Source organism: Tundrisphaera macrotermitis, assembly GCF_051175315.1.
Classification (GTDB): domain Bacteria; phylum Planctomycetota; class Planctomycetia; order Isosphaerales; family Isosphaeraceae; genus Tundrisphaera.
On sequence record NZ_CP195100.1, the window covers coordinates 3,567,319 to 3,681,970 of the forward strand.

Genomic DNA, 114,652 nt, shown 5'->3' on the forward strand with positions numbered 1-114,652 from the left:
CGAGTGGGTCGAGGGGGACATCCGCGAGACCGGGCTCACCACCACCTTCCCGCCCAACTTCAAGGTCCCGTTCATGCAGGCCGGCCGGACCCTCGACGTGGACTTCACCTCGATGCGCGACGGCGCATCAACCTCCCTGCCGACCTACGCCGCCGTGACCGCCCGGAGCTACCATCCCGGCGGCGTCAACATCCTGATGATGGACGGGTCGGGCCGGTTCGCCCGCGACTCGACCAACTCCGCCGTCTGGCGGGCGCTCGGCACCCGCGCGGGGGGCGAGGACGTCCGCAGCGATTCCTACTGATCCGGCCCGAAGTTGCCGCCCACGAACCGCGATCTGGCCGACCCAGGCCACGTTCGCCGGACCGGGGCAGGATGGCCCTCGACGGGCGGATACAACAACCCCGTCGAGAGTCCATCCGTCCCGGGGCGATGACCGCATGACAGACGCCCGGCCGATGCCGTCCCGGCTCCTGGACGTCGAGACGATTTACCTGGAGCCGGCGGTCCGCCTCTACGATCGGGGCCGGGAGATCCTGGCCCGGTTCCCGGACGCCCGGCAGGTGCTCGTCGATTCCCACTGGAACATCGCCGGGCTCCACAAGAACCGCGACGCCGCCGAGGACTGGCTCCCGATCAAGAAGGGGGTGCTGATCCTCGGCCTCCGCAAGTCGGTCGAGGTCCGGCCCAACGGCCGATCCGCCGACTTCATCGCCCCCGGCTATGCCAACGGCTGCGCGATGGCCTGTGCCTATTGCTACGTGCCGCGCCGCAAGGGGTACGCCAATCCCATCACCACGTTCGTCAACATCGATGACATCGGCGATGCGATCGCCCGCCACGCCCGGACGCTCGGCCCCAAGACCGAGTCCAATCAGGTCGACCCCGGCCTCTGGGTCTACGACATCGGCGAGAATGGCGATGGTTCGGTCGACGCCCTGATCTCGGACAACCTCCGCGACCTGGTCGATCGGTTTCGCGAGATCCCCAACGCCAAGGGCTCGTTCGCCACCAAGTTCGTCAACCGCGACCTGCTGGATTACGACCCGCGGGGCAAGACGCGGGTCCGGTTCAGCCTGATGCCGCAGGTGGCCGCCAGGGTGGTCGACATCCGCACGTCGCCGATGGAGGATCGGATCGCGGCGATCGATGACTTCGTGGCGGCCGGCTACGAGGTCCACCTCAACTTCAGCCCGGTCATCTTCTACCACCGTTGGCTCGAAGACTACGACGAGCTATTCCGCCGGGTCGATGCGGCCCTCTCCCCGCGTGCCAAGGCCCAGCTCGCGGCCGAGGTCATCTTCCTGACCCACAACCGGGGCCTCCACGAGGTCAACCTCGCCTGGCACCCGCTCGCCGAGGAACTCCTCTGGGTGCCCGACCTCCAGGAAGCGAAGGTTTCCGAGACCGGGGGCCACAACGTGCGCTATCGACGCGGCCTCAAGGGCCGGATGGTCGACGACTTCACCCGGCTCCTCCGCGACCGGATGCCCTACTGCCGGATTCGCTACGCGTTTTGATATCTCAAAGTCCGTGCGCGACGCGGCGATTCATCGACCCGCCGAATCCTTTGCCGGATGATCGAAGCGAGAACGTCAACGGTCGGGTGGCCCTCCCCGACCGTCGTCTTGTTCTGGGATTCATCCGGGGTGATGGGTTGTCGGGATCACTTCTTCGCCGATTTGCGGGCGGACTTCGCCGCCTTGGTGTTGGGGACGAACTGATCGTCTTGCCGCGACCCTTCCTTCTTCTTGCGATCGGTGGCCTTCCGCTCGGCGGGGCTCATCGCTTCCCAGGCGGCCTGGGGGAGATAGCGGGCTGTTTCGCCGTCGCGGACGGCGGGCTGGCCATCCTGGGTGGTCCATTTCTCCTCGGTCCAATCGTCGAGATGGGACTGGTCCTCGGTCTTCCGGCCCTTGCCCTTCGTGTATCCTCCCCCGGCCTTTTTGTACTCGGCCGCGAGCAACTGCAATTTGCGGGCGCTCCACTGGCCGGATTTGCCCCCTTTGTCCCCGTCCATGATCTCGGCCTTGAGCCGATCGCGCAGGGCAGGGTCGGTGTACGGACTGCCGCCCGAGGCATCCGACGGCTTGGCCTTCGCCTTGGGCCTGGAGCGGGGCGAGCGAGGAGCCGGCTTCTGGCCCGGTTGCTTGGCCTTGGCGTCGGATTTCGCCGCCTTCGGTGCCCCGGCCTTCGGAGCCTTCTTGGTGGTGGGCCTGGCCTTGGCCCCGCCGGCCTCTTTCTCCTGGGACTTGCGATAGCGATCCAGGAGGCTGGAGCCCTTATCGGCCAACTTCTTCGCGGCCTCGGGCGTCTTGGGAACCGGCTCGCCCCAGGCGTGGGCCTGGAGCGCCAGGCGGGTCGGCTGGCCGTCGTCGTCGACCAGGGGGCCGCGGAGGGTGGCGAAATGACGGCGGAGGAACGAGCCTTTCCGCTTGATCTCCTCCGGGGTCATGTCCTTGAGGGCCTTGGTCACCCCCGGTTTGAGGTTCGCCCCTTCCTTCTTCTTGAATGCCGCACGGCCGGCCGCCGTCAGGCCGCCCTCGGGGTCCTTGGTCGGGGGGGCCTTCTTCGTGTTCGACTTCTTGCCGCCGGCTGCCTTCGCCTTCGCCTTGGCCATGAGCGTATCACCCGGGGGATCGGGGGCCGGGTTGGGCGGGGGCGGCTCCCGAAACGCGGTTTCGATGCATCGATGGCAAGGACCACGGCAATCGTCGTGCCCGTCCGGCTGAAACCTCAAGCGGGGCGGGAAGGGGGGATCCAGCGGGCGACATGATCGATGGCCTGCCGCATCCGATCGCGGTCGACCTCGTGGACGTCGACCGGATCACCGACGGCGCGGAGCATGGTCAGGGTCAGCCGTCCCCCAAGATGCTGGCGGAACTCTTCCAGACCGTCGAACAGGGCGTCGGGATCGCCGAGGAGCGGGTCGGAGAGCGTGAACCCGAGGTCCGACAGGCAGCAGAGCACGCGCTCGGCGTCCGCCCCGGGCAGGCCGAGGGCCAGCGACGAATAGACGGTGTCGATCGCCACGCCGATGGCCACCGCCTCGCCGTGGCGGATCGCGAACTGGCTCAGCGGTTCGAGCCGGTGCGCCGACCAGTGGCCGAAGTCGAGCGGCCGGGCTTCCAGGGCCTCGAACGGATCGCCGCCCCGGGTGATGTGGTCGAGGTGCATCCGCACCGATTCGCGGATCGCGGCGCGGGTCGCGACGGGTTCGCGACGGCGGATGTCCCGAGCCTCCCGGCAGAGTCGATCGAAGCCGGAGGGGGACTTCAGGAGCGTCACCTTGACCGCCTCCGAGAACCCGGCGATGAAGTCGCGGTTGGGCAGGGTTTCCAGCAGGGCCGCGTCGTTGATCACGGCCCAGGGCACGGCGAAGCTGCCCAGCCAGTTCTTCTTGCCGAAGAAGTTGACCGCGTTCTTGACCCCGACCCCGCTGTCGGCCTGGGCCAGGGTCGTGGTCGGCAGTCGGATCAGGCGGATCCCCCGGTGGGCGACGGCGGCGGCGAACCCGACCGCATCGAGCACGGCCCCCCCGCCGATGACGACCACATATCCCCGGCGGTCGAGCCCGCAATCGTTCAGGGCCCGGAGCATCTCTTCGAGGTGGTGCGGGTGATTCTTGATCGCCTCGCCGCCGGGGACGACCCGGGCGGGCGCGGCGGGCGCGAACCGATCGGGGCGAGAGGCGGCCAGGGCATCGAGCCGGGCGACCAGATCCGGGCGGGCGGAGGCGACCCGGTCGTCGACCACGAAGAGGACGCGGGCCTGCCGCCCCTCGGAAGGTTCGAGCAGGTCGGTCAGGGCGCGGGATTCCTCGCCCTCGCCCAGCACGTCGGACGTGAACAGGAGCTGATGGCGGAAGGTCACCGCGAACGGTGCTTCGAGCCGGTCCGTGGCCGGGAGGTCGGTCGGGGTCTTCATCGCTCGGTCCGAAAGGCTCGGGGTGGGCGGGTCGGCTCGGCGTCCGCTGGGGTGTGATCCTCCATTCTATCCGACCGGACCATCCCCGGCGCCCTCGGCGGCCGGAATCGCCCCGAAACCGGAATGGGGGATGGCCCGTAGAGCGGGGCGGGCAAGTTCGCCTATCCGGGCGGGTCGGGTCATGGTAAGCTCAGGCGTCCGAATGGGCTGGTTTCCCCCGCCGGTGCCTCACTTCCCGCTCCGATCTACGTCCCCGCGATCGACCCCACATGGCCACCTTCGTCGTCCGCCACGGGCAGATGCGCTTCCTCGGGGAGTTCGAGGGATTGGCCGATCGCGCCCACCCTCGGGGCGAGAAGGTCGTGGTACGCAGCGAGCGGGGGACCGAGCTCGGCGAAGTGCTCTGCGCCGCGACGTCCCGGACCGCGTCCTACCTGGCGAGCCCGGCGCGGGGGCAGGTGCTGCGCCTGGCCACCGCCGAGGATTTGCAGGCGGAATCGCGGATCGCCGCGCGGGCGCGGTCGGGGATGGCCGCGTGCCGCGAGTTCGCCGCCCGGCGGCGGTTGCAGATGGACCTGGTCGAAGTCGAGTCGATCCTCGGCGACGAGCGGATGGTGTTCTACTACGTCTCGGAGAAGCGGGTCGACTTCCGCGAGTTGGTCAAGGACCTCGCCCGGTCGATGCAAACCCGGATCGAGATGCGCCAGATCGGCGTCCGCGACGAGGCCAAGCTCCTGGCCGACTACGGCGACTGCGGCAAGCCGGTGTGCTGCAATACCCACCTGACGCGGATGCCGCCGGTCTCGATGCGGATGGCCAAGCTCCAGAAGACCACGCTCGACCCGTCCAAGATCTCGGGCCGATGCGGGCGGCTCAAGTGCTGCCTACGCTATGAATTCGACACCTACCGGGCCCTGGAGCGGGAACTGCCGCCCGTGGGCTCGAAGGTCGTCACCGCTCGCGGACAGGGCCGGGTCCTGGCCCAGGAACTCCTCGTCCGGAAGCTCGTCGTCGAGTTCGAAGATCATCGCAGGCTCGTCGTCACCCAGGACGAGATCCTCGGGATCGAGAAGTCGGCCGAACGGCACCGGCCGGACGAGGATGAGGACGATGACCACGCCGAACGATGACCGTCCGGCGCCATCCCGGAGGAGCCGATCGATGAGCTTTCGCGAAGATCTGGCGGGGGTCCTGGCACGCGACCCGCGTTATTCGATCCATGCGTACGCCTTCATCTTCGAGGCCCTGGAGTTCACCAAGGCCCACAAGCGTCGCCTCGCCCGGTCGAACGACCGTCGGAAGCCCAAGGCCACCCGACACGTCTCCGGCCGCGAGCTGTGCGAAGGGGCGCGGATGCTGGCCCTCTCCCACTACGGGCTGATGGCCATGGCCGTGCTCGGGCAGTGGGGGATCCGGTCCACCTCAGACATGGGCAACATCGTGTATAATCTGATCGCCTCGGGCGACCTGGAGCGGTCCCCGGTCGATGATCGCGCGGATTTCGACCACGTCTTCGACTTCGAGGACGCGTTCCGCCGCGATTACGTGATGGCCCTGGACGACGTCGCCTGAACTCATGGAGGATGGATCATGGACGCAGCGGTCAAGAGCGGGGATCGGGCCCTCAAGGTCCGGTTTTATGTGGCACTGGCGGTCTTCGGCCTGTGGGTCGCCGGCCTGGCGAGCATGGCCGTGACGTCGGGCCACCGCCCGCGTCCGGCCTCGGCCACGGCGCGGCCGGCCGCGACGCCCTGACCTTGATTCGACCGAACGGACCGAGCCGGAGCCGACCGCCGATGCCCTGGTCCTGGACCCCCGAGCGACGCAACGACCCGGAAATGATGGATGCCCCCGGCCTGCCCGAGGCCGAGGTCGCCGACGCCTATCGCGTCCTGCGCCGGGTCAATCGCCACCTCGGCAACCTCGCCGTCCTCCGCCGCGAGGCCCGGCGATTCCTCCGGGAAGACCGGCCGGGCCCCGCCCGGCCGACCTCGCTCGACGTCGGGACGGGCTCGGGCGACATACCGGATGCCCTGGGGGCGATGGCCTTCGAGGGGCGCACCATCGCGGCGTATGCCCTCGATTTCGATCCCACCGCCGTGGCCGCCGCCCGCGACCGGGGCGTGCCGGTGGTCCGCGGCGACGCGCTCCGCCTGCCGTTCGCCGACCGGTCGGTCGACCTGGTCACGGCGGTCAAGTTCGCCCACCACTTCGAAGGCGAGGCCCTTGACCGGCTCCTCTCGGAGATGGCCCGGGTGGCCCGGCATCGGGTGGTCGTCCTCGACATCCGCCGCCACCGGCTCGCCTACTGGGGCTTCATCGCCTGGAGCCGGGTCTTCACCCGGAACCGGCTGGTCCGGTACGACGGGCCGTTGTCGGTGCTCCGCGGATTCACGGGCGACGAGCTGCGCGAGCTGGCCGCCCCGATCCGCGGGTTCCGGTGGGAAGTCCGATCCTATCCGGGCTTCCAATTGGCCCTGATCGGGCGTCGGATCGCGGACGGCCGCTGAGATCCGGCGCCATCCGACTACCGGACCGCCGTCGCCCGTCGGACCCCTTTGGGCGCGGGGACGTCGGCGATGAGCGAACCTTCTCCGGCACGATCGGCATACCGCCCCAGGGGCAGGCGTGACAGGTAGGCCCAGGCGAGCAGGCCGCAGGGGAACAGCACCACGCTGATGAACTGGGAGATCGTCAGGCCGATCAGGAAGACGCCCTCATCGTCCCGGAGGGTCTCGATGAAGAACCGGGTGACGGGGTAGGAGACCATCAGCAGCGCCATGACCTCGCCATCGCGGCGGCGGAACGGGTAGAACGCCGAGAGCAGGCCGAGCAGCAACACGCCATCGAGGACCGCATAGATCTGCGTCGGCTGGACCGGCAGCGAGGCCGAGGCCGACGGGGCGATCAGGCCGTGGACGACCTGATGCGACCAGGGCAGGGATCCGGCCGGGAACGCGATCGCCCAGGGGAGGTCACACGCCTCGCCGAAGCAGCACCCGTTGAAGAAGCAGCCGACCCGCCCCAGCGCGATCCCGATCGCCAGGCTGGGGGCGACCGCATCGGCCATCGCCCGGAACGGGAACGGGTTGCGGAACCAGTAGAGCACCGAACCGATCAGGCCGCCGATGATGCAGCCGTAGAAGACGATGCCGCCCTGCCAGACCTTGAAGATATCCGCGAAGCTCCGGATCGACTCGGGGTGCTGGATCACGAACAGGGCCCTAGCCCCGATGAATCCGCCGCTCAGGAGCCAGGTGGCCAGCCCGTAGACGTCGTCGGGGTCGATCCCCTCGCGGCGGGCCCGCCAAGCCGTCAGGTAGAGCGCCGCGAAGGTGGCCGCGACCAGCATGATGCTGAAGCCGTAGACCGGCAGCCCCAGGCCCGGGATCTCGAACAGGATCTGCCGCATCGTCGCCCCTCCTGCCGACATTGCGCGCGGCCCGTCCCTGGCCGCGCATCGGGCGGACTATGCCCCGGCCCCGGGTTTCTTGCAAGGCCGGAACCGGGCGGGCCTCACGGTTTGGCCGGGGCCTGGTAGGTGTCGAAGACCCGGACCTTGGCGAAGTGGGCCCGGTTCTCCTCGACGAACTTCACGTGGCGGGGGCTCTTCTGATAGGTCTCGTTGTCCTTCTTGGACCGAAAGACGATCAGCAGGGCCACGTCGAACTCGCGGTCGCTGGGGGGCTCGACCACGTCCTCGGCGATGGTGCCGACCGAGAACGACAGGACCCCCTCGTGGCCGGTCAGGTACTTCTGGCACGAGGCGACGAACCGCTCGCGCGACGCCTCCGACCGATCCTTGAGCGTGAAGAAGACCGAGTGGGCCAGCGGGGGCTCGGCGGCACCGGCGGGCGCCGAGAATCCCCCGGCGAACAGGATGGCGACGGCGGGCAGGGCGAGCAGGCTGAGGCGGGCGAGGTTCATGAGCGTTCCTTTTCGAGTCGGGGAGGACTGGTGCGGGACGGCCCGGCTGGTAGGCCCGGAAGAACGGCCCCGACTCGCGTCAGGGCCGATCCGAAATCCGAGGAGAGGGGATCGAAGATCAGGGCAGGACGACTTACTTGCTCTCGCCCTTGTGGGCATCGTGGCAGGACTTGCAGGAGGCGCCCATCGACTTCTGGGCGGCCTCGACCTTGCTCTTATCCTTGGCCGTCGCGGCGTCGTCGAGTTCCTTGGCGGTGGCGAAGTACTTGTCGGCGAAATTCTTCCACGACTCCTTGTCCCCCTTGGGCGGGTCGTTCTTGGCCAGGTCGGCGCCCAGGATCACGAAGTCCTTGGTCGTCTTCTGGACCGCCTCCCAATCGATCGGGTCGGCCTTGAGCTGCCCCTTCAGGACGCCGGACTGGGCCTTGGTCCCCTTGTGGAGCTTGCCCATCACGTCCTTGATCGTCTTCGGCTTATCCTTGTCCTGGGCGAGCGCCCCGGCGGTGACCGCGATCGCGGGGAGGAGGGCCGCCAGTACAAGGGTCGTCCACGTCTTGCGATTCATCGTCCGGACACTCCAACGGGGGCGGGACCGCGCCCCCTCCGGTCCGACCGGCGGCCGTCTCCGCATGGAGAGGCCGTCGGGCCGGTCGGCCGGACCAGTGTAGCGGGCGGGCCGTCGCGCCGCGCCGGGCTTGTCTCCCCCGCCTCGAGACGGCCTCGGATCCTCTCATCGCTCCGGTTCGGCCCCCGTCTTCGGGGCGATGAAGGTCCGCGACCGGGGGAATTTGTCGATCGTTGCCTTGGGCAGCCCTAGGTTGGCCTCGAGGACGTAGGACGGATTCCCGGCGAGCCAGGTCGACAGGTCGATCGCCTCGTAGTGCCCGGTGTTGAAGCCGATCAGGATGCGGGCCGGCTCCCCGTCGCTGGCGTTCTCGATCGAGTGGCCGTAGCCCTGGGGGATGTATCCGACATCGCCGCGCTCCAGGGTCTCGGTCCGGAACCGCCCGTGGGAGCCGAACAGGGTCACGGTGACCTTGCCCGAGATCACGTACTGCCACTCGTCGGCGTTGGGGTGCCAGTGCAACTCGCGCAGGCCGCCCGGGTTGAGGTCGAGGACCACACCTGTGACCGTCGTGGAGATCGGGAACCGGTCCGCCCCGAGCCGCCACTCCCGGCCCCCACGGTGGATCGAGTGGGGTTGTTGCTTCAGGAGTTCGTACTTGTGCGTCAGGGGCGGGGCCTGGAGGTCGCCGGGCAGGGGAGTGGGCGGGACTTCGGGGGGGACGGGGCCGCGGGCGAAATAGACTTCTTCCTTCGGCAACCGGGCCAGTTCGGACTCGGGCACGCCCAGGTTCTTGGCGACCAGGGCCCGCGGCGCATGGCCCAGCCAGTCGGTGATGCTGAAGGTGCCGAACTCGGAGAAATAGCCGTTGTCGAAGATCAGGATGAAGTGGGCCGTGCCCGGACCCATGCCCTGGAGCGAATGGCCATGCCCTCGGGGGAAGTACCAGACGTCGCCCGGGCCGAAGTCGTTGGTCTCCTGGCGGCCCTCGGGGTCGATCACGGTGGTGCGGACTCGCCCCTCGATCACGAAGGCCCATTCGGCGGCGGTGGCGTGCCAGTGCAGCTCGCGCATCCCGCCCGGCTCCAGCTTCATCGAGACGCCCGCGATCCCCTTGGAGATCGGCAGTTGCTTGACGGTGGCCTCCTTGCCCGAATTCCCGCCGATGACCTTCCCTTCCGAGCGGTCGAGCGCGAACTTGAAGGTCGGCAACTCGCGGCCGTCCAGGAGATCGTCGGGGACGTTGTTCTTGAAGGCGAAATCGACCTCGCCCGCATCGGCTTGGTTCGATCTCGCGGCCGCCAGGCTCGCCATGCCCGCCGCCGATGCGGCCGTGCCCATGAAACCACGCCGCGACAAAGGATCAGCCATCGGTCGCTCCCGAGAGGGATGAAGCCCCAGGCCCTCGCCGGGTCCGGCGGCCATTGGGCCCATTCTATGGGGCGAGGCGCCCGCGGCAACCGGATCGATCGTGCCGTTTCCGCCCGCCCGATGGTATCCCCTCCCGGGAGCATGCGATTCGGCGGTGGGCGGGCCGAACGGGATCGGCCGGTGCGTCGGGGCGTCCCTGGCTTTGTGCCTGGCCATGCGTTGCGAGGCCGGTGCCGGGTCTGATAACGTCGGTGGGATCGGAGAGCCCGGCCGCTGCGGCCGCCCTCTACCTCGCCCGATCGCCCGCCTCCGCCGCCCCCACACCGATCCGTGAGACCGTGACATGACTCGCGCGTTGCGTTCCCGCTTCCTGGCCCCGCCGATCGCGGTCGGGGCCTTGATGGCCCTGACGGCCCTGGCCCCCGCCGAAACCCCGAAGACCTCGGCAACCGCCGCCACCCGCACCGGGCGCGACGCGCTGGGCGACTGGACCACCGATGCGCCGGGCGTCCGCCGCAAGGTGACGATCGCCGAACTGCCCGCTCCCTACGACACCCCCTCCGCGAAGAACCAGCCGAAGGTCGTCAAGCGTCCCGAAGGGGCCGCCCCCCGGGTGCCCGAAGGCTTCAAGGTGGCCGAGTTCGCCACCGGGCTCAAGAAGCCCCGGGTCATCGTGACCGCGCCCAACGGCGACCTCTTCGTCGCCGAGAGCGAGGCCAACCAGGTCCGGATCCTCCGGGACGCCGACGGCGACGGGAAGCCCGAGCTGGTCGAGCTATTCGCCGAGAAACTCTCGCAGCCGTTCGGCATCGCCTTCTACCCGCCCGGGCCGACCCCGTCCTACGTCTACATCGCGAACACGGGATCGGTCGTCCGCTTCCCGTACACGAATGGCGATACCAAGGCCCAGGGCGAGCCGGAGACGATCGTCGCCAACATCCCCAGCGGCGGCCGACTGACCGGCGGGGGCCACTGGACTCGCGACGTCGACTTCTCGCCGGACGGCAAGACAATGTACGTTTCGGTAGGATCCAAGAGCAACGCCGACGACGCCGATGCCAGCCCCGACGAGAAGCGCCGGGCCGACATCCTGGCCTTCACCCCCGAGGGCAAGGAAGAGCGGATCTATGCCTCGGGCATCCGCAACCCGGTGGGCCTGGCGATCCAGCCCGGTACCGGCCAGGTCTGGACGTCGGTCAACGAGCGCGACGGCTTGGGCGACCACCTCGTCCCCGACTACATCACCCACGTCCAGGAGGGTGGCTTCTACGGCTGGCCCTGGTACTACATCGGCGGCCATCAGGACCCCCGCCACGAGGGCAAGCACCCCGAATTGAAGGACAAGGTGATCGTCCCCGACGTGCTGCTCCAGTCGCACTCGGCGTCGCTCGACCTGGCGTTCTACACCGGCAAGTCGTTCCCCGAGGCCTACCACGGCGATGCCTTCGCCGCCGAGCACGGCAGCTGGAATCGCGAGCGGCGGACCGGGTACAAGGTCATCCGGGTGCCCTTCGACGGGACCAAGGCGACCGGCGAGTACGAGGACTTCCTCACCGGATTCGTGACCCCCGAGGGTGACGTCTGGGGCCGCCCCGTCGGCGTGTCCGTGGCCAGGGACGGGGCCCTGATGGTGACCGACGACGGCTCCAACACCGTCTGGCGGATCACGCACGAGGGCCGGAAAGTGTCGGCCCAGTGATTGGGCGGCGCCGGCCAACCGCCGGCTTCACCCTCATCGAACTGCTGGTGGTGATCGCGATCATCGCCGTGCTGATCGCGCTGCTGCTGCCCGCCGTCCAGTCGGCGCGCGAGGCGGCGCGGCGGTCGCAGTGCTCCAACAACCTCAAGCAGATCGGCCTGGCCCTGCACAACTACCACGCGGCGGTCGGGGGCTTCCCGGTGGGGTTCCTCGCCCCGACCGGCCCGGTCCCGGCCAACTCGTCCCCCCAGCAATATCGCTGGTCGCCGCTGGCCCAGATGGGGGCGTACCTGGAACAGGCCGCGCTGGCCAACGCCCTGAACTTCGACCTACCGCTCGGCATCCGGCCGACGGGGGGCTCGGCATTCTGGGATCCCTACCCGGCCAACACCACGGCGATGGCCACCACCGTCGCCATCTTCACCTGCCCCAGCGACGCCGCCCCGGCCCCGATGGTCGGGTCGGGCCCGGCCAACTACGCCTTCTGCTCCGGGGATGGCTCGAACGGCGGGGCCGCCACCGGCGCCAACGGGACGTTCATCCTCGGCCCGTCGCTGTCGCTGGCCGACCTCCGCGACGGCTCGGCGACCACCGTGGCCGCGTCCGAGTCGCTGGTCGGGATCGCCGGTTCAACTTACACGCTCACCACGCCCACCCCGATCCCGGCCCCACGGGTGCGGGCGATGGCCCGCGTCGGCGCCGCTCCCCTGACCGATGCCGAATGCCAGGCGGCCCCTCGCGGGTGGCTGCTCAACAAGGGGGCGGCCTGGTTCGACGGGAACTACCTGAACACGCTCTACAATCACCACGCCGCGCCCAATGACTCCCGCTCCGACTGCATCGTCTACCATGATCCGGGATGGAAGGCGGCGCGGAGCTTCCATCCCGGCGGCGTCCAGGCCCTGTTCGCCGACGGCCACGTCGCGTTCGTCAAGGATGCGATCCAACCCGCCATCTGGCAGGCGCTGGCCACTCGAGACGGCGGCGAGGTTCTCAGTGGCAATCTTTGAGGCCCTCGACGCGTGATCGTGCGTCAAAAGGACGTTCGGCCCGAGGACCATTCGTCCTGGATGCAGGCGCAGCAAAACGGCCACCCGCCCGACGCAAATTGCGAGGAGGGGGTGGCCGGTGCTGCGTCGTCGTGACCGGGCGAGCCGGCGATCAATAGCGGTAGGGGCCGCCGCGATAGGGGCCGGGGCCATAGGGCCCGCGGGGGCCGCCGTAGTAGGGAGGACGCCCGCCGTAGTAGCCGCGGCCGTAGCCGTAACCATAGCCATAGGGGCGGGGGGGATAGTACGGGCGGGGCCCGTAGATCGGGGCCGGGGCCACGACGACCGGGGCCGGGGCCACGACGACCGGGGCCGGGGTCAGGTACTGGGGATAGTAAGAGGTGTATCCCGAGCCGACGGCCACGGACGCGCCCGGCGTATTGATGCTCAGGCCGAACTGGGCCTGCGCCGAATCCGCGTGGAGCAGGCCCGCCAGGGCCGCCGCGGCGATGCCCATCCAGGATCGTCCGAGAAGATTCATGGTCGTGGATTCCTTCGCCAATGGATCGAGGGTCGTTCGACCTCGACGGTGCCCGATCTCGACGATCGTGATTCGCGCCTGTCCTAACGGATATACGCAGGATCGGTCAAGATCAGCGAAGTGAATCGGGGAGCCCCGGCACGATTCCGGCCGGGACGCCCCTGGCCCGGGCCCTCGACGGCGGCCGGGCACCTGGCCGGCGGCGGGGGATTGCGGATCGTCTCCAGGAGCCCGGTGATCCTCGGCCGGATCGCCGCGGCCTCCTCCAGCGTGAGGTCCGTCGAGCAGAGCCGTTCGATCAGGCGTTCGAGGGAGGCCAGGAGGTGCGGCGTGTCGGCGGTCGCGGGCATGGGATCGATCCATCCGGGAGACGAGGCGGCCCCTCATGGGCCGGGTGTTGAAGGTTCCCCTGACTCTAGAACATCGGAGGCGATCGGGCGGGCTTCGGTTCGCCCCGCCCGGCCGATTTCTCCGGGCCCGGCCGACCGGGCCGGATCGCCCGACGACTCGGATTGACGGCGGGGCGATGCGGCGAAGATCATGGCGACGCCCCGATCACGGCCCCCGGAGACGGATCCGTCCCATGCCCATCCCGCTCGCCCCGACCAGCTACGCCACGCTCTCGGCCATGATCACCCCGGCCATCTTCATGACGGCCAACGGCTCGCTGATCATCTCGACCTCGAACCGGATGTCGCGGGTCGTGGACCGGATCCGCGTCCTGAACGACAAGGGGGATGAGCTGTGCCGGGGCGGGTCCACGCTCGATTTCGTGGCCGAGCGGCGCGAGCACATCCGCGATCAGCTCTCCCGCCTGGCGTGGCGCGGGGATCGGGTCCGGTACGCGTTGACGATCCTCTACCTGGCCTTCGCCTCGTTCGTCCTGACCAGCCTGACCCTGGCCCTCGACTCCCTGCTGCACAATCAACTGGTCATCGTGCCGACGGGCCTGTCGGTGATCGGCGTCGGGCTCCTGCTGATGGCCTCCGTCAACCTCGTCCGGGAGGCCCACGCGGCGCTGGCGAGCAATCGCCTGGAGATCACCTTCTTCCGCGACCTCCAGGCCCGACGCGTGGCCGAAGGTCGCTGCATCGAGTGAAGACCGGGCGGGAGTCTTCCCCTTCTCGCCCAGCCCGCGATCGGGGACAATCCGGCCGGGCGATACGCACGGACGGAGATCGGACGCATGACGGCGGGAGACGATGACGGGGCCATGATCCGGATGCGCGGGGTCCGCGTCCACAACCTCCGCGACGTCGACGTCGACATCCCGCGCGACCGGCTGGTGGTCCTGACCGGCGTCAGCGGATCGGGCAAGAGTTCCCTCGCCTTCGACACCCTCCACGCCGAGGGGCGCAGGCGCTACATCGAGGGGCTCTCCGGCGACGCCCGGCAGTTCCTCGATCAGATGGAACGCCCGGACGTCGACCTGATCGAGGGGTTGCCGCCCACCGTCGCGATCGACCAGAAATCCGGCACGGCCAACCCCCGGAGCACGGTGGGCACCGTGACCGAGGCCAACGACTACCTCCGGCTCCTCTACGCCCGCGCCGGGCTGCCGCACTGCCCGAAATGCGGCGAGGCGATCCGCCGCCGCACCCCCGAGCAGATTGTCGAGGACACGCTCCGGCTCGCCGAGGGAACCAAGGTCATCCTCCTGGCGCCGATGGTCCGGGGCAAGAAGGGGATGCACCTGGAGGTCTTCCGCCTGATCCGCGAGGCCCACCTGGTCCGGGCCCGGGTCGACGGCGAACTCCTGGACGTGACCGACGAGCCCCCCAAGCTCGCCAAGACCAAGGCCCACACCATCGAGGCCGTGGTCGACCGCCTGGTGATCCGCGACGGCATCCGCGCCCGGCTGGCCGAGGGGATCGACCTGGCCCTGAAGCTGGGGCAGGGGACCGCCATCCTCTCGATCCAGTCCGGCGACTCCTGGGAAGACCGCGCCGCCAGCACCCGCTATGCCTGCCCGAGCTGCGGGATGGGCTTCGCCGAGATCGAGCCCCGCACGTTCAGCTTCAACAGCCCCCACGGCGCCTGCCCCGAATGCGGGGGACTCGGCGCCTCCTCCTCCTTCGACCCCGACCTGATCCTCCCCGACCGCTCGCTCTCCCTGGCCGATGCCGCGGTCCCGGCCCTGGCCGAACTGCCCGGCGGACGCCCGGCCTACCTCGACAGCCCGGCCCTCACCGCGTTCCTGAAAGAAAACGACCTCACCCTCGCGACCCCCTTGGCACGATGGCCCGCCAGGGCGGTCGCGGCCTTCCTCGACGGCGAGAAGCGGGGCGGCTACCCCGGCCTGATCCCGGAACTCGACAAGGCCCTGGCCAACGTCCGGACCGATGCCCGCCGCGCCGCCCTGGAGGCGTTCCGATCGGAGACGGCCTGCCCGGCCTGCCTGGGGGCCCGGCTCCGCCCCGAGGCCCGCGCCGTGACGGTGGGCGGCCTGTCGCTGCCGGCGTTCTCGGCCCTGGATGTCGCGGCGGCCCTCCCGTTCCTGGACGGCCTCCGGTTCGACCCGCCCCACGACCTCGTCGGGCCGCCCCTGGTGGCCGAGATCGCGTCACGCCTGGGCTTCCTCCGGCGGGTCGGCCTCGGTTATCTGACCCTGGATCGGGCGGCCGACACGCTCTCCGGCGGGGAGTTGCAGCGCGTCCGGCTGGCGACCCAGATCGGGTCCGGGCTGGTGGGCGTGTGCTACGTCCTGGACGAGCCCACCGCCGGTCTCCACCCACGCGACACCGACCGGCTGCTGGCGACCCTGGCCGACCTCCGCGACCGGGGCAACGGCGTGGTGGTGGTCGAGCACGACGAGGCCACGATCCGCGCCGCCGACTGGCTGATCGACCTCGGCCCCGGCGCCGGGCCCGATGGCGGGCTGGTGGTCGCGCAAGGCCCGCCCTCGGCCCCGGTCGAGTCAGTCCCCGGCGCCTCGGCGACCGCCCGCCATCTCCGGGGTGAGGCGCCGTTGCCCGACGGCTCCCCGGGCCGCCTGGCCGCCAGCCCCGGCTGGATCGTGATCCGGGGGGCGGCCGAGCACAACCTCAAGGACGTGACCGCCGAGTTCCCGATCGGCGCCCTGACCTGCGTGACCGGCGTGAGCGGGTCGGGCAAGTCGACCCTGGTCCACGACATCCTCGCGCGGGTCGCCCGCCGCCACCTCAGGCTGGGCGGACCACGTCCCGGGGCCCATGCCGGGGTCGAGGGGCTGGAGCCGATCGACAAGCTGATCGACATCGACCAGGCCCCGATCGGCCGGGGGCCGAGGTCGACGCCGGCCACCGCCACCGGCGTGTTCGACGAGATCCGCAAGGTCTTCGCCCGGACCAAGGAGGCCAAGGTCCGGGGCTATGCCGCCAACCGGTTCAGCTTCAACGTCAAGGGCGGGCGCTGCGAGACCTGCCAGGGGCAGGGGGTCCGCCGCGTCGAGATGGGGATCCTGGCCGACCTGTACGTCCTGTGCGAGACGTGCGAGGGGATGCGCTACAACCCCCAGACGCTGGAGGTGACGTTCAAGGGCCAGTCGATCGGCGACGTCCTCCAGATGCGCGTGTCCGACGCCCTGGCCCTGTTCGACGCCGTCCCCAAGGTGGCGCGGGGCCTGAAGGCCCTCCAGGAGGCCGGGCTCGGCTACGTCGCCCTGGGGCAGTCGAGCATCACCCTGTCCGGCGGCGAGGCCCAGCGCGTCAAGCTCGCGGCCGAACTCGGGCGGGTCGCCACCGGCCGGACCCTCTACATCCTCGACGAGCCGACCACCGGCCTCCACTTCTCCGACGTGGCGTCCTTGATGGTCGTCCTCCACCGACTCGCCGACCTGGGCAACACCCTGGTCGTCATCGAGCACAACCTCGACGTGATCCGCTCGGCCGACTGGATCGTCGACCTCGGCCCCGAAGGGGGCTCCGCCGGTGGCCAACTCATCGCGCAAGGCCCCCCCTCCGCGATCGCCGCGACCCCCGAGAGCGCGACCGGGCTGTGGCTCCGGGCGCAAGGTTGACATCGCCGGACGAAGGCCGAAACTGGATCGGTTGGATTGCCGTCTGCATCATCCTCGATGGAAGGCCGCACATGGAACGCACCGCATCGCTCGCGGAAGTGCTGGAGGCGGTCGCCCGGCTCTCGGATGAGGATCAGGCGGCCCTGGTCGAGATCATCAACCGTCGAGCCTCGGAGCCCGTGCGAAAACGCATCGCCGCCGACGCGTCGGAGGCCCGGCGCGAGTTCGAGGACGGCCGTTGCCGACCGGCGACCCCGGACGAGTTGATGGATGAGATCCTCTCGTGAATCGGGCCCTCATCCGGTCCACGGCCTTCGTTCGGGCGGCGAAACGAGTCATGAAGCGGAATCCGGACGCCGCCGAGGGACTGAGGGACGCCCTGGTGCAACTCGCGGACGACGCGTTCCACCCTTTTTTGAAGTCTCACAAACTCAAGGGCGAACTGGACGGCCTGTGGGCGTGCAGTGCCGGGTACGACCTGCGCATCGTCTTCTCGCTGGTCCGCCAGGATGATCGCGAGGCGATCCTGTTGCAGAGCGTCGGGACGCATGACGAGGTGTTCTGAAGAGATCGCCCTCGGCCTTCCCTGGCTCAGATCCGCTCGTCGATCAGCACCGGCATCCGCGCCGAGCCGGTCATGACGCGGTAATAGTGGCTGCTGGGCTCGCACAGCATGTAGACGACGGCGAAGCCACGCTCGTCGGGCACCAAGAGGCCGCGGATCCCCTCGCGGATCCGATACCAGCGGCCGCGCTCCAGGCCCAGGGTCGCGGGGATGTCCACCGGGATGGCCCCGCTATTGGCCCAGCCGCCCTGGTGGACGGTCTCCAGCCAGGTCCAGCCGGTCCGGGGCAGGACGCGGCTCTGCCCCCGGGCATTGCCCCAGCGGACGATCAGGAGCCGGCCGTCGCGCCAGATCGGCAGCCGGGGCCGCCGGTCGCGGTACAGGAAGCGGAACTCCTGCTGGGCGCCCCGGTCGTGGTGGCGACGCGACAGGCCGTGGCGCCCGATCAATTCCGTGGGCAGTTCGCTCCGTGCCAGCGAGATACCAAGGCACATGCTGACTTATGAATCTCCGCATATTCGCCCGGATACCACTGGACAGAACCATACACTGCGGTTTAGATCAGGTCAAGCGAGCGTGACCGATCCCGGGGTGGGCCCAGCCATGCCGATGCCGAAATTCGTCGGGCACCTGGACGCCGACGCCTTCTATTGCGCGGCCGAGCGGGTCCGCGACGAGTGCCTGCGGGGGGTGCCGGTGGGCGTCCTGGGCAACCAGGGGGCGTGCGTGATCGCCAAGAGCTACGAGATGAAGGCCCACGGGGTGAAGACCGGCGAGCCGATCTGGGAGGCGATGAAGAAGTCGCCCGACGGCGTGTTCATCAAGCGGGATTTCCGCTGGTACGAGGTTTTGAGCCGGGCCATGCTGGCGGTCGCCCGCGACTGGTCGCCCCGGGTCGAGTACTACAGCATCGACGAGTTCTTCTTCGAGGCGTGCCCGCCCCGGGGCATGGACCACCAGGAATACGCGACGAAGATCCGCGACGCGATGATGGAGCGGGTGGGCGTGCCGGTCACCGTGGGGATCGCCCGGTCGCGGACCCTGGCCAAGCTGATCTCCGACTCGGCCAAGCCGTGGGGGGCCAGGGCCGTCCTGGATCGCGACCAGGAAGTGAAGCTGATGGAGCCCCTGCCCGTGACCGAGATCGCGGGCATCGCCGGCCGCCGCCAGAGGACGCTGGTCCCCTGGGGCGTCTCCACCTGCCTGGACCTGGCCCAGGCCGACCGGCGCCTGATCCGCGAGTTGCTCACCACCTCGGGCGAGGCCCTGTGGTGGGAGCTGAACGGCGAGGCGGTCATCCCGATCCGGTCCCAGCGCCCGGCCCACAAGTTCCTGGCGCGGGGGGGCAGCTTCGGCGACGCGTCGTCGCAGCCCACGGTCGTCTTCGCCTGGCTGGTGCGGAACCTGGAGCGATTGCTGGAGGAGCTGGAGTTCCACCAGGTCCGCGCCGGCCGCCTGGGGGTGCAGCTCTGGTACAAGGACGGCCGGTTCGAGGAGGCGTGGGGCTCGCTGGAGGCGCCCAGCGACCGATTCGACGTGTTGCTGGAGGTCGCCCGGGCCGGGCTGAGGAAGGTGTGGCACCCCCGGGGCCTCGCCTGCCGGATGGAGATCGTCGCCGGCAAGCTCGCCCCGCGCTCCCAGTGCCAGATGGGGCTGTTCGACCGCGCCGACGACCGGGGCGAGGCCGTGGCCTCGCTCAAGAAGGCGGTCAACGACCGCCACGGCCGGTTCCGGCTCCGATCCGCCGCGACGCTGCCGCTGGCCGAGGTCTACGGGGACGCCACCAACGGCTTCGACATCTGCGACGTCCGGGGCAAGGCCTGCTTCTGACGGCACGCCCGGCCGGGCTTAATTCTGTGCGTTTGGCCCGAATGGGCGGGATGTCAATCGGAGAGCGACAATTTCCGATTGTGCTCACCCGTCCCGCCGGTTACGCTTCCGAATGACTCATCTCAAATTTTCCGTCAGATCCATTGCTGTTCTGGGCCGAACGGCAGGCTCCACTGCCTCCTCGCGGGTGGGGTGCGTCCACGGCCCGGGGTCCTCACCCCCATCTCGGCGATTCCGCCAAGGAGTGGTCTCATGTCCCGTCGCGCCCGAGGCTTCACCCTCATCGAGCTGCTGGTCGTCATCGCCATCATCGCCGTCCTGATCGCGCTGCTGCTCCCCGCCGTCCAGGCCGCCCGCGAGGCCGCTCGCCGCGCCCAGTGCGTCAACAACATGAAGCAGATCGGCCTGGCCCTGCACAACTACCACGGGGTCAACGAGGTGCTCCCCTGGGGGGACGGGCCCGACGGCTGGAACCAGTGGTCGTCGCTGACATTCATCCTACCCTACCTGGAGCAGGGGTCGTCGACCAACGCCCTGAACTTCGCCTGGGGGATGCAGGAGCCGGCCAAGCTGGTGAACACCACGGTCCAGCGGATCACCTACAGCTTCGCCCTCTGCCCGTCGGACATGGATCGCCTGTCCAACGCCGAGGGGCACGGCAACTACGCGGGCAACGCCGGCTCCGCCCCGGCCGCGTTCTACGACTGGGATAACACCGGCGCCTTCAATGGTGCCTTCGGCTGGAACGGCAACCCGAATAGCACCGCGGCCACGCACAAGAAGATGACCCCGGTGATCGGGTTCCGGGACATCGTGGACGGCCTGAGCAACACGGCCTGCTTCAGCGAGAAGGTCAAGGGGATCGGCCTGGTCACCACCGCATCCGTGGTCGACCCGACGCAGCCGTCTTCGAGCATCTCGCTGGTCACGCCCAAGCCGACGGGCGCGGACCTGATCAATCCGGCCGCCTACCAGGCATTGTGCAAGGCCAAGAGCCCATCGGCCCCGGGTGCTACGCTCCAGACCAACAACTACCCGTTCGGCTATTACTGGTGGAATGGCTGCCCGGCCAATTCCCGCTACAACCACGTCATGCCCCCGAATAGCTGGAGCTGCATGTATAGCGCGGATCGCTGGGGGAATGCGGGCGGGGCGGTCACGGCATCGAGCCGGCACCCCGGGGTCGTCAACGTACTGATGTGCGACGGGTCGGTGAAGAGCATCAAGAACACGATCTCCAACGCGGCCTGGTGGGCCATCGGCACCCGCGCCGGCGGGGAAGTCCTCTCGGCGGATTCCCTCTGACCGGATCCCGGGTTGCGATCGAAGCCGGAAAACACGAGGCCCGCGGCCGCATCGAGTCGGGCGCGGGCCTCGATCGTCGCATGATCCCACTCGACCCACCTCACGCCTCAGCGAGTGCATGATGAATCGAATCGCGTGCAAGATCCTCGCCGCCCCGGCCGTGGCGGCGGGCCTGATCCTGGCCCAGGGGTGCGGCGGCGGGGCCCCGCCGGTGGACACCTCCACGGCCCAGGCGACCGTCTCGGGCAAGGTGACGATCCGGGGCAAGCCGGCCACCAAGGGAAGCATCAACTTCGACCCGTCGAACATCAAGCGGAAGGATGCCGCACCCACGACGGCCGCGATCGGCCCGGATGGGTCCTACACCGCGAAGACCCTGCTCGGGGTCAATCAGGTGACGTTCTCCGGCCCGCCGTTCGTCAAGGACCCGGCCTTGCAGGACTCCCAGTTCCAGTTCGATGTGCAGGCGGGCGAGAACACGTTCAACCCGGACCTGCCGCCCAAGGTCGGCCCGTGAGCCGGAACCCAGGCTATCCCGGGCCAGGCTCGACCAATTCGATGATCCGATCGGCCGGGAAGTTCGACCGGCGTGAGATGGCCCCCGAAGGCCAGCGAATCTCCAGTTCATCGATCGTCGCGGCCGTCCCCAGTCCGAACCACAGTCGCTGGTCGGAGGAGGAGAGATAGCTGGTCCCGGAGGACAGCCAGCGGGTCGAGGTCGAGCCACCGGCCCGGCACACGACCCGTGCCCCGATCGGCGTCCGCCCGGACTTCGAACCGACGAGGCGGACGCCGAGCCAGTGGCCCCCCTCGCCCACATTGCGAAGCAGGGCGGCGGTGCCGTCGCGGTGGACGACCACCAGGTCGACCCGACCGTCGTTGTCGAGGTCGCCCGACGCCACGCCGCGGCCGACCACCGGGCGGCCGAGGTACGGCGAAACCTCGTCCCCGGCCGGGGCGAACCGGCCCGAAGGGCGGCCCGAGTACCAGCTCGGCCTCTGGGCCATCGGCTGGTCGAGCCAGGGCTGGTCGTCGACGTGGCCGTTGGCGACGAACAGGTCGAGCCGGCCGTCGTTGTCGCCGTCGATCGCGACGGTGCCGAACCCCGTCACCGGCCGGCTCGGTCCGTCGAGGCCGGAACCCGCCGAGATGTCGGCGAACTGGCCTCCGCCCAGGTTCCGGAGCAGGGTGTTCCCCTCATTCCGGAAGTTGGTGTGGAACAGGTCGATCCGACCGTCGCCGTCGAGGTCGTCGGCCACGACCCCCATGCTGGCCGTGGCGTTGCCGTTGCCGTCGAATGCCGCGCCCGCCGAGGCGCCCACCTCCTCGAACCGGAGGCCGCCCCGGTTCAGGAACAGGAAGTCGGGCACGGCGTCGTTGGCGACGAACAGGTCGAGCCGGCCGTCGTCGTCGAGGTCGGCGATGGCCAGGCCGAGCCCGCGGCCGTCCGGAACCTCCAAACCCGCCTCGCGGCTCGCGTCGGCGAAGGTGCCGTCGCCGTTGTTGCGGAACAGGTGGTCGAACTGAGCCGGGAATTTGCCGGGCGGGCAGTGGATCGGCTTGCCGAGCGCATCGTGGCACGGCGGCGATTTGGCCGGATCGGCATCGACGTAGGTGACGACCACGAGGTCGAGGTCGCCGTCTCCATCCAGGTCGCCGAAGCCGGCCGCCGTGCACCAACGCGAGGAGCCGACGCTGGCCGCCTCGGTCACGTCGGCGAACGTCCCGTCGCCCCGATTCCGGTAGAGCACCGTCGACCCGAGGCCGGTCACGAACAGGTCGTCGTGCCCGTCGTTGTCGTAATCCCCTACGGTGCATCCCGTGCCGTCCCCCTTGCCGCCGACCCCGGCCCGCTCGGTCACGTCCTCGAACCGGCCCTGGCCGATATTCCGGAACAGCCGGTTCGGCGCCGGCGGGGCCGCGCGATCGACGGGGCGGCGGCAGCCGTTGACGAAGTAGACGTCGAGCCAGCCGTCGCCATCGTAGTCGATCAATCCCACGCCGCCGCCCATTGTGTCTCCGATGAACAGGTCGCCCCGGGCGCCCGAATCGTGCCGGAAGCGTAGTCCTCGGGCCTCGGCCACCTCCTCGAACCGCGGGCCCGATCGGGCGGGGGACCGGGGGCCGGGCACGGCTGGCGTGCCAGCTTTCCCGGGTCGATCGGCCATCAACCGGGGAAATGGACCTGCCCGGTCGGGCTCGTCGCCGAGCGTGGCCAGTGTCGCCTGCGCCGTGACCAGAGACGGGTCGAACTGGATCGCCCGGCGGAGCCAGCCCCGGCCCTCGACCCGGAGGCCGGCGTCCAGGCAGAGGCGGCCCAGGGATTCGCAGGCCCCGGCGTCCTTGGTCCCCTTGAGTTGGGCGTTCAGGGCGGCCTTGATCGCCTCCCAGCGGACTCGGATGGTTTCGGCCCGGGCCAGGAACGGGCCCGCCTCGTCGGGGCGGCCCAGGCGGAGCAGGGCCTGGCCCAGTTGATACGAGGCCGCCCGATGCTGGGGATCGGCCGAAGCCGCCTCGCGCCAGGCGGCGATGGCCTCGGCGTCGCGGCCCCGGGCCTGCTCGACCCGGCCCCGCAGGAACCACCAGCGTCCGCGATCGACGGGATTCTCCGGGGGCGTCCCGAAGCGATCTTCGACGCCCGACAGGTCGCCCAGGCTGAGCAGGCAGCCGACCAGGGCGAGCCGAACCGCCGGATCGTGATCGAAGCGATCGGCGGCGAATTCGAGGTCGGCCCGGGCCTCGGCCGGATGGCCCAGGTCGAAGCGGAGCAGCCCCCGGGCCCTCCGCAACCAGGGATCGTCGGGCGACCGGGCGAGCAGGGGGACCAGTTCCCGCGTCAGACGCTCGTTCTCGCCGTTCAGGTCGCGGAACTGGTCCGATCCCGCTTCCAGGGCCATCCCGGTCAGGGTGATCAGGTGCCTGGCGTCGCCGGTCAGGCGGAGCAGTTCCCGGAGGATCCCCCGCGCCTCCTCGATCCGGCGTTCGACGATCAGGAGCCGCAGCAGCCGTGCCCGGGGTTGGACCCCATTCGCATCGGAGTCGACGGCGCGGCGATAAGCATCCTCCGCGCCCTTTGCGTCGGCCTGCTTCCAGAGGACATCGCCGAGCGAAAGCCGGGCCTGACTCCATGTTGGATCGCGGGGCGAGACGCGACCGTACGCCGAGATCGACTCCGGTTCGCGGCCCAACGTCGCAAGGACGCTGCCCAGGGCCAGCCAGGCGCGCGAATCGGCGGGCTCCTGCTCGACTCGACGGGACAGGAGCGATTCCGCCCCGGCCCAATCCCGGGCGTCGATGGCCGCCTGGATGGCCGGCCATTCCACGCGACCCGCCGAGCATCGCCAGCCCAGGAACAGGATGATCGCGGCGACGGCTCCGCTTCCGATGCCGAGGCGGCGACGGGAGTTGTTCAACTTCGGCGAGGGGTCAGGCATGGGCCGCGACCTCGGCCGGGGCGTCGAGGTATCGCAGGGACCAGAGTTCGAGCATCAGCAAGGCCCAGAGCCGATAGGCATGATCGCGTCGGCCGGAGATGTGCTCCGCGACCATCCGCTCGACGGCCTCGGGACGGAACAGGCCGCGATCCAGGGCAGCCCGATCGAGGAGCACGGCGCGCAGTTCCCCGGCCAGTTCGTTGCGGAACCAGCGGTCGAGCGGGACGCCGAAGCCCATCTTGCGCCGGTCGCGGATCTCCCGGGGGAGCAGGTCGGCGAATGCCTGCTTGAGCACGACCTTGGACCGGCCGCCCCGCCACCTCAGCTTGCGGTCGACCGGCATCGCCAGGGCCAGCTCGACGACCCGATGGTCGAGGAAAGGGCTGCGGCATTCCAGGCTGTGGGCCATGCTGGCCATGTCCACCTTCACCAGGAGGTCGCCCGGCAGGTAGGTCAAGAGGTCCACGATCGTCGCCCGGGTCACCGGGTCCCGGCCCGGGGCGGCGGCGAAGCCCCGCTCCAGCAGGCTCGCGGGATCGGCCTCGCCGGGCCGATCGTCGGCCGCCCGGGCCAGGTCGTCGAGGAACGCGTCGGAATAAAGGCCGGCGCGGGCGGTTTCGTCGAACATCCCGACCCAGCGGAGGTAGCGGCCCTCCGGGGGCTCGCCCACCGCCTCCAGCCAGCGCCGGACCCGGCGCAACCGGGTCTTGGCCCGGGAGGAGGCCGGCACGGCCCGCGCCAGCGGCACGGCCAGGAATCGGCGGATCGCGGCCGGTAGCCGATCGAGCCGGGCGGCCAGGCTCACGGCCCGGTAGCGATCGTAGCCGGCGAACAGCTCGTCGCCGGCGTCCCCGGTCAGGGCCACGGTCACCTGCTCCCGGGCCATCCGGGCGACTTGCCAGGTAGGCAGGGCCGAGCTGTCGGCGAACGGCTCGTCGAACTGGTCGGCCAGGGCGGGCAGGGTCTCCCAGGCTCGGGGCTCGATCCGGAAGGCGTGGTGCTCGGTCCCCAGCCGTTTTGCGGCCAGCTCGGCGAACCGGCTCTCGTCGAAGGCCGGGTCGCCGAAGCCGATCGAGAACGTCTTGACCGGGCGATCCGAGGCGCGTTGCATCAGCCCGGTGATGATCGTCGAATCGACCCCGCCGGACAGGAACGATCCCAGCGGGACGTCGGCGATCATCTGCTCGCGGACCGACTCGTCGAGCAGGGATCGGAGCCGTTCGGCGTCCTCGGCGGCGGGCCTCCGCTCCTCCCGGCCCCAGTCCGGGTCCCAGTACCGGCGGAGTTCCATCCGGTCGTCTTGCCAGATGGCGAGGTGGGCCGGCGGCAGCTTGTGGAACCCTTCCAGGATCGAGGTCGGGTGGGGGACGTAGCCGTAGGTCAGGTAGCGGTCGAGCGCGATCGGGTCGATGCGGCGAGGGGCATCGGAACCGACCAGGAGCGATTTCAGCTCGCTGGCGAAGCTGATCCGCCCCGGTTCGCGGCGATAGAGCAACGGCTTCTGCCCGAGGCGGTCGCGCCCCAGGACGAGCTTTCGACGGGGGACATCCCAGATCGCGATCGCGAACATCCCCCGCAGGTGGGAGAAGAGGCCCGGGCCTTCATCCTCGTAGAGATGGACCAGGACCTCGGTGTCGCCGGTCGAGCGGAGGGTGTGGCCCCGGGCTTCCAGGCGGCGGCGGAGCGCGGGGAAGTTGTAGATCTCGCCATTGAAGACGACCCACACCGTGCCGTCTTCGTTGGACAGCGGCTGGTGCCCGCCGGGGAGGTCGACGATCGAGAGCCGCCGGAAGCCGAGCGCGGCGTGGGCGTCGCGGTACGTCCCGGAGTCGTCGGGCCCGCGATGGCGGAGCCGAGAGACCATCGCCGCCAGGGCGTCATCGCCCAGGGGGCGGCCGGGGTCGGCCCAGGCCGCGCCACAGATCCCGCACATCGTCCGTCCCCTTCCGCCTGGAGATCACCCCGCATCGGCCCGGCGAATCGGGCCGTCGGCCTCCATCCTATCCCACCGCGAGCCGGCGTGCGAACGGGCCGCCCACCGCTTCCAGCCGGGCCTCGAATTGCGCCCGCCGCGCGTCCTCGGTCGCGGGCTTGCGCAGGGCGCCGACGGCGGACAGCGCGGCGTCGGCGGCCAGCCCGAAGGCGAGATGGCCGAGCAGGGCCCGGGCGTGGGTCTGCCAGGGGAACGCGGCCGGCCCGGGGGTCAGCCCCGCAGCCGGGACGGCGATCTCGTCGGCCAGGACCCAGAAGGCCGTCCCGAACGCCAGGCCCCGCCCGATCCGCGAGGCCGGCACCCTCGGACGCAGGACCCCGTAGAGGGCCCCCGCCCCGATCCCGAGCGCCCAGTGGAGGGCCTCGCCGGCGGTAGCCTGTTGCTTCGCGGACAGGTCGGCGCCGACCGCGTCGGCGACCCTCCCGGCGGCGATCTCCAGGGCGGTCAGGCCGCCCCGGGCGCGGTCCTCCCGCCGCCGAGCCTTCGGGCTCTCGGCCTCGTAGAGCCGGGACGTGACCTGGTTCATGGCCAGGGTCGCCACCGTCCCGGCGATCGCCCCGAACAGGGCATCGGCCAGCAAGCCATCGCGTCGCGTCATGGTCGCACCTCGTCGCAGATCTTGGGTCGCACATCCGGCGGATCCGGCGGTCCTGGGTGTGCAGTTTCGATGCCCGAGCCGCGTTGGCCTGGGCGGGCATCCCCCCGATCGGCGAAGATGGGGCTCGCTCTGTCGCCTCGACATTCCCCCGCCTGGTGACCCGCCGATGGACTGGACGTCCGCCTTCGATGCCGCTCTCCCGTATGACGCGTTCCTGGACCGCCACGCCAGCCCCTCACAGCGGGCCCGCTGGGATGCGCTCCACGCCCGGGTCCGATTGTCCGCCGATCAGGCCACGCTGCTCGGCGGGTTCGTGAGGCGGATGCCCGTCCTGGTGATGGCCGGCACCTGGTGCGGCGACTGCGTGAACCAGTGCCCGTTCTTCGACCACTTCGCCCGGGCCACGCCGGTGCTCGACGTCCGGTTCGTGGACCGCGACGCATTGCCCGAAGTCGCCGCCGAATTGCGGATCAACGATGCGGCGCGGGTCCCGCACGCCGTCTTCCTGAACGAGGACTTCCAGGAAGTCTTCCGGTTCGGCGAGAAGACCCTCTCGATCTACCGCCGGCTCGCCGTCGAGCAGCTCGGCGCGTCGTGCCCGACCGGCATCGTCCCGCCGTCCGACGAGGCGCTGGCCACATCGATGGGGGAATGGCTCGACCAGTTCGAGCGGGCCCAGCTCATCCTCCGGCTATCAACCCGGCTCCGGGAACGCCACTGCGATTAAATTTCGGAAACCGGGGTGATCGACTTGACGAATCCGTCCGATGAGGTATGACACGCGGATGAATGCCGGGGCGCGATCCCAACGGAATGGGGAGACGGATTTCATGTCCAAGTTGAAGCGGGCCCCGGTGGGCCTGATCGGGATGATCGCTCTGGTCCTCCTCGCCGAAGGCCTCCTGGCTCGGAACGAGATCGCTTTCAAGACCGGCTGGCACTGGGAATGGGAGACCAACGGCCGCGCCGCTCGGAAGAAGTCGCCCGGCTTCGACATCCTCGCCTTCGGCGACAGCCAGGTCAATCACGGCATCATCCCGCGCGTGATGAAGCAGACCACCGGGTCGCGCACCCTGAACATGGCCATCGGCGGCGGCCAGACGACCACCAGCTACTTCCAGCTCCGCCGCGCGATCGAATCCGGAGCCCGGCCGAAGGCGGTGATCGTCGACTCCTTCCCGCTCCTGATGAATCACAGCTACGTCGAGAACGAGAGCCGGTTCCCCAACTTCCTCTCATTTCGCGAGGCCCTCGAACTGGCCTACGAGGTCAAGGATCCCGCGTTCTTCGCCCGGATGGCCTGCGCCAAGCTGCTCGTCTCGGTGCGGGAACGCGACAACATCCGCACCGGCGTGACGACCGCCTTCCAGGGCGTGTTCCAGACCCAGCGCGACGAGGCGGCGGCGCAGACCCGGAACCGCAAGCTCAACGCCGGCGGCGTGGTCTTCAATCGCAACCCGACCTTCGACGTGGGCGACCTCGAAGTCTGGTACAAGCTGGCGTTCAGCAACCCGGAATGGATCACGCCCTACCACAAGCACTATCTCAAGAAGTTCTTCGCGCTGGCGGCCGAGCACGACGTCCGCGTCTTCTGGCTGGCCCCGCCGATGCTGCCCCTGGTCCAGGAGAAGTTCACCAAGGAAGGTCAGGATCAGAAGTTCGACCGGCTGGCCAAGGCCGTCCTGTCCCGATTCCCCAACGTCACGCTGCTCGACGCCCGCCATTCCGGCTATCCGGCCTCGGCCTTCGTGGACCACGGCCACCTGGACCGGATCGGTGCCAAGACCTGGACCGTCAACATCGGCCAGGCCATCGAGCGGAAGATCGCCGGCAGCACGGAGCGCTGGGTCAAGCTGCCCGCGTACAACCCCCTCGATGATGATCCGACCATCGAGGACATCAGCCAGTCCCGCCAGATCGTCGCCGAGGCGGTCGCGAAGGCATTGGTCCGCTGAATCGAACCCGGCCGGCCCGGCTCAGATCTCGTAGCACCGGCCCTCCGCCAGGGCTTCGATCGGGCAGGACCCCGGATCGAAGTCGTCGGGCAGGTGATTGAGCCGCATCTTGGCCCGGATCGGCCCGGGGAGATCGAGAAGGCGGGCCAGTGGCGTGTGCACCTGCGACTCCGGCAGGGTGGTGGCCTCGTGGATGATCAGGTCGCACGGCGAGAGCCAGTCGATCAGCCCGGGGTCGAAGGCCGTATCCGCGCTGAAGCCGACGGTCCGGCCCCCGACTCGGATCCGGAAGGCCGTGGTCGGGACCGGGTGGTGGGTCGATCGGCACTCGATCGCGTACGGCCCGAAGTCGACGGCCCGGTCGAAGGAGAGGTCCACCAGGTCGACGTAGGAGGAGAGCCCGCCCGGCCTCGGGGGCGGCTCGCCGGGGCGCGACTGCCCCATCCCGGCGTAGAGCAGGCCGTCCCAGAGATGGGCCGACACCTGGGGATGGGCCAGCCAGGTGATCCTGCGACCCAGGATGAAGTGATTGTAAAAGGCGAAATCTTCCAGCCCCGAGGCATGGTCGGCGTGCAGGTGGGTGATCGCCACGCCGACGATCCTGTCCAGGTCCAGGGGAGTCCCCAGCGCCTTCGCCGACGCCTCGTGCCACATCCTGCGGACCGGGTGCGGGCAGTCGATCAGGAGCCACGACCCGTCGATGCCGAGGGCGAAGCAGGTCGTGAAATGCCGGGCGGTGAAGGCATCCCCCACGCCCAGGGGGATCAGGCGGACCTCGGCCATCGGCGACTCCCGGGGAAGGACCGAGATCGGGTGGGGCAGTCCGAGGTCGCCCGATCCGATCGCGTTCAACCCAGTCTACACCCGCCCCGGGGTGTTTGCCCCGAGCTGCGGGCAATATGTCAATCCCCCCTGCGGGAAGACCCGGCAGGCGGGGTGCGGGTGGCCCCCGAGCGCCCGGGCGGCATGGTCCCAGAGCCGGCCCTGATTGGCGAAGATCCGGACCGGCCCGAGGTTCGAGCCGAGCCTGGCATGCAGGGGGGGAGAGTAGACCAGGACCGTCCGGTCCACCACCAGTTCGCGGGCCCACCGGATCAGGAACTCGTTGGGGGCGCGGAGGGCCCGGACGACCCGGTCCGCGACGGCCACCCCGCGCCGGACCGCCCACCCCCCGGGCGAGCCGACCGCCGCGATCCCCCGGAGCACCGGCATCGGCACCGATCGGTCGATCGCGTCCGGGTCGGTGAAGAAGAACCCGACCAGGACGCCCCCCGGCCTCCCCGCCGCTCGATGCTGGAGCAGCACCTTGAAGCTCATCATCGGGTCGCCGGGCCAGGGGTCATTCCCGGCCACCACCACGTCGACGCCCGCCGGGTCGTGATCCGGGGCCCGGAACCGGCGGCGGGCCTCCTCGGCCAGCGCATCCTGCACCGGATCGGGATGGCCGGCGACGACCCGGAGCACCACGCCCGGCGGGCCGAGCAGGTGGCTGATCGACAGGCAAGGGCCGAGGAGACCGGCCGCCGACCGGATGGCCGACCGCATCGGGTTGTCGGCGGCATCCCCCCCCAGCAACTTCCCCGCCTCGTCCCCCCCCAGGCCGCGCCGGTGGAGCGCGCTGAGGGTGGTCCGGTGGCTGGTCCCCGGGAAGATCAGCTTGTACCCCCCGCCGAACCCGGCCTGGAGGTGGGGCAGGACCGACCCGATCAGGATCCGGAGGTCGGCCTCGGCCACCGGGCGGAACACCCGGACCGGGATCCCATCGGGCGTCGTCCCGAGGTCCTGGTAGGCCGACAGGTCGTCGACCGGGGGGCTATCGCAGCGATGGGCGTCCGCGACGGCATCACCCACGCGGAGCCGCATCGTCGCGTCGTCCACCGCATGATGCCGCCCCACCCCCACGCAGATGCGGATGTCCGACACGCGCACGCCCGCCTCGCGGAGCCGTCCCAGGATCACGGGCAGCGCCTCGCGGACGGGCGTCCAGCGGGTCGGGTCGTCGACCACGATCGCGACGGTCGACCCCAGCCCCACCATCGAGGACAACGGCGGGCACCCTTCGGGATGGTCGAGCGCCTCCGCCAGCGCGGCCGGATAGTCGTCCAGCGGGGAAGACAGGTCCGGCCGGGCCACATCGACGATCGGCCAGGCGGGCGGGATCTCCAGGGGGAGCGGAGGGCCTCCGCCCCAGGGCAGCAGGATCTCCGGTCGGGTCTGGCTCGTATCGCTCATCGCCATGCTCAAGGCGCTCCGGGGCCGGTCGGGAACCGGGACCACGCTACCTGAACCGCGGGCGTCTGCCTACACGCCGGGCGGGGATCGCCCGGGGCTCGCGACGGTTCAGCGGATCTCGACCCACTCGCCCGGGGCGGGGGTGACCGGCATGGCCGAGGTCGTCTCGCGGACCTTCTCGGCCCAGGCCCGGGCGTCCTGCGCGATCGGAGGGAAGGTGTTGTAGTGGATCGGCATCGCCAGCCGGGGCCGGAGGCGGCGGATCGCCGCGACGGCATCGGCGGGGCCCATCGTGTAGTAGTCGCCGATCGGGACGATGGCCAGGTCGAGGCCGATCTCGCCGATCAGGTCCATGTCGCCGAACAGGGCGGTATCCGCGGCGTCGTAGATCGTCGAGCCGTCCCCGCACGTCACCACAAATCCGCAGGCCAGGCCGGCATAGGTCCCGTCGGCCAGGCTCGAACTGTGGACGGCCGGCGTCAACCTGACATGGACGCCGGAGTCCCCCTTCCAGCCCCCGCCCGGCTGCATCCCTTCGGCCTTCTCCACGCCCTGCTTGTTCAGCCAGTTGGCCAGTTCGTAGGGGGCGACCACCGTCGCCCCGGTCCTCCGGGCGATCGCGACCGTGTCGCCCAGGTGGTCGAAGTGGCCATGCGACAGGAGGATCAGGTCGGGCCGGATCGTGTCGGCCGACACGTCGGCTGGGGTGGTAGGGCACTCGGACAGGTACGGGTCGATCAGGATCGACTTTCCATCGGACTCGATCAGGAGCGAGGAGTGACCGAGGTAACGCAGGCGGGTGGCCATCAGTGGTACTCTTCGAGGATCGGGAGCGGGGTCCTGCCGGACGCCATCATCCTGCACGATCGATGCCCGGTCCAACCCCTTCCGCACCTCGTCGGGCGATTCCTTCGCCCCGCGCCGGGTGTTATCATCGCCGCTCCTTCCCGAATCGATGGAGACGCGATGATGCTGAGCCCGACGACCTTCCTCCTGGGCCTGATTCTGACCACCGCCGACCCGACCGGCGTGATTCACTCGGATATCGGGACCGGGAAACGCGGCTTCGCGGGGGACGGCGGGCCGGCATCGACGGCCTTGCTGGACAGCCCGTTCGACCTGACCTTCGACCGGGACGGCAACCTCTATTTCTCGGATACCAACAACCACCGGATCCGCCGGGTCGATGCGAAGACGGGCGTGATCACCACCGTCGTCGGCTCGGGCGTCAAGGGGTTCGGCGGCGACGGCGGGCCCGCCACCGAGGCCCGGCTGGACGAGCCGTACGGGGTCAAGCTCGATCGGGCGGGCCACCTGTTCTTCGTCGATCGCCTGAACCGGCGGGTCCGCCGGGTCGATGCCCGGACGGGCCTGATCACGACCTTCGCCGGCAACGGGGCGAAGGCCGGATCCGGCGACGGCGGGCCGGCGGCCGACGCCGGGTTGGCCGAGCCCAACGGGATCGCCTTCGATGCCGCCGGCAACCTCTACATCGCCGACGTGGCCGATCACCGGGTCCGCAAGGTCGACGCATCCACCGGGATCATCTCGACGTTCGCCGGGACCGGCAAGGGGGCCCGCTCGGGCGATGGAGGGCCGGCGACGCAGGCGTCCCTGTTCGGCGCCCGCGCCGTGGCCGTCGGCCCGAATGGCATCGTTTACATCGCCGAGCGTCAGGGGAACTCGCTCCGCGCCGTCGACCCCGCATCCGGCACGATCCGCACCCTGGCCGGCACCGGTAAGAAGGGGAATTCGGGCGACGGCGGCCCCGCCGATCGGGCGACCTTCGACGGTCCGAAGGAGCTCTGCGTGGACCGGGACGGCAACGTGCTGATCGTCGATACCGAGAATCACGCGATCCGCCGCTATGACCTCGCCACCCGAACGATCACGACCGTGGCCGGCACCAATGGGCGGAAAGGTTCGGACGAGTCGCATCTCGACCGGCCCCACGGGGTCGCCGTCGGCCCCGATGGCGCGATCTTCATCGGGGACACGAATAACCACCGGATCCGGAGGGTCGCGGCCGGCTCGCGCTGATCGGGGGACCGGCGAGGACGCATTCGTCTCATCAACGGGCCAGGGGGCGATCGACCTCGCCGCAACGCAAGCTCATGCGAGGTCGAGGGAAGGATCATCGGCGGTTCCCGCGAGCCTCGGTCGCGGCGGGGATCGCCCATTGACAATCTTGCATCATCGCTCGATGATGAGTTCACTCGCCAGGGAAGGCGGGACGTTGCAACGATCCAGGAGGGATCAACCGTGTCCGGACTGATGATGGGGATCGCCCCGGCGAAGGCTTCGGCCTCGGGGCGACCGGCCGATATGCCCTGGCTCTCGCCGTTCCTGACGGTGCAGGATGCCCGGACATCCTTGAAGTTCTACGAAGATGCGTTCGGCTTCGCCCCCCGCGAGACGAAGGTCGGCCCCGATGGGTTGATCTACCAGGCCGCCATGAACTGGCGCGATGCCGTCATCCTGTTCGGCCCGAAAGACCCCGAATCCGGCAACGCCCGGCCGGGCTCCTCCCGGGCCGCCGGGCACGCCTCGACCCTCTACGTCTACTGCGACGACGTGGATGCCTTCTACGCCCGGGCGATGGCGGCCGGTGCCACCTCGGCATTCAAGCCGATGGACGCGTCCTGGGGCGACCGGATCTGCAAGCTGATCGATCCCGACGGCCACGCCTGGAACTTCGCCGCCCGCCTGGGCTGAGCCGGGCCGCCCGATCCTGCGAGCGGCCCGCACTCCCGACCAGATTACTTGGCGGTGCCCGCCAGGGCCGCCGGGTCGTCGATCACGAGGTAATGGCCGTGGTCGGCGGAGACGATCAGGGCCGACTCGTCCCAGTTGCTGTTCTTCTCGACCCAGTCGATGATCGCCCGGACGGCGGCCTCGCCGCTGAGCACGGCGCCGACGGCGTTGTCGAGGTTGTTGTCGTGGAGCCCGAAGTCAACGTCGCCCGCCTCGACGAACAGGGCGAACGGCTTGCCCTTCTCGGCCGACAGGACCTTGAGCGCGGCGTTGGTCAGGTCGACCAGCTTGGGCGACTCGTTGAGGTCGTCGGCGGTGTACTTCTCCGCCTTGTTCTTGATGCTGGGGGTGGGGTCGTAGTTGCCGTCGGCGGTCCGGTACGGGAGGTGGTTGAACGTCCCCTTGCCGAAGAAGCCGAAGAGCCGGTGGCCCCCCTTCGCGGCGCGCTCGGCCGCCTCGGCCACGGCGGCCGCGCCGTTGACCTTGGGCTGGGTCTCGACCACCACGTACTTGCCGCCGTTGGCCACGTCGATGGCGGCCTTGTCGGCATCGGTGATGTGGGTGTTGCCCGACACCGCGTTGGAGCCCTGCTCCTTGGTCAGCTGCTTGGTCTTGTCGCCGATCCCCGAACCGGCCCCCATCACCACGTCGAGCCCGGGCTGCTGCGGGAACTTGCCCGTCTCCTGGGCGATGCTCTTGAGGCCCAGCATGTCGCGGGCGAGGTCCTGGTAGTCGTCGCGGTGGACGTTGTGGGCGTACATCGCGGCCGGAGAGACGTGGTCGAAGGGCACGCTGGTCACCGTGCCGACCTTCCACCCGTCGCCCTGAAGTTGCGCGAACAGGGTCGGCACGAATCGCCCGTCATCGGTGACGTTCACGCCGTTGTTGTACGACTTCACGCCCGAGGCGATCTCCGCGGCGCTCTGGGACGAGTCGGTATAGGCATGGAGCACCCCGCCCACGGCGGCCACGCCCGACTTGTCCTCGGCGTTGGCCCCCTGGCCCTTGAAATAGCCCCGGGCGAACTTCGGGCCGAGGGTCCAGGGGTTCGGGCCGGCGATCTCGGCGTCGTAGCCCCCCAGCAGGCTGGTGATCGGGATCTTCACGGTCTGCTTGTCGAGGTCGACGATGTTCTTGTCGTGGGTGGGGCTGGTGACGTAGTAGCCATACTGCGCCGTGCCATCGGCCGGGTAATCCTGGAAGACCAGCCCGGCACCCTTGCCCTCGGCGTAATCCTTCCCGGACTTTGCCAGGGCCGCGGCGCGGGTGGTGTCGTAATCCATCCCGTCGAACCAGGCGATGAAGAGATGCTTCACGCCCTTGGCGACCGCGTCCTTCTGGAGCCGGTAGATGTCGCTCTGGTCCGCGTACTCGGCCGAGGGGTTGAGGGTCCGCTGGGGCAGTTCCCCATACAGGGCCTTGATCTTGGCCTCGTCCCGATAGGTGCTGTTGGCCCCGGTGATCGAGCCGACGTCGATCTTGCGGCCGAACGTATAGAATGGGATCAGCCGGTTCGAGTGGCTGGTGTGATTCGAGAAGACGTCGCCCGGGCCCTGCGAGCCGAAATGATACGGGCGGGCCCGCTTTTGGTCCTTCGTGGCGATCGCCTCGGACTGGATCTGCTTCAGCCGATCCTGGGCCTCGGCGGCCGCGCCGGCGAGCAGCAGGCCGGCGAGCGTGAGCATCGGGATCGGGCGGCGGGCGGGGCGGAGGGAGGAGTTCTGGTCTGGGCGGTGGATCATGGGCGGGAAGCCCTCCGATGTCGCGGCGTTGGGGTGGGGTCGCCTCGGCGATTCCTCGCGAGGCTCGGCCTACCCTACCATAGAAAAACGACCAATTGGATGGGCCCGGGCCCGAGAATTGCCCCATCCGGCGAAACTTCTGACATACTAACGGCGGGGGAGCGGCCGGGCGGCGTCCCGCCCGCGGGCGGACCGCCCGGCCAAAGTGACCAACGACGGCGGCGGGGCCCGTCCTCGTGCCGTCCCAAGGAACCGGAGGCGAGATCAGGTGCATCGCGATGTTCTGGCCATCGTCCTGGCGGGTGGCCGAGGGGCCCGCCTGGAGCCCCTGACCCGAGACCGTGCCAAGCCCGCCGTGCCGTTCGGCGGCATCTATCGGATCATCGACTTCACCCTGTCCAATTGCATCAACTCCGACCTCCGCAAGATCCTGGTCCTGACCCAGTACAAGGCCGTGAGCCTGAATCGGCACATCGACCAGGGCTGGAAGTTCCTCTCGCGCGAGCTCGATGAGTACGTCGAGGTCATCCCCCCCCAGCAGAGGATCGCCGACCACTGGTATCAGGGGACCGCCGACGCGATCTACCAGAACGTCTACACGATCGAGAAGGCGGCCCCGCGCGACACCCTGATCCTGGCCGGCGATCACATCTACAAGATGAATTATGCGGACATGATCGGGTTCCACCGCAAGAACCGGGCGGACCTGACCATCGCCTGCCAGCCGGCCCCCAGGGAGTTGTCGCGGGAGCTCGGCGTCCTGAGCGTGGATGCGAGCGGCCGGGTCCTCGACTTCATCGAGAAATCCCCCGACGCACCCACCATCCCGGGCCATCCCGACACCGTCCTGGCATCGATGGGCATCTATGTCTTCGCCACCGACGTGATGTACGAGCAGCTGTTCCGGGACGCCGCGCGGAAGGACGAGAGCCGCCACGACTTCGGCCACGACATCATCCCGGCGATGCTGAAGGGCTCTCGCGTCTTCGCCTATCCCTTCCGCGACGAGAATCGCAAGCAGGCCGCCTACTGGCGCGACGTGGGGACGCTGGACGCCTACTACCAGACCAGCATGGACCTGATCTCCACCGACCCGATCCTGAACCTGTACGATCGCGACTGGCCGATCCACACCTACCAGCCGGCGATGCCCCCGCCCAAGTTCGTCCACGCCGAGGCGGGCCGGCGCGGGGCCGCCTACGACTCGATCGTCTGCCAGGGGTCCATCGTCTCGGGCGGCCAGGTCTTCCGCTCGATCCTGTCGCCCGGCGTCCGGATCCACAGCTATGCGCTGATCGAGGATTCGATCCTGTTCGACGGCGTGGACATCGGCCGCCATTCCCGGATCCGCCGCGCCATCATCGACAAGGATGTCCGCGTCCCGCCGAACGTCGAGATCGGCTACGACCGGGCCTTCGACCTGGCGCGGGGGCTGACCGTGACGGATGATGGCGTCACGGTCGTCGCCAAGGCCGAAGACCTCGAACGGTTCAAGGACTGAAGGCGGCCGAAGGCGATCGCCTCAGGGCTTGGCCTCCAGCTCCACGATCGTGGGCTCGCTGGCATTCCCGAGGCGATCGACGGCCGTGACCACCATCCGTTGAATCCCGGCGGCATCGATGGCCCCGAACCCCTGGGACTCGCCGCCGTAGGGCCTCACCAGGGTCTCCCACGCCTCGCCGCGGCGGATCTGGATGACCCAGACAAACGGAGGGGTCGCCGAGGGCAAGGGCTTGAAGGCGGGATTCCCTCCGTTGAAGGTCGTGAGGACCTTCGGCTTTTCAGGGGGCTTCGAGCCGAGCCACGGACTCGTCGGGATGATGGCGGGCTCGCGATAGAGGCCCTCGACCAGCTTGTCGGCGAACTGCGTGGGGCCGGGCCGCAGGGACTTCTGGCTGAACAGGATGTTCCCCGTGGCGCCGGGCGTCTCGCGGATGATCTCGATCTGGCGGAAGATCTCGTCGGGCCGGTAGCTCTTCTCGCCGGTCCCGACCCGGCTGCTCGACAGTCCCGGCCAGACGTGGCGCTTGTGGGTGTTCTGCTCGATCCAGTAGTTCAGGAGCGGGCGGAACGGCTGACCCGGGGAATCGACCTTCCAGTAGAGCTGGGGGGCGATGTAGTCGCACCAGCCCTCCTTCAGCCACAGGACGGCGTCGGCATAGAGCTTGTCGTACTGATCGAAGCCCTTCACCCCTTCCGGCTGGCCGGGGCGGGGGATGCCGAACGGGCTGATCCCGAACAGGGCGGTCGGCCGCTCGGCGCGGATCTTCTCGGCCATCGCCCGGATCAGCCGGTTGATGTTGCCGCGCCTCCAATCGTTCCGCTCGCCCTTGTATCCGGCCTCCTGGGCCTTCTTCCAGCTCGGATCGTCGGGGAAGGGGAGTTCCTGGCCGGGGCGGGCGGGGTCGGCAATCGGATAGGGATAGAAGTAATCATCGATATGGAGGCCGTCGAGGTCGTACCGCTTCGCCAGGTCGGCGACCACGCGGAGCGTCTGATCGAAGGCGTCGGGCTCGCCCGGGTCCATCCACCGCATCGTCCCGTAGGCCTTGGCCAGGTCGGGGCGGGCCTTGTCGACGTGCGACGCTGCGTCCTCGTAGCGGGCCCCGGCGATCTTGGAGCGGAACGGGTTGAGCCACGCGTGGAGGGTCAATCCGCGCCGATGGGCCTCCTCGATCCAGAATTGGAGGGGGTCGTAGTACGGCTCGGGCGCCTGGCCCTGCTTGCCGGTCAGGTAGTGGGACCAGGGCTCGATGGGCGAGTCGTATAGGGCATCGGCGGCCGTGCGGACCTGCAGCACGACGGCATTGAGGTTCAGCCGCGCGGCCGAGTCGAGGATGGCGATGGCCTCGGCCTTCTGGGTGGCGACCGGGAGGCCGGGCTTCGTCGGCCAGTCGATGTTCTCGACCGTCGCGACCCAGACGGCGCGGAACTCGCGAGGGATGGGCGGGGCATCGGGCGGGGCGGGGGCCGCCGCCAGCGTTGCCAGGCAAAGCAGGTGGGCAATCACGAATCGGATCCTCTTGGTCCAGGCCGGCCAGACGTTCCGGCCATCTCCGAATATCCTAAACGTGGGACTCGGGGCGAGTCGAGTCCCACCCTCCGGCGAGAATCCTCATGGTTCGCCCCACGGACGCCGATAGATAAGGGTGTCGGAAGGAGCCTCGAATCGACCAAGGATGGTTGAAGAGGATCCGCTCGCGACGCCTCGGCGACCAAGGATGGACGCGGAGGTCAGCACGCCGACCGATCGAATTCGGAATCAAAGCGGCATCCGCCCGGGCATTTCGGCTCGTCGGTATCTCCGGCGATCCGGGAGGCATTCAGGAGATGGACGTCGTCATCGGCCGCTCCGGCCGGCGACCGCCCTCGTTCGGCGAGGGGTCGGAACCGCCGGTCGGCGCGGCTCGATGCATTGACCCCGCGGCGATGGCCCGCGATCAGCGGGCGCCCAGCCCGATCAAGAGCCGGGACCCGTTCGGCAGCATCTTGTCGCAGAACATGACCTGGTCCGGCGGGGTCGTCACCACCGTCTGGAATTGCGACGCGCCCTGCTGCGCGAGATTGAAACGCATCTGGACCTTGCCGTTCAGGTCCAAGGCCTCGACCAACTGCGCCGAGGCGACGAAGCCGTCCCCCAGGTCGCAGGCCACCGATTGCCCGGCCATGGCCCGCTGGCTCTCGATCTTGATCAGCTTAAAGCCGTGATTCGGCAGCAAGCGGCGGAGCTGGGGGAGGACCGGGGCCAGCTTCGGGTCGGCCCCGCTGCCCCCTGGGGTGGCGAGGACGCCGAACACGGTGATCTGCCGCGCGGGGATCATCTGGCCATGCGCCGGCCCCCCGAAGGACGATAGGAGCCCGGCCATCACCAGGATGGCCGGGGACAAGGCCGAGATTCTCCGACGGGACGCCACGCTCATTGGGCCAGGCTTTCCATGGCGTTCATCACGTCATGAGGGGTGGCGTCGGCCAGCGACGGGAACGATTCCGGGTTCGTGGACGGGTCGTCCATCACCACGACACGCGGCCCCTCGGGGTCGAGTCGGACCAGCACCGTCTCGTCGAGGTTGATCTCGATCCGAGGCAACGCCTTGGCGACCGGGCTGGGTTGCGGCCGAGGCGCCTCGGCGACGGGATCCGGCCGGGCCATGGAGAAGTACGGCCCGATGAGGGCGGCGGCCGAGGCGAGGCCGATCGCCAGGCGAATCCAGCGCCCCCGGGGCCGGGCGGGCATCTCGATGACCGGCGGCAGTTCCGCCCGATCCAGGTTCCGGGCCACTTCCATCCAGGCCCGATCCAGCGCCACCGGCGAAAGGTCGTCGAACCGGCTTTCCGCCCACGCGCGGTCGAACCGCGCGGCCTCCTCGGACGACGCCGAGCAGGCCGGGCAGGCCGCCAGGTGGGCCATCAGTTCCTCCGAGGCAGGACCTCCCACCGGCGTGGTTGCGATCTCCCGGCCGGCCTGTTCGCATCGCATCACGCACCCCCCCATCGCGGAAACCATCGGGTCCGGGGCGGCGATCGTCCCGGGCCGTTTCGTGTCAAAGGCCATCCACCCCGGCCATGAATTTTTGCAATTTGGACCTGGCATAGAACAACCGGCTCATCACCGTCCCGATCGGCACGTCCTGGACCTCGGCGATCTCTTCATAGCTCAATCCCCCCTCGGCGAACAGGACGAACGCTTGCCGTTGATTGGGCGCCAGCCGGGCGAGGGCCCGGTCGAGGATCTCGCGGAGATCGCGGCGGCGCATCTCGCTGGACGGGTCGTGCTGGCAGGACGGCTCCATCGGGAGGGGGCCGCCTTCGGCCTCGCCCGATGCCTCGTCCGGCTTGTGGCCCAGCCCCAGAAGCGGCCTCCTCTTGCGCCTCCGCCCCGAGTCGATCGACGCGTTGGTCACGATCCGCAGCAACCAGGTCCGGAAACCGCTCCGGCCGTCGAAGTCCTTCAGGTGCGAGAGGGCCTTGATCATGCAGTCTTGCGTCGCATCCTGGGCGTCCTGCTCATGCCCGAGGAGCCGGGAGGCCACGCGGTAGGCGACCGTCCAGTGGCGACGGAACAGCTCTTCCAGCGCGTCGCGGTCCCCGTGCCGGCCGCGTTCGACCAGGATGTCATCGGACATCAGTCCGGCGATGGAACCCTCGATCATGGACACCCCTGAGAGCAACAGACGCGGCCCGGTGTCATCTTATTCGATGGGCGGCCCGGACCCATCCCAGCGGAACCGACCCGATCGGATTGTCGAAATTCCCCTCAAGTTGCAAACAACCTGGGATTGACCGGTCGGGGCAACCCGGGCAAAATGCCCCCGTTCGCCTCGGGCCTCGCCCCGACTTGCGGACGTCACACCTCGGACGAACACTCCCCAAGATCACGTAGGGATGACGAGTCCTCGCCCGGCCACGATGGCCGGGGACTCGGGGTCGCGCCTGGGCCGACCCGCCAGGCATCGTTTCAAGGAGGAGAGACGCCGTGTTGCGCCGCCGCACCGCCCTCATGGGCATGATGACTCCGCTCCTGGCGCTCCTCGCGCTATCGACACCGGCCCTGGGCTCGGGCGTCTACAAGTACCAGATCACCGCCGTCAACGCCCCGACGGGCACCGCCAGCAGCCTGACGCAGGCGGCCTTCTACGTGACGCCCCCGGAATCCCCCGACGTCGATTCGACGGAAAACCCGATCCAGATCGACACGCTGGATAGCAAGGGGGCCTTCGACGTCCTGAATTATAAGCCAGGCCAGGCCAGCTCCGCCTTCGCCGACGACTCCGACCCGACGGCCGTCCCGCCGGTGGCCCTGACCCAGCGTGCCCTGGGCTTCCTGTTCAGCGGGCCCGGGTTCAAGACGGACGGCTCGGACGTCCTCACCTTCACCATGGCCACGGACCCGAGCTACACCGGGCCGGCACCGACCCTCACGCCGATCAGCGGCCTGGAATACATCCAGGTCAAGAGCCTCGGCCTGGTCGTCCCCTCCTCGCAGAACGGCGAAGGATCGACGGTCAACACCCCCGAGCCGGCCACGCTGGCCCTCTGGTCCGCCCTGGCGGGCGTCGGCCTCGTCGGGTCCCGGGCCCGTCGCCGCGGCCGGCGGATCCCCCAGGCGGCCTGACCCCTTGGCATCGGGCCTGCGGTCGGTCATGATGGGCCGACCTCCAACACGAGCCGAATCCGGCCGTCACCCCCGGGGTGCTCGGCCGTTCGGCGTCTTCGCCGGGGCCGTTTCGCCGTGGAAATCCTGATCACCGAGTCCCAGATCCGCGAGCGGATCCGCGACCTCGGAAGGCAGATCGAGGCGGATTATCAGGGGAAGCCCCTCACCATCGTCGCGGTGTTGACCGGCAGCCTGATCGTGCTGGCCGACCTGATCCGCGAGATCGGGATCCCCCTCCGCGTGGCCCTGATCCAGGCGAGCAGCTACAAGGGGGCGACCACCCAGGCCGGCGCCCTGATCATCAACGAGTCGTTCGCCCCCGATGTCCAGGGACGCGACGTCCTGCTGCTCGACGACATCCTGGACACCGGCCACACCCTCGCCACCTTGGTCCATCGGATGGCCGACCGGGGAGCGACGAGCGTCCGGACCGCCGTCCTGCTCCGCAAGGTCGGCCGCCAGGAAGTGGCCATCGAGCCCGACTATTGCGGATTCACCATCCCCGATGCGTTCGTGGTCGGCTATGGCCTCGACTTCGACGACGATTATCGCCACCTGCCCCACGTCGCCATCCTCCCGAGCCTCCCGCCCAACCTGGTGGATACCGGCGAATTCCCCGTCGTGTCATGAAGGTGGCCCTGGTGACCCGCCGCTTTCCCCCCGCCATCGGGGGGGCGGAACGCATCCTGAGCTACCTGGCGCGGGCGCTGGCCGAGGCGGGGGCGGGCGTGACGGTGCTCACCTCCCACGTCCCCGGGCTGCCGGCGTCCGAAGGGCCGGATCCGCACGGCGTTCGCGTCGTCCGATTGCCCACCTCCGGGATCAGGTTCCTCGGCACCTGGCAATACATGCGGGCGATGGCCCGCTGGTTCGCGCGGGAGCGGGTCGACCTGGCCTACGTCTCGATGCTCAAGCACGACGCGTACGTGACCATCGGGGCCGGTCGGAAACACGGCTTCCCGGTGGTCCTCCGGCCGGAAGGGGCCGGGGCGACGGGCGACCTGGCATGGCAGAGGTGGGGCCGCTTCGGATCGGTGATCGGTCGACGCTGCCTCACGGCCGATGCCGTCGTGTCGATCTCCGGTGCCGTGAGGGCCGAACTCATCGCCGCCGGCTACGACCCCGGCAAGATCCATGACCTGCCCAACGGCGTGCCGATCCCGGAGCGTCCCTGGACGCCGAGCCCGGGTGACGCCCCGATCCACGCGGCATTCGTCGGCCGCCTGGCCCCGGAGAAGGGGCTCGACGTCCTGATCCGGGCCTGGCCGCTCGTGCTGTTGAAACGTCCCGAAGCCCGCCTGACCCTGATCGGGGAAGGCCCCGAACGGGTCGGGCTCGAAGCGGAGATCGCCCGGCTGGGGCTGGGGCCACACATCGCATTGACTGGTGCATCGGATGATCCGGCTTCGATCCTCCGCCATTGCGACCTGTTCGTCCTCCCCTCGCGCGAGGAGGGGATGAGCATCGCGTTGCTGGAGGCGATGGCCCTGGGCCTGCCGCTGGTCGCCTCGGCCATCCCCGGCAATCGTGCCCTGGTCACTGACCGGGTCCACGGCCGCCTCGCCCGCCCCGATGATCCCGAGGATCTCGCCCGGGCGATGCTGGAACGATGGGCCGACCCCGAAGGGTCGATGGCGATGGCGGAGGCCGCTCGGCTCCGGGCCATCCAGCAGTATTCGATCGCGGCCGTGGCCGAACGGCACCTGGACCTTTTCCGGTCGGTGATCGCCGATCGGGCAGGGGGTCGAGACGCCGGGCGGGCAGTCGCCGACGCGAAGATCACCGACGCATCCCGTGGTCGCGAGGGTTGAGACCGTGCTGAACGTCCTCCAGGTGATCCCCACACTCGACCGGTCCGGGGCCGAGAAGCAGATGGCCCTCCTGGCGACCGGGCTCCCCCGCGACCGATTCCGGGTCGAGGTCGCCGCCCTGACCCGATCCGGCCCGCTCGCGGCCGACCTGGCCTCGGCCGGCATCCCGGTGACCACGATCGGCAAGCGGCTCAAGCTCGACCCATTCGCCCTGGCGAAGCTGGCCCGCCTGGTCAAGAAAGGCCGGTTCGATGTCGTCCATACCTGGATCTTCGCCGCCGACGTCTACGGGCGGGTCGCGGCGAGGATGGCAGGGGTCCCCGTGGTCATCACCTCCGAGATGGCCGTGGACCTCTGGAAAAGCCGTCGCGAGCTGGCCGTCGACCGCTGGCTGGCGAAGCACACCGATCGCGTCGTGGGGAATTCCGAGGCGGTGGTCGACTTCTATCGCGAGGCGGGCATCCCCCCCGAGCGGCTGACGATGATCGCCTCGGGAATCGGCGACGAGGAACCGCCGGCCATCGATCGGGCCGCCGTCCGCGCGAGCCTCGGGCTGCCCCTCGATGCCCCACTGATCCTGTACGCGGGCCGTCTCGCCGAGCAGAAGGGGGTGGGCGACCTGATCGCGGCGCTCGACCTCCTCCAGCACGTCCGGCCCGACCTGCGCACCTTGATCGTGGGGGACGGGCCCCTGCGGGGGAAACTGGTATCGATGGCCCACGCCTTCAAGCTCGACGTCGATCACAAGGTCCGCTTCCTCGGCCATCGCGAGGATGTGCCGACCCTCCTCGCCTGCGCGGACCTGCTCGTCCTCCCCAGCCTGTATGAAGGGCTGCCGAACGTGGTGCTGGAAGCGATGCGGTTCCGGGTCCCCGTCGTCGCCACCGCCGCGCCCGGGACCACGGAATTGATCGTCGACGGGCAGACCGGCCTGCTTGTGCCCGTGCGCAATCCGCCCTTACTGGCCCAGGCCATGCGCCGGGTGATCGAGGAGCCCGGCCTGGGTCGTCGCCTCGCGGAAGCCGGCCGGACGCGGGTCGAAACCTCATTCGGTGCCTCCCGGATGATCGGTAGTTTCGCCGATCTCTACGAGGAGATCGCCCGGGCGAAAGATCGGCCCGTGCATTAATCCCCGAAAAAAGCATTGACGATCATCAATGCGATCGTTTGCAATGGGCTCATGTCAACAAGATGGACGACATGACGGCGGGCGTGTCCCGGCAAACTGACACCTCCGGGTTGTCAAATTGAAGCGGCTTTCCACTTAATTGAAACATTACCGACAGAATCGCGCGGAGCTTCCCCCATTCCCCGGGGTCTTTGCTTGCGGATTTACCACCCAAGTGGTTCAATGAGACCGTCCAATGCGATCTTTGCGATCGAATCTGGAACGCAGCGACAATCCCGTCCCTTCGATGAGCCGGCGTTTCCTCCAGTCCATGATGTTCTCCGCATCATCAGGCGCCGTCTTCGGCTTCGACTTATCTCAGGTTGACGGTGCCCAGGACCCTAGCGGCCGCCTGCCGAGGCTCCTCGCGTAGCGGCGAGACCGATGGGGATCCGAACCACCCGACCTTTCTTCCCGGACACTTGCAAATGTCCGAATCTTACGCCCTCATCTACTGCAAAGACGCGCGCCTGGCCGGCGACATCGCCGGGGCGATCGATTCGATCGATCTTCTCCGTTCGGTCTCCATCGGCCACCTGGATGATTCGCTGTCCCACGCCGGCCGCGGGGATTTTCGCCTCCTGATCGCCGAGATCTCGGATGAGACCGACATCGCCAGGTTGAAGGACGTGGTCCGTCGGATCACGAACACCTCGCCGTCGGCGTCCACCCTCCTCGTCGGTTCGGAGGATCGGGAGGAGATGGCCCGCGAGGTGATGCAGGCCGGTGCGGCCGAGTTCGTCCCCCACCCCGGCCCAACGAGCTTTCTGGCCTCCCGGGCCGCGTCGCTGGCGAGGATGCCGATCGGCCCGATCACGACCGCGGCGATCCGCTTCCGCGACCAGGCCGAGATCATGTCCCCGGCCGGGGCGAGGGTCGTCGATCAGATCCGGCGCGTGGCCCCGATCGACGCGACGGTCCTGCTGGCCGGCGAGCTGGGATCGGGGAAATCGCGGGCGGCCCGTCTGATCCACGAGGCGTCGCATCGCTGCGGCCGCCCTTTTGTGACCCTCAACTGCAAGGCGCTCTCGCCCGCGGCCACCGAGGTGGAGATGCTGGGCCAGGTCCGCTCCGCCGCGATGGGGACCGACCGCGTCCAGGTCGGCAAGTTCGCCGAGGTCCAGGACGGCACGATCCTGATCGACGACATCGATTCGCTCTCCCCCGGCCTCCAGGGGAAGCTCCTCCATGCGATCGAGTCGGGGATCTTCGAGCCGCTGGGGTCGAACGATCCCGTGCCGATGCGGGCCCGGGTGATCGCCACCAGCAGCCGGCCCCTCGACCTGGAGGTCGCCGCCGGCCGGTTCCGATCCGACCTGTATTATCGCATCAACGTCATCGAGATCATGCTCCCGCCGCTCCGGCAGCGGATCGAAGAGATCCCGGGGCTGACCGCCCGGTTCGTGATCGAATTCGCCGAGAGGTGCGGACGCGAGGTCGAGGGGATCGCCCCGGATGCCCTCGAGGCCCTGCTGCGGCACGACTGGCCGGGGAACGTCCGGGAACTCCGCAACATCCTGGAGCGGGCGGTCGTCCTCGGCCTGACCCCGACCATCCTCCTGGAAGACCTCCGCCTGAAATCCCCGCCCGCGTCGCGGTCCCACCCGAATCATGCCGGGAGCCCCGGCCCGGCCACCCTGGCCGATGCCAAGCGGGATGCGGAACAGTCCCGGATCGTCGAGGCGTTGCGCAAGCACGGCAACGTCCGGCTCTACGCCGCCCGCGAGCTGGGCATCAGCCGGATGACGCTCTACAAGAAAATGTATGAATATGGCCTGATGGAGAGGCCCGCCCGGGATCAGGGCGGGAGCAAATCGGACGGCGATGCGGCCTGACCCTTCGCCCTCGGCTCGGGCCGGGGCGATGGGCCAGGCCGAGCCCATTCAGGCGACGGTCGGGCCCGGATAGACCGACCCGCCGATATTGCGGCGATTGAAGCCCGTGACGACGCTGGTCGCCGAGATCGGGGTGGATGCCAGGTCGGTCACGCCCGAGGTGCCGCCCAGGATCGTCAGGTTGTAGGGCTGATTCAGCCGCAACGACTTCCTGGTCGGGATGAGGACGACCGTATTCGAGGCGGCGTCGTAGGTCGCCGACTTGAGCTTGACGGTGCCGATCCGACGACCCCTGCGGTCGAAGGAGACGATGCGGTAATTCGCCAGGTTCTCGGCGGACGCCGGATCGAGCGGCTTGTTGAAGTTCAGGACGATCGTCGTCGGCTTGTTGCCCGAGCCGTAGGTGACGATGCTCGTCAGGACGGGCGGCAAGGTCAACGCGGCGCCGGGGAGCCCGGCGGTCGGCCCGACGAAGGCATCGCCCCCGACGGTCGGCCCGACCAGGGTCGTCGCGCCGGTGGCGAGGTTGATCGTCAGGAGTTGCGGCGTCGTCGAACCGGCGACCGTCACCGCGGCGAACGCCACGTTGTAGGTCGCGGCGATGTCGAAGCCGATGACCCGCGTGACGTCCCGCCCGAGGGAACCGACGGTGGTCAGGGTGCCGGCGTTCGCCGGGTTCTGGAGCACCAGGACGTCGCGTCCGATGTCGATGCCGTAGAGCATCGTGGCATTGGAGCCGGCGAAGCTGTTGGTGTAGGCCACCTCGGCGATCTGCGGGGTGATCCCCTCGCCGGGATCACCGGCGGCGTAGGCGAGGGTCCCGTCGACGATCGCCGTGGCGTCGTTCGGGTTCACCCGGAGGTTCTGGCCGGTGTTGCTGACGATCCGCAGGCGATCCACGGTCGGGTTGAAGTCGATGCCGAAGGTGGTGCCCGAGAGGGCCGGGGTGATCGGGCCGCTGCCGACCTGGGTCAGGTTCGCGGTGAGCGGGTCGATCGTGAGCAGCCGCCCCAGCGAGCTGAGGCCGTAGACCAGGCCGTTGGCCGGCCGGACATCGATCCCGATGATCGATTCGCCCGCCTGGAGCCCAGTGAACGGGGTCGTGCTGACCGGCACGGTCGGGGAATAGGACGTGGTCGTGATGAGCGACCTGCCGCCGTTCGAGATGCTGAAGAAGGTCTCGACCTGCTGGGAAATCGCGATGTCGCGGACCGTGGTGGTCCCGTCGCCGACCACCCCGACGGCGGTCGCCGCCCCGGTCGTCAGGTTGATCTGGAACAGCGCGGTCCCGCCCGATGCGTCGGTCGCGGTGGCGTAGGCGGTGTTGATCTCGGGGCTGAAGCTCCCGACGATGTCGAAGCCGATAGGCCCCGACGCATCGGCGCCGAGCGGGCCGACGGTGGTCAGGGTGCCGGCATTGGCCGGGTTCTGGATCGCCAGGACGTCGCGCCCGGTGTCGATCACATACAGCCGGGTCGTCGTCGCCCCGCTGTAGCTGTCGGAATACGCCACCGAGGCCACCTGGGGGGCGATCCCGGCGCCGGAGTCCCCGGCGGCGTAGGCGAGATTCCCATCGACGATCAGCGTGCCGTCATTGGGATTGACCCGGAGATTCTGCCCCGAGTTGCTGTCCACCCGCAACCTGTCCACGGTCGGGTTGAAGTCGATGCCGAACTGCGTGCCCGCCAGGGGCGTCGAGAAGGTGCCGGATCCGACCTGCGTGGCCACGCCCGTCGTCGGATTGACGCCATAAAGGCGACCCGTGCTGCCCAGGCCATAAAGTGTGAGCGTCGCAGGCCGGAAATCGATACCGAGCAGGGATTCGCCCGACTGCAACCCCGAGATCGGCAGCGGGGCCGACACTACGCCCGGGGTCGAACTGTCGAACCGGATCAACTCGCTATCGGTGGTCAGGCCGATGATGGTCGCGAGGAGTTGCCGGTTCTCCAGCCCCTCGACCTTTGCGGCGAACGGACGACGGTGAGCGCGATTCGTGCGTCTCGAACTCGAAGGGGTGTGGCTCATGGTGGATCCCGGGAACAGGAGGGTGATGATGGAGAGTCATCGGACCGAGAAAAATCTCCTCAATCCAAAATCCCAACCCAGGCTACCAATCCCCCATTAGCTCGTCAAATTCCCCATTCGGCGATCGTCTGCGGCCAGCCATCCCAGGTGCAAGAGGGCGAAGATGTGTTTACATGGGATGTCGGCGGGGGAATCTTCTCGATAGGCCCACTCCGCGCAATCGCATTGGGTCGTCCCATCCGCGAGGCGGGCCGCATAGTATGGCCCGAACTCCAGGCGTGGGTTCAGCCTCTGGAATCGCCAGAGGCCCGGCGCGGCCTCGGACCCCGGGATCGGCTCGACCCCATAGGTCCGTCCCTGGATGGTGATGAGCCGGATCCGGTGAGGCCGGCGATTCTCGTCACGGAGCCGGATCACGGCGACCGGCGATTGGACCAGTTCGCGTTCAAGCACGGCCCCGCCGAACTCGGCCCGAAGGCGATCCCAGGCGGTTCGGGCCTGCGTCAGCGCCTCGCGATAGTGCCAGGTCGAGGCATGGCCCGGGCCGAGGGTGGATTCGGCCATCTCGAAGTCGGCGAGCGCCACATCCAGGAGGATTTTGGCACGCTGGACCCGGTCGATGAGCAGGCGGGCCGACGGCGTCGATTGCCCGATCATCGCCGGGTGGCCATTCGCGGGCGGTCTTCGATGGGATCGCATCGGGTGAACCCGGCCCGCCGCGGTCGCGGGGCCAAACCCGTGAAGACATAGCGGCGGTCGGCGTTGCCGATCAAGCAGACCTCACGGATGCTCGTCGCGTCGTCCCGCGACGCCCCCGACGTATCAAACCGGACCGGGTTCCGGGTCTGCATCTGGTCGCCCCCTGCGTACGGCAGCACTCCCGATCGACGTTCAGGAGTGTACCGAAAGACAGAGGTGACGCACAAGAGTCCAGGTCGGATGACTCCGATTTGAGCGATCGCAACGGTCCTATCGCAGCGCGGATTTCGACCTTGGCGATTCGACCGTGCTCGCGAAGGCGTCCAGCAATCCCAGGCGTCCCGGATGGATCGACTCCAGGCCGAGCTGCGACTGGGCAGCATACGAGAGCCGATGGGCCTCGCCGACCAGGACGACCAGGCGCGGTTCCTCGGCCTCGGTCACGCCGAGGAGTTGCTCCGAGCTGGTCAGGTCCAGTTCGGGGACGCCGGGTAAGGTCGACCGGAGGACGAACCGCAATCGCCCGCCCGGCGTGGGCCCGGCGATCAACGGCCGGTCGAAGTCGGGGCCGACCACGAGGATGGAACGGAACGGGCGGACCCGGTGGCGCATCAGCACCGACGACCGGAGGTTCATCAACTCGCGGGTCTCGAAGTGTCGGAAGGTGACCTCGCGTAGCCCATCCGCGAGGGTGGTCACCAGGACGACGCCCAGGAAACTGGCCAGGACCCGCCTCTGGCGGACGTCCCGGCGGCGGGCCCAGCGGTCGAGGCCCCGGGACAACCAGACGACGACGATCAGGAGGTCGACGGCGAGGTGGAGGCCCAGCGCAGATCGCAGCCCGACATGCCCGTGGGTCAGCCCGATGACGGCCCCCCGCAACTCTCCGCTCACCCACCAGGCCACCGACACGGCGGTGGCCGGGGCCAGCCAGCTCAGGGCCCGCACCGGGGCGCGGCGGCCGGCCAGGTCGCTCATGGCCTGCGCCGCGAGGAGGTTGAGAGGCACGAGCAGGAACAGGCCCATCGCCGTCTGAGGCCCGCCGACCCAGGCGGCCGGGGCCAGCGCGGCCACGGCCAGCCACACCACCCAAAGGATGCCCCCCACCGTCCCGCGATCATCGCCGTCCGAGACCAGGGCCTCGCGGATCGCCCGGGCGACCGCGAACAGGCCCAGGGGCAGGGTCGCCGGGGCCAGGTCGTTGAGGCGGCTGAGCAGGGCGGGGCGTTCCCAACCCAGGGGGTCGGGCGGGACGAGCAGGGATCCGAGGAACTCGCGGCCGTGGGCGGCGTACATCAGGCCATACCAGGGGGCGGCGATCACCAGCCCGATGACCAACGCGACCGCGCCGGCCACCAGGCTCGGGTTGTTCCACCAGCCGTACCAGGGACGCTCGGCACGCTCGACCGGGGCGAGGCCGGACCGGAGGTAGGTCTGATGGAGCACCACCACCGGGACGCAGAGCAGGCCGACCCCTCCCATCGCGAGCAGGGATAGTCCCAGCGAGACGCCGCCGGCCAGGATCCAGGCGGCCCCGCCCCCGCAGACGAAGAATCGCGACGGCGAGGGGCCGAGCTGGAGATGGCGGCCGTAGCAATAGAGCGAGGTCAGCGTCGCCGCCAGGGCCAGCGTCGCCGGCGACGCCACCTTCATCTGGATCAGGATGTGGGGGTTGAAGGCCGTCAGCATGGCCGCGGCCAGGCCCACGCCGGGGCCCCGCCAGAGCCGGCCGTGCCAGTAGACCAGCAGGACGATCGCCGCGCCGGCGATGTAGCTGGGCATGACCGTCGCCCACGGGGCGCGGGCATGCCCCAGCGAGAGGCCCAGGGCCTCCAGCCAGGCATACAGGGGCGGTTGCAGCGCCACGGCTCGGAAGGCCCGGGATTCCAGGGCCGGCCGGAGCGAATCGGCCGCCGGCGTCTGGTCCAGGAACCAGCCATCCAGCACGGCGAGCCCCCGCAGCCCCCACCAGGGGCCGGGCGGCGTCAGGTTCCACCAGTTCAGCGCGTACAGGCCCGGCAGGACGGCCATCAGCACGACCAGGGGGAAGAACATCGCCGACCGCGGGGCGGGGCGGAGCAGGGGCCGCCCCGGCGTCCCCGGCGCATCCAGGCCGATCCGGCCGTCCATCCCTCGCCTCGGCGTCACGATCGTATCCATGCGGCGACGGGCTCCTTCCGTGAGCCTCGGGAATCCTTCCACCAGCCGGGGGCGAGGCTAGCAGATTCCCCCCCGGGCGCGTAGGCCGATCGAGGGCGGCCTCAGCCGGGCCGGCCCAGGGGCCGGAGCGCCTCGGCGATCTGATGGGCCCCATAGCCGTGCTCGACCATCACGCAGGCGATGCCGGACTCCTCGCAGAGCGGCCGCAGGCGTTCGGGCACCGCGTGCGACACGAATTCCTTGAGGATCAGGATCAGGTCGACGCCCTGGTTGCGGACCCGCTGCTCCAGCGACCGGAGCAGGGCCGGCCGGCTCGATTCGTAGGGTTCCCACTCCAGTTCCTTGAACTCGAAGAACAGGAGGAGCGACTTCCTGGCCTCCTCCCGGGCCGCCCCGCCGATGATCAGGGCCCGGCGATCCCGGGTCTGGGCGATCAGCTCGCCGTGCCGCGCCCGCAGGGCGGCCTCTTCCTCGACCTTGGTCTCGTCCCCCCGGATCCGGTCCAGGTGCTTGCGGAGGGCGCGGAAGTCGCCACCGCCGATCAATTCCCGGTACGGCCGGACCAGTTCGAGCAGCTCGGGTTCGGAGGCACCGCCCAGGCTGACGACGCGGGCCAGGATGGCCAAGAACTCCTCGACCCCCGTCCGGGGCAGGTCGTGCGCCAGGATCGTGGCGCGGAGCGAGACGAAGGCCTCCCGATACGATTCGCGGGCCACACGCTTCCGCTCCTCCTCGCGCTGGGCGGCCTCCTCGCGCTGGGCCTTCGCCTCGCGGTCGCGGCGTGCCGATTCGGCGGCCAGCCGGAAGAGTTCCTGGGCATCGACGATGTATTGCTCCCAGTCGGCGGCATAGCCTTCCTGGAAGGCGTCGATGTAGCCGGGCATGTACTGCTTCGACAGGCCGACCAGTCGGCGGAAGACCAGCTCCATCGCCGCGACTTCCTCGCCCGACTCCGCAAAGTTCAGCTCCTGGAGGCGGCGCAGCCGCCCGATCCAGATCATGAGCTGGGCCTTCTGCTCGCGGGCGTCCAGGAATCCGAAATGGGTCGTCCCGTCGTCGATCTCGGCGATCAGCTCCGGGATCTGGCCGGAGGGGACCAGGCGGATGATGCCGGGGACCTTCCGGTCGGTCTCCTCGAACTGGGCGGCCTCGTGCGGGAGCAGCCGGTCCAGCTCGCGGCGGAGTTCCTGGTAGCGGGCCAGGGCGGCCTGCAAGGACTTCTGGGCCTCCGCCGCCTCGGCCACGATCGCGTCGAGAGCCTTCTGCGCCGCGATGCGCTTCGCCTCGATCTCGGCCCGGGCCTGCTGGATCAGCCGCTCGGCCTCGTCGTCCGGGCTGACGAAGGTCTTGCACTGGGCCAGCTTGATCGTCATCTCGTGGAGGAGCTTGGCCTCGTCGCCGGCCTCCTTCAAATCCCGAAGGCAGATCGGCCGTTCTTCCCGGACCCGGACCTGCGCCGCCTCGGCGCGGGCCTGCGCCGCGGACAGGACGTCGCCGGCCAGTCGCACCTCCCCCCCGAGGCGCTTAGCCCTCGCCCGGGCCTCGGCCTGGCGGACGAGTTCGGCGAGGCGTTCGAGCGTGGACGTCATCGGAATGTCTCGGCATCAGAGAGGGATTCGAAGATTCGGGCGGATGGCCTCGCGGCTCATTCGACGAGCCGACGGTGGCGTACCCCCCGAATGATCTTTCGGCGCCTCGAAACGATGACCCGAGCGGGGGGATCGATCTTCGCAGCCGGCCTTCCGCCTAAAATGGCGCCAGGGCCGGCGCGACCCATCGAAGATCGGGCCGGGTCGGGACGGATGGCCCGGACGTGGCCATCGCTTATCATGGGGCCGGTGGCGCGAAGAAGCAAGGGCCGAAGGCCTCGCGGAAGCCGATCCGCAAACCATTGATGTGGATCACTTCATGACATCCAGGAGTCGTCATGCTTCCGGCCCCTCCTCGGCCCGGGGCCGCCCCCAGGAGGAGGCCAGCATCCCGCAGACGACCAGCTGGATCGGGTGGTAGACCATGATCGGGAGGAGGATCAGGCCCAGTTCGGGGCGTGGGCCGAAGATCAGGTGGGCCATCGGCACGCCGGACGCGAGGGTCTTCTTGGACCCGCAGAAGATCGCCGCCGTGCGGTCGCCCGGGGGGAAGCCCAGCGCCCGGCAGGCGCAGGCCATCCCGACGAGCATGATCGCCAGGATCAGGGAGGTCCCCGCGAAAACCGCGACGATCGTCCCGGTGCCCTGGCCGGTCCACACGCCACGCTCGACCGAATCGCAGAAGGACGTGTAGACCAGCAGGAGGATCGTCCCCCGATCGACCAGTCCGATGGCTTTCTTATTCCGGCCCGCCCAGGCGCCCAGCCAGGGCCGGAGCGACTGCCCGACCGCCAGCGGCAGGACGAGCCAGAGGGTGAGGTCGAGCAGCACCTTCCCCATCGGGGGGGCGTGCCCCCCTTCGGTGAGGAACCAGCCGATCCAGAGCGGCGTCAGGACCACCCCGAGCAGGCTCGACAGGGTGGCGTTGAAGATGGCCACCGGCACGCTCCCCCGGGCCGCGGCCGTCATCGCGACCGAGGAGGAGACCGTGGAGGGCAGGGCGCACAGGTAGAAGAATCCGAGGCCGAGATCGGGCGACATCCAACCCCGCGACGCTCGGATCAGGGCGAGGCCGAGCAGCGGGAACGCCAGGAAGGTGGCCCCCTGGATGACCAGGTGGACCGGCCAGCGCAGGGCCCCGGCCTTCAGCGCCGAGGGGGCCAGGGCGATGCCGTGCAGGAAGAAGATCAGGGCCACCCCGGCCTTGGTCAGCAACTCGGGGTGGAGCCATCCCCCGTCCGCACCCGGCTCGGGGAACAGCCAGGCCAGGCCCGTCGCCACCGCGATCCCCGCGAGGAACCAATCGAACTTCATCGACATCCCATCTTCCCGATTCGATCCGATCGTTGATCGCCGCGCGGCGACGGCCCGGTCCTAGGCTCAGGGCTCGATCATCTGGATCTCGACCCGGCGGAAGTCGATCGGATGGCTCTCGGACTGGAGGGAGATGAACCCGTCCTTGAGCATCAGGTCGGCCCCCTTGCGGATCAGCTCCTTGGCGTCCTTGTCGCGCTCGTCGAGCTGGGGCTTCTCGTATTCGAGCACGGTCTCGCCGTCGATGATGTGCTTGATCACGTCGTTCCCGCGGACCTCGACCTCGATGGTGACCCACTGGTCGCCGCCATAGGTCTTGGCGTGGGAGTTGATCGTGTGGGTCTTCTCCAGCTTCCCGCCCACCACCACGTTCGTGCCGGGGGTGCAGGCGTTGCAGGTGGCGCGGGGCTTGTCGGTGAGCCCGCCCAGGAACTGCACCTCGATCGACACCGGGAAGTCCTGGTCCTGCCGCATCGTCTCGGGCGCCTGGCAATGGAGCATCACCCCGCTATTCCGCGTGGCCCAGCCCTCCCCGCCCGGGCACTGATCCCCGACGAACCGGTACTCGATGCGGAGGCGATAGTTGGAGAACTTGTCCTTGTAGAACAGGTGGCCGAATTTGCGGTCGAACTTGGTGTACTTGTCGTAGCGGACCTTCAGGAGCCCGTCCTCGACGCGGAACGTATCCGCATAGTTCTCGCCGAGAGGGTAGCCGGTGATCTTGGGCGTCCAGCCTTCGAGGTCCTTGCCATTGAACAGGCTCTTCCAACCGTCCTTCGACGCGGCCGGATCCGGCCCATCGGCGCCCCGAGCGACCGCACCGGACAGGGCGAGGCAAGACAATCCGACGGCCGCCCAGCGTGAAATCTTCATGATCGATCGCTCCCGGAGGCATGATCCCCGGCCGCACGGGGGCGCGACCCACGCCCGACCGTCCCGGCCCTCGGCCCCTTGGCGAACATCGTAGCACCCGCGACCCCCACCCACCACGAGGCATCGCCGTGGGCGCAACGGTCGTCCCGCCGGGCGCCCTCATCACGATCGGGTTCGAGATGACCTCTGAGAGATACCTTCCTCTAACCATCAAGGATTATCCCAATTACCCATATTGCGGCGACGATCTGGGAGGATATCATTGACAACCGCCTTCGACGATGGCATTCGGACATCCGGCGCCATCGAGGAGGCGAGTCCGCGACGATCCAGCATCGACACCCAATGAGCGAGCCGACATGAAACCGAAATCGAAGGCCTTCCGGCCCGGCGTGAGCGGCCTGGAACCCCGTGCCATGATGAGCGTGGCCGAGGTCGCCCCGCTGGCCGCCACGCCGATCGTCATCGCCGGCCGGATCCAGGGCCGTTACCAGGCGGGCGTGGACCGCCGCGCGGCCGACGTGCCGCTCCGGGTCAACCTGAACGGGAACGGCAACGTCCAGGGCCCGATCAAGCTCGTCGGCTCGATCGACGTGGGCGGGTTCCGCCCCGCCACCTCGCCGCAGATCACCGGCACGGTCCGTCTGGTCAACAAGCGAGGGAGCATCACCCTGGCCCTGACCAGCCAGGATTCGGTGGGCAAGATCCCCAAGGCCCGCATCATCCTCGACGCCACGGTCGTGGGCGGCACCGGGATCTATTCGACGATCCAGGGGTCGGGCACGGCCTCCGCCGCCTTCGCCAAGAGCGTCCTGCGGGCGAAGTCCCCCACGGCCCCGGTGTCGGGCACCGCCACCTACTCGCTGAACCTCAACGCCACGGTCGGCTGAGGCCGGAGCATCCCATCGACCGCCGTCTCGCCGGGACGATCGCTCGGGCTTCGACCTCGGAACGAGGCCCGAGGAGCGTCCCGGACGGATCGGCGGCCGCCGACCGGCCGAAAGCCCGGACTGGAGGCTTGCCAGCACGCCCAACGATCTGCGATGATCCCTTGGTACATTTGTCATAGTAAGATCCGGGGCCCATCCGCCCCTCTCTCGGATCTTCCCGTGATGAATCATTGGGATGCCCTCGCATGAAACGCCTGCCCTGGTTCGCCGGGTTGTTCACGCTGGTCGCGATGGCCCTGGCCGCCATCGCCTTCGGGCGGGTGCTGCGTGCCCGCCCCCCCGCCGATGCGGGAGACTGGGCGATGGTGAGGCGCGTCGACCTGGCGACGACCCTGCTCGCCGGGGGCGACCTCCAGCCCGCCGGGCTGACCACCCTGACCTGCGAGGTCGAGGACATGGCCCGGGGCGGGCCGATGACGATCCTGACCCTGGCCGAGAACGGTGCCCCGGTGAAGAAGGGGGATGTCATCTGCCGGATCGACGGGTCGGCCGTCGTGGAGGCGATCCGGCTCCAGAGGATCTCCATCGATCAGGCCCGCGCCGAGTTCCAGCAGGCCGAGTTGAACCTGGACGTCGCCCTCGTCGGCCTGCGCGAATACGAGGACGGGTTGATCCGCAAGAAGACGCAGGATTTCCGGGGGAAGGCCGCCCTCAAACGCTCGGACCTCGAACGCCAGGCCGACCGCCTCGTCTGGGCCGAGGAGATGCTCCTCAAGGGCTATCTCTCCCGCGACGAGGTAGCCAACGAACGGCAGCGCCGCGCGAAGCTGGAACACGACCTCCGCAAGGTCGAGATCGAATCCGAAGTCTTCCAGCGTTACAGCGTCCCGAAGGAGACGCTCGGCCTGAAGGGGAAGATCGATACGGCCCGCACCGAACTCCAGGTGGCCCGGGAAAAGCTCCAGTCACGCGAGGGGCGTCTCGCCGACCTCCGCCGATCGGAGGAGAAGTGCACGATCCTCGCCCCCCGCGACGGCATCGTCCTGCGGGCCAACGCCCGGAGCCGCTGGACCCTCGACCCGCTCGAACCCGGCAGCAAGGTCCGCCAGGGCCAGGACCTCCTCACGATGCCCGACGACGGCAAGACCGAGATCGACGTCTCGATCCACGAGACGGTGGGCTCGCGGGTCCGAATCGGCACGCCGGTCAAGATCCGGGTCTGGGCCCGGCCCGACCGGATCTATCCCGGCCGGGTGGCCGGCAAGAGCATGTTCCCGATCGAGAACTGGAAGGAGTGGGACGAGACGTTGCGTCATTACGTCGTCCGGGTGACCTTCGACGAGCCCCCGGTCGGTGTCCTGCCGCTGATGTCGGCCGACGTGATCTTCGACACGGGCCGGGTGCCCGACGCCCTGGTCATCCCGATCGAGGCGATGTCGATGGTCGACGGCCGCCAGACCTGCCGCGTCGCGGTCCAGGGCGGGTCGGAAGTGCGTCCGATCACCATCGGTCAGGCGACCACGGATCTCCTGCAAGTCACGGAGGGGCTGGAAGAAGGGGAGTATGTCCTCCTCCCCCACTTCGGCGGGACGCCGGGCTGACGGCGTTCCCTAACCCCCCGAATCGCACTGTCCCTCCAGGCGGAATCACGCGGATGATGCGAGGATCGATCCGGGGCCGTCCAAAATCCGAGGCGCGGGCAAACCGGAGGAAACCTGACAAGGATGGTGATGCGGGTAAAGAAACTCCCCGCAGGCCGGAGGAGTCGACGCATCCCATCGGTCGCAACGCGTCGCGTCCGAATTAGTGAGAGGGAACCGAACCGGCCGCCTTGCGACCCCCGCCCCAACGGCTATCATGGATGGGATTGTCGTGCGGTCGGGGGGTGGGACGGATGGCAGACCACGGGCCGTATCTCGATGCGAAGCCCGACGAGGCGCCCGGAGCCCCGCCGGACGTCCTGACGCGCCCCGAGGCGCTGGAGGCGGACGTCCGCGTCGGCGACTTCCGGATCGAGCGCCGGGTCGGCTCGGGCGGGATGGGGATCGTCTACCAGGCCCGGCAGATCTCGCTGGACCGGGTGGTGGCCCTCAAGGTGCTGGGCAACGCCCTGGATCGGCCCGACGACATCGCCCGGTTCCGCCGCGAGGCCCAGGCGGTCGCCAAGCTCGACCACCCCCACATCGCCGGGGTCTACTTCGTCGGCCAGGATCGCCAGCTCTGCTACATGGCGATGGAGTTCGTGGACGGGGTGTCGCTCCGCCGCGTGGTCGAGTCGATGGCGCGGGCCTCGTCCGCGTCCATCGAGGCCGCCGTCGCCGACCTCGCCGGCCACCAGACCGAGGCTCCCGAGGTCCGGTTCGATGACACGACCGCCTCGATCCACACCTACCACATCCGGGAAGCCGAGAACGCCACCCCCTACGTCACCGAGGTGGCGACCGTGCCCCGGGGGCGGACGACCTCGATCGAGCACATCCGCCGCTCCGTCGAGATCATCCGGGATGCGGCGTTCGCCCTGGCGCATGCGCACGGCCGAGGGGTGGTCCACCGCGACATCAAGCCCGAGAACCTCTTGCTGGACCGCGACGGCGGGGTCCGGCTGATCGACTTCGGGATCGCCCGCTTCTTCGAGGATGCGACGATCACCCACACGGGCCAGCTCATCGGCACGCCCATGTACATGAGCCCGGAGCAGGCGATCGGCCGCCTCGAATTGGACCATCGGACCGACATCTATTCGCTCGGCCTCGTCCTTTACGAGCTGCTGATCCTGGGCCGGCCTCTGGTCGCGCCATCGCGGGAAGGGGTGCTGCGGCAGGTCGTGACCAAGGCCCTCACCCCGGTCTCGCAGCTCAATCCCAACGTCTCCCCGGCGCTGGAGGGGGTGCTCCACAAGGCCACGGCCAAGGATCCCGACAACCGCTACCAGGATGCGGGGCAGTTCGCCGCCGACCTCCAGAACGTTCTCGACGGCAAGCCGGTCTCCGCCCCCCCATACCGTTTCCGGTTCGACGAGCGCGAGATCGAGGCCGAACGGCCCCGCGTGGTCATCGGCATCTCGTTCGAGTTCTTCCTGGTAGCGATCCTCTCGGGCTGCTGGACGGCGGTGCTCTGCGCCCTGAACCCGGAGGTCCGCTACCTCCTGGGCTTCACCGGCGGCGTGAGCCAGGTCGCCCTGGGCGGGATGGCGATCGCCGTCGGGATGCTGGCGGTCAGCTGGGCCATCCTGTCGGGATGGTGGTGGGGCCGGTGGTCGGGGATGCTGACCTGCTTCATCCTCCTGCTGATCAGCCTCCGCCTGGTGTACGAGTTCGCCGAGGACCGCAACAAGATGGCCTCGCACCTGTTCTTCGCCACCACCGGCCCGCCCTCGCTGATGGCCCTGGCGACGATCGCGACCATGGTCTCGCTCGGCTCGTCGCAGGTCGGCCACTGGTTCCGGCTGGCCCATCGCGTCCGGTCGGAACGCGGCCGGCGGAGGCGGGTCGGGGGCTGAGCCCCGGGATCAAGTCCGCCCCGATCGATCGCCGATGAGATCTCCCACCCGGACCCGACCGGCCCGGCGGAGGAGACGATCATGGCCGACCGAATCCCGTCACCGAACCGAAACCCGGCCCGATCCCGCCAGGCGGCGACCGCCGGCCTGGCGTGGCTCGCGGCGGTCGCCATCGCCGGATGTGCGGGCGACCGGGCGGAGATCACCCCGACGACGCAGGGGACCGACCTCTCGCGGGTCCCCGCCGGCCGGATGGTGCCGCAGCCCTTCCCGGGCTCGTCACTGGCCCGCGATGCCGGCCGGGCGAACGGAGACCCCTCGATCCTGACCGCCGGCGGGTCGGACGCGACGATCCGCTGATCGGCCTCGGCTCAGGCGGGCCGCCCCCCGGCCGGCGCCGGGTCGTCGAGATCGCGGTCGGGGTCCTGCTGGTAGTACACCTTGAGTTCCTCGTAAAGCTCCGGGTGTTTCTTCTTGAGCTGCCGGGGCTTCTCGAAGAAGCACTCGGTCGCGACGGCGAAGAATTCCGCCGGCTCGGTGGCCCCGTAGGTATCGAGGACCGTCTTCCGCCCGGTCTCCGCGTTCTTGCGCAGCTCCTCGTACTCGGCGCCGAGGATCCGGGCCCAGGCGCCGTACTGGCTGCGCCGTTCCAGGACCGGGGCGCCATCGGCGACCCCGTCCTCCTGGTCGAGCTGGTGGGCGAATTCGTGGAGGACGACGTTGTGACCGTCGCGGACGTCGGTCGCGCCGGCCCGGACATCGTCCCAGGACAGGACGACGACGCCGGTCGTCCAGGCCTCGCCCAGCCGACCCTGGGGCCCCTCGGTCACGATCCCCTGCGGCGAGTGCCGGGGCATCTCCGAGACGTACGCCCCCGGATAGACCAGGATCGTGATGAGTTTCGGATAAACGTCGACCTCGCGGTGGAGCAGGAGCAGGCACGCCTGGGCCGCGATGCTCACGCGGATCTCGTCGGTGATCTCCAGACCGGCGCAGCCTTCGAAAAGCTTCTCGGCGACGAAGATCTGGATCAGCCGTCGCAGCTCGGTGCGATCCCATTCCGGCAGGCGTGCGACGATCGGCACTGTCCGGGCCAGGATCGCATCCCACTCGGCGGGGAAGGGGGTTTCGAGCAGCTTGGCCCGCCGCTCCTTCTGGGAAAGTCCGAACATGGAGAGCCTCCGGATCGCGTCGATCGAACGGCCGACCCCGGGCCGTTCCCGGGCCGCTCGAAGGTGCGAACCCGGTGCCGAACCCGATGAACCGACTGCCCCCTGGCTTGAACGGCATCGCCGTTGCAAAATCAGCAGGGTGTCGGGCCGGCTCCGGGGGCCTTCCAACCGGAGGCCCCCGGTCCGGACCCAACGCCATCCGCTCGCAAGACTCACGGGAGAAAGACGATGCGCATCCGTTCCTTGATCTCCACCGCCCTCGCCGGCTCCGCCGTGGTCGCCGCCGGCCTCAGCGCCTCGGCGCAGGCCCCGGACGATCACTCCAAGCACAAGGCCGTCGTGGTCCTGATCCCGACCAAGGGGAGCACGGTCGCCGGCACCGTGATCTTCACGGAAACCGCCAAGGGGACCCAGGTCAAGGCCGAGGTCACCGGCCTGACCCCCGGCAAGCACGGGTTCCACATCCACGAGTACGGCGACGCCAGCTCGCCCGACGGCAAGGCGGCCGGGGGGCACTTCAACCCCGCCAAGCATCCCCACGGCGACCCCGCCAAGAGCGACCCCCGCCACGTCGGCGACCTCGGCAACCTCGTCGCGGACCAGGCCGGCAAGGCCACCTATGACGAGGTCATCCCCCACCTGCCGCTCCACGGCGAGAACTCGATCCTGGGACACGGCGTCGTCGTCCACGAGAAGGCCGACGACTTCGGCCAGCCGGTCGGCAACGCCGGCGGACGCGTCGCGGTGGGCGTGATCGGGATCGCCAAGGGCGACTGATCGCCGGACCACCGTCCGGCCATGATCCGGGTCGGCCCCGCCCCTCGTTGCGATCGGGCGGGGCCGATCGAAGATCATGGCGGGCGGGCAACTACCCCACCCACTTCAACCGCTACCGGGCATCGGTTTGGGCCCTCGCGGTTGATTGACACCCGGTGTCAGACTGCTTAAACTTCTCACTTATTGCCAAAGTGCTATGCAGTCGGTGGGTTTTCGGGGGCTTTTCCCGTGGCGAACAAGCCTTGGGGCGGTCGATTCGACGGCAACACGGACCGTCGGGTCGAACAGTTCAGCGAATCGATCTCCTTTGACCGTCGGCTCTTCGAGCACGACATCAGGGGCTCGATCGCCCATGCCCGGATGCTGGCCCATGTCGGCCTCATTTCCGTCGACGAATGCCAACAAATTGAGCGGGGGTTGGGGGAGATCCGGTTCGAAATCGAGGCCGGGCAGTTCCCCTTCGTGCTCGAACGCGAAGACATCCACATGCACATCGAGGCGGCGCTCATCGACCGCCTCGGCGACGTCGGCCGCAAGCTCCACACGGCGAGGAGCCGCAACGATCAGGTCGCGACCGACGTCAAGCTCTGGGCCCGCGACGCTTTGGATCGGATCGACACCCGGCTGGCCGCGGTGCAGAAGGCCCTGATCGGCGCGGCGGAACGCCACCCCGACCTGATCCTGCCCGGCTACACCCATCTCCAGCGGGCCCAGCCGGTCCTGGCGGCCCATTACTTCCTGGCCTTCGTCGAGCGGTTCGCCCGCGATCGCGGCCGGGTCGCCGATTGCCGCAAGCGGCTCAACGTCCTGCCCCTGGGCGCGGCGGCCCTGGCCGGCACCAGCCTGCCCATCGACCGGGACTTCGTGGCCCGCGAACTCGGCTTCGACGGCGTGACGGCCAACAGCCTGGACACGACCGGCGATCGCGACTTCGCCCTGGAGTCGGTGTTCGTCCTCACGATGATCGCCGAGCACCTGGCCGGCTGGGCCGAAGAATGGGTCCTCTGGTCGACCCAGGAATATTCCTTCCTGGCGCTGCCCGATGCCCTGTGCACCGGCTCCAGCATCATGCCCCAGAAGAAGAATCCCGACGTCCTGGAGCTGATCCGGGGCCGATCGGCCCGGGTGGTCGGCTCGCTGACGACCCTGTTGGTGCTGGTCAAGGGACTGCCGCTCGCTTATAACCGCGATCTGCAGGAAGACAAGGAACCCCTGTTCGACGCCTTCGACACCGTGGACGCCTGCCTGGACCTGGCCTCCGTGGTGATCGACGGCGCGACGCTCCGCGCCGATCGAATCGCCTCGCGGCTCGACGAGGGCTTCCTCGACGCGACCACGCTGATGGAGTACCTGATCAAGCAAGGGGTCCCCCAGCGGACCGGCCACGAGATCGTCGGCCACCTGGTCGGCCTGTGCGAACGCCGCGGCTGCCGCCTGGCCGATCTCTCGGCCGAGGACTTCGCGGCGGCCCACCCCCGGCTCGATGCCGGTGTCAAGGAAGCCCTGGGCGTGGGCAATGCCGTGCGGGCCTTCCAGTCCTACGGCTCGACGGCCCCGAACCAGGTGGCCGCCCAGCTGGCTCAATGGAAACAACGCCTCGCCTGACGCGTCCGCCGAACTTCCGAACCTTCCCCGCCGGATCGAGCCACGAGTCCTATGGAATCCTTCGTCTACCGCGACCGCCAACTGTTCTGCGAGGACGTCCCGGTGGCCGACCTGGCCGCCCAGTATGGGACCCCTCTCTACATTTACAGCCAGGCCGCCATCCTGGGCCAGCTCAAAGCGTTGCAGGAGGCGTTCGCCGAGGTCAAGCCCCTGGTCTGCTACTCGGTCAAGGCGAACTCGAACCTCTCGATCCTCCGGGTCATGGCCGAGCATCAGAGCGGCTTCGACGTGGTCTCCGGCGGGGAGCTGCACCGCGTCGGGCTCGCGGGCGGCAAGATGGACCAGACCGTCTTCGCCGGCGTGGGCAAGACCGACGACGAGATCGCCGCCGGCATCAACGCGGGCGTGCTGATGTTCAACGTCGAGAGCGAGGCCGAGCTGGACGCGATCTCCCGCGTCGCCGGCCGGATGGGGCGGACCGCCCCCGTCGCGCTCCGGGTCAATCCCGACGTCGACCCCAAGACGCACCGGTACATCTCGACCGGCAAGAAGGAGTCGAAGTTCGGCATGGACATCGACCGCTCGCTGGCCCTGGCCGAGCGGATTAAGGGGCTCGAAACCGTCTCGATGATCGGCATGCACATGCACATCGGGTCGCAAATCACCACGACCGACCCCTACGCCGGGGCGGCGGGCAAGGCGGTCGACATCATTGCCCAGCTGCGGGCGATGGGCCATCCGATCGCCTGGTTCAACATGGGCGGCGGGTTCGGCATCGGCTATCGCGGCCCGGAGGCCCGCCCGGTCGTGGAATTCGCCCGCGCCGTGGTGCCGTCGATCAAGGCCACCGGGTGCCGGCTGGCCATGGAGCCCGGGCGGGTGATCGCCGGGAACGCCGGCATCCTGGTCAGCCGTGTGTTATATACCAAGCAGTCGGGCGACAAGCGGTTCCTGATCCAGGACGCCGCGATGAACGACCTGATCCGCCCGGCGCTGTACGAGTCGTTCCACCGGATCTGGCCGGTCAACGTCCCCGCCGGCCTGCCCGCCCCCCCGGCCGATCACGAGGCCGAGATCGCGGGCACCCAGCCCTGGGACGTGGTCGGCCCGGTCTGCGAGAGCGGCGACTTCCTCGCCAAGGATCGCGCCCTGCCGGCCCTGGATCGGGGCGACCTCCTGGCCACGTTCTCGGCGGGGGCCTACGGCATGGTCATGGCCTCCAACTACAACACCCGGCCCCGCGCCGCCGAGCTGCTGATCGACGGGTCACGGGTGATCGTGGCCCGCCGCCGCGAGACGCTCGACGACCTCGTCGGGCCCGAGATGGCCGCGCTGGAGTCGTCCCGATCGGCGGGATGATCCCCGCCCCCAACCGATTTCCCGCTGACCCCGAGCAGGTGGACGTCGCATGAAGATTCGACCTCGATCGATGCTCGCCACCGTGCCGGCCCTGACCCTCGCCCTCGGGGTGTGCGGGACGTCGGGACCGGCCTCGGCCCAGTCCACCACCCGGGGGCCGGCGGGTGGGGCATTCGCCCGCGAGCCGCGCAACCCCCGGGAAACCTGGGCCATCGTCGATTATCTCATGAAGGTCGGCCAGCCCGAGCAGGCGGCCCCCTACGTGAAGCGGTTCCTCGACGCCAATCCCGACGATCAGACCATCCTCCTGATCCGCGACGAGTTCGGGGCCGGGTCGATCCTCCGCCTCTCCGACGAACTGGCGACCCGGCCCTATGCCCGGCCGCTGGCCCAGAAGCTGGCGGCGGCCTCGGCCAAGGCCGCCAGCGACGTGACGCGGCTCGGCGAGGCGATCGAGGCCCTGACCGGCACCGCCGAGGAGCAGGTCGTCGCCCTGGAGCAGATCCGCGAGGCCGGGTCGTTCGCCGTCCCGCCGCTGATCCGGGCCCTGGAAGAGCAGGGCCGGACGCCCGAGGAACGGGCCCTGATCGCCCGGAGCCTCGGCCGGCTGGACCGCAAGGCCGTCCCCGCCCTGATCGCCGTCCTGGACTCCCCGGATCCCACCCTCGTCGCCGACGCGGCGCGGGCCCTGGGGCAGATCGGCGACCCCCGCGCCCTCCCGACCCTGACCTACCTGGCCGCCCGGAAGAACCCGGAAAGCCCGGCCCGCGACGCCGCCGGCGCGGCGATCCAGCAGTTGACCGGGCGGCCGTTCGGCTCCCAGCCGAGGTCGCCGGCCCGTCTCCTGGTCGACGAGGCCCGGCAATATCAGGCCCACCAGGTCCGCTTCCCGGGCGACCCGGTCGTGATCTGGGCCTGGGACGACGCCGCCAAGGCCCCCGCCGCCCGCTCCGTCGCGGTGCGCGACGCCGAGGGGATCCTCGGGCTCAAGGCCGCCCGGCAGGCCCTCGCCATCGAGCCGGGCGACCTCCCCGCCCAGTCCATGCTGGTGGCCCTGGCCCTGGAGCACGACCCGGCCGGATCCAAGGCCACCGCCCTGGCCGCAGGCCCCGACATCCAGGGCCGGGTCCTCCGGACGGCGATCGCCGACGGCCGGGACGACCTCGCCATCTCGGCCATCGCCATCCTGGCCGAGGTCACCGACCGCGAATCCCTGACCGCCCGCGGCGACCGGCCCCACCCGCTGGTCGAGGCCCTCGGGGCCCCCGATCGCCGGGTCCAGTTCGCGGCGGCCGAGGCCCTGGTCCGGCTCGATCCCCGAGTGGCGTTCGCCGGCTCGTCCCGGCTCGTCCCGGCGGTGGCCCGGTTCGTGGGCGGCGGCAGCGTGCCCCGCGTCGTGGTGATCGACGGCAACGCGGTCCGGGCCGCCGAGATCATCGGCCCGCTCCGGACGCTGGGCTACGATGCCCAGCTGGCGGAGTCCGGCTCGCAGGGCTTCGCCCTCGCGGCCCGGTCGGCCGACATCGAGTTCATCGTCATGGACCCGCACTTCGTCCACGGGTCCTGGGGGATGGTCGAGACCCTGCGGAATCTCGCCTCCGATTCCCGGACGGCCGGCATCCCGGTCTTCCTCTCGGGCAACCTGGACCTGCACAACGAGGTCGCCAGCCGCCTGGACAGCTTCCCCGACGTCCTGTTCCTCGCGACGCCCAGCGAGGCCGCGCCGCTCAAGGGCCAGATCGACCGATCGCTGGCCCGTCGCCGGTATCGGCCGCTCTCCGACGAGGAGCGGGCCGACTACGCCCGGCGGGCCTCGTCCCTCCTGGCCCAGATCGCCCGGCGGCCGGGGAGCCCCTTCGAGTCGGGGTTGGCCGCCGTCGAGCCGGAACTGGCCCGGGCGCTCGCCGGCCCGACCGCCGCGATCGAGGCGGCAGAGGCGCTCGGGGGCATCCCGGGGGCCGATCCGCAGAAGTCGCTGGCGACGACGACCCTGGACGCATCCCGGCCGATGCCGCTCCGCATCGCCTCCGCGCAGCACCTCGCCCGGAACATCCGCCGCTTCGGGCCCCGGCTGACCGCCGAGCAGGAACGTCTGGTCATCGAGGAACTCGCCCGCGAGCCCGATGCCGCCCTCCGAGACGCCCTGGCCGCCGTGGTCGGGACGCTCCGGCCCGGCCCCGACGCCTCGGGCACGCGCCTGCAAACGTATCGCGCCCCGTCCTCCGAATAGACGACGGTGGGCGGGAGGGCGAACCCGGCTCGCTCCGCGCATCCGACAAGGAAGCCTTCTTGATGGCCATTTCCTTCGATCGTTCCGTGCCCCGCACCGGGGACGAACTGGCCTTGCCCGGGGTCTTCGGATCCAGCGAGGCGATCCGGGAGGTCGCGCGGACCACCCGGCAGGTCGCCCCGGCACGCGCCTGCGTCCTGATCGTCGGCGAGACCGGTGCGGGCAAGGAACTCATCGCCCGCGCCATCCACGACCTCAGCCCCCGCCAATCCGGCCCCTACATCCGGGTCAACTGCGGGGCCCTGACGGAAAGCCTCCTGGAGAGCGAGCTGTTCGGCCACGTCAAGGGCTCGTTCACCGGGGCCGTCGACAACCGGACCGGACGATTCGAAGCCGCCCACACCGGCAGCATCTTCCTGGACGAGATCAACAGCACCTCGCCCAAGCTCCAGGTCAAGCTGCTCCGCGTCCTCCAGGAAGGGGAGTTCGAGCGGGTGGGCGACACCCGGACCAACAAGGTCGATACCCGGATCATCGCCGCCACGAACCGCGACCTGCTCGACGAGATCGACGCCGGCCGGTTCCGCGAGGACCTGTATTATCGCCTCAACGTGGTCCCGATCTACCTGCCGCCCCTGCGCGAGCGCCGCGAAGACATCCCGATCCTGGTCGAGTTCTTCCTGAAGCGTTACGGCGACCAGAACCGCCGCGACGTCCGCCGGGTCCATCCGGAGGCGATGCGGCTCCTGCGCGAGCACGACTGGCCGGGCAACGTCCGCGAGTTGCAGAACTACGTCGAGCGGGCGGTGGTCCTCGGCGAGGGGACCGAACTCCTGCCCGAACACCTGCCCCCGCAGCTGAGGGGCGAGGCGCCGCCCCGGCCGATCCGCGCCCGCGGCGGCGACCTGGGCGCCTTGACCTCGGAGCTGGTCCGGCAGGGCGTCCGCGCGGCCGGTCCCCAGGCCAACGACCTCCACGACCGGATCGTCGGGCAGGTCGAGCGGGAGCTGATCCAGCAGGTGCTGGCCGCCTGCGAGCGGGTCCAGATCAAGGCGGCCTCCCGGCTCGGCATCAACCGGAACACGCTCCACAAGAAGCTGAGCGACTACCGCATCGACGATTCGGGGCCGGGGTCGGCCCCCGCCGCGCCGGCCGAGGATGACTGATCCATCGGACGGACCGGGGGGATCCGGACGGCGCAAGGAACGAGATCCGGTGGAGGTCCCGGATCTCGGATCGAACGATCGCGGTCGATTCCCGACTCAGGCCCCGGCGACCGCCAGCTCGTCGCTGGGGGCGGACGTCTCGGGCACCACCCGGCCGATGCCGTGATAGACGTAGCCGAGCTCGGCCATCTGGGCGGGGTCGTACAGGTTGCGGCCGTCGAAGATCACCGGATGGCGGAGCAGCCGGCTCATGACCTCGAAGTCCGGGTTCCGGAACTCGTTCCACTCGGTCACGATCGCCAGGGCGTCGGCCTGCTCCAGCGCGCCGTAGGGGCGGTCGCAATAGATCAGCTTATCGCCGTAGATCTCGCGGACGTTGGCGATCGCCTCGGGGTCGTGCACCCGGACGGATACCCCTGCGGCCAGCAGCGCGTCGATCAGGGAGAGGGCCGGGGCCTCGCGGATGTCGTCGGTCTTGGGCTTGAAGGCCAGGCCCCAGATGGCGACGGTCTTGCCCTCGGCGGCGCCGTCGAAGTGGTCGAGGATCTTGGTCGCCAGGACGTCCTTCTGGGCGTTGTTGACCGAGTCCACCGCCTCCATCATCTTGGAGGGGATGCCGACCGCCTTGGCCATGTGGATGACGGCACGGATGTCCTTCGGGAAGCAGGACCCGCCGTAGCCGACGCCGGGGAACAGGAAGCTGAAGCCGATCCGCTGGTCGTGGCCGATCCCGCGCCGCACGTCGTTGATGTCGGCGTGGTAGCGCTCGCAGAGGTTGGCCATCTCGTTGATGAAGCTGATCTTGGTCGCCAGCAGGCAGTTGGCGACGTACTTGGTCATCTCGGCCGATTCCGGCGTCATGGCCAGGAACGGCCGCTCGGTGCGGAGGAACGGGCGGTAGAGGTCGTGGAGCTGCTCGACCACCTCGGGGCGGCGGGCGCCCACCACCACGCGGTCCGGCTTGTTGAAGTCGTCGATCGCCGCCCCTTCCTTGAGGAACTCGGGGTTGTTGGCGACGTCGAACGGCACGTCGGTGATCTCGCCCATCCGCCGGGTCAGCTCGGCGTTGGTGCCGACCGGCACGGTGCTCTTAATGATGATCGTCTTGGGCGCGACCAGGTTCTGGGCGATCTCCCGCCCGACGGCCCAGATCCCTTCCAGGTTGGCCCCGCCGTCGTCGCCCTGGGGCGTGCCCACGGCGATGAAGATCAGCTCTGCATCCGCGATACCGGTGGGCAGATCGGTGGTGAACTTGAGACGGCCATCGCGAGCGTTGCGATGGACCAGCTCCGCCAGGCCGGGCTCGTAGATCGGGATCTTGCCGTTCTCCAGCATCTCGATCTTGGCGGCGACCTTGTCGATGCAGATCACGTCATTGCCGCTCTCGGCGAGGCAAGTCCCCGTGACCAGGCCCACGTATCCGGTACCGACGACGGCGATCTTCAAGGGTGACTCCTTCTCGATGGTTGAGGCCCGGCCGGGCCGCTCATGGCGGGCATGCAAGGCCTCCCGGGCGTCCGATCCAACCCAAGTCTAGATGAGGATCCTGGAGAGCGGAAGACATCTTCTCATTGATGTGCGGGTCGACAACACATTCCCTACCCGAACTCATCGCGGTTTGTCGGCCCGAGGCGACAGGCCGAACCAGTCTCGCAGTTCGGATCGGGCGGCTTCGCGCCCGAGCGAAGCGAACCGATCGAGCCAATACGGAGATCCGGCCGCGGCCAGCCGGCGCCGCCGTTCCTCCGGATCCCTGATCTGCTCCATCAACTCCGGTCGAAGTTCGGCGAGCAGAGCGGCCAGGCCGGCCGCCTCGGGGCCGATCACGGCGGCCACCCGGTCGCGGATCGTCGCGGCCAGGCGCGGGCTGGCCCCGGAGGTCGAGACCGCCACCGCGACGGGGCCGTCGCGATAGGTCGCCGGCACCAGGAAATCCCCCGAGCCGGGCTCGCTCGCCGCATTCACCCAGATGCCCCGCGACCGGGCGTCGGCCACCACCCGCCGATTGACTTCCATCGATGCCGCCGCAAAGGCGAGGTGGATCCCGTCGAGATGGTCGGGGTCGTAGGCTTCGGCCCTGAGCTCCACCCCGGCCGGCGCGACCCGCGACTCGTCGGGGTCGACGGCCAGGACCGATGCCCCGGCGTCCGCCAGGCCCTTCGCCTTCCGCAGGCCGACCACCCCCAGGCCGACCACCAGGGACCGTTTCTCCCGCAGGTCCAGTTCGATCAGGTAGCCGGCCATGTCCCTGATCTCCGATCAGTGGAGGGCGGATGGAGGCGACCCGCTCAGGGTGCCCCCGGGGTCCAGAAGATCAACGGCTCATCGACGACCGAGCCGAAGCCCAGGGATTCCGCGAGCCGGTGGGAAGCCTCATTCTCCGGTGTCGTCGTCCAGAGCGGGACGCGGCCCCGGCCCAGGATCTCCCCGATCAGGGAGCCGGCGACCTGCCGGCCCAGTCCGAGCCTCCAGTAGCGCTCGTCGGTAGCCACCCCGACCTTGACGTATCGGCGATCGGCCTCGAAGGCCCAGGCCAGGGCGATGAACCGCCCCTGGTGCGCGATGCCGTAAGCCCCGCCATGCTCGATCAGGGCCCCCGGCGAACCCCAGGCCCACGCGGCCCAGGGGGGCGCAACCGCCGCGAAAGCGTCCAGGTCGGCGAGGCCGAGCCTGCGGGCGGACGAGTCGGGATGATCCAGGGGCCGGCCAGGAAACCATCGATGCGTCCGGGTCATGCCGATCCGGACCCGGCCCGTGCAGCCATCCCGCCACGACGACGGGGCCGCGAGGATGACCGGCCGGCCGGCGAACCGCCCGGCGAGCCAGGGCAGGGCCGCGTCGGGGCATCCGACGGCGAAGATCCCCACGCGATCCTCGAACTCGCGGATCAACAGTGCGTAGGTCGGGCGGGCCGGATCGTCGCCCAGCAGGACTGGATCGGCGTGGATGGCCGCGTGGCGGAGGGCGACCAGGCGATGCGACGGGTCCTCCTCGCCGACCAGCGACGACAGGCCGGTCGGGCCGATCGGGATCGGGCGTGTGGAGATCATGGCTTCGCCTCCGGATCGGTGCGGATGTTCGGCCGGGGCGGCGGGGCCATGCCGTCGCCGAGGAAGAAGCTGACCTGCGGCGGCAGGTTGTAGCCGACGTTCTGCATGGCCACGTCCAGCCGATAGATCGGGTCGTGCATCAGCGTTGGGAGGCGGATCTCGGTGGGGATCGCGGTCGTGTAGATCCGCAGTTCGTCGCGATCGACGGCCCGCCAGATCACCTCCTCGCGCCAGTCGCCCAGGATGTCGGCGCTCAGGCTGGGGTTGGACTTGGTGCCGTTGTTGGACGAGCAGTTCTCGGCCAGGAGCAGCCGGTCCTCGCCGCCGCGTCGCCAGTCCCACTTGGTGATGGCGGTGCGGTCGAGCAGCTCGCGGAGCGGATCCCCATCCCACCAGACGGCGAAGTTGCACGACCGGGGCTTCCGCCCGGGGATCGTTGCCCCCTTGCAGTCGTAGAGGGCATCGAGCCCGGGCCCGGCCCCCCAGCTTTCCGCCCCCCGGTGCCTGGGGTCGAGGTCGATGGCCAGCCCGCGCCCGACGTCCGGCGACGGCTTGCCCCAGAGGAGTGCGCCGGTGCGGGCGTCCCGGAATTCGAGGCCGTTGGGGTGTTTCGGCCGCTCGTGGATGTCCAGGACTTCCAGGCCCGGCCGGTCGGGGTCGAGGTCCGACAGGTGGATCGCGTCGCCGTGCCCCAGACCGGTCGAGTAGAGCGGCGTCCCGTCGTGGTCCAGGGCCATCGCCCCGTAGATCACTTCGTCGCGGCCGTCGCCGTCCACGTCGCCGATCCGCAGGTTGTGGTTCCCCTGTCCCTCGTAGGCTTTCAGGGCGGGGTCGGAGCGGGTATCGAAGTGCCAGAGGGTCGAGAGCGACCCGCCCCGCCAGTCCAGGGCCGCCAGGGTCGTGATCGTGTAGTACCCCCGACACATCAAGACCGAAGGCCGGCCGTCCCGGAAGTGGCCCACCCCCATCAGGAACCGATCCGAGCGATTCCCAGTGCGGTCGCCCCAGTCGGCGACACGCCCCCGGGGCAGGTAGGGCGTCCGGGCCAGTTCCTTGCCGGTCATCCCATCGAAGATCGACAGAAGCTCCGGGCCTTCCAGGATCATCCCGGAAGCCGGGTCGACGTGATCCGTCCGGCCGTCGCCATCGACGTCGCCGATCGTTCGGCCAGTCCCGTCGACGGTCCCCTCGGCGGTGCGGACGGCCACCTCGGCGCGGCCGTCTCCGTCCAGGTCGTAGACGATGAACGGGGTGTAGTGGGCCCCCTCGCGGATGTTCTTGCCCAGGTCGATCCGCCAGAGCCACGTCCCGTCCCGCCGGTAGGCCGCCAGCTTGGTCGTGCCCGGGCAGACCCCGCGCTGGGAGTTGTCGAACCCGCGCATCTCCTCCTTGACGACGAATTCGTACTCGCCGTCGCCGTCGAGGTCGCCGGGGGCCGCGTCGTTGCTGCGATAGCCGGCCGGGGTCTTAAGCGGGATCGGCAGGTAGGCCCAGCTGCCAGGTTCGAGGTCGAACGTCCCGGGTGGGGAGTCCGTGCCGACCCCCTCGGCGACGATGCGATACCGGATCGGTCGATCGCCGGGGGCCCGGTCGTCGAGGAAGCAGGTCGCCCCGACCAGGGGCCGGGGTGAGATCCGCTCAGGCTCCGCGCCGGCGATCGTCCGTTCGACGTGGAAGGCCAGGCCGTCGGGGTCCGTGCCCAGGAGCCGCCAGCCGACGAAGACTTGACCGTCGGCCCGGCGAATCGCGACGACCCCGCGACCCAGGCGCTCCATCCGCCGGGGGGCGTCCGCGACGCCGGGCCGCGTCGAGAACAGGATCGGGAGGACGGAGAAGGCAAGGCTCGGCAAGATCGCTCGCATCGGCGGCCTCCACGCCCCCGGGATCTCAGCCCGAGAACTTCCGGAACAGGAGGAAAAGGCCCCCCGAGAGGGCCATGCAGACCGGCATGGTGAGCAACCAGGCCAGGGCGATGTTGCGGACCGAGGACCATTGCAGCCCGGTCCCGTTGGCGGCCATCGTCCCGGCCACGCCGGACGACAGGACGTGCGTCGTGCTGACCGGCAGCCCTCCGAAATCGGCCAGGCCGATGGTGCTCATCGCCACCAGCTCGGCCGCCGCCCCCTGGGCATAGGTGAGGTGCGACTTGCCGATCCGCTCGCCGACCGTCACCACGATCCGCTTCCAGCCCACCATCGTGCCCAGCCCCAGGCTGATCGCCACGACCACGGCGACCCAGGTCGGTGCGTAGTAGACCGGCGCCCTCAGCCCGGCGCGGGCGGCGCGGAGTGCGTCCCGCTCGTCGTCGGTGAGCCGGTGCCGGGCGTCCTTGCCGATCCTCTTAAGCGAGGCATCCAGCCGGACGAGATCGGATCGCATCCGCCAGCGTTCGGGGGCCGCGATCTCTCGGAACGAGGACTTCCCCCGGAGGCTATCGCGGAGCCCGGCCAGTTGGCCGACCGAGGCGTCGCGCTCGTCGGGTGACCCGTGAGCCTCGATGATCGCCTCGGCCTCGAAGGAGGCGGCCACCGTCCGCTCCACGTCGCCGTCATGGTGGCGGGGATCCAGGGCATAATGGGCCGGCAGGACGCCGATCAGGATCAGCATGACCAGCCCGATCCCCTTCTGCCCGTCGTTGGATCCGTGCGCCAGGCTCACCCCGGTGCAGGTCAGCAGCAGCGTCCCCCGGATCCAGCCGGGGGGCTTGGAGCCCTCGGGCGGCGGCACGTACAGGGCAGGCTGGTGGACCAGGGCCTTGAGCAGCAGGAACAGGATGGCGGCCAGGATGAAGCCCACCATCGGCGAGAGCATGAGCGAGAAGCCGACCTCCGTCGCCTTGTGCCAGTCCACGCCGGACCCCGTCTGCTTGCCGGACAGGGCGGCGTTGGCCAGGCCCACGCCCAGGATCGAGCCGATCAGGGCGTGCGAGCTGGACGCCGGGATGGCCACGTACCACGTCCCGACGTTCCAGGCGATCGCCGCCAGCAGCAGCGCCAGGACCATCGCCAGGCCCCGCGCCGAGTCGACCGACACCAGCAGGTCTGCCGGCAGGATGTCGATGATCGTGAATGCGACGGCCGTCCCGCCCAGGGCGACCCCCAGGAAGTTGCAGATCCCCGACCAGACGACCGCCTTCCTGGGGCCGAGCGACCGCGTGTAGATCACGGTCGCCACGGCGTTGGCCGTGTCGTGGAAGCCGTTGACGAACTCGAATCCCAGGGCGATCAGCAGCGCCGAGGCCAGGAGCACCTGCGTGCCCAGGCCGATCGACGGGTCGAAGATGTGGAAACCGCTCATAAAGATCCGGACGGATGACCTGGGACGCCCCGCAATGCCGACGCGACGAAGACGCTATCCCGCTCGGGCCGTCGTTGTCAAGCGAAGGTGAGGGGCGGCAGGCGGATCCGTCGTGCCGGACCCCGCGTCACCGCCCCATCCCGGCCCGTCCGCTCAGGCGGGCTGGGCGGTCGCACGCCGGTCGAGCCCGAGCAGCCCGCCGCCGGGCGGGAGCATGCCCGGCGGCTTCCACCGGATCCGGGGCGGGAGGCCGAGGAAATGCCGCTCCACGATCGCGTGGAACGCCCAGCCGGCCGCCAGCGACGCCGCGAACACCACCGGCAGGATGACCAGGGCCCGGGCCCACGCCGGGGTGATGCCCGCGTGGACGAGCAGGCCGTTGCCGATGTTCGTCACCGGCAGGTGGATCAGGTAGATGCTGTAGCTCCGCTTGCCGATGGCCCGGATCGGCCGGAGCCAGGCGAGGGCCGAAGCCCGGTCGTCCCAGCGGTGGAGCAGGATCAGGGCGAGCCCGAAGAGATACGGCATCACCCCGGCCGCCGATTGCCAGCAGGCCCAGGTCGCGATGGCGCCCGCCGCCAGGCCGACCTCCGCGGATCGGCGTGCGCCCGACGAGCACCCCTCAGACCCCAGCAGCCGCCAGTGGACCGCCAGCCCGATGGCGAAGACGTCCCAGTAATAGAGCAAGGTCCCGGACCAGGCATCGACCCAGCCCAGGTCGGACACCACGAAGCGGAACCCGAGGAAGAGCACGGTCAGGGCCGCCAGCCCCTTCGCCAACCGGCCCGGGACGAGCCACAGGAGCAGCATGCAGGCGAGGTAGAACTGCTCCTGGTAGCACAGCGACCACGCCACGCGGGTGTAGACGTGCGAGACCTTCTCGCCCAGGACGTGGGGCCGCCACGTCTCCGTCAGCGTCAGGTTGCCGAGCCACTGGGACCCGGTGATCGCCCCGGGGGGGGACAGCTCCAGGGAAACGCCGTTGTTGTGGAGCATCCCCAGGCCGACGGCGTCGGCGCCCGCGACGAAGGCCACGAACACGAACAGGGCGGCCCAGTAGGTCGGGAAGATCCTCCAGAACCGCCGGTAAAGGAACCGGAGTGGCGAATCGCCCCGGCGGCGGGCCGAGTCGAGGCTCGACGCGATGCAGAAGCCGCTCATGACGAAGAACAGGAGGCCGCCGAAATCGAGCCGCAGGGCCGAGGCCAGCGTGGAGGTCCAGGCCTGCTCCCAGCCGGTGGAATACGAATTGTAGCCCCAGAGGACGACCCCGGCGTGCTCGGCCACGACCAGCATGGCGACCAGGCCCCGCCAGACGTCGAGCATCTCGTAACGCGGCCCGCTCCGGGCCGGGGCCACGTTCGTTTCCGGTTGTTCGGATTCCATGGATCCCCCCGATCCGGCATCCTCGGGGCACGGCCGTCGGGTCGCACCGCGAAATGGAACCCCGGAAGGCCCCGCGCGGACTTGATCCCGGATCGAGAATCGCTGACCGACCCGGATCGGATCGTTCGCGACCGTGCCCCTGGCGACCTTCTCGTGACTCTAGCTCAACGCCCGGACGATCGAGGTGCGGGACCCGATTTCGCGCGGGTTCGTCGGAGCCTTCCGGATCGGCGCCGACCCCGCCGGGGCCGTCGCCGCGCCGGGCCGACGATCCGGGATCACGCGAAGACGCCGAGGGGAGCGTCCTTCGCATGTCCTACCCGGGCTCGACCCAACTCACAGAGAGAGCGTCAATCCCTCCGTGCATGTCACCAATTTCTTCGCGAAAACATCGCGAACCCGTGCCGCCGACCGGAACCGCCTGCAAGTTAAGGGCTTGTGGCAGCCCGATTTTCCCGAAACCTGTCCCGGAATCAGTGACGCACGGACTGGGAGGGCAGCGAACCCAGGAGGTGGGCGATGATCTTGTCGGCGTCCAGCCCTTCCGCCTCGGCGTGGAAGGTGGGGCTGATCCGGTGCCGCAGGACGGGCGGGGCGACATGCCGGATGTCGTCGACCGTCGCCGCATAGCGTCCCTGGAGCACGGCGCGGGCCTTGGCGGCCAGAATCAACGCCTGCCCGGCGCGCGGGCCGGCCCCCCAGGCCACACAGCGGCGGATCAGGTCGGTGGCCTCGGCCCCGTCCGGGCGGCTGGACCGGACCAGGTCCCGGGCGTGGAGGAAGACGTGGTCGGGCACCGGCACCCGCCGCACCAGGGCCTGCGCCGCCAGGATCTGATCGGCCGAGAGGATGACCTGCGGGTCGGGCGCCCGATCGCCGGTCGTCTGCCGCAGGATCTCCAGCTCCTCGGCCGCGGTCGGGTAGGGGACCCGGACGTTGAGCATGAACCGGTCGAGCTGGGCTTCCGGCAGCGGATACGTCCCTTCCTGCTCGATCGGGTTCTGCGTGGCCAGGACGAAGAACGGGTCGGGCAGGGGATAGGTCCGGTTGCCGGCCGTGACGTGCCGCTCCTGCATCGCCTCCAGGAGCGCCGCCTGGGTCTTGGGCGGGGTCCGGTTTATCTCGTCGGCCAGGATGATGTTGGCGAACAGCGGGCCGGCGACGAACGCGAACGCCCGCCGGCCGGTCTCCGGGTCGTCCTGGAGGATGTCCGTCCCGGTGATGTCCGACGGCATCATGTCCGGGGTGAACTGGATCCGCCGGAACGACAGGCTCAGGATCCGGGCCACGGTGGCGACCAGCAGCGTCTTGGCCAGACCGGGCACGCCCACCAGCAGGACATGCCCGCGCGCGAACAGGCCGGTGAGTAGCTGGTCCACCACCTCATCCTGGCCGATCACGACCCGGGCGATCTCGGCGCGGAGCCGCTGGAAATCCTCGGCCAGCCGGGCCACGGCCGCGACTTCATCCGGGGGAGGAGCAGGGGCGGCCGTCGTGTCGGGTGGGGGCATCGCGTGGAGGTCTCGGCCGATCACTCGTCGGTGCCCAGGGTCCGCTTGGTCCTGAGCATGTGGTGGTAGTGCTGGGCGAAGCGGTGCGCCTCGTCGCGGACGTACTGGAGCAGTCGCAGCGAGAACGAACTCCGCGACAGGACGATCGGGTCCGACCGGCCCGGGACGAAGATCTCCTCCTCCTTCTTGGCCAGCGAGATCAGCGTCGGCGGGGTCACGCCCAGCGCCTCGAAGGCCGACAACGCCGCGCCGAGCTGCCCCTTGCCGCCGTCGATCAGGAAGATGTCCGGGAACGGCTCGTCCTTCTCGCGGAGCGACTGGATCCGCCGGCTCACCACCTCGCGGATCGAGGCGTAGTCGTCAACGCCCTTGACGCTCTGGATCTTGTACCGGCGATAGCCCGGCTTGAACGGGAGTCCGTCGATGAAGTTGACCAGCGAGCCCACCGTCTCGGTCCCGCCGAGGTGGGCGATGTCCACGCCGTCGATGGTCCGGGGCGGCTTGTCGAGCTTGAGGACCTTCTGGAGCCCCTTCAACCCCTTGCGGGGGTCGACGTAGAACACCTCGGGCTGGGCGTGCTTGTCGAGATCGCCCCGGAGGTTGATGTTCTGGAGCGCCTTCAACTCGTCGCGGAGCCGCGCGGCCTTCTCGAACTGGAGGGCCTTGCTGGCCTCCTTCATCTCCGCTTCCATCTCGGCGAGGACCACGTCCTTCTTGCCGTCGAGGAACAGGCGGAGCCGGTGGATGTCCTTGCGATACGCCTCGCGGTCGATCCGCAGGTTGCACGGGGCGGTGCACTGGTCGATCGAGTGGAGCAGGCAGGGGCGGAACCACCGCCAGCGCGGGTCGCCCTCGTCGATGTCCAGCGAGCAGGTGCGGAACTTGAAGATCTTCTGCAAGACCTGGATCGCCCCCCGCAGGCTCTTGGCACGCGGGAACGGGCCGTAGAGCTTGACCCCCTTCTCGGCCGGGACCCGGGTGAAGTTGACCCGGGGGAAGTCCTCGCCCGTGGTGATCTGGAGGTACGGGAACGAGCGGTCGTCCTTGAGGTCGCGGTTGTGCTTGGGCTGGATGTCCTTGATCAGCCGCGCTTCCATCAGGAGCGCATCGACCTCGCTGTCGGCGGGCAGGAAGTCGATGTCGGCGATCTCGCCCACCCAGTCGCAGATCCGGGGATCCTCGGCCGCCTGCTTCTGGAAGTACGACCCGGCCCGGCTGCGGAGGTTCTTGGCCTTGCCGACGTAGATCACCCGCCCCTGGGCGTCCTTCATCAGGTAGAGGCCGGGGGTCGTGGGGAACGTCCGCACCTTCACGCGCGGTTCGATCGCCTTGGAAGGTGCGTCGGACATGGTGTCGGCCTCGCGGTGGCGATCGATTCGAGTCTTGGCGATCGCGCGATAATCATGGCGATCCCCTTATCTTGGGCATCGGCATCGGCGAAGACAAGGGGACCCGATGCGGACCCGCAAGAACCACGACACGATCAGCCGAGCACCTTCTTCCGGGCCATCGCCAGCCAGTCGGCGTCCTTGGGGAAGATCGAGTAATCCTTGATCGGTTCGAGCAGGGGGTCGTCGGGCCGGATCCCGGCCGATTGCAGGAGCGCGTAGTCCTGCAAACTCTCGGCGAACACCTCCCAGCGGATCGAATCGAGCGGGCCGTCGGCGCCGGGGTAGACCACGAACGCATCGCCGTAGGGCATGCCAGGCCAGGCGCCGACCGAGGCATCCTGGAACGGGTCGCCGATCTTGCTGGTGCAGAACACGAACCAGTAGTTGTAGCCCCAGTGCAGGAAGCCCTTCGCCCCCAGCCGGTAGAATAGCCAGCCCGACATCCGGATCTTGGACAGGGGCGTATCCAGCAGCCGTTGGAGGAATCGGTCCCTCGGCCCGCAGCAGAAGTAGGCCCACGCCGGGCAGCCCGACGCCGTGAACGCCGGCGCGGTGGCGATGCTCGGCACCGGCATGTCCGAGAGCTTCTCGGTCGCGAACCGGGGGTCGCTCATCGCGTCCATCACCTTCATCCAGGGGGCCAACTCCCGGAGCAGCTCGCGGGCCTTCCGGTAGTCGGCCATCTGGACGTCGCCGTCGGGCTCGTCGGCGCAGTGGAACAAAGAGCGGTCCAGGACCTTCTCCTCCTCCAGCAACGCCTTGAACGCCGGGAGGAACTGCCCGAGGAACTTGCGGTAGGTGTCCGAGGTCGCGGCGATCTCGGGCGCCCAGAGCAGCGGGCCGATCTTCGCCGAGTCGCGTTCGAAGATCCGCTGGGGATACCGGGCGCTGGTCGGCGCCGGGGTGAAGAAGTGGGGCCATTCCAGGTGGTTGGCGCCGGCGGCCACGGCGATCCGCACCCAGCGCCGCACGTCGTCGAAGTCGAACTCGTAGACGTCGGGCGCGGTGCGGCGGACCTTGAGCAACTGCGCCGGCCGTTCCAGGATCTCGTGCCGGTTGTTGAACAACGGCGTGTAGACGACGTCGATGCCGTGCTCGACCAGGTTCCGCACATAGGCGTCGGCCAGCGTCCAGAACCGCTCGCCGCACGGCTCGATCTTGTACCACTCCCAGATCGAGTCGGCCGACAGCCAGTTGGTCGCCGGGAAGTCCCGGCGGGGCTGGATGACCAGCGGCCGGACGTCGACCCGCACCGGCAGTTCGACCGACCACGGCTCGAACGGGACGAAATCGACGTAGCCGAACGCCTTCTCGTAGGTCAGCTTGATCCGGAGGTCGCGGACGCCGACCGTCTCGCCCTCGGGCACGACGAGCGAGATCCAGAAGACCCCGTTTTCCTCCGGCCCGACGTGCACCTTCTTCTCGGGATAGAGCGGGTCGGGGCAGAGGCCGGGGACGAATCCGATCCCCTCGATCTCTTCCTTCGGGACGTAGGTATCGAGGTGGGCCATCGGCACGAAGCCGACCCGGCGTACCCGGGCCTTCCACCCGTCGGCCCCCAAAACCTCGCAGGAGACGACCGCCGAGTTGGTCTGGCCGTTGCGGAAGCAGGCCTGGAGCGAGATCTTCTCGTTGCGCGCGGCCGGGAAGCTGAGCGCGACCGCCTCGCCCGGCGGCGAGTTCGGATAGACCCGCTTGAGCGAGGTTTCGAGCCAGAACCGGAGGCCGTCGCGCTCGACCCGCTCCGGCTCCGCCGCCGCGACCGGCGAGGGCGGGGCGCCCATTTCCAGGGCGCCGACCGTCCCCGCCGTGGCGAGGCCTTTCAGGATGTCCCGACGATTCATGATGCGATGCCCAGGAGAGGAAACTCAGCCCTTGAGGGCCTCGGCCATGAACGCCTCGATGTCGGCCGCGATGGCGTCGATCGTGGCCTTGGTCTTCGCCTTGACCTGCGCCAGCGCCGCGCGATCGGTCTTGTCGGCGATCCCGTCGGTCGGCGTGCGGGCGAACAGGTAGAGCTTGATCTTGGGCTCGGTGCCCGACGGCCGGACGGCGAAGCGTGTGCCGTGGGCCTCGGTCTGGAACATCAGGATGTCGCCCGAAGGCTCCGGCAAAGGCGTCACCTTCCCCGACCCATCCAGCGCCCGGGTCTCGTGCGTCTTGTAGTCCCGGACCTCGGTCAGCGCCAGCCCGCCGGCTTTGGTCAGCGGCTTCGACCGGAACGCGGCCATGATCTTCTGGATCTGGGCCACCCCTTCGCGGCCTTCCAGGGTCTTGTTGACCTGCCGCTCGCCGTAGTGGCCGACGTCGATGTAGAGGTCGTCGAGGTACTCCAGGACGGTCTGCTGGCGGTCCTTGACCGTCGCGGCGAGTTCGGCGAACAGCATCGAGGCGACCGCCGCGTCCTTGTCGCGGACGTGCGTCCCCTTCTGGTAACCGTGCGACTCCTCGAAGCCGAACAGGAAGCCGGCGTGGCCGTAGTCGTCGATCCGCTTGGCGATCCACTTGAAGCCGACCAGCAGGTCGTCCTCGATGTGGACCCCCTCGCGGGCGGCCAGGGCCCGGGTCATCTCGGTCGAGACCAGGGTGGTGACCAGGTAGTGGTCGGACCGGAGCTTGCCCAGGGCCTTGGTCTGCTTGATGACGAAGGCCGTCAGCAGGACGCCGATCTGGTTGCCGTCCAGCGTGGTCCAGTCGCCCGAGGGGTCGCCAGTCACCGGCAGGCCCACGCCGATCCGGTCGGCGTCCGGGTCGCTGGCCAGGACGAGGTCGGCCCCGGTCTTCTTCGCCTCGGCGATGGCGGCGTCCAGGGTCTTGGGAATCTCGGGATTCGACACGTGACCCGGGACGTTCGGGAAGTCGCCGTCGGGCGTCCGCTGGGAGGCCAGGACGTTCACGTCGGCGAAGCCGTCGGCCAGCAGCGCGGCGGCCACCGAGGTCTCGCCCACCCCGTGCATCGGGGTGTAGACGATCTTGATGCCCCGGGCGTGGCTCACGGACTCGGACACGACGGCCGCGATGTAGGCGTCGTCGACCTCCTTGCCGACCAGGACGATCGACCCATCCTTGATGGCCTGGTCGTAGTCGGCCTCGGGGATCTCGCGGTCGGAGGCCGCCTTGACGCAGGCAATGATCCCCGAGTCGTCGGGCGGGATCACCTGGCCGCCGGTCGGCGAGTAGCACTTGAACCCGTTGTCCGACGGGGCGTTGTGCGACGCCGTGATCATGATCCCGCCGTCGCACTTCAGGTGGCGGACGGCGAACGAGAGCAGGGGGGTCGACCGCTTATCGGGGAACAGGTAGACCTTGAATCCGGCCGCCGCCAGGACCCGGGCGCACTGCTGGGCGAACTCGGGCGAGTTGTGCCGGGTGTCGCGGGCGATCACGCACGAGCGGGGGGCGTCGGCCCCCTTCCACCCGGTCACGTAGTCGGCCAGGCCCCGGGCACTCTCGGCGATCGTCCGGTCGTTCAGGACGTTGGTGCCGACCGGGTACATCTTGCCCCGGCGCCCGCCCGTGCCGAACTCCAGGACCGCGTAGAAGGCGTCGTCCAGGGTCTTCCACTTGCCGGCCGCGATGTCCTCGACCAGGCGATCGCGATAAGCGGCGAACGGGGTCTCGGTCAGCCACCGCTTGATGTTGGCCGCGGCGGAGGGGGAGAGGTCGCCCGAGGCTTCCGCCTTGGTCACCAGGTTCTGAAGCTCGTCGGCCGAAGGCATCGTTCGCTGCTCCGTCGGCCCGTCGCGGCGATCCAACCAGACATCGCCTCCCATCACCCCCGAGCCGGGCCCTGCGCCGGGTCGAAGCCAGGCTATCCCGCGCGATCGGGGGTTGGCAAGACCCCAAGCCCCCGGATCGCGCGGCAGGCGGGTGTGCCGTTTAATTTTGGCCTTCGGTTCGGCGGTCCTGGGTGGCTGTGGTTGGCTTGCCAACCACGGCGCCGCTGAGATGATCGCAGGGTGATGGCCGTCGCGGCACCGGGCCGGGGGTCATCGGCGCCGGCCATCGATCGCCGGTCGGGCTCGCCGGCGCCGGCCATCGATCGCCGGGCGGGCTCGCAGGCGCCGTGGTTGGCAAGCCAACCACAGCCACCCGGAGGCAGAATGCCAGAATCAAAAGCTAAACCGCTGCCGTGGATACCAGCCCGGATCAGGGCAGAAACAGCGGCCCGACCGGTCGGATCCCGTCGACGACGGTCACGCCGCCCCGGTTGCCGATCAGCCGCGTCGACGAGAAAATCGACGAGTTGACCCTCCGGCCGACCTCGACGTGGGTCACCGGCAGGCCGATCACCGTGGAGTTCGCCAGCCGCTTGACCACGAGCCGATTCAGGTTGCCGGAATCGTTCAGCACCAGCCCGTTCGCGTCCCGGGCCCGGAACGACTGGACGTTCCCCTGGACGTCGATCAGGGCCGAGCCGGCGAGTTCGGGATGGAACGACTCGCTCAGGTCGGTCAGCGGGTTGGCCGTGGCCAGGGTCACGTTGCCCAGCGGGGCCAGCGTGATCGGGTTGAACTGCGAGACGATGTTGCCCGCCGGCGAGACCGAGGTCACCAGGGCCAGGTTCGACCCGATGCTGCCCAGCGCCGGCGACGGATTGCCCAGGATCCCCCCGGTCGCCGAGGCGTCGACGAACCGGTTGTTCACCTGCAAGGCGACCCGATCCGCTTCGGAGATCGCCGAGGCGTTGGAGAGCGAAGCCGTCAGGACACCGGCCAGCGTCTGGTTTGGCTGGAAGGTATCGAAGAACGCCGAACCGTTGGCGTAGAGCCTTTGCGTGCCGGGGACGCCGGTGGCCCCGCCCGCGAGCTGGAACTCCTGGCCCGGCACGAAGGTCGCGCCGAGCGGCACGGCCACCCCGGCCGGGTTGGCCAGGCTGGCCGCCACGTCGATGGCCTGCGCCGCACCGAGCCCGGACCCGGCATTGACCAGGATCGTCCGGGTGCCGGCCGTGCCGATCCCGGTGATCGTCCCGAGGGCGGGGTTGGCCGTCGTGAACCGGCCCACGCCGGACCCGGTCACGGCGTCGAAGGCCAGGACCGTGTTGCCCGAGCCGACCAGCGCCAGGGTCCGCCCATTGGCGCGGGCCAGGGCCACCCCGCCCGACCCGGTCGTCCCGGCGGGCAGGGGGATCGACTGCAGGGCCGCGCCGGTGGCGGCATCGAAGCGGATCAGGGCGTTCGCCACCGGGTCCACGCCGAAGATCTGGGGATTGCCCAGCGCCGGCAGGTTCCGGGGCGCCCCCTGGATCCGGTCGATCGAGACGATCACGCCCGGGGGGGCGGGGGCCGGTCCGGGCTTGCTCACGTCGCGGGGTTCGAGCAGGTTCGGGCCGGGCACGAACGTCCCGCCGACCGCCGTCAGCCGGAGCCCGCCGTCCCGCTGGTAGACGTAGGTCAGGTTCCGCCCGTTGCTCACCTGCTGCTGGCTCAGGCCCGGCGTGCCCCGGGCATTCTGGCCGTTGCCGGTGGTGTCGATGAAGTCGATCGCCCCGCTGGTCGAGTTCACGGCCCCGCCGCCGAACGCCCGGGTCGTCGGGTCGAGCGTGCCGATGCCCTGGACGGTCCCCTCGTCATCGAGGTTCGCGAAGTCGTCCCCCAGGCCCGTCGCACCATCGAGGTTGGCGAGGGTGGTGTTCAGCGGCGTGTCGCGGAGCCGGATCTGGGTGTTGGCGGCGACCGAGTTGAGGGTCAGCTCGTTGACCCCGCCCAGCAGGTTGATCGTCCCGCCGGAGACCAGGTTGAAGTCGGGCAGGCGGACGATGCCGACGGCCTCGGCCCCCACGCCGGTCAGCGAGTCGATCGAGACGTCGGCGTCGCGGATCGACCCGAGCCGGGCCCGCCCGGCGCCGGAGACGCGGCCGATGATCCGGCTGCCGGTGTTGGTCCCGGAATACACCAGGTCCAGGGCCCCGTCGGGGCCGACCGAGGAGCCCGCCAGGGTGCCGGCGCCGGTCAGCGTAACCGTCACTCTGGCGCCGCCGCCGGTGGTGTAGGCGATGCGTTGAGCATCGGAGACCTGGGCCGAGGCGGCGAGCCTGCCCGCGGCCAGCTTCGAGGCGTTCAGCAAGGCACGCCCTTCCAGCCCTTCCAGCGCCGGCCGGGCCGGTCGTTTGCTCCGCTCCATCGGTTCAAGCCTCCTCGAAGCCTCGCCGATGCCGGCGGGTTCGCCCCCTCGTCTCGGTCTACGACTCAACGATTGGGATCGGCTCGGATCACGCCCCCCGATGCGGCCGGTTGGCCGCTTTCCCGGCCCCCGGATCGGCCAGGCGATACGACCGGCGCGTCCCCAACGATCGGCGCGGCGGCCCGCACCCTTTCCCGGTGGCCGGGAGGACGTTAAACTCGGCGGAATCCCGCCTCGGGTCGGCGGATCGACCATTCGCTCCGGGCTGACGTCAGTTTTCAGAACAAAGGAGATCGCTGGTGCGCCTTTTCGCAATGATCGCGCTGTCGCTTTCGCTGATGACGAGTTTCTCCCCCGCGCAGGATGCGAAGCAGGCCGAGCCGGCCAAGCCCGCCGACGCCCCCAAGGTGGAGGCCGCCCCCAAGGCCACCGAGGCCGCCAAGGAGGACCCCAAGCCGGCCGCCGACGCCCCTCTGCCCAGCATCCCCCCCGAGGTCGAAGCCAAGCTGGAAGCCGCCCGCGCCGCCGTCGCCGAGGCGATCGTCGCCGCCCAGGATGCCGGCCTGGTCGAGACCACCATCGACCCGCCCCCCGTCCTGGACATCCTCTTCACCGGCCGCGCCCTCGACGCGCGTGACCTGAAGGCGACCCCGAAGAAGGGCGTGAGCCTCGAAGTCTTCGGCGCCTGGTTCACCGGCTATGCCAAGCCGATGGAAGGGGTCACCCCGCAGGCCGACGTCCGGATCGTCTCCCCCTCCAAGGGGCTGACCGAGTTCTACGCCCAGCGTGCCAACCTCCTGAACCGGCACATCGATGCCGCCCGCAAGGCCAAGGACGCCGCCAAGACCGACGAGCCCAAGAAGGCCGAAGAAGCCAAGGCCAAGATGGAAGCCGAAGCCAAGGCGAAGGCCGACGCCGACGCCGCCAAGGCGAAGGCCGATGCCGACGCCGCCAAGGCGAAGGCCGATGCCGACGCCAAGGCCAAGATGGACGCCGACGCCGCCAAGGCGAAGGCCGACGCCGAGGCGAAGGCCAAGGCGGAAGCCGAAGCCAAGGCCAAGGCCGACGCGGAGGCCAAGGCTAAGGCCAAGATGGAGGCCGAGGCCGCCAAGGCCAAGGCCGACGCGGAAGCCAAGGCGAAGGCCGACGCGGAGGCCAAGGCCAAGGCGGAAGCCGAAGCCAAGGCCAAGGCCGACGCGGAGGCCAAGGCCAAGATGGAGGCCGAGGCCGCCAAGGTGAAGGCCGAGGCCGAGGCCGCCGCCAAGAAGAAGGCCGAAGAGGCCGCCAAGGCCGCCGCCGAGGCGGAGGCCAAGGCGAAGGCCGACGCGGCCGCCGCCGCCGAGGCCGCCAAGCCCAAGACCGAAGAGAAGCCCAAGGAAGAGCCCAAGTAAGCCGCCGGCCCAACCGGCCCGATCTCCCGAGTTCCGAAGGCCGCATCGGCCGGGCACCCGCCCGCCGCTGCGGCCTTGCTCGTTGAATCAGGATGGAATTCCGACGCCGGGGATCTGTTCAACGGCGATCGGTGATGGTAACTTGTTGACCCCATCCGGACGGGCCGCCCCCTCGGTCGAGCCCATCCGCCGCAGGACCGGGCCGATCGCCCGGGGGGCGGGCCAGCCGCGGGGAAGGAGCCGCCCATCGTAGCCTCCCACCCGATGACCAAATCGACGACCGGCCTGCTGGAACTGGCCCGCGATGCGGTCGGCCGGGTGGGCGCCGCATCGCTCCTGCTCATGCCCGAGGGTCCGCTGGACTGGGCCGCGGCTCGGGCGTTGCTGGGCGACGTCTCGGTCCTGGTCGCGGTGGACAACCCCAAGCAGGTGGACGCCGTCCGCGAGGCCGGGCTGATCGCCGTCGAGGTCGAGCCCACCGAGTCGGCCATCGGCGAGCGGATCACCCTCGCTCTGATCGAGGCCGTGGCCAACGACCAGCTCGCCGCCGGCGCCCGCGTGGTCGTGGCCTACGCCGGGTTCGAGGCCGAGGCCCTGGACTCGATCACCGTGTTCCGCCTCGGCGAGCACCTGGAACGACTGTCGTCGCGCGACCTCCGGGCCCTGGAGACCTCGGTCCCCCTGGAGACCCTCAAGGCGGTGGTCGACGTCGCCGTGGAGATCGGCCGCGAGGGGCGCGAGGGGAAGGCCGTCGGCACCCTGATCGTGGTGGGCGACTCGCGCAACGTGATGGCCCGCACCCGCCCGCTCGGGTTCGACCCGTTCCGGGGCTACCTCCGCAAGGAGAGGAACCTCCGCGACGTCCGCGTGCGCGAGGCGATCAAGGAGATCGCCCAGATGGACGGCGCCTTCATCGTCGCCCGCGACGGCACCGTGGAGGCCGCCTGCCGGATCGTCGACGCCCCGACCGCCGGGCTCTCCCTGCCCAAGGGGCTGGGCACCCGCCACTGGGCCGCCGCCGCCATCACCAACGTGACCCGCAGCCTCGCCGTCGTCGTCAGCCAGTCCACCGGCGCCGTGCGATTGTTCCAGGAAGGCGAAGTCCTCCTCCGGATCGCCCCCATGCGCCACGCCCGCGCCATGAAGTGGCACGACTCCGAGACCGAGCCCGCCCGCCCCGACAAGGGCTGAATGGTCGGTACGGTGCTGTTCCTCCGAGCTTCGGCCAGCCCCCTCAGCCGACGGCGGCCGACGTTGCTTCCCGCGAACCCGCGCGGGCGATGACCGGCGAGGCGTAGGCCAACCCTCCCAGCATCGCGACCAGGAACTCGGGCACGAAGTAAACGACCGCCAGGAAGATCTCCCAGGACTGGTCGAGTCGGTCTTCGTATGGCTCGGGTAGGATGGCGTAGGCCAGGCTGCCGGCGCCCATCGTGTATCTCAGCACGAGTCGATTCAACGCCGCGTCGGGGAAGTACTCGCATGAGAACAACAGGAGGACGGCCGCGACCCCCGATGCCTCGAATCCCAGCCAGAAGCGCCGACGCCTCCCGCTGCTTCCGGGTAGATTCCATAGCCCGACCAGAAGGGCCATGAAGATGAGGATGCCACCGCAGAACATCTCATGGACCAGGAAGGCCCGGACCAGCGCGAGACTCGTGGCGACGATGGCCGTGAGGCCCATCCATCGAGCGATCGTCAATCGAGGTCGATTCATCGGCCTTCCTCTGACGTGATTGTCGGATCGGCCCGACGACCGTACCCCCGAAGAAAACTTCGGTCGAGATGGATCCTGGCTCGGATCAGGGCGTCTCAGTTCTCGGGGGACGAATCCCGGCCGATCATCTTCGGGGATGAAGATTGACGATCGGCGTCCGGTCGAGGCGGCGAACCCCGATGATGACCTGGCACCATGATCCATAACGAATTGATCACAAAGTTGTTCCGAGCCTGGAAGGGCAAGCCATCCCTCCTTCCGGACGGCGAATCATCGGCGCTGGTGCTGATGGCCGACGGCTGCGGCGGGCTCGACCTCGGGCAACTGGGCCTGAGGCACGCGATGAGGAAGGGGGGGCCCGCCTCGGTGCGGTTCCGCCCGGTCCGCTGGGGGCACGGGGTCGGCCACTGGCACGCGGATCTGACCGACGCCTGCCACCACGAGGCGGGCGCCGCGATGATGGCCGGGGAAGTCCGGGCCTGGCGCGAGCGGCGCCCCGGCGTGCCGGTCTACCTGGTCGGCAAGTCGGGCGGGGCCTGGATCGTCGCGCAGGCCCTGGAGCGGCTGCCCGCCGATGCCGTCGAGGTGGCGGTCCTGCTGGCCCCCGCGATGTCGCCAAACCGCGACCTGTCGCGGGCCCTGCGGGCCGTCCGGCGCGAGATGGTGGTGTTCTGGTCGCCGCTGGACGCCCTCGTCCTGGGGGCGGGCACCTGGCTGTTCGGCACCGCCGACCGCGTCCGATCGGTCAGCGCCGGGCTGGTCGGGTTCCGGCAGCCGCCGGGGCTGGACGGCGACGGCGCGGTGCAGTATCGCAAGCTCCGGCAGGTCCGCTGGCGGGCCGCGATGGCCGCCTCCGGGCACCTCGGGGGGCACGTCGGCCCGGACAATCCGGCATTCCTGCGCAAGTATGTCGTGCCGCTTCTCCGCCCCGATCCGGGCGTGAAAAGTTGAAGATTGCCCGGGATCAAGCCTGCCCGCACTCCCGTCGATAACCCTAGCACGGGGGTGACGGCCCCCGGGAACGGTTCGACCGGGACGAGACGAGGGCGCGAAGGCGGGGGCCAGCGGTGGCCTCCCCCCCCGCGCCTTCCCGAGTTCCCGGGACGGGCGACACCAAGAACGAGCACCCCGGTGCCCCGCAACGCGCGGCGGTCCTCGCCCCTTCGGCGACGACTTCGATGAACACAACTGCCTGGATCCTTGCCCACAAGGCGGGAGGGGCAGGGCCGTCGCGCAATTGATCTCTCCCATCCGGCCTCGATCCGGACCCGACGCGGGGACGATTTCCCGGAAAATGGCCGGACCCGCCCAGAATCTATGTTAAGCGGCCCCCCGGGATCCTGAATGTAAAGGCGACGCCGCACCGTTGCGTCGTCCTTCACCTTCGGCCCCCGATGAGCCCGCAGCATGACCACCAGCATCGCCCGCCTCGAAGCGAACCGGCGCAACGCGCTCCGGAGCACGGGGCCCCGGACGGACGCCGGCAAGAGCCAGTCGCGGAGGAACGCCCTCAAGCACGGCCTGACGGGCGACGGCGTGGTCCTGCTCGAAGAGGATGCCGCCGAGGTCGAGGCCCTGTCCGCCCGGCTCGAATCCGAGATGCAGCCGGCCGGAACCACGGGCCGGCTGCTGATCCGCCGCATGGCCCTGCTCTGGACGAGGCTCGACCGCTGCGGGCGGCACGACCTGGCGATGACCGCCCGGCGGGCCCGCGACGCGCGGAAGGCACGGGAAGACGCCCGGGCCGCCGAGGTCAACGACATCGCCGCCAACCTGGCCAACGACCCCGAGGTGACGGTGCGCCGCCTGATGCGCACGCCCGAAGGGGTCGACGGGCTGATCGAGACGTGGATGCACCTCCGGGGCAGCCTGGATTCCGCCCGGCTCTCCCCGTGGAGCGACCGGGACGACCGGCAGGTCGAATACCTCCAGGGGCGCCACCCCGGGATGCACCCGCCCAGCCCGTTCGAACCGTTGCTGCTCGCCATGCGGGGCGACTTCTCGGGCCTGACCCAGGATCAGGGGGCCGGTCTCGGCCGGAAGGACCGCAAGCTCTGGGCCCGCGGCCAGGTCGCGGCGCTGATCGATGCGGAAGTGGCGGAGCTTCGCGCCCTCCGCGAACTGGTCGACGACGAGGACGAGGCCGCCGACCGGGCCGAGGCCCCCGAGCGCGCCCTGTTCGACCCCTCCGCCGAGGCCCATCAGGCCCGCAAGTACGAGGCAGCGGCCGAGCGCGGGTTGTTCCGCGCCCTCCGCGAATATCAGAATCTCGAAACGCCCGCCCAGGCCGCCCCGATGCCCGCCACGGCCCCGCCGCCCCCGCCCGCCCCTCGCGACGAGCCGAGGGCCGCCCGACCTCCCGCCTCGCCCCCGCCCGTCGCGAGTCCGCGACCGACCCACAAACACCGGCCGGCGTCCCCGCCCGTCGTTTCCAAAACGAAGCCAACGGCCGCCCCTACCGGGGTCCCCCCGGCCGGCGTCCCCGGCTGATGGGCCGGCCCGTTGGCCGTGCCCGGGCCGATCTCAACATCCAAGCGGCCCGACGACGGGCTGAGATGGTGCCGTCGGGGCCGCCGATTGCGGGCGGCACGGCCTCCTCGCGCCCCCGTATTCGTGACCGGGCCGGCTCGCCGTCCCGAGGCCCGGCGACCGTTCCGCCCGGAGCCAGGCTTGACCCCAGAGACGTTTCCTTTGTACGGTTGCGTCGAATGCGCGACCACGTCCCGGGCGAGGGTGGGCCTCCACGATTGGGCCCGGGATGCTCCACGACCTCCGATCGAGTTGGGATTTACCCTAAGATGAGCACGCAGTACGCCCCCATCGCCTCCGTCCGCGGACGCGAGATCCTGGACAGCCGCGGCAACCCGACCGTCGAGGTCGACGTCGTCCTGGGCGACGGCACGATCGGCCGCGCGGCGGTCCCGTCGGGGGCCAGCACCGGCGCCCACGAGGCGGTCGAACTCCGGGACGGCGACAAGAAGCGGTATCTCGGCAAAGGCGTGACCCAGGCCGTCGCCAACGTGAACGGGACGCTGGCCAAGGCCGTGATCGGCCGCGACGCCTCCGACCAGCCCGGCCTGGACGCCGCCCTGATCGCCGCCGACGGCACCGAGAACAAGGGGAGCCTGGGCGCCAACGCGATCCTGGGCGTGAGCCTGGCCGCCGCCCGCGCCGCCGCCAGCGTGGCCGGCCTTCCGCTCTACCGCTACCTGGGCGGGGTGAATGCCCGCGTCCTGCCCGTGCCGATGATGAACATCCTCAACGGCGGGGCCCACGCCGACAACAACGTCGACGTCCAGGAATTCATGGTCATGCCGTTCGGCGCGACCTCGTTCGCCGAGGGGCTCCGCTGCGGCGCCGAGATCTTCCACAGCCTCAAGGCCGTGCTCAAGGGCAAGGGCCTGAACACGGCGGTCGGAGACGAGGGCGGGTTCGCCCCGAACCTCAAGAGCAACGAGGAGGCCATCGAGGTCATCCTCACGGCCATCGAGAAGGCCGGCTACAAGGCCGGCTCCGACGTCTTCCTGGCCCTCGACGTCGCCTCGACCGAGTTCTTCAAGGATGGGGCCTACACCTGGGAGGGCGGCAAGAAGACCCCCGACCAGATGGTCGACTTCCTCGCCTCGTGGGCCCGCCAGTTCCCGATCCGTTCGATCGAGGACGGCTGCGCCGAGGACGACTGGGCCGGCTGGAAGGCCCTGACCGAGGCCGTGGGCTCGACCTGCCAGCTCGTCGGCGACGACCTGTTCGTCACCAACACCAAGCGGCTGGCCCAGGGGATCGAAGGCGGCTACGCCAACAGCATCCTGGTCAAGGTCAACCAGATCGGCACCCTGACCGAGACCCTGGAAGCCGTCCAGATGGCCCAGCGCAACCGCTACACGGCCATCATCAGCCACCGCTCGGGCGAGACCGAGGACTCGACGATCGCCGACATCGCCGTGGCCACAAACGCCGGTCAGATCAAGACCGGTAGCGCCTCGCGTTCCGATCGCATCGCCAAGTACAATCAGCTCCTCCGCATCGAGGAAGAGCTGGGCAAGGACGCGATCTACGGCACCGCCATCTGGCCGAAGGCCAAGGCCAAGTAATCGAGGTCGAAGGACATGGGCGACGATCTGGTCCCGATCCCGGCCGTCGCCCCGCCCGACCGCCCCGCCATGACCCGGCGCGACCTGCTTCGCGCCGGGGCCCTGGCCCTGATCCCGGGATCGATGCCGCTCCGCGCGGCCGATCCGACCCCCGGCGACCTCGCCCCGTTCGACAACCTCATGACCGGCTTCCTCCGCGTGGCGGAGGTCCCGGGGGCCTCACTGGCGGTCGCCCGCGACGGCCGGATGGTCTATGCCCGCGGCTTCGGCCGGGCCGACCAGGACCGCGACGAGCCGGTCGGGGCCGACTCCCTGTTCCGGATCGCCAGCCTGGCCAAGCCGATCACCTCGGCGGCGGTGTTCCGGCTGATCGACGCCGGCAAGCTCCGGCTCGACGACCGGATCTTCGACGTCCTGGACCTCGGGCGCGAGATCCCGGAGGGGAAGACCCTCGACGCCCGCTGGCGCGAGATCACCATCTATCAGCTCCTCCGCCACATGGGCGGGTGGGACCGCTCGCGCTCGATCGACCCGATGCTGCGGATGGCCCGGCGTGCCTGGGAGTCCGGGCCCGACCCGTCGCATCGGGCGTGGGCCATCATCCGCGAGATGCTAGGCCGACCGCTGGACGACACCCCCGGCACCCACTACGCCTACTCGAACTTCGGCTACGCCCTGCTCGGCCGGGCCATCGAGCGAGTGACCGGGCAGGCCTATGCGGACCATGTCCGCGAGGCGGTCCTCGCGCCCGCCGGGGCGACCGGGATGCGGCTAGGCAAGACCCTCCTCGCCGATCGGGCCCCGGGCGAGGTCCGCTATCACGACGGCGACAAGACCGGCCCGGCGTCCTACGGCCCCGAGCCCCGGCCGGACGTGCCCCGGCCCTACGGCGTCTGGTGCCTGGAGGCGATGGACTCCCACGGCGGCTGGATCGCGTCGGCGGCGGACCTGGTCCGGTTCGCCGTGGCCCTCGACCGGCCCTCGCAACCGCTCGTCTCGGCCGAAGCCTTCCGCGCGATGACCGCACGGCCCGGCGGCAGTGCGGGCCACACCAAGGACGGCGACCCGACGCCGGTCTACTACGGCTGCGGATGGCTGGTCCGGCCCAACGCCCGCACCGGCCGATGCACGATGTGGCACTCCGGGGCGCTCAACGGGACCTCGTCGCTGCTGGTCCGGCGGTCCGACGGGATCACCTTCGCGGCCCTGTTCAATGCCCGGTACGATGCCGGGGAAAATGAGCTGTCCCGGATCATCGATCCCCTGGTCAACAAGGCGATTGCGCGGATCCGATCCTGGCCGGACGGCGAGCCGCTGATCAGAGTTGGAACCTCTTGACCAGCGTGACCTCGTTCCCCTTGTCGTTGTACTGGAACGAGTCGACCAGCCCCTTGGCGAGCATGATCCCGAAGCCGCCCTCGCGGATGCCCAGCTCGTTGCGGATGTCGAGGTGGCCGATCGGGTCGTCGTCGGACGCGGCGTGGGGGACGGTGGTCGGGTTGAAGCCGGGCCCCTCGTCGCGGATGATCAAGGTCACTTTCTCGGGGTCGATCCGATAGGTGATCCGCACCATCAGGTCGGCGTTCTTGCGGTTGCCCCACTCGATCGCGTTGCCGCCCATCTCCATCACGACCTGCTTCAGGTCCTTGATCTGCCTTTCCGTCAGCGGGGTGTGGTGGAACAGGTCGGCGAGCATGTCGTTGGTCTGCTGGAGGTAGGACACCTCGCTGCGGACGTCGAAGTTGATCTCGCCGGTGGTCCCCCGGTTGGCGTGCTCGTCGCGCCAGGCCATCGCCTCGTCGATCGCGTCGAACAGTTGCTGGGGGGTGAATGGCTTGGTCAGATACCCGTTCGCGCCGACGCGGACCCCGGAAAGGTGATGATGGGGGTCGTTCAGGGCGGTGACCATGACCACCGGGACGAGGTTGGTCTCGCGGTTCCGCTTGAGCTTCTCGCAGATCTCGAAGCCGTCGCTGTCGGGCAGCATCAGGTCGAGCAGGATCAGGTCCGGCCGGAATTCGCGGACATCCTCCAGGACGGTCGCCCCCGCGAAGCGCTGGATCGCCTGGAATCCCCGCGCCTGGACGAGGCTGGCGAGGATGTCGTTCACGTCGCGCTCGTCGTCGACGATCAGAACGGTGCGCGGCATGGGCGAGGACCCTGCATGATGGCGGAACCACTTCGGACGCTCATTGTGGCGCGCCGAGCCTTGTGTGGCAAGGCGTTGCCCGGTTCCGCCCCGTGCCTAACCTCCGCGATCGGCCGGGGGATCCGGCCCGTCCGCTTGATCCGGGACCGGGGCTCGGCGATCATCCCGGGCAGACAATCCCGCCCGTCCCCAGGGAATCACCCGCCATGCCGACCCGCGCCCTCCTGATCCTCGCCCTCGCCCCTTTCCTGCTGATCGCCGCCGCCACCGGGGCCCCCGCCGCCGACGACGCGGTGACGCGGATCCCCCTGCTGCCGCCCCGCCCGGGCAACCCGAGGAATTCCGAGGGGGCCTTCATCAAGCTGGAGGACGGGCGGATCCTGTTCGTCTACACCCACTTCACCGGGGGCGGGGGGGATCACGACGCCGCCCACCTGGCGTCGCGCGAGTCGAGCGACGGCGGCCAGACCTGGACGGCCGAGGATGTCGTGGTCCTGCCCAACGAGGGGGGCCGCAACGTGATGTCGGTCTCGCTGCTCCGGCTCGCCCCGGGCGAGATCGGCCTGTTCTACCTCCGCAAGGATGGGACCGACAACTGCCGCCTCTACCTCCGCCGGTCGCGCGACGAGGCGAAGACCTGGTCCGAGCCGACCCTGTGCATGGACCAGGCCGGCTACTTCGTCGTCAACAACGACCGGGTCATCCTCACCAAATCCGGTCGGCTGGTCGTCCCCGCCTGCCGGCACGAGCTGAACGCGGCGAAGCGGCACAACCCCGGCACCGCCCTCTGCTTTCTGTCCGACGACCTGGGCCGGACCTGGCGGCACGGGACGACCGAGCTGGTCCCCCCGCCCGCCAGCCGGAGCGGCCTCCAGGAGCCGGGCGTCGTGGAACTCAGGGACGGGCGGCTCATGATGCTCTGCCGGACCGACCAGGGCAGCCAGTTCCGGTCCTACTCCCGCGACGGAGGCGACACCTGGGAACCGGCCGTCCCGACCGACATCCTCTCGCCGCTCTCCCCCGCCTCGGTCAAGCGAATCCCCTCGACCGGCGACCTGTTGATGGTCTGGAACGACCACGCCAGCATCGCCCCCGAACTTAAAGCGAAGCGGACCCCGTTCACGGTCGCCATCTCGAAGGACGACGGCGCGACCTGGGGGCCGTCGCGGATCCTGGAGGACAACCCCGAGGGCTGGTACTGCTACACCGCCATCCTGTTCGAGGGGGACCGCGTACTGCTCGGCCACTGCGCCGGGGACCGCAAGGTCGGCGGCCTGAACCGGACCCAGATCACGTCGATCCCGGTCGGGTGGCTCTACGGAGAGGCGAAGTGAGGTGAGGGCCGCCGGGGTGGTGGCCCGGCGGCCCCCCGGCGCGGTCAGGACGTCTGGGCCACCCAGGTGCGGGCGATGTGGTGGAGGTCCGGGGCGTCCCCGGTCGGTTCGGCGAAGAAGTGGGCTTCGAGCCTTTGGATCGAGGCGACCAGCTCCCGTTTCTTGGGGTCGGGGAGGCCGTTGTTGCGTTCGATGTCCCGGAGCAGCCCGAGGACCGAGAACGGCGTGACCGGGTCGGGCATCGGGAACCGCGCCGCGGCGGCCGGGGCCGGGCGGGGCCAGAATCGCCAGGCGAGCAGGGCCCCCAGCAGGGCCGCGACCACCCCTCCGGCCAGCCACCACCGGCGGTCGCCGCCCGGGGTGCCGTAGTTCCCTTCCAGGGTGATTTCCGGGCCGACCGAGGCTAGGTCGGCGTCCTGGTAGCGCTGGTAGGTGATCCCGGCCCCTTCGACCTTCCCGGCCGGGAACCGATAGACCCGGGGCCGCTCCGGCAGGCCGGGGGCGGCGTTCAGGGTCACCAGCCAGGTCCGTTCGGAGAGGATCGCGTTCCCCTCGCCATCCGGGTCGAAACGGGAGACCGAGACGCCCTGGTCCTCGGTCTGGGCGACCCGGAAGTCGCCGGGGCGGAGGTCGACGATCTCCTCCAGGGGCGGCACCAGCCCCCGGGCGGTCGCCTTGATTTCGAGGATCAGCCGATCATCCTTGGCCTGCCGCTCGTCGAGGGTCTGGACGACCTGGAGGTTGGCGCACGGCCGGCCCTTCGGCCCGGCGGCCGAGGCGTCGATCGGCACGGGCGGGGACTCGACCGGCAGGATCATGTAGCCCGAGGTGTCGAGGAAGTCGAGGTCCAGCCGCAAAGGCGGGACGGTGTCCACCTTGGGGCTCCTGGCCTTGAGCAGGACGTAGGCATAGGGCGTGTACCGCCACCCCTCGGCCCCCGGCAGGGAGCGGGAGTTGACCTTGTCGTCCTGGAACGTGACCGACAGGATCTCGAAATGCTCCTCCAGCGCCTGCTTGGCGGCATCCTGGAACTTGTCCCGGTAGTTCTCCAGCGGACGCCCATAGTTGTAGGAGAACATGTTCCCCTGGTTCTGATTCTGGAGGTAGCGGCCGAACCCGCCCGACTCCCGCTCGATCTCCCGGGTGTGCTGGAGGTCGACGAACAGCCCGAACGGCCGCCCCGAGCCGACCTCGGCGGGCCCGTCCACGGAGGACCGGAGCCGGATCTCGGTGACCAGGTCCTTGTAGTAGGCGTAGACCTTGCGGGCCTCGCGGGCCTGCTCGTCATCCCCCACGACATCGAACCCCGCCTTGAGGTAGCGGAACTTGACGGCGGGGTTCAGCCCCCCCATCCGGGTGAACAGGGCGTTGGCGAACCGGGCCATGTGCCGCTTCGCCGCCTCGCCGGGCAGGGCCATAATCGCCTCGCGGATCAGGGCCGGCTGGCGGGGGTCGGCCAGGGTCTTCTCGTTGATCGCCCCGAGGTCGCAGGCCCCCAGCCCGGCCAGGAACCACATGTCGAAGGCGGCCGACGACTCCTCGTCCTCGGACATCGAACCCACCCGGGCCGCATACAGCCGGGCGGCCTCGCGGAACCCGTCCAGGGCGGCGTTGCGGCGGCCGGCGAAGGCGGACGAGGGGTCGATCTCCTGGCGGTAGGCGTTCTCGTCGTGGGCCAGGGCCGCGCGGGCCAGGGTGAGCGACCAGTCCCCGGGATGATCCTGAAGGCCCCGATCGACGATCGAGCGGGCGACCTCGTAGCCGCGGAGGACCTCGGCCCGGATGTCCTTCTCCTTGCGCTTGGTCTTGTTCTGCTCCTGGACGGCGGGGGCCCGCCACATCCCGCCGAGGTTGGTGCGCATCTGCTGGGCCATCTCGGCGAGCGTGGCGGGCTTGAGGGCGTCGAACCGGCCGAGGACCGCCTCCATCGTCTCGATCCGGTAGACCTCGGCGGCGCCGTGGCAGGCGGTGAAGGCCTTGGCAATCAGCGACTCGTCCAGCTCCCGGAAGGGGAGCTTGCGGAGCCGGGCGACCCATCCGGCCAGCTCCTTGAGGTTCCGCTCCTGCTTGGATCGGGTCAGCGGGATGCTCTCGGCCTTGCGCTCGAAGCCGAACATGTAGACATACGGGTTGCGGGCGTTCCGCTCGGCGTTGGGGTCGTGGTTGCGGGTCCAGACCCGGAGGAACTCCTCCGCCTGCTCGCGGGCCCGCTCGGGGTGGGTGGCGGCCAGGCTCTCGATCGAGGGGAATGCCTTCTCGTCCTCGCCCACCTTGAGGTAGAGCGACGAGGTCACGGCCGCGTACCTAGGCTTCACCCCCTCGTCGAGCCGGGCCAGCCAGGCGGGGCCGGGCATGGCCTCGATGATCTTGGCCACGGGGATGGCCCGGGGGAAGTTGCCCCGGTTCCCCATGTTCATCTGGTTCTGCTCTTCGTTGAACATCTGCTGATAGAAGAAGTTGCCGTAGATGTCGCGCTGCATCCTCGGGCCGAGGCTGGTGGACTGGTCGTACTGGCGGGAGAACTCGGCCTCGGCCAGCCAGGCCCCGGCGAGCAGGGCGAGGCTGCCGGTCCACCGGGGATTGTCGCCCGATGGGGTGGCGAGCAGGGCCTCGACGGCGGTCTTCTGCAGCTCCAGGAATCGCTGGCGGGCGTCGGGGTCGAACGGCTGGGCCTGGAGCCCGCGCGAGGCCGACCCGCCGATGGCGGCGATGATCTCCATCCCGCGATCGGGCCGGGCGGTGAAGCTGTCTTCGAGCCAGCGCCGGCCGAGGTCGTCGCGGATCTTGGGGGCCAGCTCGACGGCCCGCTTCAGGGCTTCTTCCTTCTGGTCCGGGTCGACCTCGCCCACCGCCAGGACGGCCATGGTCACCTGCCAGGCCCTTTCCAGGTGGACCGCCTTCTTCTCCTTGCCGTGGAGGGCCAGGTAGTGGACCGACAGCAGGTTCAGGGCCTCGCGGTCGTTGTCGGCCTCGGCCTTCTCGGGCGCGGGCAGGAACGCCCCGGCCTCGATCGGGTTGCCCGAGGCGAGCAGGATCCGGGCCGCCTCGCGATCGGCGAGCCGGCCCGGCCGGGACTGATCGGCCTGCGACTTCCGGACCAGCGTGATGAAGTCCTCGACCGAGTCCCCCTGGGACAGGGCCAGCCGGAGGAGTCGCCCCAGGCCGGCCAATGTCTCCTTCTCCCGCCCTAGGGGCGCCAGCTCGGCCACGGCCAGGACGTCGCGGGCCAGCAGGGACGCCTTCTCCGGGAACGAGCCGTTGTTGCCCTGGGCCGCCCGCCCCGCCGATCCCTCATCGCCCGGGCTGGGAAGGGCGGAGACGAGCCGCTTGTAGAGGGCCTTCCCCTCGGCCTCGGGCAGCGCGGCGAGGAACCGGCCGGCGGCCGCCCAGTCGCCGAGCGTCACCTGGCGCCGGAAGGTGGCCAGCTCGGCATCGAACGGGTCGGGGGGGGCCGATTCGGCCTTACCTTCGGCGGGCGGCGAGGCCGGCTCCTGCTTCTTGACAGGTTCCTCCGCCGGGGTCGACCACGCCTTGAGGATCGCCGACGGGCGACGGTCGAAGGTGAGCTGCTGGATCTTCTGGAGCCGTGCCGTCGCCTTGTTCCCCTCGTCCTTCGGCTTCTCGTCGGCGAAGACGTTGGCCGGCAGCTCGCCGGTCTTCGTCGCTTCGTCCGGCTGGGTCGTCGCGGGGGTGGGGGCAGAAACCTTGACGGAGACGGTCGTCTGCCCGGAGGCAACCGGGACGACGGGGGCCATGGCGAACAGGCCCAGGAAGACCGGCAGGACCCGGGATCGTGCGTCCATGATGGTATCGCTCAGGGTGGGGATGCGGGGGGTGGGGCGGCGGGCCGAGGACCGGCCGCGTGGCGTCGTCTCGCCCCACGCGGCCGGGATCGGGGATCGGACCGGGATGCGATCAGGAACCGGCACCATCGGGGGGCGGCCCGGCGCCGGCACCTCGGGAGTCCTTGGGCGTCTCGCTCGGCTTCTGCCCGGGCTTCTTGCCCGGCTTCTTGCACTGGCCGCTCTTGCAGTTCTGGCAGGGCTTAGGGATAGCCATCCCCTGGAGGTCGCCGGGCTCCATCCGGGCCAGGCGGATCGTGCTCTCCAGGTCCTCGCGGCTCAGGGCGGCGGCGTCGGCGTCGCCGGCCGACTCGGCCTCCTCGGCGAGCTGGCGGTAGGACTGGCGGGCCGACTCGATCTCCGGCTCCCACACGTCGCGGCCCAGCCCTTCGAGCTTCATCAGCCAGGTGGCGTAGTACTGCGAGTTGGCGAACGCCGACCGGGCGCGGCGGGACGTGGCGGGGTCGGCGGCGGGATCGGCCTGGATCTCCTCGACCAGCGCCTGGAGGTCGACGTTGGCCTCGGGCAGCTTCCCGGCGTTCATCCAGGCCTTGTCGCGTTCCAGCCGGACGCGGCGGACGTCGGCCGTCCGTTCGGCGGGGATCCGGGCCAGGGCTGCGTCGTAGGCCGCCGCCGCCTTCTGCCAGTCTTCCAGCGCGGCCTGGCGGTCGGCGTCGGCGAGGGCCGCCGCGACCTCATCCAGCCTCAGCCGATCCTGGCCGGGTCCGTAGTGATAGGCCGCGCCCGCGACCGGGACCAGCAGCCAGCCGAGAAACAGGAGCGTCCGCATCGGGTCTCCTCCCAGGGATGAGTCCGGCCGGGGCCGACGTCGGGTCGGGCCGCACGGATCCAGATCTACCTTATCCGATCGGCTCGGGCATCGAGAATCCGAAACTTTCCGACCGGCCCGGATTGGCACGGGTCGCCTTCGCGGCTGACCCGATGATCGTCCCGGTGGGCCACCGCCAAGTCCTGCCCTACGGCCGGGGCTCAAGGGGGATCTCCGGCCGCGCTGATGGGCCGGGGCGGACGGGACCTCCGGTAGACGCGGAAGGTCTGCCCATCCAGGACCCGGTCGCATCCGTCCAGGGCCCCGGCCAGCTCTGGCCAGAAGCGGAAGCCGACCCAGTCGGGGTCGACCATCACCACGATCACCTCGGCCGAGGCGATCTGGTCGGCCTTGCGGCGGACCTCGATCGGCAGGGTCAGGCCCGGGCAGAGGTAGGCCGCGATCGGCCCGGCGAACTTCGGGGCCAGCGGCACCGACCCTTCGACGAGGCCGAGCAACACCGGCCGATGGCCCCGGCTCAGGTCCAGGACCTGCCGCCACTCGGCCCGCTCGTCCGGGGTCGACCAGAGTCCGAGCGTCTCCCCGCTCGGCGACGCGGCCCGCCGCTCCATCGCGGTCGCCACCAGCTTGGAGCGGTCGTTGACCAGCAGGAGCACCGCCAGCATCCCGGCGAACGCCACCCGCCCGCGACCTCCCTTGCCCAGCACCGCCAGCCCCAGGATCAGGATCGGGAAGTAGTAGGTCCAGGACGTCCGGTGGGCGAAGAAGCAGGTCACGAAGATGGCATGGAGCGTGGCACAGCAGGCGACGATCTCGGCATCGCGGGCCCGCTCCGGGTCGAGCCCTCCGCGTGCCAGCCGGATCAGGGCGACGAGCCCGCCCGCGACCAGACCGACGCTGCCGATCAGCCAGAAGCCGACCTCGTAGCGGAAGTAATCCCGGAGCCCCGCATCCGGCAGGATCCAGAACTGGCGGCCGATCCCCCGGAAGAACCCGAACCCGGCCAGCCGATAGATCTCCGCCCCCCTGGATGGGACCAACGTCCCGAGCACCGCCCCCACGCCATAGAATCCGGACAGGATCAGGGCCAGCCCCCCGCCCACGATCGCCGCCGGAAGGATCGCCCGAAGCCGGTCCTTCCACGGCAGCCCGCGCGAGGCCGCCGCGATGCACGCCAGCAGGCAGGCCCCGTAGACATAGGCCATCGACGGCTTGACGAAACACGCCGCCGTCGCCAGGGCCAGGGACGACGATCGACGGCCTCGGGACTGCTCGGCCAACGCATGCACCAGCAGGGCCGGCTCCAGGACGTGGACGATGGTGAAGTTGGTCGGGAACAGGATGTCGGGCATCGCCAGGGCGATCAGGGCGATCCCCGGCCAGCCCACCCTCCGCGACACGGCCACGCGGGCCATCCCCCAGGCGATCACGCAGGTGCCCAGCACCACCTCCAGCCGGTACGCCCCGGGCGTCAGCCCGGCGATGCCGTACCAGATCCGGTTGAGCAGGAGGGGCAGGAGGCCGTAGGCGCAGGCGAAGTCGACGGTCGGCCGGAAGCCCCGGGCGATCAGGTCCTGCATCGACAGGTCCACGCCCGAGTCGTTGCCGATGTAGCGGGTGAACCGCTCGCCGGGTGACTGGAACCAGGCCAGCGCAAGGACCTCGGCCACCAGGAGCAGGCTCAGGGCGAGGCAGGCCAGTCCCGAACGTCGACCCTCTCGTTCAACGGAGGACATCATGGGCCCGCCCGGCCTCCGATCGTTCGGATCCCATCGTCCATCGCCCCGGCCGTCGGATCGCGTGGACCCCGGGTCGCCACGCCGTGCCGAACGCCCGCTGCAGGGCCGGCAGGAAAGCCAGGATCGCGGCCCCCAGGCCGGAGGCGAACAGGGCGTACTCGCGCCGGGTGAGCCGATCGAGCGTGGTCGGGCGGGGGATCGCGGTGAGCCGGGACAGGAGGTCGGAGGGGAGGTGCTTCTCGTTGGCGTCGTGGTAGGTGCCGTGGAGCCGGGCGGCGATCTGCCGGAGGGCACCCGAGTCCTGCCGCGACTGGCGGCCGTCGATGAACGTCCCGGCGCGGGGGTCGCCCACGCCCACCACCAGAACGTCGGAGATCGATGCCGGGAGCCGGGGCATCCCGGTGGCGGGCACGGTGTCGCCGTCGGAGACGATGATCAGCAGCGTGCTATCGGGCCGCCAGGGGTGGGCGATCCGCGCGGCCTCGGCCAGTCCGGCGAACAGGTCGGTCTTGCCCACGGGGAAGGCGAACTGCATCGGCAGGTCGGCCAGGATGTTGCGGACCACCTCCATGTCCTTGGTCCCCGCCACGACCGGCTTGGCCCCGCTGTAGAAGGCGATGACCGAGAGGAGATACTGCTCGATTGGCACCCTCTGGAAGAACGACTCCATCACGGCAGTCGCCCGCTCGCGGCGGGTCTGGTCGCCGCCCGGCCCGGCATCCTTGAGCCGCATGCTCGGCGATACGTCGAGGATCAAGACTACGTTGCGTCGCTGGTTCTCGGGCAGGGTTTCCGCCGGCCTCGGGACGGGCGGGAGGAGCAGGAGGGTGGTCAGGCCCCAGGCCACGGCCGATCCGGCCGCGACCCGGAGCGTGGGGGCCGTCCGGGCCCAGCGGGCGGGCCGCCCCGACGGACCGAAGGCCAGGCGGGCGACCCGGGCGACCCGTTGGGCGTGGAGGGCTTCGGCCGCGAGGATCACGATCGCGGCGGCGAGTGCGGCCAGTTCGGCTACCACGGCGTGTACCTCAGCCCGAACAGGGAGGTGGCGGCCATCAGGCCCAGCGTCGCCAGGCCGGCCAGGGCATACGGCCCGAAGTCGTCGAGCGTCTCGGCCACGGTCTTCTTGAGCTTGGCCTGCTTCATCGCGTCGATCCGCCGGAACACGGATTCGAGCCCGGCCGGGTCGCCGACGCTGAACACCTCGCCGCCGGTCATGCTGGCGATCACGGCCATCTGGGGCGGGGCGTCCCCCTCGGCGACGTGGATGATGAAGACGGTGATCCCGTCCTTCTTCAGCTCCTCGGCGATCGCGGCATCGTTGCCGTTATTCAGGTCGGCGCTGACGCCGTCGGTGACCAGCACGATCATCCGGTCCCCTTCCTCGCGTTCGGCCAGGGTCTTCCGGCACTCGCGGAGGGCCTTGCCCACCAGGGTCCCCTGCATCCAGGGGACGCCGTTCTCCGGCTTCATGAACGGCGGGGCGCACCGCAGGGCCGACGGATCGCTCGTCAAAGGCACCCAGCGGAGCACGTTGTTGGCGAAGAAGGTCAGGCCGAAGGCGTCCCCCGATCGATTCGCCAGGAACTCGTCGATCGCCTTCATGGAGGCGTCGTAGCGGGTCCCCTCGCCGAACGGCGAGATCATGCTCCCGGACACGTCGACGCAGAACTCGATGTTGGTCAGCATCCGCTCCGTCTTCGGCTCGCCCAGCCGCTGCGGCCCGGCGAGGATCACCACGACGATCCCCAGCAGCACCGGGGCCAGCGATTCCCCGAGGTCGAGCGCCGCCCGCCACCTCTTCCCCGACGAGCCTTGCCCGTGGTCGAAGGGCAGGGCGACCCGGGGCCCGTGCTGACGCCAGATCCGCACCAGCAGCCAGGCCGGGGCGAACAGGAGGAGGAGCGCCCAGGGATGGGCGAAGCTGAGGCTCATCGGGCCTCCCCGTCGGGGATGTTGCGGTACGGTGCGAGCAGCGCCGCGACGTCGACCGGGCCGGCCGAGCCCGGGGGCATGTGCAGCCAGGCTTCCAGCCGGTTGAGCAGGGCGCCGGCCGTCGGGTCGGACCGGATCGCCGCGATCGCCGCGGCGGGGGGCAGGGCTTCGAGCCCGAGCCGGCGCCGCCAGTGGTCGATCAGCATCCGTTCCAGCTCCGCGTGCTGCCCCTCGGCCAGCGTGCCGGCCATCGCCGACTCGACCAGGGGGCGGAGCCGGTCGGCGAGGCTCGGGGCCACCGCGCCCGGGCGATCGTCCTCGACCCTGCGCCGCTTGCGGCCGACGAGCAGGATGGCCAGCAGGCCGGCCACCCAGGCCGCCGCGGCCAGGAACATCAGCGGGCGATACAGCCCGGGGAAGGCGGTGGGGGTCGGCGTCAGCGGGTGTGGCTCGATCTGCCCCGGCGGGAGGATCGCGACGACCTTCACCGGGATCGGGGGCAGGTCGGCGGTCGAGCCCCCGTCCTTGCGGCGGAGGGCGTCCCGGAGGTCATAGTCCCCCGGCTCCAGCCCGTAGTAGAGCAGGTTGTAGCGGAACGCCGTCCCGTGCGGATAGACGTCCACGACCCGGACAACCACCTTCGCCCGGCGATCCTCGATCGGCCTCGCCTCCAGCTCCGTCCCGGGCAGGACGATCTGGTCGATCCGCGCCGGCATGCCCACGGAGGGGGCGGCCGACCCGGGGGCGGGGCAGGCCCAAGCCAGGGAGACGAGGAGACCGAAGGCGAAGCGACGGTGCGACGAGATCATCGGGCCCCCCGGCCGAGCAGGTTGCGGGACTTGAAGTAGAGGCGGAGCCGCGAGGCATAGGGCTGGTCGACGTCGATGATCAGGTGGTCGATCCCAGCCCGCTTCAGTTCGTCGCCGGCCTCCGTCGCCTCCCGGCCGTGCGACCGGCCCCGGGCGACCAGGTGGCGGCCGGTCTCCGCCTCCCGGGCGCGGACGAATCCGACGCCGGGGTGCGGGCGTTCGGCCGGGTCGCGGAGGTGGAGGACGACGGTGTCGTGCTCCTGGCCCATCCGCTTCAGGGCCGGGATGGCGCGGGGGTCGTGGAGGTCGCTCAGGACGATCACCAGGACCCGCTCCGACAGGCTCGGGGTCAGCTCGATCACCCGGTCGCCGAGCGTGGTCCCCTCGTCGTGGCGATAGGTCCGGAGCCGGTGGAGCCACTGGAGGACCAGGTCCTTGGACAGGCTGGGCCGGACGTGGATCCCGCGCCCGCCCACGCCCAGCAGGCCGACCGGGCTGATCCGGTCCAGGCAGGCCAGGGCCAGGCCTCCGGCCAGGAAGACCGCCGTCTCGTACTTGGTGGTCCGGCCCGACCCGATGGTCATCGAGGCCGACGTGTCCACCAGCAGGTAGGCGGGCAACCGCTTGGGGGCCTCGTACTCCTTGACGTGGAACCGCCGGGTCCGGGCCGTCACCCGCCAGTCGATCGACTTGACCGGGTCGCCGAACTGGTACGGTCGGGACTGGACGTATTCCTGCCCCGCCCCCAGGAACGGGGAGCGATCCGTGCCGTAGCTCAGGCTGTCCGCCAGCCGCTTGATGGCGACGTGAAATTGCCTCGAATCGAGGATCTCGGCGCCTTCGATGCGTCCTTCCACGGGCCGTCCTCCGGTCAGGCGTGCTGCACGGGCTGGCCGTTGCGGGCGGCGATCCCGGACGGGCCGAGGATGTCCCGGAGCACGTCGGTGCCGGTGAGGCCGTCGGCCAGGGCCTCGTAGGAGAGCCGCATCCGGTGGAGGATCACGTCCTCGGCCAGGGCGAACAGGTCCTCGGGAATGACGTAGTGGCGGCCGTGGATCAGGGCCCGGGCCCGCGACGCCTTGACCAGCGCGATCCCGGCGCGGGGGCTGCAACCCAGCTCGACGGCCGGGTGGCGGCGGGTCCGGCCGACGATCTCGACGACGTGGTCGGTGAAGGTCTCGCTGACGTAGACCTCGTGGACCGCCTCCATGGCCCTGACCAGCTGTTCGACGTCGCCGACCGGCCCGCCCTCGATGGCGTCGAACTCGGTGCGGACCACGGCCCCCTTTTCCTTGCGGCTCACGCCGAGCGCGGCGTTGCGGCGGAGGACTTCCTTCTCCTCGGCCGGCTCGGGGTAGGCCAGGCGGTGGCAGAGCATGAACCGGTCGAGCTGGGCCTCGGGCAGTTCGAAGGTCCCGCTCTGCTCGATCGGGTTCTGGGTGGCGATCACCAGGAACGGGGCGGGCAGGGGGAAGGTCTCGTTGCCGATCGTCACCTTCCGCTCCTGCATCGCCTCCAGCAGGGCGCTCTGGACCTTCGGCGCGGCGCGGTTGATCTCGTCGGCCAGCAGGAGGTTGGTGAAGATCGGCCCCTGGTGGATCCGGAACTCGCCGGATTTCTGGTCGAGGATCTCCGACCCCAGGATGTCCGAGGGGAGCAGGTCGACGGTGAACTGGATCCGGCTGAAGTGGAGGTCAATCGCCCGCGACAGGGTGGCCACCAGCAGGGTCTTGGCCAGCCCCGGCACGCCCTGAAGCAGGATGTGCCCGCCCGTGAACAGGGCGATCAGGAGCCGCTCGACCACCACGTCCTGCCCGACCACCACCCGCCCGACCCGCTCGCGGACGGCCCGGATGAAGGCGGCGGTCTCGGCGGGGATCTCGCCCGAACGTCCCGACGGCTGGGGGGTCTTGCTCATGGGAGGTGGGGGGCTCGCGGGGTGAACGGGCCGGGGGGCCGCGGCGTGACCTCGACGCATCCATCCGTGCGTCTCCGGGAAAGATTGCAACCGATCGCGGCGCCGGAGACAAGCGAAAAGGTGCGCGACCGCGGCTTCCGCGACGTCCCCTCGACGGGCCGCCCCCCGCGGCGGATACTGGAGGGAGCGACACCCCTCGAAATCCCCCTCGGAGTGCGTCGCCGGTGCCCGGCGATCGCGGAGACCCAAGGCATGCGACCCCTGCGCCATCTTCGCCTCCCCGGACTGGCCGTCGCCTTCGGCCTGCTGGCCGGCTGGGCGGTCGCCGAAGACACGACGGACCTGGCGCTCCGGGAGAAGGGGCTCCGAAAGTCCGGCTCGGCCTACATCCTGCCCGGCGAGGCCGAGGCCCAGAAGAAGCTCAACGAGGCGAAGTCCGCCTACAAGCAGATGACGGCCGCCCTTTCACGCCAATTCGGCTACGATCAGGAGTTGCGCGATAGCAAGCAGTCGATCCGCGAGATGACCCAGCAGCGAATCCAGCTCACTCGGCAGATCTCCCAGATGCAGGACTCTCCCCAGAAAAACCAGTACATCCTGATGTACAACAACCTGGGCGACCAGCTCAACCTCCTGAACCAGCAGCAGCACGACGAGGGGGCGAAGCGCGAGATCGACGGCGAGGCCGCGACCCGCCGCGAGGCCTACGTGCAGCAGATCCTCGACCTCCGGACCTTCGTCGACGCCGTGACGGCCGAGTACGCCACCCTGGCCGAGGACCCGGCCGTGAAGGGGGCGTTGGACCAGATCAACGCCAAATCCAAGGCGAAGGCGACGCTCGGCCCGTCGCGTGCATTCCTGGCCAACGTCGCCTTGCTGGAGAAGGCGGAGTCCTCCGTCCTGTCGGAGTCGGTCGACCTGCGGAAGGAAGGCGGGATCTTCTGGGTGGACGTGACCTTCAACGGCAAGACGACCCGGCCGATGGCCTTCGACACCGGGGCCTCCGAGGTCACGCTGCCCGGCGACTTCGCCGCGTCGATCGGACTGACCCCCGGGCCGGACGACCCCGTCGTGCGCTGCCAGGTCGCAGACGGCTCGGTCATCGAGGCCCGGCGGATGATCGTCCCGTCGATGCGGGTCGGCAAGTTCACCGTCAAGGACGTGTCGTGCGTGGTCATGCCGGCCGACAAGAAGGACGTGCCGCCCCTGCTGGGCCAGTCGTTCCAGAAGAACTTCCTGCTCAAATTCAGCCCCGACACCGGCAAGCTCGGCCTGTCGCGGGTGGAAGCCCCCGAGGTCGCCCGGGCCCCGGCCAAGTCCAAGGCGACCGCCAAGCGGCCGGGCCGCTGATCCGACGCCGTCCACACAAATCGGAGTGCGAGCCTTGAGCCTTCCCCTCTTCCTCCAGGGCCTCGGCTCGATCGGCATCTTCGCGTCGCGGGCGTTCCTGCCCGCGTTCGCGACCGCCCTGTTGCTCCGGTTCGGGCCGCACGTCCCGATCCTGGCCAACTCGGGCCTGCTGCCCCGGGTGAGCGGGGTGCCGACCTGGTTCACCTCCGACCTCGCCGTGACCGTGCTCGGCATCCTGTCCGCCCTGGAACTGGTGGCCGAGCGGTTCCCGGAGGCCCGCGGCGTCCTCGCCGAGATCCACGGCTATCTCAAGTCCGGGATGGCGGCGCTCACCTTCCTGGGCGTGGTCAACGCCACCGACCGGGCGGTCGTCAACCCCATGATCCAGCACGCCGGCTTCCTGGAGCCATTCTTCGCGCTCGCCGTCGGGGTCGGCACCTACTTCGCCAGCCTCACGCGATCGACCATCCTCTCGCCGCTGGCGGACAACGACGAGGACGACGACCTCGGCCTCCAGGGGCTGATCGGGTGGGTCGAGGACCTCTGGGGCTTGATGGGGCCGGTCGCCCTGATCATCTTCCCGATCGCCACGGTGATCGCCTTCGGGATCGGGCTCGCCTGCGTGATCGCCGTCGAGATGCGGCTGGAAGCGGTCGGCGACTCCTCGAAGCGGGCCTGCCCCAACTGCGGGCTATCGATCCACGTCTGCGCCTCGGCCTGCCCGGCCTGCCGGGCCGAGATCCCCGCCCCGCGCGACATCAGCTTCCTGGGCATTCCCAAGAAGACGGCCGCCGACTCGGCCACGCTCCCGCATCGACTGATCTCGGTCAAGCGATGCCCCCGGTGCGCGTCGCGGCTCCGGCATCGGGCCGTCCGGCAGACTTGCGGCGAGTGCGGCTATGCCTTGATGGACGAACCGGGTGCCGTCGCCGCCTACACCGCCGCGATCGACCGCCGCGTCCCCCTGACCTGCGCCGCCTGCTTCGGCCTGGGCCTGTTGCCGGTCCTGGGCTTGATTCCGGGCGTGATCCTCTACCGGCTGATGATCATCGCCCCGTACCGCCGCTACATCCCCTCGACGCGGGGGTTCCTGATCCGTTGGGGGGTGCGGTTGACGATCGTGCTTCTGGTCGCGTTCCAGTGGCTCCCCGTGGCCGGCGGGTTTGCCCTGATGGGGATGGCCCTGATCAACTATGCGGCCTATCGCGGTTACTACAATCGACTCGCCCTATCCAAGTGAGGCAGCCGCGGCGGCCTCGCGTCGCAACGCCGGGAGCAGGGCGCCGAGCGACACCGGCTCCGAATCCTCGCGGCCCATCGCCGTGTAGAGCGACCGATACCAGGCATAGAGCCGCTCGCAGGCGGCCGATCCCGCCGGGTCGGGCTCATATGTCCGGTAGGAGGGGCAGAGGGCCTGCTGGGCCTCCTCGACCGTCCGGAACGTTCCGGCGGCGAGGAAGGCGAAGATCGCCGACCCAAGGCTCGTCGTGTCCTGCTCGGGGACCAGGACCGGGGCACCCAGGACGTTGGCATAGACCCGGTTGATGACCTCACCCTTGCGCGGGATGCCGCCGGCGTTGATCACCCGGCGCACCGGGACCCCGTGCTCGGCCATCCGCTCCAGGATGATCCGGGTCTGATAGGCGGTCCCCTCCATCGCGGCGAACAGCTCATCCGCCGCCGTGTGGGCCAGGCCCCACCCGAACGCGGCGCCCCGGAGGTGCGGGTCGCCCAGGATCGTGCGATCGCCGTGATCCCACACCAATCGCAACAGGCCCGTCTGGCCCGATCGGTAACCGGCGATCGCCCGCGACAGGTCGGCCAGGCTGGCCCCGGCACGGCGCGCGATCGACTCGAACAGGTCGCCGGCCGCCGAGAGCCCGGCCTCGATCCCCGCGTACGACGGGTGGATCGAGCCGGGGACGACCCCGCACACGCCCGGGATCGGCTCGTCGCTCTCGCTGATGGCCATCACGCAGGTCGACGTGCCGATCACGTTCACGACGTCGCCGAGGCCGATCCCCGCGCCGATGGCATCCCAGTGGGCGTCGAGCGAGCCGACCGGGATCGGGATGCCCGCCCTCAGGCCGAGGCGATCGGCCCACACGCCGCAAAGCGTCCCTGCCAGCGAATCGGACCGGGCGAACCGCCCGGCGATCCGGTCCCGGACCCCCGCCAGGGCGGGGTCGAGCCCGGCCAGGAAGTCCTCGGGGGGCAGGCCGCCCCGCGACTCGACCCACATCCACTTGTGGCCCATGGCGCAGATGCTGCGGGGGACCTCCGCGGGGTCGGTGATCCCGCACAGGACGGCCGCCACCAGGTCGCAATGCTCCAGGGCGGTGACGAATCGCGGGCGTTGCTCCGGGCGGGTCCGGAGCCAGTGGAACAGCTTCGAGAGGCCGAACTCGGCGAGGAACGTCCCGCCGCTCCAGCGGAGCGCATCCAGTCCGGACTCCTGGGCGGCCCGGGTAATCTGATCGGCCTCGCGCCAGGCGCGGTGGTCGCACCAGAGGTAGTAGTCGTCGAGCGGTTCCAGCCCCTCGCCCACCGGCACGACGGTCGAGCCCGTGGTGTCGATCGCCAGGGCCTCGACCGTCCTCCCATCGATGCCCGCCGCCGCGATCGCCCGGCCCATCGCCTCGACCAGCGCCCGCATGTGGTCGGCGTGGGATTGCGAGGCATGGTCGGGATCGCCCGCCCGGCGGTGCACCGGGTAGTCGCCGGTGCCCGAGCCGAGCCGGCCGCGCTCGCCGTCGAACAGGGAAACCCGGACGCTCTGCGTCCCGAAATCGACCCCGGCGACGACGCTCACGATTCCTGCTCCTGCGCCACCCGGACCACCTCCGGCGGGAGGGTCAGGAAGAGAGTCATCGCGGCGCTGAGGAGGTAGAGCACGGCGAAGATCCACATCACCCCGGCCACCCCCAGGGGGACCAGGAACAGCCCGACGATGGCCGGCCCGGCCCACTGGCTGGCCCCGGCGCCGAGGTTCAGCAGCGACATCGACGCCGCCTTGTGGTCCGGAGCCAGCGACGGCATGAGGGCGGACAGGGGGACGTAGCCGGCCAGGGTCGCCCCATAGAAGATGCACGCCAGGGCGACCAAAGGGAAGTTCGCGCCCAGCAGGTGGGGCGTGTAGTAGAGCAGGAGGGTGGTGATGGCCGACCCGACCCCTCCGCAGTACGCCACCGTCCGCCGCCACCCGAAGCGGTCGCCGATGATCCCGAACAGGAGGTTCCAGATGATGTTGCTCAGGAACATGAGGCTCAGGAGCCGGAGCCACTGGTTCTCGCTGAACCCGACCGTCTTCGTGAAGTAGGCCGGGAAGAAGACCAGGAAGCCGTTTTGCGGGGCGGTGTTGATCGTCCGGACCAGGCAGCCGACCAGCGTCTTCGGCTCGCGCCAGGCGATCGACAGGCTCTGGAAAAGGGTCCGGAGCGGGTTCTCCCCCTCGGGCGCCAGGCGACGGCCCCCGGTCGGCTCCCGGACCCCGAGCAGCGCGATCAGGCCGCCGGCCACGACCAGCGCGAGCGACCACCACAGGGTCGCCTCGGCCCCCACCCTCGGCTTGACCTCGCTGGCGAACAACGGCCCGAGGAACAGCAGCCCGCCGGTGAACGAGAACCAGAACCAGCCGACCGAGGTCCCCAGGCGTCGCGGCGGCGTGACCGTGGTGATCCAGATCAGGAACCCGAAGGCGAACAGCGGGTAGCCGAACCCCCGGAGCGTGTAAAATAGCATGATCTGTGAGTAGCTCTTCGCCGGCACCCCGACCAGCAGGAGGGCCGCCTCGAACACCGCCCAGATGATCAGCCCGGCCCACATCACCTTCCGGGGGCCGAACAGGTCGGAGAGGGCCCCGGAGAGCCAGGCTGCCGCCGCCGCCGTGATCCCGTACAGGAAGAAGATCCAGGCCACCTGCTGGTCCTGGGCCACGCCGATCGACGTGAGGTAGAGCGGCAGCCAGCCCTGCTCCACCCCGTCGCCGATCATGAACAGGAGGAGCCCGGCGAAGCCCCAGGCCAGGGTGGGATCGATGCCGATCCGGTCCGCGATCGAGGCCCGATCCCGACCCGCATCCTCGACGAGGACCATCGTGCATTGCTCCTGGAGAGTGGGAGGTACGAAACGTGGTGGGATGCCCCGGCCGGTCAGCCCGGCGCGGTATCGGTGGCGGTTTGGAGTCGTGCGAGTTCTTTCCGGACCTGATCGTCGTCCCAGCCCCACTGGTCGGCCATCCAGCGGGCCACCCTCTCGGCGATCTCCGCGTGGTCGGCGTGGTAGTAGTGCCAGGACGTGCGGCGGAGCAGGACGTCGTCGAGGTGGACCGCCCACTCGTCGCGGCAGCATTCGGCGACCACGTCGGCCCCGATCGGCGGCGGCAGGACCCCGCTGAACGGCCCGCCGGCCAGGGGCAAGTCGGCCGTCCGCGAGGCCGGGATCCGCCGGCCCAGGGCGTGCCCGACCTGATCCACGGCCTGCTCGGCCATCAGCCGGTAGGTCGTGAGTTTGCCCCCGGCCACGTCGAACCAGCCCGGCTCGGCCATCCGGATCTCGTGGTTCCGCGAGGTGTCCGAGGGCGACCCTGCCTTCACGTGCCGGGGGGCGATCAGAGGACGCACGCCGGCCCACGACGAGATCACGTCCTCGGGGACGAGCTTGGCTTTGGGGAACGCCCCGTTGACCACGCCGAGGATGTAGGCGATGTCCGACGCGTCGGTGCGGACGTCGGCCGGGTCCCCCTCGTAGTCGGTGTCGGTCGTGCCCAGGATGACGCGCTCCCCCCAGGGGATCACGAAGAGGATCCGCTTCCCCTCGGGCAGGACGATCGCCTGATCCAGGACCAGCCGGGACCCGTCGATGACCGCGTGGACCCCCTTGGTCAGCCGCAGCTTGACGCCGCTGTTGGGGATCCGCGAGGCCCAGGCCCCGGCCGCGTTGACCACCGATCGGGCCCGGACCTCGCCGACCTCGCCGGTCAGCAGGTCCTTCATCCCGCAAGTCCAGCCGCCATCGCCGGGGTTCCCCCCCGTGAACGAGGTGTAGTTCCGCACGGTCGCGCCGGCCTGCTCGGCGGAACGGAGGGTGTCGATCACCAGCCGCGCATCGTTGGTCAGGCCGTCGTAGTGGCGGGTCGCCCCCTTCAGCCCGTCGGGGCGGAGACCGGGGACGTGCCGGAGCACTTCCTGCTTGCTGTAGGTCGCCGACGCGCCCAGGTTGCGCCCGCCGCACAGCAGGTCGTAGATCTTGACGCCCAGCGACAGCTTCCACAGGGACCAACCGGTCTTCTCCCAGACCGGGAACAGGAACGGGAGCGGCTGGCTGAGGTGGGGCGCGTTCTTGCTCAGCCGCATCTTCTCGACGCTGGCTTCGCGGACCAGCCCGACCCGCCCTTGCGCCAGGTAGCGGAGTCCGCCGTGGAGCAGTCGCGAGGACCGGCTGCTGGTCCCCGACGCGAAATCGGACTGCTCCAGCAGGAGCGTCCGCAGCCCGCGCAGGGCCGCGTCGCGGGCCACGCCCGCGCCGACGATCCCGCCGCCGATGACCAGGAGGTCATATGGCTCCGTGCCGGTCGGGAGGGCATCCGGGCGCGAGCCACGGCGATCGGTCTTCGATCCGTTCACGATCGGGCCTCCCAATCGCCCCAGGGGCCTTCGGGCCCGAACGCCTTGCCGACGATCTCGTCGAACACCCCCAGCCGCATCGCGAGGTCGAGGCCGGTGAACCGGCGGCGGATCGTGTAGGCCTGCTCGTAGGCATCCCTGAGCCTCTGCCGGCCGATCCCGATCGCCTCGGGCGTGGTCGGGCAGCCCGCCTCGCGAAGCATGGCGCGGGCCTCGTCGAACGGGATCAGGTGCTGTTTCAGCCGCTCTCGCATCTCCGGCCAGCCGGCCCGGATTCGCCCCAGCTGGTCGCGGAGGGCTTCGCGGGTGGGATGCTTGGCCGCCATCTCGATCCGCGCCTTCTCGGCCAGCTCGCCGTCGCCGTGCAGCTCGCCGATGCGGGCCTCGACCGCGTCGAGGGTGGGCCAAATCGCCGCGGCTCGATCGATGTCGATCCGGCTTGGGTCGATCCGCAGGAGGCCATCATAGAGGGCCAGCGAGGCCAGGGTGCCGACGCCGACCTTGAAACCGTGCGACGGGGCGGCCCCCTCGTGGGTGTGGTGCTGCATGTCCCAGAGGTGGCTGAACTGGTGCTCGGCCCCGGAGGCCGGGCGGCTGGTCTGCACCGCCTGCATGGCGAACCCGCTCATCATCAGGCCGTTGACCAGGCCGAGCAGGCTGTCCGGGTCGCCGGCCGCGACGCCGCGGGGGGATCCGACCCAGGAGCGGAGGCGGCCCTGGACCGTCTCCCAGGCGCCGGGGTCGATGGCCTCCTCGCCGGCCGCGTCGGCCACGATCCAGTCGGCCCCGGCCACGTTCTTGGCCAGGAGGTCGGCATAGCCGGAGGCGTTCATCCCGCGCGGGGCCCGGGCGATGACCTCCAGGTCGGCCAGCACGGCGCGGGGGGCGGGGCAGTCGAACGTCTGCTTCGATCCCTTCGCGGTGATCGAGGCACCATAGGCCGTGTATCCGTCCATCGAGGCGGCGGTCGCCACCGCCATGTAGGGCCGGCCGAGACGGTGGGCGGCGAGCTTGGTGAGGTCGTTGATCGTGCCGGAGCCGACCGCGACCGGGATGGCGGGGATCGGGGCGAGGGCCGCCTGGAGGTCCTCGGCATCCTCGATCCCGGCGTACACGTCGTCCTTCAGGAGAATCGGATCGACGGCCGCGACGCCGTCCCGGCGGAAGCCGTCCAGGACGTCGCGGCCGGCGGCCTCGAAGGTGCGCCGGTCCGCGACGATCACGGCCGACTCGCCGGGGAACTGGGCGGAGAACGCCCCGGCCGCCCGATGGCGGATGCCGGCCTCCACGGCCAGCGAGCGGGTGTCGCGGGCCGCCCGCAGGGCCCGGTCGAGGAGGGCGGCGTCAACTCCGGCGGGGTCGGGACTCATGGGTCGAGAGGACTCCGAGAAATCTGGCGGTGGCCGATCCCGCGGCGGCCCATCAGGGGGACAGTTCGCCGGGAGGGCTGGGAAG

96 protein-coding genes (2 of these 96 running past the window's edge) are annotated in these 114,652 nt (G+C 69.8%); 43 read left to right on the plus strand and 53 right to left on the minus strand.

Going from position 1 to position 114,652, the window contains the following annotated elements; translation table 11 throughout:
- Positions 1-304, plus strand: partial view of a DUF1559 domain-containing protein gene (locus TA3x_RS14310; protein ID WP_435015324.1) — the 3' portion only. 713 nt of this gene lie to the left of the window's left edge; the window shows 304 of its 1,017 coding nt (coding positions 714-1,017); its start codon lies beyond the left edge, outside the window; its stop codon occupies positions 302-304.
- A 136-nt stretch (positions 305-440) separates the two neighbouring features.
- Positions 441-1,520 (plus strand): spore photoproduct lyase family protein, encoded by a 1,080-nt coding sequence (locus TA3x_RS14315; protein WP_435015325.1) that lies wholly within the window; start codon positions 441-443, stop codon positions 1,518-1,520.
- A gap of 146 nt (positions 1,521-1,666) precedes the next feature.
- On the opposite strand, the gene TA3x_RS14320 is transcribed toward TA3x_RS14315, so the two are convergent.
- Both TA3x_RS14320 and TA3x_RS14325 read right to left on the minus strand, forming a co-directional pair.
- Positions 1,667-2,620: a DUF6321 domain-containing protein gene (locus tag TA3x_RS14320; protein ID WP_435015326.1), complete on the minus strand. Its 954-nt coding sequence runs from the start codon at positions 2,618-2,620 to the stop codon at positions 1,667-1,669.
- Between the two features lie 116 nt (positions 2,621-2,736).
- Positions 2,737-3,927, minus strand: a complete 1,191-nt coding sequence (locus TA3x_RS14325) for a 3-dehydroquinate synthase (protein ID WP_435015327.1) — start codon at positions 3,925-3,927, stop codon at positions 2,737-2,739.
- A gap of 269 nt (positions 3,928-4,196) precedes the next feature.
- Between TA3x_RS14325 and TA3x_RS14330 the strand changes: the two genes are divergently transcribed.
- Genes TA3x_RS14330 through TA3x_RS14345 form a run of 4 tightly spaced genes read left to right on the plus strand, consistent with a single transcriptional unit; the run spans position 4,197 to position 6,437 of the window.
- Positions 4,197-5,057, plus strand: coding sequence for a PSP1 domain-containing protein (locus tag TA3x_RS14330; RefSeq protein ID WP_435015328.1), 861 nt, complete (start codon positions 4,197-4,199; stop codon positions 5,055-5,057).
- 31 nt (positions 5,058-5,088) lie between these two features.
- Positions 5,089-5,499, plus strand: coding sequence for a Minf_1886 family protein (locus tag TA3x_RS14335; protein ID WP_435015329.1), 411 nt, complete (start codon positions 5,089-5,091; stop codon positions 5,497-5,499).
- A gap of 18 nt (positions 5,500-5,517) precedes the next feature.
- Positions 5,518-5,682, plus strand: coding sequence for a hypothetical protein (locus TA3x_RS14340; protein ID WP_435015330.1), 165 nt, complete (start codon positions 5,518-5,520; stop codon positions 5,680-5,682).
- A 41-nt stretch (positions 5,683-5,723) separates the two neighbouring features.
- Entirely contained in the window at positions 5,724-6,437 is a 714-nt protein-coding gene (locus tag TA3x_RS14345; protein ID WP_435015331.1) for a methyltransferase domain-containing protein, read from the plus strand.
- A gap of 17 nt (positions 6,438-6,454) precedes the next feature.
- Here TA3x_RS14345 and lgt read toward each other — a convergent pair whose 3' ends face one another.
- The 4 genes from lgt to TA3x_RS14365 form a co-directional block, all read right to left on the minus strand.
- Positions 6,455-7,339 carry a prolipoprotein diacylglyceryl transferase gene (gene lgt / locus TA3x_RS14350; protein ID WP_435015332.1) on the minus strand — a complete coding sequence of 295 codons (885 nt, stop codon included), beginning with the start codon at positions 7,337-7,339 and terminating at the stop codon, positions 6,455-6,457.
- A 104-nt stretch (positions 7,340-7,443) separates the two neighbouring features.
- Positions 7,444-7,854 (minus strand): Dabb family protein, encoded by a 411-nt coding sequence (locus TA3x_RS14355; RefSeq protein WP_435015333.1) that lies wholly within the window; start codon positions 7,852-7,854, stop codon positions 7,444-7,446.
- A gap of 133 nt (positions 7,855-7,987) precedes the next feature.
- Positions 7,988-8,419 carry a cytochrome c gene (locus TA3x_RS14360; RefSeq protein ID WP_435015334.1) on the minus strand — a complete coding sequence of 144 codons (432 nt, stop codon included), beginning with the start codon at positions 8,417-8,419 and terminating at the stop codon, positions 7,988-7,990.
- A 165-nt stretch (positions 8,420-8,584) separates the two neighbouring features.
- The gene (locus TA3x_RS14365) at positions 8,585-9,790 is read right to left on the minus strand and encodes a cupin domain-containing protein (protein WP_435015335.1); all 1,206 of its coding nucleotides are present in this window, start codon (positions 9,788-9,790) and stop codon (positions 8,585-8,587) included.
- Positions 9,791-10,133: 343 nt separating this feature from the next.
- Here TA3x_RS14365 and TA3x_RS14370 point away from each other — a divergent pair, with 343 nt between their 5' ends.
- Together TA3x_RS14370 and TA3x_RS14375 are read left to right on the plus strand one after the other, a co-directional pair.
- Entirely contained in the window at positions 10,134-11,489 is a 1,356-nt protein-coding gene (locus TA3x_RS14370) for a PQQ-dependent sugar dehydrogenase (protein ID WP_435015336.1), read from the plus strand.
- Entirely contained in the window at positions 11,486-12,499 is a 1,014-nt protein-coding gene (locus tag TA3x_RS14375) for a DUF1559 domain-containing protein (protein ID WP_435015337.1), read from the plus strand. The genes TA3x_RS14370 and TA3x_RS14375 overlap by 4 nt, the downstream gene beginning before the upstream one ends.
- A 151-nt stretch (positions 12,500-12,650) precedes the next feature.
- Here the strand turns inward: TA3x_RS14375 and TA3x_RS14380 are convergent, their stop codons facing one another.
- Together TA3x_RS14380 and TA3x_RS14385 are read right to left on the minus strand one after the other, a co-directional pair.
- Entirely contained in the window at positions 12,651-13,019 is a 369-nt protein-coding gene (locus tag TA3x_RS14380; RefSeq protein WP_435015338.1) for a hypothetical protein, read from the minus strand.
- An 83-nt stretch (positions 13,020-13,102) separates the two neighbouring features.
- A complete protein-coding gene (locus tag TA3x_RS14385) occupies positions 13,103-13,369 on the minus strand; it encodes a hypothetical protein (RefSeq protein ID WP_435015339.1) in 267 nt (88 codons plus the stop codon).
- A 233-nt stretch (positions 13,370-13,602) separates the two neighbouring features.
- On the opposite strand from TA3x_RS14385, the gene TA3x_RS14390 reads away from it, so the two are divergent.
- From TA3x_RS14390 to TA3x_RS14405, 4 genes are all read left to right on the plus strand, one after another.
- Complete coding sequence (locus tag TA3x_RS14390) at positions 13,603-14,118, plus strand: DUF2721 domain-containing protein (RefSeq protein WP_435015340.1); 516 nt, start codon at positions 13,603-13,605, stop codon at positions 14,116-14,118.
- An 87-nt stretch (positions 14,119-14,205) separates the two neighbouring features.
- Entirely contained in the window at positions 14,206-17,016 is a 2,811-nt protein-coding gene (uvrA, locus tag TA3x_RS14395) for an excinuclease ABC subunit UvrA (RefSeq protein WP_435015341.1), read from the plus strand.
- A gap of 71 nt (positions 17,017-17,087) precedes the next feature.
- Positions 17,088-17,303, plus strand: coding sequence for a hypothetical protein (locus TA3x_RS14400; RefSeq protein ID WP_435015342.1), 216 nt, complete (start codon positions 17,088-17,090; stop codon positions 17,301-17,303).
- The gene (locus TA3x_RS14405; protein WP_435015343.1) at positions 17,300-17,581 is read left to right on the plus strand and encodes a type II toxin-antitoxin system RelE/ParE family toxin; all 282 of its coding nucleotides are present in this window, start codon (positions 17,300-17,302) and stop codon (positions 17,579-17,581) included. Before TA3x_RS14400 ends, TA3x_RS14405 begins: the two co-directional genes overlap by 4 nt.
- 26 nt (positions 17,582-17,607) lie before the next feature.
- On the opposite strand, the gene TA3x_RS14410 is transcribed toward TA3x_RS14405, so the two are convergent.
- Positions 17,608-18,075, minus strand: a complete 468-nt coding sequence (locus TA3x_RS14410; RefSeq protein ID WP_435015344.1) for a hypothetical protein — start codon at positions 18,073-18,075, stop codon at positions 17,608-17,610.
- 109 nt (positions 18,076-18,184) lie between these two features.
- Here TA3x_RS14410 and TA3x_RS14415 point away from each other — a divergent pair, with 109 nt between their 5' ends.
- The 3 genes from TA3x_RS14415 (at position 18,185) to TA3x_RS14425 (ending at position 21,233) form a co-directional block, all read left to right on the plus strand.
- Positions 18,185-19,411: a DNA polymerase Y family protein gene (locus TA3x_RS14415; RefSeq protein ID WP_435015345.1), complete on the plus strand. Its 1,227-nt coding sequence runs from the start codon at positions 18,185-18,187 to the stop codon at positions 19,409-19,411.
- Between the two features lie 252 nt (positions 19,412-19,663).
- Positions 19,664-20,716, plus strand: a complete 1,053-nt coding sequence (locus TA3x_RS14420; protein WP_435015346.1) for a DUF1559 domain-containing protein — start codon at positions 19,664-19,666, stop codon at positions 20,714-20,716.
- A 118-nt stretch (positions 20,717-20,834) separates the two neighbouring features.
- Positions 20,835-21,233, plus strand: coding sequence for a hypothetical protein (locus tag TA3x_RS14425; RefSeq protein WP_435015347.1), 399 nt, complete (start codon positions 20,835-20,837; stop codon positions 21,231-21,233).
- Positions 21,234-21,246: 13 nt separating this feature from the next.
- On the opposite strand, the gene TA3x_RS14430 is transcribed toward TA3x_RS14425, so the two are convergent.
- The 3 genes from TA3x_RS14430 to TA3x_RS14440 form a co-directional block, all read right to left on the minus strand.
- The gene (locus TA3x_RS14430; protein ID WP_435015348.1) at positions 21,247-24,150 is read right to left on the minus strand and encodes an FG-GAP-like repeat-containing protein; all 2,904 of its coding nucleotides are present in this window, start codon (positions 24,148-24,150) and stop codon (positions 21,247-21,249) included.
- Positions 24,143-26,083: an asparagine synthase (glutamine-hydrolyzing) gene (gene asnB, locus TA3x_RS14435; RefSeq protein WP_435015349.1), complete on the minus strand. Its 1,941-nt coding sequence runs from the start codon at positions 26,081-26,083 to the stop codon at positions 24,143-24,145. The genes TA3x_RS14430 and asnB overlap by 8 nt, the downstream gene beginning before the upstream one ends.
- Positions 26,084-26,150: 67 nt before the next feature.
- Positions 26,151-26,741 (minus strand): DUF1440 domain-containing protein, encoded by a 591-nt coding sequence (locus TA3x_RS14440; RefSeq protein WP_435015350.1) that lies wholly within the window; start codon positions 26,739-26,741, stop codon positions 26,151-26,153.
- Positions 26,742-26,907: 166 nt separating this feature from the next.
- Between TA3x_RS14440 and TA3x_RS14445 the strand changes: the two genes are divergently transcribed.
- Both TA3x_RS14445 and TA3x_RS14450 read left to right on the plus strand, forming a co-directional pair.
- On the plus strand, positions 26,908-27,468 hold the full coding sequence (locus TA3x_RS14445; protein WP_435015351.1) for a thioredoxin family protein: 561 nt from the start codon (positions 26,908-26,910) through the stop codon (positions 27,466-27,468).
- Positions 27,469-27,571: 103 nt separating this feature from the next.
- Entirely contained in the window at positions 27,572-28,696 is a 1,125-nt protein-coding gene (locus tag TA3x_RS14450; RefSeq protein ID WP_435015352.1) for a hypothetical protein, read from the plus strand.
- A gap of 21 nt (positions 28,697-28,717) precedes the next feature.
- Here the strand turns inward: TA3x_RS14450 and TA3x_RS14455 are convergent, their stop codons facing one another.
- The 3 genes from TA3x_RS14455 to TA3x_RS14465 all read right to left on the minus strand — a co-directional run bounded on the left by TA3x_RS14455 (position 28,718) and on the right by TA3x_RS14465 (position 31,735).
- Complete coding sequence (locus tag TA3x_RS14455; protein ID WP_435015353.1) at positions 28,718-29,479, minus strand: MBL fold metallo-hydrolase; 762 nt, start codon at positions 29,477-29,479, stop codon at positions 28,718-28,720.
- A gap of 75 nt (positions 29,480-29,554) precedes the next feature.
- Positions 29,555-30,928 (minus strand): lactate racemase domain-containing protein, encoded by a 1,374-nt coding sequence (locus tag TA3x_RS14460; RefSeq protein WP_435015354.1) that lies wholly within the window; start codon positions 30,926-30,928, stop codon positions 29,555-29,557.
- Between the two features lie 108 nt (positions 30,929-31,036).
- Entirely contained in the window at positions 31,037-31,735 is a 699-nt protein-coding gene (locus TA3x_RS14465) for a metal-dependent hydrolase (RefSeq protein WP_435015355.1), read from the minus strand.
- Positions 31,736-31,894: 159 nt separating this feature from the next.
- Here TA3x_RS14465 and TA3x_RS14470 point away from each other — a divergent pair, with 159 nt between their 5' ends.
- Both TA3x_RS14470 and TA3x_RS14475 read left to right on the plus strand, forming a co-directional pair.
- Positions 31,895-32,968, plus strand: coding sequence for a hypothetical protein (locus TA3x_RS14470; protein WP_435015356.1), 1,074 nt, complete (start codon positions 31,895-31,897; stop codon positions 32,966-32,968).
- 222 nt (positions 32,969-33,190) lie between these two features.
- A complete protein-coding gene (locus tag TA3x_RS14475; protein ID WP_435015357.1) occupies positions 33,191-33,643 on the plus strand; it encodes a VOC family protein in 453 nt (150 codons plus the stop codon).
- Between the two features lie 44 nt (positions 33,644-33,687).
- Here TA3x_RS14475 and TA3x_RS14480 read toward each other — a convergent pair whose 3' ends face one another.
- Positions 33,688-35,424 (minus strand): alkaline phosphatase, encoded by a 1,737-nt coding sequence (locus TA3x_RS14480; protein ID WP_435015358.1) that lies wholly within the window; start codon positions 35,422-35,424, stop codon positions 33,688-33,690.
- A 205-nt stretch (positions 35,425-35,629) separates the two neighbouring features.
- Here TA3x_RS14480 and glgC point away from each other — a divergent pair, with 205 nt between their 5' ends.
- The gene (gene glgC, locus TA3x_RS14485; RefSeq protein WP_435015359.1) at positions 35,630-36,925 is read left to right on the plus strand and encodes a glucose-1-phosphate adenylyltransferase; all 1,296 of its coding nucleotides are present in this window, start codon (positions 35,630-35,632) and stop codon (positions 36,923-36,925) included.
- 21 nt (positions 36,926-36,946) lie between these two features.
- Here the strand turns inward: glgC and TA3x_RS14490 are convergent, their stop codons facing one another.
- The 4 genes from TA3x_RS14490 to TA3x_RS14505 form a co-directional block, all read right to left on the minus strand.
- The gene (locus TA3x_RS14490; RefSeq protein WP_435015360.1) at positions 36,947-38,434 is read right to left on the minus strand and encodes a glycoside hydrolase family 10 protein; all 1,488 of its coding nucleotides are present in this window, start codon (positions 38,432-38,434) and stop codon (positions 36,947-36,949) included.
- 430 nt (positions 38,435-38,864) lie between these two features.
- Positions 38,865-39,311, minus strand: a complete 447-nt coding sequence (locus TA3x_RS14495) for a hypothetical protein (RefSeq protein WP_435015361.1) — start codon at positions 39,309-39,311, stop codon at positions 38,865-38,867.
- 29 nt (positions 39,312-39,340) lie between these two features.
- Complete coding sequence (locus TA3x_RS14500) at positions 39,341-39,904, minus strand: hypothetical protein (RefSeq protein ID WP_435015362.1); 564 nt, start codon at positions 39,902-39,904, stop codon at positions 39,341-39,343.
- Between the two features lie 61 nt (positions 39,905-39,965).
- Complete coding sequence (locus TA3x_RS14505) at positions 39,966-40,574, minus strand: RNA polymerase sigma factor (RefSeq protein WP_435015363.1); 609 nt, start codon at positions 40,572-40,574, stop codon at positions 39,966-39,968.
- A gap of 323 nt (positions 40,575-40,897) precedes the next feature.
- On the opposite strand from TA3x_RS14505, the gene TA3x_RS14510 reads away from it, so the two are divergent.
- The 5 genes from TA3x_RS14510 (at position 40,898) to TA3x_RS14530 (ending at position 46,392) form a co-directional block, all read left to right on the plus strand.
- A complete protein-coding gene (locus TA3x_RS14510) occupies positions 40,898-41,536 on the plus strand; it encodes a hypothetical protein (RefSeq protein WP_435015364.1) in 639 nt (212 codons plus the stop codon).
- A 117-nt stretch (positions 41,537-41,653) separates the two neighbouring features.
- On the plus strand, positions 41,654-42,208 hold the full coding sequence (hpt, locus tag TA3x_RS14515) for a hypoxanthine phosphoribosyltransferase (RefSeq protein ID WP_435015365.1): 555 nt from the start codon (positions 41,654-41,656) through the stop codon (positions 42,206-42,208).
- 11 nt (positions 42,209-42,219) lie between these two features.
- Positions 42,220-43,389 (plus strand): glycosyltransferase family 4 protein, encoded by a 1,170-nt coding sequence (locus tag TA3x_RS14520; protein WP_435015366.1) that lies wholly within the window; start codon positions 42,220-42,222, stop codon positions 43,387-43,389.
- Positions 43,373-44,518, plus strand: a complete 1,146-nt coding sequence (locus tag TA3x_RS14525; RefSeq protein ID WP_435015367.1) for a glycosyltransferase — start codon at positions 43,373-43,375, stop codon at positions 44,516-44,518. The genes TA3x_RS14520 and TA3x_RS14525 overlap by 17 nt, the downstream gene beginning before the upstream one ends.
- Before the next feature lie 467 nt (positions 44,519-44,985).
- Complete coding sequence (locus TA3x_RS14530; RefSeq protein ID WP_435015368.1) at positions 44,986-46,392, plus strand: sigma 54-interacting transcriptional regulator; 1,407 nt, start codon at positions 44,986-44,988, stop codon at positions 46,390-46,392.
- Between the two features lie 48 nt (positions 46,393-46,440).
- Here TA3x_RS14530 and TA3x_RS14535 read toward each other — a convergent pair whose 3' ends face one another.
- The 6 genes from TA3x_RS14535 to TA3x_RS14560 all read right to left on the minus strand — a co-directional run bounded on the left by TA3x_RS14535 (position 46,441) and on the right by TA3x_RS14560 (position 55,052).
- Positions 46,441-48,417 carry a DUF4394 domain-containing protein gene (locus TA3x_RS14535; protein ID WP_435015369.1) on the minus strand — a complete coding sequence of 659 codons (1,977 nt, stop codon included), beginning with the start codon at positions 48,415-48,417 and terminating at the stop codon, positions 46,441-46,443.
- A 96-nt stretch (positions 48,418-48,513) separates the two neighbouring features.
- A complete protein-coding gene (locus tag TA3x_RS14540; RefSeq protein WP_435015370.1) occupies positions 48,514-49,074 on the minus strand; it encodes a hypothetical protein in 561 nt (186 codons plus the stop codon).
- 312 nt (positions 49,075-49,386) lie between these two features.
- Positions 49,387-51,276 (minus strand): ArnT family glycosyltransferase, encoded by a 1,890-nt coding sequence (locus tag TA3x_RS14545; protein WP_435015371.1) that lies wholly within the window; start codon positions 51,274-51,276, stop codon positions 49,387-49,389.
- Between the two features lie 101 nt (positions 51,277-51,377).
- Positions 51,378-52,865: a hypothetical protein gene (locus TA3x_RS14550; protein WP_435015372.1), complete on the minus strand. Its 1,488-nt coding sequence runs from the start codon at positions 52,863-52,865 to the stop codon at positions 51,378-51,380.
- Between the two features lie 336 nt (positions 52,866-53,201).
- Positions 53,202-54,179, minus strand: a complete 978-nt coding sequence (locus tag TA3x_RS14555; RefSeq protein ID WP_435015373.1) for a bile acid:sodium symporter family protein — start codon at positions 54,177-54,179, stop codon at positions 53,202-53,204.
- A 66-nt stretch (positions 54,180-54,245) separates the two neighbouring features.
- Positions 54,246-55,052 carry a 3-keto-disaccharide hydrolase gene (locus tag TA3x_RS14560; RefSeq protein ID WP_435015374.1) on the minus strand — a complete coding sequence of 269 codons (807 nt, stop codon included), beginning with the start codon at positions 55,050-55,052 and terminating at the stop codon, positions 54,246-54,248.
- 359 nt (positions 55,053-55,411) lie between these two features.
- On the opposite strand from TA3x_RS14560, the gene TA3x_RS14565 reads away from it, so the two are divergent.
- From TA3x_RS14565 to TA3x_RS14580, 4 genes are all read left to right on the plus strand, one after another.
- Positions 55,412-55,942, plus strand: a complete 531-nt coding sequence (locus TA3x_RS14565; RefSeq protein WP_435015375.1) for a hypothetical protein — start codon at positions 55,412-55,414, stop codon at positions 55,940-55,942.
- 245 nt (positions 55,943-56,187) lie between these two features.
- Positions 56,188-57,543, plus strand: a complete 1,356-nt coding sequence (locus TA3x_RS14570) for an efflux RND transporter periplasmic adaptor subunit (protein ID WP_435015376.1) — start codon at positions 56,188-56,190, stop codon at positions 57,541-57,543.
- Between the two features lie 293 nt (positions 57,544-57,836).
- A complete protein-coding gene (locus TA3x_RS14575; protein WP_435015377.1) occupies positions 57,837-59,441 on the plus strand; it encodes a serine/threonine-protein kinase in 1,605 nt (534 codons plus the stop codon).
- Positions 59,442-59,522: 81 nt separating this feature from the next.
- Positions 59,523-59,801 (plus strand): hypothetical protein, encoded by a 279-nt coding sequence (locus tag TA3x_RS14580; RefSeq protein WP_435015378.1) that lies wholly within the window; start codon positions 59,523-59,525, stop codon positions 59,799-59,801.
- An 11-nt stretch (positions 59,802-59,812) separates the two neighbouring features.
- Here the strand turns inward: TA3x_RS14580 and TA3x_RS14585 are convergent, their stop codons facing one another.
- On the minus strand, positions 59,813-60,613 hold the full coding sequence (locus TA3x_RS14585; RefSeq protein WP_435015379.1) for a zinc-dependent peptidase: 801 nt from the start codon (positions 60,611-60,613) through the stop codon (positions 59,813-59,815).
- 228 nt (positions 60,614-60,841) lie between these two features.
- On the opposite strand from TA3x_RS14585, the gene TA3x_RS14590 reads away from it, so the two are divergent.
- The 5 genes from TA3x_RS14590 (at position 60,842) to TA3x_RS14610 (ending at position 67,750) form a co-directional block, all read left to right on the plus strand.
- Positions 60,842-61,390 (plus strand): superoxide dismutase family protein, encoded by a 549-nt coding sequence (locus TA3x_RS14590; RefSeq protein ID WP_435015380.1) that lies wholly within the window; start codon positions 60,842-60,844, stop codon positions 61,388-61,390.
- 228 nt (positions 61,391-61,618) lie between these two features.
- Complete coding sequence (gene argH / locus TA3x_RS14595; protein ID WP_435015381.1) at positions 61,619-62,995, plus strand: argininosuccinate lyase; 1,377 nt, start codon at positions 61,619-61,621, stop codon at positions 62,993-62,995.
- Positions 62,996-63,046: 51 nt separating this feature from the next.
- Entirely contained in the window at positions 63,047-64,354 is a 1,308-nt protein-coding gene (gene lysA, locus TA3x_RS14600; RefSeq protein WP_435015382.1) for a diaminopimelate decarboxylase, read from the plus strand.
- A 49-nt stretch (positions 64,355-64,403) separates the two neighbouring features.
- Positions 64,404-66,584, plus strand: a complete 2,181-nt coding sequence (locus TA3x_RS14605; protein ID WP_435015383.1) for a HEAT repeat domain-containing protein — start codon at positions 64,404-64,406, stop codon at positions 66,582-66,584.
- A 62-nt stretch (positions 66,585-66,646) separates the two neighbouring features.
- Entirely contained in the window at positions 66,647-67,750 is a 1,104-nt protein-coding gene (locus TA3x_RS14610; RefSeq protein WP_435015384.1) for a sigma-54 interaction domain-containing protein, read from the plus strand.
- Positions 67,751-67,846: 96 nt separating this feature from the next.
- Here TA3x_RS14610 and TA3x_RS14615 read toward each other — a convergent pair whose 3' ends face one another.
- The 11 genes from TA3x_RS14615 to TA3x_RS14665 all read right to left on the minus strand — a co-directional run bounded on the left by TA3x_RS14615 (position 67,847) and on the right by TA3x_RS14665 (position 84,511).
- Entirely contained in the window at positions 67,847-69,196 is a 1,350-nt protein-coding gene (locus tag TA3x_RS14615; protein WP_435015385.1) for a UDP-glucose dehydrogenase family protein, read from the minus strand.
- A gap of 162 nt (positions 69,197-69,358) precedes the next feature.
- On the minus strand, positions 69,359-69,994 hold the full coding sequence (locus TA3x_RS14620; RefSeq protein WP_435015386.1) for a precorrin-2 dehydrogenase/sirohydrochlorin ferrochelatase family protein: 636 nt from the start codon (positions 69,992-69,994) through the stop codon (positions 69,359-69,361).
- Between the two features lie 44 nt (positions 69,995-70,038).
- Positions 70,039-70,800, minus strand: coding sequence for a GNAT family N-acetyltransferase (locus TA3x_RS14625; protein WP_435015387.1), 762 nt, complete (start codon positions 70,798-70,800; stop codon positions 70,039-70,041).
- Entirely contained in the window at positions 70,797-72,662 is a 1,866-nt protein-coding gene (locus TA3x_RS14630) for a rhamnogalacturonan lyase (protein WP_435015388.1), read from the minus strand. The genes TA3x_RS14625 and TA3x_RS14630 overlap by 4 nt, the downstream gene beginning before the upstream one ends.
- A gap of 25 nt (positions 72,663-72,687) precedes the next feature.
- Positions 72,688-74,097 (minus strand): inorganic phosphate transporter, encoded by a 1,410-nt coding sequence (locus TA3x_RS14635; RefSeq protein ID WP_435015389.1) that lies wholly within the window; start codon positions 74,095-74,097, stop codon positions 72,688-72,690.
- Between the two features lie 153 nt (positions 74,098-74,250).
- On the minus strand, positions 74,251-75,483 hold the full coding sequence (locus TA3x_RS14640; protein ID WP_435015390.1) for an acyltransferase family protein: 1,233 nt from the start codon (positions 75,481-75,483) through the stop codon (positions 74,251-74,253).
- A gap of 473 nt (positions 75,484-75,956) precedes the next feature.
- Complete coding sequence (locus tag TA3x_RS14645) at positions 75,957-76,994, minus strand: AAA family ATPase (RefSeq protein WP_435015391.1); 1,038 nt, start codon at positions 76,992-76,994, stop codon at positions 75,957-75,959.
- 20 nt (positions 76,995-77,014) lie between these two features.
- A complete protein-coding gene (locus tag TA3x_RS14650) occupies positions 77,015-78,343 on the minus strand; it encodes an excinuclease ABC subunit UvrC (RefSeq protein WP_435015392.1) in 1,329 nt (442 codons plus the stop codon).
- Positions 78,344-78,477: 134 nt separating this feature from the next.
- On the minus strand, positions 78,478-80,229 hold the full coding sequence (locus tag TA3x_RS14655; RefSeq protein ID WP_435015393.1) for a DUF4091 domain-containing protein: 1,752 nt from the start codon (positions 80,227-80,229) through the stop codon (positions 78,478-78,480).
- 24 nt (positions 80,230-80,253) lie between these two features.
- Positions 80,254-82,104, minus strand: a complete 1,851-nt coding sequence (locus TA3x_RS14660) for a phospho-sugar mutase (protein WP_435015394.1) — start codon at positions 82,102-82,104, stop codon at positions 80,254-80,256.
- A gap of 430 nt (positions 82,105-82,534) precedes the next feature.
- Positions 82,535-84,511 carry a hypothetical protein gene (locus tag TA3x_RS14665; RefSeq protein WP_435015395.1) on the minus strand — a complete coding sequence of 659 codons (1,977 nt, stop codon included), beginning with the start codon at positions 84,509-84,511 and terminating at the stop codon, positions 82,535-82,537.
- A 299-nt stretch (positions 84,512-84,810) separates the two neighbouring features.
- Between TA3x_RS14665 and TA3x_RS14670 the strand changes: the two genes are divergently transcribed.
- Together TA3x_RS14670 and TA3x_RS14675 are read left to right on the plus strand one after the other, a co-directional pair.
- A complete protein-coding gene (locus tag TA3x_RS14670; RefSeq protein ID WP_435015396.1) occupies positions 84,811-85,902 on the plus strand; it encodes a hypothetical protein in 1,092 nt (363 codons plus the stop codon).
- Between the two features lie 264 nt (positions 85,903-86,166).
- Positions 86,167-87,093 (plus strand): DNA integrity scanning protein DisA nucleotide-binding domain protein, encoded by a 927-nt coding sequence (locus TA3x_RS14675; protein ID WP_435015397.1) that lies wholly within the window; start codon positions 86,167-86,169, stop codon positions 87,091-87,093.
- A 43-nt stretch (positions 87,094-87,136) separates the two neighbouring features.
- Here TA3x_RS14675 and TA3x_RS14680 read toward each other — a convergent pair whose 3' ends face one another.
- A complete protein-coding gene (locus TA3x_RS14680; protein ID WP_435015398.1) occupies positions 87,137-87,619 on the minus strand; it encodes a hypothetical protein in 483 nt (160 codons plus the stop codon).
- 195 nt (positions 87,620-87,814) lie between these two features.
- Here TA3x_RS14680 and TA3x_RS14685 point away from each other — a divergent pair, with 195 nt between their 5' ends.
- The 4 genes from TA3x_RS14685 (at position 87,815) to TA3x_RS14700 (ending at position 93,048) form a co-directional block, all read left to right on the plus strand.
- Positions 87,815-88,570, plus strand: a complete 756-nt coding sequence (locus tag TA3x_RS14685; RefSeq protein WP_435015399.1) for a serine aminopeptidase domain-containing protein — start codon at positions 87,815-87,817, stop codon at positions 88,568-88,570.
- A gap of 456 nt (positions 88,571-89,026) precedes the next feature.
- Positions 89,027-90,109, plus strand: a complete 1,083-nt coding sequence (locus TA3x_RS14690) for a hypothetical protein (RefSeq protein WP_435015400.1) — start codon at positions 89,027-89,029, stop codon at positions 90,107-90,109.
- 308 nt (positions 90,110-90,417) lie between these two features.
- Positions 90,418-91,710, plus strand: coding sequence for a phosphopyruvate hydratase (eno, locus tag TA3x_RS14695; protein WP_435015401.1), 1,293 nt, complete (start codon positions 90,418-90,420; stop codon positions 91,708-91,710).
- 15 nt (positions 91,711-91,725) lie between these two features.
- Entirely contained in the window at positions 91,726-93,048 is a 1,323-nt protein-coding gene (locus TA3x_RS14700) for a serine hydrolase domain-containing protein (RefSeq protein ID WP_435015402.1), read from the plus strand.
- Here TA3x_RS14700 and TA3x_RS14705 read toward each other — a convergent pair.
- On the minus strand, positions 93,029-93,859 hold the full coding sequence (locus TA3x_RS14705) for a response regulator (protein ID WP_435015403.1): 831 nt from the start codon (positions 93,857-93,859) through the stop codon (positions 93,029-93,031). The two genes, TA3x_RS14700 and TA3x_RS14705, sit on opposite strands and share 20 nt — an antisense overlap.
- A gap of 206 nt (positions 93,860-94,065) precedes the next feature.
- On the opposite strand from TA3x_RS14705, the gene TA3x_RS14710 reads away from it, so the two are divergent.
- Positions 94,066-95,193, plus strand: coding sequence for a sialidase family protein (locus tag TA3x_RS14710; protein ID WP_435015404.1), 1,128 nt, complete (start codon positions 94,066-94,068; stop codon positions 95,191-95,193).
- A 44-nt stretch (positions 95,194-95,237) separates the two neighbouring features.
- Here the strand turns inward: TA3x_RS14710 and TA3x_RS14715 are convergent, their stop codons facing one another.
- From TA3x_RS14715 to TA3x_RS14750, 8 genes are all read right to left on the minus strand, one after another.
- Positions 95,238-98,996 (minus strand): hypothetical protein, encoded by a 3,759-nt coding sequence (locus TA3x_RS14715; RefSeq protein WP_435015405.1) that lies wholly within the window; start codon positions 98,994-98,996, stop codon positions 95,238-95,240.
- Positions 98,997-99,108: 112 nt separating this feature from the next.
- Complete coding sequence (locus TA3x_RS14720; RefSeq protein ID WP_435015406.1) at positions 99,109-99,825, minus strand: hypothetical protein; 717 nt, start codon at positions 99,823-99,825, stop codon at positions 99,109-99,111.
- A 200-nt stretch (positions 99,826-100,025) separates the two neighbouring features.
- Entirely contained in the window at positions 100,026-101,564 is a 1,539-nt protein-coding gene (locus tag TA3x_RS14725; RefSeq protein WP_435015407.1) for a hypothetical protein, read from the minus strand.
- Positions 101,548-102,579 carry a vWA domain-containing protein gene (locus TA3x_RS14730; RefSeq protein WP_435015408.1) on the minus strand — a complete coding sequence of 344 codons (1,032 nt, stop codon included), beginning with the start codon at positions 102,577-102,579 and terminating at the stop codon, positions 101,548-101,550. Before TA3x_RS14730 ends, TA3x_RS14725 begins: the two co-directional genes overlap by 17 nt.
- Positions 102,573-103,496, minus strand: coding sequence for a vWA domain-containing protein (locus TA3x_RS14735; protein WP_435015409.1), 924 nt, complete (start codon positions 103,494-103,496; stop codon positions 102,573-102,575). The genes TA3x_RS14730 and TA3x_RS14735 overlap by 7 nt, the downstream gene beginning before the upstream one ends.
- Positions 103,493-104,305, minus strand: coding sequence for a hypothetical protein (locus tag TA3x_RS14740; RefSeq protein ID WP_435015410.1), 813 nt, complete (start codon positions 104,303-104,305; stop codon positions 103,493-103,495). Before TA3x_RS14740 ends, TA3x_RS14735 begins: the two co-directional genes overlap by 4 nt.
- Entirely contained in the window at positions 104,302-105,162 is an 861-nt protein-coding gene (locus tag TA3x_RS14745) for a DUF58 domain-containing protein (protein ID WP_435015411.1), read from the minus strand. Before TA3x_RS14745 ends, TA3x_RS14740 begins: the two co-directional genes overlap by 4 nt.
- Positions 105,163-105,176: 14 nt before the next feature.
- Positions 105,177-106,223 carry an AAA family ATPase gene (locus tag TA3x_RS14750; protein WP_435015412.1) on the minus strand — a complete coding sequence of 349 codons (1,047 nt, stop codon included), beginning with the start codon at positions 106,221-106,223 and terminating at the stop codon, positions 105,177-105,179.
- 252 nt (positions 106,224-106,475) lie between these two features.
- Here TA3x_RS14750 and TA3x_RS14755 point away from each other — a divergent pair, with 252 nt between their 5' ends.
- A complete protein-coding gene (locus TA3x_RS14755; RefSeq protein ID WP_435015413.1) occupies positions 106,476-107,573 on the plus strand; it encodes a retropepsin-like aspartic protease family protein in 1,098 nt (365 codons plus the stop codon).
- A 34-nt stretch (positions 107,574-107,607) separates the two neighbouring features.
- Positions 107,608-108,813 carry a hypothetical protein gene (locus TA3x_RS14760; protein WP_435015414.1) on the plus strand — a complete coding sequence of 402 codons (1,206 nt, stop codon included), beginning with the start codon at positions 107,608-107,610 and terminating at the stop codon, positions 108,811-108,813.
- Here the strand turns inward: TA3x_RS14760 and TA3x_RS14765 are convergent.
- The 5 genes in view from TA3x_RS14765 to TA3x_RS14785 are tightly spaced (at most 56 nt apart) and all read right to left on the minus strand, a layout consistent with a single transcriptional unit that may run on beyond the window.
- A complete protein-coding gene (locus TA3x_RS14765) occupies positions 108,802-110,385 on the minus strand; it encodes a ribulokinase (protein WP_435015415.1) in 1,584 nt (527 codons plus the stop codon). The genes TA3x_RS14760 and TA3x_RS14765 overlap by 12 nt on opposite strands.
- A complete protein-coding gene (locus TA3x_RS14770; protein ID WP_435015416.1) occupies positions 110,382-111,668 on the minus strand; it encodes an MFS transporter in 1,287 nt (428 codons plus the stop codon). Before TA3x_RS14770 ends, TA3x_RS14765 begins: the two co-directional genes overlap by 4 nt.
- 56 nt (positions 111,669-111,724) lie before the next feature.
- A complete protein-coding gene (locus TA3x_RS14775; protein WP_435015417.1) occupies positions 111,725-113,197 on the minus strand; it encodes a glycerol-3-phosphate dehydrogenase/oxidase in 1,473 nt (490 codons plus the stop codon).
- Positions 113,194-114,567, minus strand: a complete 1,374-nt coding sequence (locus TA3x_RS14780) for a sn-glycerol-1-phosphate dehydrogenase (protein WP_435015418.1) — start codon at positions 114,565-114,567, stop codon at positions 113,194-113,196. Before TA3x_RS14780 ends, TA3x_RS14775 begins: the two co-directional genes overlap by 4 nt.
- A 52-nt stretch (positions 114,568-114,619) precedes the next feature.
- Positions 114,620-114,652, minus strand: partial view of an MIP/aquaporin family protein gene (locus TA3x_RS14785; protein ID WP_435015419.1) — the 3' end only. Its footprint extends 819 nt past the window's final position; the window shows 33 of its 852 coding nt (coding positions 820-852); its start codon lies beyond the right edge, outside the window — the gene reads right to left on this strand; the stop codon is at positions 114,620-114,622.

What these genes read in the sequence shown, in the direction of transcription:
- TA3x_RS14645 (WP_435015391.1), bottom strand. Translation starts at nt 76,994, where the DNA reads ATGCCCCCACCCGACACGACGGCCGCCCCTGCTCCTCCCCCGGATGAA.
- TA3x_RS14650 (WP_435015392.1), bottom strand. Translation starts at nt 78,343, where the DNA reads ATGTCCGACGCACCTTCCAAGGCGATCGAACCGCGCGTGAAGGTGCGG.
- TA3x_RS14555 (WP_435015373.1), bottom strand. Translation starts at nt 54,179, where the DNA reads ATGAAGTTCGATTGGTTCCTCGCGGGGATCGCGGTGGCGACGGGCCTG.
- TA3x_RS14640 (WP_435015390.1), bottom strand. Translation starts at nt 75,483, where the DNA reads ATGGAATCCGAACAACCGGAAACGAACGTGGCCCCGGCCCGGAGCGGG.
- TA3x_RS14545 (WP_435015371.1), bottom strand. Translation starts at nt 51,276, where the DNA reads ATGGATACGATCGTGACGCCGAGGCGAGGGATGGACGGCCGGATCGGC.
- TA3x_RS14715 (WP_435015405.1), bottom strand. Translation starts at nt 98,996, where the DNA reads ATGGACGCACGATCCCGGGTCCTGCCGGTCTTCCTGGGCCTGTTCGCC.
- TA3x_RS14480 (WP_435015358.1), bottom strand. Translation starts at nt 35,424, where the DNA reads ATGATCCACCGCCCAGACCAGAACTCCTCCCTCCGCCCCGCCCGCCGC.
- TA3x_RS14565 (WP_435015375.1), top strand. Translation starts at nt 55,412, where the DNA reads ATGAAACCGAAATCGAAGGCCTTCCGGCCCGGCGTGAGCGGCCTGGAA.
- TA3x_RS14320 (WP_435015326.1), bottom strand. Translation starts at nt 2,620, where the DNA reads ATGGCCAAGGCGAAGGCGAAGGCAGCCGGCGGCAAGAAGTCGAACACG.
- TA3x_RS14625 (WP_435015387.1), bottom strand. Translation starts at nt 70,800, where the DNA reads ATGATCTCCACACGCCCGATCCCGATCGGCCCGACCGGCCTGTCGTCG.
- TA3x_RS14705 (WP_435015403.1), bottom strand. Translation starts at nt 93,859, where the DNA reads ATGCCGCGCACCGTTCTGATCGTCGACGACGAGCGCGACGTGAACGAC.
- TA3x_RS14365 (WP_435015335.1), bottom strand. Translation starts at nt 9,790, where the DNA reads ATGGCTGATCCTTTGTCGCGGCGTGGTTTCATGGGCACGGCCGCATCG.
- TA3x_RS14610 (WP_435015384.1), top strand. Translation starts at nt 66,647, where the DNA reads ATGGCCATTTCCTTCGATCGTTCCGTGCCCCGCACCGGGGACGAACTG.
- TA3x_RS14345 (WP_435015331.1), top strand. Translation starts at nt 5,724, where the DNA reads ATGCCCTGGTCCTGGACCCCCGAGCGACGCAACGACCCGGAAATGATG.
- TA3x_RS14450 (WP_435015352.1), top strand. Translation starts at nt 27,572, where the DNA reads ATGTCCAAGTTGAAGCGGGCCCCGGTGGGCCTGATCGGGATGATCGCT.
- TA3x_RS14585 (WP_435015379.1), bottom strand. Translation starts at nt 60,613, where the DNA reads ATGTTCGGACTTTCCCAGAAGGAGCGGCGGGCCAAGCTGCTCGAAACC.
- TA3x_RS14580 (WP_435015378.1), top strand. Translation starts at nt 59,523, where the DNA reads ATGGCCGACCGAATCCCGTCACCGAACCGAAACCCGGCCCGATCCCGC.
- TA3x_RS14465 (WP_435015355.1), bottom strand. Translation starts at nt 31,735, where the DNA reads ATGGCCACCCGCCTGCGTTACCTCGGTCACTCCTCGCTCCTGATCGAG.
- eno (WP_435015401.1), top strand. Translation starts at nt 90,418, where the DNA reads ATGAGCACGCAGTACGCCCCCATCGCCTCCGTCCGCGGACGCGAGATC.
- TA3x_RS14605 (WP_435015383.1), top strand. Translation starts at nt 64,404, where the DNA reads ATGAAGATTCGACCTCGATCGATGCTCGCCACCGTGCCGGCCCTGACC.
- TA3x_RS14780 (WP_435015418.1), bottom strand. Translation starts at nt 114,567, where the DNA reads ATGAGTCCCGACCCCGCCGGAGTTGACGCCGCCCTCCTCGACCGGGCC.
- TA3x_RS14590 (WP_435015380.1), top strand. Translation starts at nt 60,842, where the DNA reads ATGCGCATCCGTTCCTTGATCTCCACCGCCCTCGCCGGCTCCGCCGTG.
- TA3x_RS14415 (WP_435015345.1), top strand. Translation starts at nt 18,185, where the DNA reads ATGCCGATGCCGAAATTCGTCGGGCACCTGGACGCCGACGCCTTCTAT.
- uvrA (WP_435015341.1), top strand. Translation starts at nt 14,206, where the DNA reads ATGACGGCGGGAGACGATGACGGGGCCATGATCCGGATGCGCGGGGTC.
- TA3x_RS14550 (WP_435015372.1), bottom strand. Translation starts at nt 52,865, where the DNA reads ATGACGTCCACGCTCGAACGCCTCGCCGAACTCGTCCGCCAGGCCGAG.
- TA3x_RS14685 (WP_435015399.1), top strand. Translation starts at nt 87,815, where the DNA reads ATGATCCATAACGAATTGATCACAAAGTTGTTCCGAGCCTGGAAGGGC.
- TA3x_RS14710 (WP_435015404.1), top strand. Translation starts at nt 94,066, where the DNA reads ATGCCGACCCGCGCCCTCCTGATCCTCGCCCTCGCCCCTTTCCTGCTG.
- TA3x_RS14635 (WP_435015389.1), bottom strand. Translation starts at nt 74,097, where the DNA reads ATGAGCGGTTTCCACATCTTCGACCCGTCGATCGGCCTGGGCACGCAG.
- TA3x_RS14455 (WP_435015353.1), bottom strand. Translation starts at nt 29,479, where the DNA reads ATGGCCGAGGTCCGCCTGATCCCCCTGGGCGTGGGGGATGCCTTCACC.
- TA3x_RS14530 (WP_435015368.1), top strand. Translation starts at nt 44,986, where the DNA reads ATGTCCGAATCTTACGCCCTCATCTACTGCAAAGACGCGCGCCTGGCC.
- TA3x_RS14755 (WP_435015413.1), top strand. Translation starts at nt 106,476, where the DNA reads ATGCGACCCCTGCGCCATCTTCGCCTCCCCGGACTGGCCGTCGCCTTC.
- TA3x_RS14505 (WP_435015363.1), bottom strand. Translation starts at nt 40,574, where the DNA reads ATGATCGAGGGTTCCATCGCCGGACTGATGTCCGATGACATCCTGGTC.
- TA3x_RS14720 (WP_435015406.1), bottom strand. Translation starts at nt 99,825, where the DNA reads ATGCGGACGCTCCTGTTTCTCGGCTGGCTGCTGGTCCCGGTCGCGGGC.
- TA3x_RS14340 (WP_435015330.1), top strand. Translation starts at nt 5,518, where the DNA reads ATGGACGCAGCGGTCAAGAGCGGGGATCGGGCCCTCAAGGTCCGGTTT.
- TA3x_RS14680 (WP_435015398.1), bottom strand. Translation starts at nt 87,619, where the DNA reads ATGAATCGACCTCGATTGACGATCGCTCGATGGATGGGCCTCACGGCC.
- lysA (WP_435015382.1), top strand. Translation starts at nt 63,047, where the DNA reads ATGGAATCCTTCGTCTACCGCGACCGCCAACTGTTCTGCGAGGACGTC.
- TA3x_RS14575 (WP_435015377.1), top strand. Translation starts at nt 57,837, where the DNA reads ATGGCAGACCACGGGCCGTATCTCGATGCGAAGCCCGACGAGGCGCCC.
- TA3x_RS14430 (WP_435015348.1), bottom strand. Translation starts at nt 24,150, where the DNA reads ATGCCTGACCCCTCGCCGAAGTTGAACAACTCCCGTCGCCGCCTCGGC.
- TA3x_RS14400 (WP_435015342.1), top strand. Translation starts at nt 17,088, where the DNA reads ATGGAACGCACCGCATCGCTCGCGGAAGTGCTGGAGGCGGTCGCCCGG.
- TA3x_RS14390 (WP_435015340.1), top strand. Translation starts at nt 13,603, where the DNA reads ATGCCCATCCCGCTCGCCCCGACCAGCTACGCCACGCTCTCGGCCATG.
- TA3x_RS14675 (WP_435015397.1), top strand. Translation starts at nt 86,167, where the DNA reads ATGACCAAATCGACGACCGGCCTGCTGGAACTGGCCCGCGATGCGGTC.
- TA3x_RS14360 (WP_435015334.1), bottom strand. Translation starts at nt 8,419, where the DNA reads ATGAATCGCAAGACGTGGACGACCCTTGTACTGGCGGCCCTCCTCCCC.
- TA3x_RS14620 (WP_435015386.1), bottom strand. Translation starts at nt 69,994, where the DNA reads ATGGCCGGCTACCTGATCGAACTGGACCTGCGGGAGAAACGGTCCCTG.
- TA3x_RS14630 (WP_435015388.1), bottom strand. Translation starts at nt 72,662, where the DNA reads ATGCGAGCGATCTTGCCGAGCCTTGCCTTCTCCGTCCTCCCGATCCTG.
- TA3x_RS14750 (WP_435015412.1), bottom strand. Translation starts at nt 106,223, where the DNA reads ATGAGCAAGACCCCCCAGCCGTCGGGACGTTCGGGCGAGATCCCCGCC.
- TA3x_RS14380 (WP_435015338.1), bottom strand. Translation starts at nt 13,019, where the DNA reads ATGAATCTTCTCGGACGATCCTGGATGGGCATCGCCGCGGCGGCCCTG.
- TA3x_RS14385 (WP_435015339.1), bottom strand. Translation starts at nt 13,369, where the DNA reads ATGCCCGCGACCGCCGACACGCCGCACCTCCTGGCCTCCCTCGAACGC.
- TA3x_RS14445 (WP_435015351.1), top strand. Translation starts at nt 26,908, where the DNA reads ATGGACTGGACGTCCGCCTTCGATGCCGCTCTCCCGTATGACGCGTTC.
- TA3x_RS14660 (WP_435015394.1), bottom strand. Translation starts at nt 82,104, where the DNA reads ATGCCTTCGGCCGACGAGCTTCAGAACCTGGTGACCAAGGCGGAAGCC.
- TA3x_RS14410 (WP_435015344.1), bottom strand. Translation starts at nt 18,075, where the DNA reads ATGTGCCTTGGTATCTCGCTGGCACGGAGCGAACTGCCCACGGAATTG.
- TA3x_RS14655 (WP_435015393.1), bottom strand. Translation starts at nt 80,229, where the DNA reads ATGAATCGTCGGGACATCCTGAAAGGCCTCGCCACGGCGGGGACGGTC.
- TA3x_RS14740 (WP_435015410.1), bottom strand. Translation starts at nt 104,305, where the DNA reads ATGATCTCGTCGCACCGTCGCTTCGCCTTCGGTCTCCTCGTCTCCCTG.
- asnB (WP_435015349.1), bottom strand. Translation starts at nt 26,083, where the DNA reads ATGTGCGGGATCTGTGGCGCGGCCTGGGCCGACCCCGGCCGCCCCCTG.
- TA3x_RS14535 (WP_435015369.1), bottom strand. Translation starts at nt 48,417, where the DNA reads ATGAGCCACACCCCTTCGAGTTCGAGACGCACGAATCGCGCTCACCGT.
- TA3x_RS14665 (WP_435015395.1), bottom strand. Translation starts at nt 84,511, where the DNA reads ATGGAGCGGAGCAAACGACCGGCCCGGCCGGCGCTGGAAGGGCTGGAA.
- TA3x_RS14470 (WP_435015356.1), top strand. Translation starts at nt 31,895, where the DNA reads ATGATGCTGAGCCCGACGACCTTCCTCCTGGGCCTGATTCTGACCACC.
- TA3x_RS14735 (WP_435015409.1), bottom strand. Translation starts at nt 103,496, where the DNA reads ATGAGCCTCAGCTTCGCCCATCCCTGGGCGCTCCTCCTCCTGTTCGCC.
- lgt (WP_435015332.1), bottom strand. Translation starts at nt 7,339, where the DNA reads ATGCGGCAGATCCTGTTCGAGATCCCGGGCCTGGGGCTGCCGGTCTAC.
- TA3x_RS14725 (WP_435015407.1), bottom strand. Translation starts at nt 101,564, where the DNA reads ATGATGTCCTCCGTTGAACGAGAGGGTCGACGTTCGGGACTGGCCTGC.
- TA3x_RS14440 (WP_435015350.1), bottom strand. Translation starts at nt 26,741, where the DNA reads ATGACGCGACGCGATGGCTTGCTGGCCGATGCCCTGTTCGGGGCGATC.
- TA3x_RS14425 (WP_435015347.1), top strand. Translation starts at nt 20,835, where the DNA reads ATGATGAATCGAATCGCGTGCAAGATCCTCGCCGCCCCGGCCGTGGCG.
- TA3x_RS14355 (WP_435015333.1), bottom strand. Translation starts at nt 7,854, where the DNA reads ATGAACCTCGCCCGCCTCAGCCTGCTCGCCCTGCCCGCCGTCGCCATC.
- TA3x_RS14570 (WP_435015376.1), top strand. Translation starts at nt 56,188, where the DNA reads ATGAAACGCCTGCCCTGGTTCGCCGGGTTGTTCACGCTGGTCGCGATG.
- TA3x_RS14330 (WP_435015328.1), top strand. Translation starts at nt 4,197, where the DNA reads ATGGCCACCTTCGTCGTCCGCCACGGGCAGATGCGCTTCCTCGGGGAG.
- TA3x_RS14700 (WP_435015402.1), top strand. Translation starts at nt 91,726, where the DNA reads ATGGGCGACGATCTGGTCCCGATCCCGGCCGTCGCCCCGCCCGACCGC.
- TA3x_RS14690 (WP_435015400.1), top strand. Translation starts at nt 89,027, where the DNA reads ATGACCACCAGCATCGCCCGCCTCGAAGCGAACCGGCGCAACGCGCTC.
- TA3x_RS14770 (WP_435015416.1), bottom strand. Translation starts at nt 111,668, where the DNA reads ATGGTCCTCGTCGAGGATGCGGGTCGGGATCGGGCCTCGATCGCGGAC.
- TA3x_RS14335 (WP_435015329.1), top strand. Translation starts at nt 5,089, where the DNA reads ATGAGCTTTCGCGAAGATCTGGCGGGGGTCCTGGCACGCGACCCGCGT.
- TA3x_RS14540 (WP_435015370.1), bottom strand. Translation starts at nt 49,074, where the DNA reads ATGATCGGGCAATCGACGCCGTCGGCCCGCCTGCTCATCGACCGGGTC.
- TA3x_RS14460 (WP_435015354.1), bottom strand. Translation starts at nt 30,928, where the DNA reads ATGAGCGATACGAGCCAGACCCGACCGGAGATCCTGCTGCCCTGGGGC.
- TA3x_RS14370 (WP_435015336.1), top strand. Translation starts at nt 10,134, where the DNA reads ATGACTCGCGCGTTGCGTTCCCGCTTCCTGGCCCCGCCGATCGCGGTC.
- TA3x_RS14420 (WP_435015346.1), top strand. Translation starts at nt 19,664, where the DNA reads ATGTCCCGTCGCGCCCGAGGCTTCACCCTCATCGAGCTGCTGGTCGTC.
- TA3x_RS14560 (WP_435015374.1), bottom strand. Translation starts at nt 55,052, where the DNA reads ATGAAGATTTCACGCTGGGCGGCCGTCGGATTGTCTTGCCTCGCCCTG.
- TA3x_RS14325 (WP_435015327.1), bottom strand. Translation starts at nt 3,927, where the DNA reads ATGAAGACCCCGACCGACCTCCCGGCCACGGACCGGCTCGAAGCACCG.
- TA3x_RS14315 (WP_435015325.1), top strand. Translation starts at nt 441, where the DNA reads ATGACAGACGCCCGGCCGATGCCGTCCCGGCTCCTGGACGTCGAGACG.